This is a genomic window from Burkholderia sp. BCC1993 (assembly GCF_905339865.1).
In the GTDB taxonomy this organism is placed as follows: Bacteria; Pseudomonadota; Gammaproteobacteria; order Burkholderiales; family Burkholderiaceae; genus Burkholderia.
On record NZ_CAJPGZ010000002.1, the window covers coordinates 395,793 to 488,661 of the forward strand.

Genomic DNA, 92,869 nt, shown 5'->3' on the forward strand with positions numbered 1-92,869 from the left:
GAATCCATCCATGACCGACCGACTGACCGACCTGCCGCAACTCGACGCCGATCTCTTTCGCGTACCGGACGCGAGCCGCTTGCGGCCGGCGTCGCCGTCGACGCATCCGCCGCGTTTCCTGCTGCTGTACGGCTCGCTGCGCGAGCGTTCGTTCAGCCGCCTGCTGGTCGAGGAAGCCGAACGCCTGCTCACGGCGATGGGCGCCGAGGTGCGCGTGTTCAATCCGAGCGGCCTGCCGCTGCCTGACGATGCACCCGAAAGTCACCCGAAGGTGGTCGAATTGCGCGAGTTGGTGATGTGGTCGGAGGGGATGGTCTGGTGCTCGCCGGAACGACATGGCGCGATGACCGGCATCATGAAGTCGCAGATCGACTGGATTCCGCTGTCGGTCGGCGCGGTGCGGCCGACGCAGGGCAAGACGCTCGCGGTGATGCAGGTCAGCGGCGGCTCGCAGTCGTTCAATGCGGTGAACCAGATGCGCGTGCTCGGACGCTGGATGCGCATGCTGACGATCCCGAACCAGTCGTCGGTGGCCAAGGCGTTCATGGAATTCGACGAAGCGGGGCGGATGAAGCCGTCGGCCTATTTCGATCGCGTTGTCGACGTGATGGAGGAACTGGTGAAGTTCACGCTGCTGACGCGCGACATCGGCCCGTATCTGGTCGACCGGTACAGCGAACGGAAGGAAAGCGCGGAGGCGTTGTCGAAGCGGGTGAATCAGCGGGGGATCTGAACCGTACGGGTACCGCCCATCCAATCGGGAATCGATGTCATGCAACTTCGTTCTGCAGCGTTATCCGACCTGGCCGCGATCGAGGCATTGCTTCGCGCGTCGAATCTCCCGACTGCGGGCGTCGCGGAGCATCTGGAAAACTTCATCGTGCTCGCCGATCCGCCCGCGTTGACCGGATGCGGCGGTATGGAATACCACGGAGACTTCGCGCTGATCCGGTCGATCGCCGTCGCACCGCGCGCGCAAGGGAGCGGCGTCGGTCGCGCGATCATTGCGCGGCTGATCGCGACGTGCCGCGCACGCTCGGTCCATGCTATCGGGTTGCAGACGACGACCGCGGAGGACTATTTCGCCGGTTTTGGTTTCGTGCGCGTCGCCCGCGAGAATGTACCGCGCCCGTTGCTCGCGTCCAGCCAGTTTCAAGGCGTGTGTCCGGCTGCGGCCACTGCCATGTTGTTGGCGTGTTGAGCGGAAATGCCGGAACGCGGTGAGATGGTTCGCCTTGGGGCGCCGACCGCCTTTGCATAAATCCGGTTACGGCTACCGGCTCATCGTATCGGCTGCCACCAGCGCCGCGACCGGCAACGCGGCAAGACAGCGATCGAGCCGCAGCATGCCGTCCGGCGCGTCGATTTCGCTCCCGTCGTTCAGCCAGTCGATCCACCGCTCGCTCGCGCCGCGCGGCAACACGATCGCGGTATCGCCCCATTCCCGAGGCGCGATGCGCGGCAACCCCGGCACTTCGCCGAGCAAGCGGCACGCGAGCCGCGTCACGACGACCACGATCGTCGCCGTCTCGTCGCAGCGCGCGAACGCGACCGCATGCCGCCCGAGCCTGCCGCGCACGCGCAGCGGCACATACGCACCATCCGAGAACGTCGCCGGCCAGCGGGCGCGCAGCGCGAGCATCCGCTCGACAAGTGCGCGCTTCACGCGTGCGTCGGGCCAGTCCCGCAGGTACGCGGCGACCGGTTCGTCGACCCGCTCTGCCGCGAGCTTCGCGAACGGTACGTCGCGCCGGTTGTCCGGATCGACGAGCGAGTGATCCCATGACTCGGTACCTTGATACAGATCGGGCACACCCGGCGAAGCCATCCGCAGCGCCGCCTGCGCGAGGCTGTTGACGACACCGGCCGGCGCGATCCGTGCGACGAACCCATGCAGCCGGTGCACGAAATCGCCCGCGCCATGCGGCGTCAGGATCGCGCGGACGAACCGTTCGCAATCGCGCTCGTAGTCCGCGTCGGGTGCGAGCCAGTCCGTATGCTGTTTCGCTTCGCGCAGCGCCTTCGTCTGCCAGCGCACCACGCGCCCGGCAAGCGCCGCCAGCCCGGCCGCATCGTCGGGCGCGAGCGCCGGCGGCCAGCAGCCGACGAGCGTCTGGTACAGCAGCGCTTCCGCAGCCGGCCCGGGCGCCCACGCGAGATCGCGATGCGCGCCGCCGCGCCGCGGCTGGTTCAGCGCGGACCAGTCGAGCGACACCGCGCGCCACAGGTCCGGCACTTCGCCGAGCACCGCGAGCCGCGCGCGCGCATCTTCGCCGCGCTTGTGATCGTGGGTCGCGGTCGCGACGAGCGTGTGCGGAACGGTGCGCGCGCGACGGCGGTTGCGCGCATGGAACGCCCCGCGCGACAGGCTGAAATCGCCCGCATCGGCGCCGACCTCGTTGCGCGACAGCAGCCGGCCGTAGCGATAGTTGGCGGTATCCTCGACGCCCTTCGCGGCGAGCGGTGCGGTGAGCTGCGCGAACGCGACGCGCGCCGCGTGCAGCGCCTCGGCATCCGCGCGCGGCGCGCGCGTGCCCGGCAGCCCGAGCCAGCCGGCGACGCGATCGAGCGCGTAGCGCTCGGATGGATCGATCGTCGCGCACGCCGCGTCGTACGCGTGCGCCAGCACGCGACGATCGGCGCCGGTCGGCTCGTTGCCGGGTGTCGGGTACATCCGGTACACGGGAAGGTGCACGGCGAGTTCGCCCAGCACGCGATGAATCGCGATCCGGCTGAGGTCGCGCGTCGCGGGGGCCGCGCGCGCAATGCGGTGCAACGCCCGCGCGACGCGTTCGTGCTCGCCGGCAAGCTGCCGCTTCAGCACGCGCCGCTTGCCGGCCACCGCCTCCTGCGCGAACGACCGCGCCGATCCCGACACGGCCGCCCAGTGCGCGGCGAGCGGCGCCGCGCCAGCCGGATCGTGCAGCAGCGCGGCGACGTCGTTCATGAAGTCGTAGCCGGTCGTGCCGTCGACGCGCCAGTCTTCACGCAGCGTCTCGCCCGGCGCGAGGATCTTCTCGACGACGAGATAAGGCCGCTCGTCGCGCTGCGCGGCGAGCCGCGCGTGCAGGCGGCGGCAGTACGCGCCCGGGTCGGCGAGGCCGTCGACGTGATCGACGCGCAGGCCGTCGAGGCAGCCGGCCGCATGAAGCGCCAGCGGCAGCGCGTGCACCGCGTCGAACACCGCTTCGTCCTCGACGCGCACGGCCGCGAGGGTCGCGATGTCGAAGAAGCGCCGCCAGTTCAGCTCGTCGGCGGCCGTGCGCCACCACGCGAGCCGGTAGTGCTGGCGTTCGAGCAATCGATGCAGGCACGCGCGCGAGCGTGCGCGGCGCGGATCGGCGCCGCGCAGTATCGCGTCGAACGCATGCGGGCCCTGTGCCGCGGCGTAGTCGCGCAGCGCCGTGTGCGCGTCCGCGAGGCGCGCGCTGCCGCGCACCGGCGCGGCGGCGAACCGTTCGGCGAGCGCATTCAGGTCCGCACGGTTGGCGATGCGCAGGATCTCGGCGTAGGTCGCGGCGGCGACCGGCAGCGTCCTGCCCGGGCATGCGATGAAGAAACGCCCGCTCGACGGCTCGGCGGCGAGCGCGACGTCGCCGGCGGCGAGCGCGTCGCCGTAGGGCGCGCCGAGGCAGGGCAGCAGCACCTTGCCGTGGAGCGCCGCGTCAGGCGGATGCCAGTCGATGTCGAAGTAGCGCGCGTACGGGCTCGCCGGCCCCCATTCGAGCACGTCGTTCCACCAGCCGTTCGATGCGCCGCCGACGCCCATGTGGTTCGGCACGATGTCGGCGATCACGCCGAGGCCGCGCGCGTGCAACGCGTCGACGAGGCGGCGGAAGCCGGCTGCGCCGCCGAGTTCCGCGCTGATCGTGTGATAGTCGACGGTGTCGTAGCCGTGCAGCGAACCGGGCTCGGCCGTCGTGATCGGCGACAGGTACAGGTGGCTCACGCCGAGCCGCGCGAAATAGTCGGCGTGCGCGGCCGCGTCGTCGAACGTGAAGCCGGCGTGCAGTTGCAGTCGCAGGGTCGCGCGCGGTGTCATGCGTCCTGCTCCCGGACGCGGCGTGCGCGCTCGATCGCCGCGATGCGTTTGCGTACGTCGGCGTCGAACAGCACGTCGACCGCGCGCGGCAGCCGGCGCAGCCAGTTCGGATGGCCGCGCGGCGGGCCGGGGAGATTCGGTTGTGCATCCAGTGCGAGCAGATCCTCGAGCGGCACGATCGCGAGCGGCGACGGGCTGCGCGCGACATACGCGAGGACTGCTCCGACGGGTGGCGTGCCGGCAGGCGGTACCGGATCACCGGGCGGCGCGCAGCCCGCGTGCTGCAACGCGCGCCATAGTGCCGCGCGCTCGGTCGCGCGTTCGGCCCGGGCGGCGGCGAGGGCGGGGGCGGGCGGCGGCGTGTCGCGTGTGGCGGGCGCGCCGCGACCGATGTCGTCACCGACATTGCGCGCGCTCGCGATGCGTTGCGTTTGGCCGCTCCCGTCGTCGGTGCGTGCATGCTTGGCGGCATCGGCATCGGCATCGGCATCGGCATCGGCATCGGCATCGGCATCGGCATCAGCATCAGCATCGGCATCAGCATCGGCATCAGCATCAGCATCAGCATCACCTGCACCCCGCCGCCACTCGAGATCGACACCACGCCACCAACCCGCCACGGTCGGCAGATCGTGCGTCGACGTCATCGCGATCGTGTCGCGATCCCACGCCGACGGCGGCCGAAACGCACCATCCGCCTCACGCTCGAACCACAGCACGCGCATTCCCGCGATCCCCTGCGCGCCGAGCCGCTCGCGAAACCCGGCCGGCACCGTGCCGAGATCCTCGCCGATCGCGACCGCGCGATGCCGTGCTGCCTCCAGCGCGACCAGCCGCACGAGATCGTCGAGCGGATAGCGCAAGTACGCGCCGTCGCGCGGCGATCCGCCGTCCGGCACGATCCACATCCGCGCGAAGCCGAGCACGTGGTCGATACGGATTCCGCCTGCCTGCGCGAAGGCCGCGCGCAACAGGTCGACGAACGGCGCGAAGCCGTTCGCGCGCAGCGCGGCGGGCGTCCACGTCGTCACGCCCCAGGCCTGGCCATCCGCATTGAACAGGTCGGGCGGCGCGCCGACCGACACGCCGCGCAGCAGCGTCGTGCCGTGCGCCCACGCGTCGCTGCCCGCGCGATCGGAGCCGACCGCGAGATCGGCGATCAACCCGATCGCCATCCCGGCGTCGCGCGCCGCATGCTGTGCGTTGCCGAGCGCGTCCGACGTACACCATTGCAGGAACGTATGAAACGCGATCGTCTCGGCATGCGCGTGTGCGAAGGCGTCGACCTCGGCCGAGGCCGGCATGTGCCACTGCGCGGGCCATTGCCGCCAGTCCGCGCCGATTCCGTGTTCGATGCAGAACGCCTGCAGCGCGTCGAAGCGCGCGTGTGCGTCGAGCGCCGCGCCGCCGGCCGCACGGAATTGCTCGAACGCGTCGCGCAACGGCCCGCCGTTCGCGCGCCACGCATCGAAGCACGCGCGCAAGCGGCGCAGCTTCAGCGGCAGCACGTGCGGCCAGTCGATCAGCGGCGCATCGGGCGCGGGAGCGCCATGTGCCGCCGTGCCATGCAGCCGCCGCGCGATATCGGCCCCCGGCACCGCCTCGCAGTCGAGATACGCGACGTTGTGCCAGCGCCGCGACGACGGCGAATACGGGCTGTCGTGCTCGGGCAGTGCCGGATAGCCGGCATGCGTCGGGCTGATCGCGACCGCGTGCGCGCCGTGCCGCGCCGCGTGTGTGGCGAGGCCGGCGAGCGCGGTGTAGTCGCCCGCGCCGTCGTCGCCCGCGCGGCGCAGGCTGTACAACTGGGCCGCGACGCCCCAGCGGCGCTGCGCACCCGCCACGCCGTCGTCGGCAGTGAACGGCCGCATACGCGGCGGCGCGATGGCGAGCCCGATGCGTTGCTCGCCGATCTCGAGCGCGTGATAGCCGGGCACCGTGAGCGGCGGCAGTGCGCCGGATTCGCCCGCGTCGGCCACGCGCCCGTCGACTTGCTCGCCCGTTTCGAGCGCGATCCGGAAGCGCGCGCCCGGCGGCGCGACGCTGCGCGGGAGCGTCAGCGGCACGCCGGCGTCGCCGGTGACGAGCTGCGGCGTTGCGTCCCGGCCATCGGTCAGCGCGGCCGCGCTGTCGACCCGCTCGATCGGCGTGCCGCATGGCCAGCCGAGTGCATCGACGAGCGCGACGAGCGCGTCGTCGCCCACCCGCCGCGCGACGCCGCCCGCGTCGATCCAGTCGGGCGCCAGCCCGGCCGCACGCGCGAGGTCGGCGATCGGCACGTCGGTCGTCATTGCCGTGTGTGCCCGTTCGTGCGGTGATGGAGCGCATCGCGGTTGACCGCGCCGTCGCGCCACGCGATGCAGGTGCGCGCGGGCAGCCGCCGGTCGGCCAGCCGGTCGCGCGCGCGCGGCGGCGTCTCGAACACGATCTTGCCGACCGGCAGCCTGGGCAGCAGCGCCTCGCGCGAGCCGGGATTGAATGCGAGCGTGAGCGTGCTGCCGTCGCCGAGCCGCCAGCGCGCGACGAGCGCTTCCGCGTTGCCGTCGCCGATGCCGATGGCGGACAGCAACTCGACGCCGAGCGCGCGAGCGCCCGGTAGGTGCGGCGTCACGAGCGCCGCGCGCACGGCCAGCGCACTGCGGTAGAAGTGCCGCCACGCGTCGGCGTCGGGCCATGCGTCCTCACCGGCATGATCGGGCGACGAGCGCAGGAACGTGCCGACGTCGTTCGGATCGGGAATTGCGTCGCGATGCGCGGGATCGGCGAACGCGGAAAACGCGGCGAACTCGCGGCGCCGGCCTTCGCGCACCGCGTCGGCGAGCGCGCCGCGATAGTCGGTGAAGAACTGGAACGGCTGCGTGCTGCCGACTTCCTCGCCCATGAACAGCAGCGGCACCTGCGGCGCGAGCAGCATCAGGGCGGTCGCCGCACGCACCGCGTCGTCGTTCGCGAGCGCGCGCAGCCGCTCGCCGAATGCGCGGTTGCCGATCTGGTCGTGGTTCTGCAGGAACGTGACGAACGCGGTCGGCGGCAGGTGCGTGCTCGGCTCGCCGCGCGGCGCACCGTCGTGCAGCGGCGACGGCTCGCCCTGGTACGCGAACCCTTCGCCGAGCGTGCGCGCGAGATGGCGCAGCGGCGCATCGGCGTACGCGCGGTAGTAGCCTTCGCGCTCGCCGGTGAGCAGCACGTGCGCGCTGTTGTGGAAGTCGTCGTTCCACTGCGCGTCGAAACCGCCGGGGCCGAGCAGGCTCGCCAGATTGCGCTCGTCCTCGAGCACCAGATGCACGTGGCGCGCGTCGCCCGCATCCGCGCGCACGCGGCGGGCGAGCTCGCGCAGCCATGCATCGTCGTCGATCGCATGCGCGGCGTCGATGCGCAGGCCGTCGAAGCGGAATTCGTCGAGCCAGTACAGCGCGTTGTCGATGAAGAACGTGCTCGTCTGCGCACGCGAGAAGTCGATCGCGGGCCCCCAGGCGGTCTGCCGGTCCGCGCGGAAAAATCCCGGTGCATAGCGCGGCAGCAGGTTGCCTTCGGGGCCGAAGTGGTTGTAGACGACGTCGAGCAACATCTGCAGCCCGAGCCCGTGCGCGGCGTCGACGAGTGCCTTCAGTTCCTCGGGCCGTCCGTACGACGCATCGGGCGCGAACGGCAGCACGCCGTCGTAGCCCCAGTTGCGCGCGCCCGGGAACGCGTTGACGGGCATCAGCTCGATCGCGGTCACGCCGAGCGCGGCAAGCTCGGCCAGGCGCCGCTCGACGTTCGCATAGCCGCCGCATGCGCCGACGTGCAGTTCGTACAGCACCGTCTCGTGCCACGGCCGCCCGCGCCACGCGTCGTTGCGCCAGCGGTACGCGGCCGGGTCGACGACCTGGCTCGGGCCATGCACGTCACGCGGCTGGAAGCGTGATGCGGGATCGGGTGCCACGAGACCGTCGTCGAGCAGGAAGCGGTACAGCGTGCCGGGACCGCACGGCGCGGCGACCTCGAACCAGCCGTCCCCGGCCGGCAGCATCGCGACGCGCCGTTCGCCGTGCAGTTCGACCGCGGCCGTGCGGCTCGCGGGCGCCCACAACCGGAAGCGCGTGTGTTCCGCATCGAGGCAGGTCGCGCCGAACGACGACGCGAATGCGTGCGTGCCGGGCGGATGGGCGGTGTGTGACGTCATGGCGGCTCCTCACGAGTGCGGGGCGGGTGGCACGGCCGCGACGGCGATCACGGCCGCGTGCGCGGCGACGTCGCGGCCGGCGTCAGGCCAGCCGCGCGGGCCGGCGTCGGGCGTCGCGGTGTCGAGCAGCACGCGGTAGTCGAGCACGGGGGCGGGCAGCTTGAACGTGATGACGTGGGACGACGCATTCAGCACCACGAGCAACGCCTCGGTGCGCCCGGTGCGGCCGGTGCCGACGCGCCGCATCGTCAGCGCGCGGCGCTCGCCGTCCTCCCACGCGGGCACGGTCAGCGGGTCGCCGCGCTCGTCGAACCAGTCGATCTCGTGCATGCCCGGTGCACCGTCGCGGTCGCCGGACGGATAGTGCGGCGCCGACATCACCGGGTACATGCGGCGCAATGCAGCGAGCCGCGACACGAAGCGCATCATCTGCATGCCTTCGTCGCTGCGCGCGAGATCCCAGTCGAGCCAGGACAGTTCGTTGTCCTGGCAATACGCGTTGTTGTTGCCGTGCTGCGTTCTGCCGAATTCGTCGCCTGCCACGATCATCGGCGTGCCGAGCGCGGTAAACAGCGTGGCGAGCATCGAACGTGCGACCCGTGCGCGCAGGTCGTGGATCGACGCGTCGTCGGTGGCGCCTTCGACGCCCCAGTTCGCGCTGCAGTTGTCGCCGTGGCCGTCGTGGTTTTCCTCGCCGTTCGCTTCGTTGTGCTTGGCCGCATACGACACGAGATCGGCGAGCGTGAAGCCGTCGTGCGCGGTGATGAAGTTGACCGACGCCCAGGTGCGGCGCCGGTGATGATTGAACAGGTCGGCCGAGCCCGCGAGCCGCGCGGCGAGTTCCGGGCGCTGCCCGGCGTCGCCGCGCCAGAAGCGCCGCACGGTGTCGCGAAAGCGGTCGTTCCATTCGGCGAAGCCGGGCGGGTGGCGGCCGAGTTGATAACCGCCGGGGCCGAGATCCCACGGCTCGGTGATCAGCTTGCGCTGCGCGAGCAGCGGGTCCTGCCGCAGCGCGTCGAAGAATCCCGCGCCCGGCTCGAAGCCGTGATCCTCGCGGCCGAGCGTCACGCCGAGATCGAAGCGAAAGCCGTCGACGTTGAACGCGCTCGCCCAGTAGCGCAGCGAATCCATCACCATCTGCACGACGCGCGGATGCGACAGGTTCAGCGTGTTGCCGCAGCCGGTCTCGTCGATGTGGTAGCGCGGGTCGTCCGGCCGCAGCCGGTAGTAGCTCGCGTTGTCGAGGCCGCGCCACGACAGCGTCGGGCCGAGCTCGCTGCCCTCGCACGTGTGGTTGTAGACGACATCGAGCACGACTTCGATGCCGGCCGCGTGCAGCTGCCGGATCGCGATGCGCATCTCGTCGAGCCGCCGCGTCGACAGGTAGGCCGGCTCCGGCGCGAAGAACGCGGCCGTGTCGTAGCCCCAGTAGTTGCGCAGCCCGCGGTTCACGAGCGCGCGCTGCTGCAGGAACGCGTGCACCGGCAGCAGCTCGACCGTCGTCACGCCGATCGACAGCAGGTGATCGATGAACGCCGGATGCGCGAGCGACGCGAACGTGCCGCGCTCCGGCGCGCGCAACCCGGCGCGGCGCATCGACGCACCGCGCACGTGGGCCTCGTAGATCACGGTGCTGCGCCACGGCACGTCGGGGCGCCGGTCCATGCTCCAGTCGAACGCCTCGTCGACTACCACGGCCTTCGGCATCGCGGGCGCCGAGTCGCGGCGATCCATCGACAGGTCCGCGCGGTTCGAATGCACGCGATAGCCGAACAGCGCGTCGGACCAGCGAAAGTGGCCGACCAGCTTGCGCGCGTACGGGTCGAGCAGGAGCTTGGTCGGATTGAAGCGATGGCCGTGCTGCGGCTGGTACGGGCCGTCCGCGCGAAAGCCGTACACGGTGCCCGGATGCGCGTTCGGCAGGTAGCCGTGCCATACCTCGTCGGTGCATTCGGGCAGGTCGAGGCGCGCGAGTTCCTTGCGGCCGGTCGGGTCGAACACGCACAGCTGGATACGCTGCGCATGCGCGGAAAACACCGCGAAGTTGGTGCCGAGGCCGTCCCAGGCCGCGCCGAGCGGATGGCAGCGGCCGGGTTCGAGACGGGCGGGCAGGGCGGTCGGCATGGGGATCGTCTCCGTGTCGAGGGCGCCGGGTGTCAGGCCGGGCTCAGCCACAGCGTCGCGAGCGGCGGCAGGCGCAAGGTGGCCGACCACGACTCGCCGTGCGCGGGGATCGCCTCCGTCCACACCGCGCCGTCGTTGCCGGCATTCGTGCCGCCGTACAAGGCGGCATCGGTGTTCATCAGTTCACGCCACTGCCCGGGCGCGGGCAACCCGACGCGATAGCGGGAACGCGGCACCGGCGTGAAGTTGCAGACCGCGACGACGAGACGCCCCGTGTCGTCGCGGCGCGCGAACGCGAATACGCTGTTGTCGCGATCGTCGCCGATCAGCCACGCGAAGCCGGCCGCGTGGCAATCGAGCGCATGCAGCGCCGGTTCGGCCAGGTACGCGCGATTCAGGTCGCGCACGAGCCGCTGCACGCCGCGATGCGCGGGCGCGTCGAGCAGGTCCCAGTGCGGCGTCGCGTCGTGCGCGAACTCGGCCCATTGCGCGAATTCGCTGCCCATGAACAGCAGCTTCTTGCCCGGATGTGCCCACATGAAGCCGAAGTACGCGCGCAGTGTCGCGAGCCGCTGCCACGCGTCGCCGGGCATCTTCGCGGCGAGCGAGCCCTTGCCGTGCACGACCTCGTCGTGCGACAGCGGCAGCACGAAGCGCTCGGAGAACGCATACACGAGCCCGAACGTCATTCGGTCGTGGTGATAGCGGCGATGGATCGGATCCTCGCGCAGATACGCGAGCGTGTCGTGCATCCAGCCCATGTTCCACTTGAAGTCGAAGCCGAGCCCGCCGTCGCCGGTCGCCGCGGTGACGCCCGGCCACGCGGTCGATTCTTCCGCGAAGGTGACGATGCCCGGTGGCGCGAGCGCACCGTGCAGCGTGTCGTTCAGCGCGCGCAGGAACGCGACCGCTTCGAGGTTCTCGCGCCCGCCGTGGATGTTCGGCACCCATTCGCCTTCCCCGCGCGAGTAGTCGCGGTACAGCATCGACGCGACCGCGTCGACGCGGATCCCGTCGACGTGGTAGCGGCGCGCCCACGCGAGCGCCGACGCGATGAGGAACGCGCCGACCTCGTTGCGCCCGAGGTTGAACACGCAGGTGTTCCAGTCGGGGTGCATGCCCTCGCGCGGATCGGCGTGCTCGTACAGCGCGCTGCCGTCGAACTGCGCGAGGCCGTGCGGATCGTTCGGGAAGTGCGCGGGCACCCAGTCGACGATCACGCCGATGCCGGCCGCGTGCGCGCGATCGACGAAGCGCGCGAAGCCGTCGACCGGCCCGAAGCGCGCGGACGGCGCGAACTGCGCGAGCGGCTGGTAGCCCCACGAGCCACCGAACGGATACTCGGAAATCGGCATGAACTCGACGTGCGTGAAGCCCATGCCCCGCACGTACGGGATCAGCCGCTCGGCGAGTTCGTCCCAGGTCGAACTGCGGTCCATTTCCTCGGGCACGCGCTGCCACGATTCCGGATGCACCTCGTAGATCGACCACGGCACTCGAAAGCGACGCTCCGGATGCGGCCGCGCGTGGATCCAGCCGTCGTCATGCCATGCGAACGCGTCGAGCGCCGCCGTGTCGGCGACCACCGATGCGGTGCGCGGCGGCGCTTCGGTCGCGCGCGCGCACGGATCGGCCTTGTGCGGCAGCACGCGGCCGTCGCTCGCGCACAGCTCGTACTTGTAGTGCTCGCCGGCGCCGAGGTCCGGCACGAACAGTTCCCACACGCCCCACGGGCGCCGCAGCCGCATCGGATGGCGGCGGCCGTCCCAGGTGTTGAAGTCGCCAACCACCGACACGCGCTGCGCGTTCGGCGCCCATACCGCGAAGCGCACGCCGTCGATGCCGTCGACGCGCGTGGGCGTTGCCCCGAGGCACTCGAGCACGGCGGCCGGGTCGCCGGCCGCGAACCGCGCGAGCGCCGCGTCGTCGAGCAGCGTGCCGAACGCATACGCATCGTCGGTCACCTGGCGCGTCTCGGGCCACTCGATCGCGAGCCGGTAGTGGCCGTCGCGCGCGATCGTCCCGGCGAAGCAGCCGGCTTCGTCGACGCACGCGAGCGTGCCGAGTTCGTCGCCGTCGGGCGTCACCGCGCGCACGCGCCGCGCGCCGGGCAGCAGCGCGCGCACGACGATCCGCCCGGCATCCCCGTGCGGGCCGAGGCACGCGAACGGGTCCGGATGGCGCCCGGCGAGCAGCGCATCGATATCGTGGCGGTCGAACAGCGTGTCGGTCATCGGGTGCCTCCGTCGTCGGGTTCGCCGTGCGTGTCGAGCAGGCGTTCGACGAGCGCGGCGAGCCCGCCGACCGGCACACCGAGCCAGTCGGGGCGGTTCGCGGCTTCGTAGCACAGCTCGTACGACGCCTTGTCGATCAGGAACAGCGCGAGCAGGCGATCGGCATAACGCGGGTCGACGAAGCGTTCGGGCGCCTGGTCGGCGGCCGCGCGATAGCATTCGACGAAGCGGTCGGCGGCGGCCTGCCCGAAGCGGTCGAACAGCGCGCGCTTGCGGCCGGCCGCCTGCGGCGGCGCTTTCTCGATCACGAACTGCGCGGCCGCGCTCACGTACGACAGCGAGCGCAGGAAGCCGGCCACGTCGCGCAGCGGATGCGACTTCGCGCGGCGCCGCTCCAGCGGGCGCGCGGGCTCGCCCTCGAAGTCGATCAGCAGCGCATCGCCCTGCACGTCGAGCACCTGGCCGAGATGGAAATCGCCGTGGATCCGCGTGCATCGCGCGTCGAGGGTGCGCGGTACCAGTTCGCCGAGCGCCTGCACGGCCGCGTCGCGCGACGCGAGCAGCGTGTCCGCGGCGGCACGCTCGGCGGGGGCCAGCGTATCGAGCCGCGTGCCCAGCACGTCGAGCGCCTGCTCGAACGACGCGATCGCATCGCTGCGCCAGTGGTCGACGTGTGCCGGGGTCGCGCGCTCCGGCGCGAACGCCGGGTCGTCGGACGGCTGCGCGAGCGCGACGTGCAACTGGCCGAGCCGCGTGCCGACGATCCCCGCGAACGCCGCGTAGCCGAGCAGCGCGTCCGGTTCCTCGCCGGACTCTGCCGCGTCGCCGTCGTCGACGGCCGGCAGCGCGAGCTCGTCGACCGCACGTCTCAGGAAGTCGAACGAACGCGTCCACGCGTCGCCCTGGTTGTCGACGTAGCGCTGCAGGATCGCGACCGTATGCGGCGTGCCGTCCGGATCGACGTGCACGACTTCGCCGGCGAGCGTCGCGGTGTTCGCATAGCCGATCCGCGTCAGGTGGCGGCTCATCTCCGCTTCCGGATGGATCCCGTGCGCGACCTTGCGCACCAGCTTCAGCACGATCGCATCGCCGATCACGAGCGAGCTGTTGCTCTGCTCGGCCGCGAGCCAGCGCACTTCGGCGTCGTCGCCGGGATCGAGCGCGGCGAGCGCATGCTCGGGCAGGAAGTCGAGGTGGCCGCCGTCGGAGGTCGGCACCGTCGCGCCGTCGCGCAGCTTGCGCAGCATCCCGCGCGCGAACGACGGCAGCGCGAACGCGTCGGTCAGGTAACCGACGGTATGGCCGCGCCGCACGCGCGCGAGCGCGAGCTGCGCGAACAGCGGCTGCGATGTCTCGCCGCCCCACGCGGCGGCCAGCGGCACGACGTAGCGTTCGACCCCGCCGTTGCTCGCGGATACCCATGCTTCCGCGTACTGGAACGGCTCGTCCGGCATCGGCGTGACGACGTTCAGCCACGCGTCACCGATCTTGCGGTCCTTCGATGCGAACCAGCGCCGCCGCGCGAGCCACGACGCGAGCGCATCGTGCGCGAGCGCATGCAGTTGGCCGACGTCCGGCCGCGCGTCGCCGCGCCGCATCACGATCGTCACGTACTCGGGCAGCGGCTGCGCGTGCGGCTGCCGCCACGACGGCTCGCGGCCATGCTCGGACAGCACGAACCACAGGAACCCGTACGGCGGAAAGGTGAGGAGATACGGGAGCTGGCCGACCGGCGGAAACGGCGAATCCGACGTCATCTCGGTCGGCACGCGGCCCGCGAATTCGGACAGGTCGAGTTCGACGGCCTGCGACGCGCGCGACAGGTTCGCGACGCACAGCACCGTCTCGTGGCCTTCGAGTTCGCGCAGGTAGGCGAGCACCTTGCGGTTCTCCGGGCGCAGGAAGCGGATCGTGCCGCGCCCGAACGACTGCGTCGCGCGGCGCGTCGACAGGATGCGGCGCGTCCAGTTCAGCAGCGAATGCGGGTCGCGCGTCTGGGCTTCGACGTTGATCGCGTCGTAGCCGTACAGCGAGCCCATCACCGGCGGCAGCACCAGCAGTTCCGGGTCCGCGCGCGAGAAGCCGCCGTTGCGATCCGACGACCATTGCATCGGCGTGCGCACGCCGTCGCGGTCGCCCAGGTGGATGTTGTCGCCCATCCCGAGCTCGTCGCCGTAGTAGATCACCGGCGTGCCGGGCATCGACAGCAGCAGCGAGTTGATCAGCTCGATGCGGCGCCGGTCGCGCTCCATCAGCGGCGCGAGCCGGCGCCGGATGCCGAGATTGATCCGCGCGCGCCGGTCGCTCGCATAGGTCTGCCACAGCAGGTCGCGCTCCGAATCGGTGACCATCTCGAGCGTCAGCTCGTCGTGATTGCGCAGGAACACGGCCCACTGGTTGCTCGGCGCGAGCGCCGGCGTCTGCCGCATGATGTCGACGATCGGGAAGCGGTCCTCGCTCGCGATCGACATGTAGATGCGCGGCATCAGCGGAAAGTGGAACGCCATGTGGCATTCGTCCTCGTTGCCGAAGTATTCCTGCACGTCTTCCGGCCACTGGTTCGCTTCCGCGAGCAGCATCCGGTTCGGGTACTCGGCGTCGATCGTCGCGCGGATCCGCTTCAGGATCGCATGCGTCTCGGGCAGGTTCTCGTTGTTGCTGCCTTCGCGCTCGACCAGGTACGGCACCGCGTCGAGCCGCAACCCGTCGATGCCGAGATCGAGCCAGAAGCGCATCACCTGGATCACCTCGCGCACCACGGCCGGGTTGTCGAAGTTCAGGTCCGGCTGGTGCGAGTAGAAGCGGTGCCAGTAGTACTGGCCGGCGATCGGGTCGTGGGTCCAGTTCGACGTTTCGGTATCGAGGAAGATGATCCGCGTGCCCGCGTATTTCGTGTCGGAGTCGGACCACACGTAGTAGTCGCGATGCATCGAGCCGGGTTTCGCGCGCCGCGCGCGCTGGAACCACGGGTGCTGGTCCGACGTGTGGTTGATCACGAGCTCGGCGATCACGCGGATGCCGCGTGCGTGCGCTTCGCGGATGAAGCGCCGCACGTCGGCGAGCGTGCCGTAGTCGGGATGCACGTCGCGGTAGTCGGCGATGTCGTAGCCGTCGTCGCGGCGCGGCGACGGGTAGAACGGCAGCAGCCAGATGGTGTCGACGCCGAGCTCGGCGATGTAGTCGAGCTTCGCGATCAGGCCGGGGAAATCGCCGATCCCGTCGTTGTTCGAGTCGTAGAACGACTTCACGTGCACCTGGTAGATGATCGCGTCCTTGTACCACAGCGGATCGTCCGCGCAGAGCGCGGGCGCGCGGCGCCGCGCACGGCGCCGGCGCGGCGTGCCGGCCGGGGCGAGCGACGGGAACTGCGCGCGCCGCACGTCGTCGAGGGAGTCTTCGCGTTTCATCATGCGTGTGCTCCGGAAGGGCCCCGGGCACCGCCCGGGTCGGGCGCCGCCGCTCGCGCGGCGCCGGGAGACGGCGCGAGCCGCCAGATCGCATAGGGCCGCACGTGCGGGTCGAGCGACACGTACTGGCGATGCCCGCGCCAGGTTTCGGCGTGCGCGGCGTCCTGTTCGAGCGCGTCGAGCGGTTCGCCGTCGACGAGCCCGAGGCCGCGCCACAGCGCCGCATCGAGCGTGAAGTTCGCGGCCTGCGGATGCCACGGGTCGAGGCTGATCGCGACCGCGACGACGCTGTCGTGCGCGGGCGTCGCCTTCACGAACACGAGCACCTGGTCGTTGTCCGCGTCGGCGAACGTGAGGCCGAGGTGGGTCTGCAGCGCCGGATGCTCGCGCCGCGCGCGGTTCAGCCGCGCGACTTCGCCGCCGATGTGCGCGGCCTTGGCCCAGTCGCGCGCGCGCAGCTCGTATTTCTCCGCGTCCGCGTATTCCTCGCTGTCGGGCAGCGGTGCCGATTCGCCGATCTCGAAGCCCGAGTACAGGCCCCACGAGCCGGCGAGCGTCGCGGCGAGCGCCGCGCGGATCACGAACTGCGAGCGCGGCGCGTTCTGCAGGTGGCGCGGATTGATGTCGGGCGTGTTCACGAAGAAGTTCGGCCGGAAGAACTCGCGCGCGGGGCCGGCGCTCAGCTCGGTCAGGTAGTCGATGAATTCTCGCTTCGTCTCGCGCCACGTGAAGTACGTATACGACTGCGAGAAGCCGATCTTCGCGAGCCGGTACATCATCCCGGGCCGCGTGAACGCCTCCGACAGGAACACGACGTCCGGATGCTTGCCGCGCACGTCCGCGATCATCCAGGCCCAGAACGGCAGCGGCTTCGTGTGCGGGTTGTCGACGCGGAAGATCCGCACGCCTGCTTCGACCCAGAACAGCACCACGTCGCGCAGCGCGAGCCACAGGCCGGGCAGCGCGTCGGGCGCATAGAAGTCGGGATTCACGATGTCCTGGTAGCGCTTCGGCGGATTTTCCGCATAGCGCAGCGAGCCGTCGGGCCGCCACGCGAACCAGCCCGGATGGGCGGCGAGCCACGGATGGTCGGGCGAGCACTGGATCGCGAAATCCAGTGCAATTTCCAGCCCCTGCGCGTGCGCCGCATCGACCAGCGCGCGGAACGACGCGAGCGTGCCGAGCTGCGGATGCACGCCCGTGTGGCCGCCGTCCGGCGAGCCGATCGCGTACGGGCTGCCGACGTCGTCGGGGCCGGCCTTCAGCGTGTTGTTGCGGCCCTTGCGCGCGCTCGTGCCGATCGGGTGGATCGGCGGGAAATACAGCACGTCGAAGCCCATGTCGCGAATGCGCGGCAGTTGTGCGATCACGTCGTCGAACGTGCCGTGCCGGTGCGGGTCGTTGCTCGCCGAGCGCGGGAACAGCTCGTACCAGCTGGAGAAGCGTGCGGCGCGGCGCTCGACCTCGACCGGATAGACGGTATCGTCGTGCGTGACGAACGGCCGGTAGCGCAGCGCCGCGTATGCGTCGGCGAGCGCGGGTTCGCCGATCAGGGCGAGACGGTGTTCGTGCGACGCGTCGTTGAAGTCGGCCGCCAGCCGTTCCATCTGCCGGACCGCGTGCGCAGCGTCCGGCGCGGCGAGCTTCAGCGCGGTCGCGAGCAGCAGCTGCGCCTCGCGCACCTCCAGCGTCACGTCCTGGCCGGCCGCGCGCTTCTTCGCGATGTCGGTGACGAGCGAGGCCCAGTCGTCGCGCCACGCGATCACGCGGAACGCGTGGCGGCCGAGCCGGTCGAGCGCGATGCGCGCGTGCCAGCGGTCGTTCGGTTCCGCGACGAACGGCACTTCGCGCCAGTCGTCTTCGTCGTCCGCGCGCCACTGCAGCGCGGCCGCCAGATGCGCATGGCCGTCCGTGAAGATCGATGCGTGCACAACCAGCGTTTCGCCGATCACGCGCTTGATCGCGAAGCGGCCGCCGTCGACCGCCGGCTCGACGCGTTCGATCGCGATCCGGTCGGCCGTGAGCGCGGCGGACAGCGCGGCGCGCTCGTCCGCGGCGCCGGCGCGCGTGATCGCGGGCTGCGCGCGCCGCGCGTCGAGCAGCGCGTAGCCGCCGGGTTCGAGCGTGAAGGCGGCCAGCGCGTCCGGTGCGTGCGTGTGCGTGCCCGCGAGTGTCGCGATCTGCGTGAAGCCGCCCGGCACACCGGGCAGGATCGTCGCGGGATCGACCGGCGCGTCGGCATCGAGAGCGGGATTCAGCGCGATCAGCAGTGCCGTGTCGTCGTGCTCGAGCGACGGGCCCATGCCGCGCAGCAGCGCGGTCGCGGCCGCGCCGGGCGCGCTCAGTTGCGCGATTTCGCCGCGCCCGGCCGCAAGCGGCGTCGCGCGGCGCCACGCGTTCGCGTCGGCGATCGCGCCGGACAGGTCGAAGCGCGCGCCGTCGAACGCGGCGCGATAGCGCGCGGCGTCCGCATCGCGCACCATCAGCGGCAGCGCGACGCCGCGCTCGAAGCCCATCGGCACGAGCCAGCCGGTGCCGAGCGCAGCCGCGGTCCACAGTGCGCGGTGGTACGCGCGGGCGACCGTCTCGTCCGGCGCGTCGTGCCAGTCGTCGGCGAGACGCGGGCCGTCGAAGGCGTCGGGAAACGCGATCGGCGAGCCGATGCGGCGCAGCAGTCGGTGTTCGTCCGCAAACCACGGCGAGCGCAGATCCCACCAGCGTACCGACGAGAACACCGCGTCGAAGCCGGCCTCCTCGAGTTGCGCGAGCGCGTCGCGTGCATGGCCGGGCACGCCGGCCAGCACCGCGACGTCCGGGCGCGCGCGATGCAGCGCCGCGCGCCAGCCGGGCCACCACGCGGCCGGCAGGTGATGCGGCGCGTCGATCAGGAAGCCGGCCGCGCCGGCGTCCGCGAACGCGGCGAGATGCGCGCACCACCACGCGGCGAGCGCGTCGTGCGTCGCGTCGTCGCCGACCAGCGCATGGGCGACGTCGAGTTCATGCGCGGCGCAGCGCGGATCGATCAGCGCGTCGTCGTGCGCGCGCTCGGCGTACCAGTCCGGATGCTCGGCGCGCAGCGGATTGTCGCGCGCGATGCGGTCGGGCACGACTTCGAGCAGCACGCGCAGCCCGTGGCCGTGCGCGAGCTGGGCGAGCCGCGAGAAGGTTTCGAGCGCGCCGGCGCGCGTCGCGAACGTCGCGGCCGGCCGGTGGAAGTCGGCGACGTGGCGCGGAAAACCCGCGACGCTGGCGGCCCAGAAGCCGCCGATCAGCACGTGATCGAAGCCCATGCCCGCGATGTGCGCGAACGTGTCGGGCCACGCGTCGAGCGGGCCGACGAGGCGCGCGTCGCAGAAGTAGAGGTGGGGAGCGAAGGGCGGGGTGGCGTTCATGGGATGGCGGGTCCGGGCGGCGGCGAACGGTAACGGTCGTTCGCCGCAACGCGCGTGCCTGCGGCGCGGCGCCCGTGCGTGCGGGATGCCGTGGGGGAACCCTGTCGTTTTTACATGAACGCGGGATGATCACTGCATCGCGCGCATGGCCCAGCCGGGGGCCTCCGGCGGCGTCACATGCGCGGAATCGAGCGAATGTCCGAACTGTCGCCGGTGGCCGGTTCGTCGTCCGCTTCGGGAAGCGGCGCACCGGGGTCGTAGCGCACCGGCGCGCCGCGCTCGATCCGGTGCGGAAACGGCGGCGGGGTATCGACGTCGTCGCCGAAGCGCGCGCGCACGAACGCGCGCAGCAGCGCGGTGCGCGCGTCGGGCGCGCGTGCCGCACAGGTCGACGGGCCGTCGATGAAGCACGCGTCGCATTCGACGCCGTCGCCGCGCCGCGCGATCCGCAGGTCGCCGACGCGATCGAGCACCGCCCCCGCGTCGGCCCACGACGCCGACGGCGCGAAATGCGCGTCGAGGCGCCGCAACGCATCGCACGCGGCGGTCACGATCACCTGCGGCTCGACGGCCGTGAAGCACAGCGTGTTTTCGTCGTCCGCGCACAGTGCGCGCGCGCACCAGTAGTCGAGGGCCGTTCCGCCGAGTTCGTCGGTTCTCATGGGCATGCTCCGTCAGGTTTCGTCGGCGCGGTGCGCGTCGCGCGCAAGCGGCGTGCCGGGCGCGGAACTCGCACGCATGCGCGCGACGAGCGGGTAATGATCCGACGCGCGCCGGGCCAGCATGCTGCGATGCACGGTCACGTCGACCAGCAACTCGCCCGGATGGATCCAGATCCGGTCGAGCGAGAACACAGGGTACAGCGTCGGGAACGTGCGCGGCGCCGGCGCGCGGCGGAACCGCGTGACCAGCGCCTGCAGCGCACGGCCGCGCACGAACCATTCGTTGATGTCGCCCATCAGGATCACCGGCATCGCACCGGTGTCGAACGCGGCAAGCAGCCGTTGCACCTGCGCGCTGCGTTCGTTCGCCGATAGCCCGAGATGGGTCGCGACCACGCGCAGCGTGCCGGCGCCGCAGTCGATGTCCGCATCGAGCGCGCCGCGCGGCTCGCGCGGGTGGAACGACAGGTCGAGCGTGCACGCGGCGCGGATCGGGCAGCGTGACAGCACCGCGTTGCCGTAGCGGCGCTCCGGTGTGTCGATGGTCGGGCCGGCCACCCCGTGCATGCCGGTCGCGTCGCGCAGGTGCGCGAGCACGTCGGGCGCGCGCGTGCCGCCGAGCGGCACTTCCTGCAGCGCGATCACGTCCGCGTCGAGCTCGTGGATCACCGCCGCGATTCGATCGGCCGCGCGCGCGGGCCACGCACCGTAGCCGCCGCCGATGTTGTACGTCGCGATTCGCAGGTCGCGCCCGCCCGGCGCGGCGGCGGGCGGGCCGTCCGACGTGACGATGTCCGGCGGCGGGGCCGGCTGCCGGCTCAGCACCATCGTCGCAGTACCCTGACGAGCAGCACCGACACGCCGACCAGCGCGACACCGATCGCCGCGAGCCACGCAAATGCGCCGGGGCCCGGATGGCGGAACGCGGCGGTCAGCTGGTGCGCGAACGTGACCGTCAGCAAGATGCCCGGCAGCATCCCGATCGCGGTGCCGACCAGGAAGTCGCGCAGGCCGATGTGCGATGCGCCGGCGACCAGGTTCACGATCGTAAACGGCGCGATCGGCAGCAGCCGCAGCACGGCCATCGCGACCACGCCGCGCCGGCCGATGTGTTCGCTGAGCCGGTTCGCGCGCGCGCCGGCGAATCGGCGCACCGCGTCGCGCCCGAGCCAGCGGCCGATCCCGTAGGTCGCGGCGGCGGCCGTCAGCGTGCCGGCGGCCGCGTAAGCGAAGCCCGGCCACGCGCCGAACACGAGCCCCGTCGCGGCGATCAGCAGCGTGATCGGCACCGACAGCGTCGCCGCGACCACGTAGCCGGCCAGCAGCAGGGCGGGCGCGCCCGGCAGTGCCGCGGCGCCGGCCGCCGCTTGCGCGAGCGCCGCGACGTTCAGCGCCTTGCCGAGCGGCGAGAAGCGCCACGCGAACGCGAGCGCCGCGATCAGCAGCACGGCCGCGCCGAGCGCGAGGAAGCGCGCGGTCAGCGGGCGATGCTGCTCGCGCGGCAGGAATTCGCGGACGAACCGGTCCGGCTCGATCGGCTGCTCGGGGTCGAGCCGTGCGCTGACCGGCACCAACGCGTCGAACTGCGGCGTCACGACCGGGTCGAGCACGCGCAGCGTGCGGCCCGGTTTCGCGCGCAGCCGGTCGAGTGCGGCGTTCGGCCGGTCGGCTTGCGCGAACGCAGCGGCGACCGTGGCCGGCGGCGTGCCGAGATGTTCGGCCAGCAGGCGGTCGCGCAGGCCGGCGATCGCGGTGCGGATGCGCGGCTCGCCCGCCGCGACGAGCGCGATGCAGCATTCGGTATCGAGCACCATCGACCGGTTGTTCAGGTTCGCGCTGCCGATCACGATGCATTCGTCGTCGACGATCTGGATCTTGCTGTGCACGTTCACGCATGCGTCGCCGAGGCCGTCGACATGCGGATACAGCAGCCGGTAGCGGCCGAAGCGGTCGGCGGACTTGAGCGTGTCGTGCAGCCGCGCGCGCAGCACGCCCATCGTCGCTTCCTGCAGCCAGCCGCTCTGAACGCGGGGTGCCACGACCGTCACGTCCGGCCCGTGGGCGTCGGCCAGTCGCGCGGACAACGTTTCGCGCACCACGGCCGCGGTGAAATACTGGTTCTCGATGTACAGGTGGCGCCGCGCGGCGCGAATCGTGTCCTCGACGAGCGCGCGCACCTGTCGCACCGGCTCGCGGTCGCGATGGCGCGGCGCCGTGTACGCGATGCCGAGCCGCACGTCGCGCAGGTCGACGCGCGCGCCGGGCGGCCACGGATCGACGTCTTCGTCACGCTCGAGATGGCGCTGCGCGCGGATCGCGATCGGACGCCCGCACGCATTGCGCCAGCGCGTGCGCGCCTGCTCGCCGATCGCGGCGGCCGCGTCGCCGTCGAACATCGCCTGCACGTCGTGAAACGGGCCGTACGGCATGCCGCGGGCGTCACGGCGGCGCGGATCGTCGGCCGCGTGCGCGGGCGTGTCCCAGCGCTCGCGCGTCAGGTCGAGCCCGCCGACGAACGCGAGCCGGTCGTCGATCACGACGAGTTTCTGGTGATGCGACGCGCCGCGCGGATGGGTGTCGTCGAGGCGGAACCGGATGCCGCGATGCGCGCGCCACGCGGCGCGATAGACGGGCGGCCAGTCGCGCTCCAGCGCGTAGATCATCGCGAAGTCCCACGCGAGCACGTAGATGCGCAGGTTGTGGCGCGCGGCCGCGAGCGCGTGCAGGAACGCGCCGAGCGTGTCGGGCAGGCCGTCGCCGGCGGCGTCGGCCGGCGCGAGGCGCATCCGGCTGTCGACGTCCCAGCCGACGATGAACACCGTATGGCGCGCCCGCCGCAGCGCGGCGCGCAGCGTCGCGAAATACGCGGCGCCGTCGACCAGCATCGCGAAGCGGTCCGTGCTTCGGATCGTGTCGCAGTTGCGTCCGCATTCGAGCAGACCGTATCGCACCGGTTCGGCCGTGCGCGAGGGGGCGGCCGCCGCGTCGTCGGGGCCCGCCGTCGCGACGGCGGCGCGCGGCTTGCGGTCCGGCGCGATCATTGTGCGTCGACGTCCCGGCCGCCGTCGATGCGTTGCAGCAGCGCGTCGCAACGTGCGCGCAGCGCCTGCAGTTCCGGCGAACCGGCGTCGAGCCGGACGCGTTCGCCGCGGTCGGGATCGCCGTACGTGGCCGTGATTTCGTCGATGCGTTGCGCGATCGTCGCGGACGCGTTCGCGATCCGGATCCGGTCGAGCCAGCCGCATTCGGCGTGATGGCACGCGAGCCAGGCGCGCAGCGCGCCGACCACCTGGCTGGTGGTGAGCCAGGTGCCGCCGCGCATGCGCGCGGCCAGCTGGCTCGACACAAGATAGGAAAGCAGGTTGGTCCGGGTCACGCGAAACTCCTTGACGAGGTGTCGGGACTGCAGGCCCGCACGCCGGCGATGCTTTGCAGGGCTGCGCAGATCGTCGCAAATTCCGCGCCGCTCGTGCGCGAGAACGACACCGAGATGTCGTCGGTCTCCGGATCGTCGTCGGACTGCTGGACGATGAACCGCTTCACGCGCACGCGGCCCGCGCCGAGCGTGTCGTGCAGCACGCCGAGCGTCAGGCCGCCGCGCTCGACGACGAGCCGCAGCGTGCGCTGCTGCCGCTGCGCGATGAAGCGGCGCTCGAGCGGCTTCACGCCCGCGAGGATCGCGAGCACGATCGCCGTCGCGCCGATCGACGCGACGTACATGCCGCCGCCCGCGGCCAGGCCGACGCCGGCCACCGCCCACAGGCTCGCGGCCGTCGTCAGCCCGCGCACGACTTCGCCGCGCAGCAGGATCGAACCGGCGCCCAGAAAGCCGATGCCCGAGACCACCTGGGCCGCGACCCGCGACGGATCGAGCACGACGCCGTATTGCCCGCGCACGTCCTCGAAGCCGAAGGTGGAGACGAGCATCACGAGGGCCGAGCCGACGCACACCAGCATGTGCGTGCGCAAGCCGGCGGCCCAGTTCAGCCGTTCGCGTTCGAGCCCGATCACGCTGCCGAGCAGCGCGGCGAGCAGCAGGCGCCCGACGAGTTCGATATGGCCGATCATCGCGGCCTCCTGGTTGTCTGGCGGACCGGAGCGGTTCGATACCGGACAGGAACGCAAGACACGTGCCGAGGCGGCCGATAGCGGGCACGGCGCGTGCGCGCGGGGCCGACGGCGCGCGCGGCGGTCATGCGGCGCGCATTTTTTGCATCGCCATCGCAGATAAGTACAGGAGGCCAGGATGCAACATCAACAGGACGCACAGGTTCGCGACCCGTATCGCGGCCACGAGATTCGCGTATGGGCGCGGCGCAACGCGCGCGGCGCGTGGGACGACGAGGTACAGGTCTATGTCGACGGCGCCCGCATCGAGCTGATCGTGCCGGAGCCGGCCGGCTCCGAATGGTCGACGGAGGACGAGGCGCTGCGCGCGGGCGTCGAGCGCGGGCGTTATCTGATCGACAAGCGGGTCGATGACGATTGATCCGGGGCGACCCGATCCGATCGGCAAGGCGCCGGGGCGCGGTTCGTGCCATTTGTAACCGCGTGCCGGCGCCGCGCCGGGAGGATGACGAACGATCCGAGCATTTTCCGGATCTGCCTCGGGTCAACCCCGATTGCCGCGGATACGCTGTCCGCCTATCTTTCTACATCATACGTATGATCTAGAGAGTCTTTATGGCAACCCTCCATCGGCAGGTACTGAATCAGATGGGCGAGCGGATCTGCTCCGGCCAGTTCGCACCCGGCGACATCCTGCCGTCCGAAGACGAATTGGCCGAACAGTTGCAGGTCAGCCGCATCACCATCCGCGAGACGGTCAAGTCGCTGTCCGCCAAGGGCATGCTGCAAGTACGCCGGCGCTACGGCACGGTCGTGCTGCCGCGTGCGCAATGGCAATTGTTCGATCCCGACGTCATTACCTGGCGCGCGCGTGCCGGCACGGTCGATGAGGGGTTGATCCAGGATTTGATGGAGCTTCGCCTGATCATCGAGCCCAACGCGGCCAGACTCGCCGCGAAACGCGCGACCGATGAAGACCGCATCGCGATTCGGCGTGCTTACCGGGCGATGGAGCGTGCGGTCGCCGGCAATGGCGAATATGTCCCTGCCGATCTCGCGTTTCACGGCGCGATTCTCACGGCCTGTCACAACCAGTTCGTCCAGCAGATGCAGAACGCGCTGTCGTCCATCCTGCAAACGAGTTTCGAGCTCAGTTCGGAGATCGCCGGTGGTCCGGCACGGTCGTTGCCGATGCACGAAGCGCTTTGCGTCGCAATCGAAAAGGGCGACGAGGCTGCCGCGGAAGAAGCGGTGCTCACGCTCATCAGGCGCGCCGAACAGGACTTCGAGGATCGCGCCGCGCTGAACAAGGCCGCTGCCGACGAACGCGCCTGAAACCCTGACAGCAGATTCGGCGTTGACTTCATCGCGACCGGAAGACGGTCGCGAGGGGCGCACTCGCGCCCGTTTTCCGACAATCAATAGGAGTGCGATCAAATGACTTCACTATTTGACTTGAGCGGACGCACGGCGCTCGTCACCGGTTCGGCGCGTGGCATCGGTTTCGCGCTGGCAAAAGGACTCGCGACGGCTGGTGCGCGTGTGATTCTGAACGGAACACAGGCCGAGACGGTCGACGCCGCGGTCCGACAACTCGCCGACGAAGGCTTCAACGCGCAGGGTCGCGCATTCGATGTGACGGACGAGCACGCTGTCGCCGATGCGTTCTCGCACTGGGACGTGGCAGGCGTGCAGATCGACATCGTCGTCAACAACGCCGGTATCCAGTTTCGCAAGCCGCTCGTCGAACTCGAACTGGGCGATTGGCAACGGGTGATCGACACCAACCTGACGAGTGCGTTCATCGTCGCCAAGCAAGCGGCGCGACGCATGATCGTGCGTGGCACCGGCGGCAAGATCATCAATATCGGCTCGCTGACGAGCGAAGCCGCGCGCGCGACGGTCGGCGCGTACACGGCCGCCAAGGGCGGGATCAAGATGCTGACCCGCGCGATGAGCGCCGAATGGGCGTCGTCGAATATTCAGGCGAACGCGATCGGCCCAGGCTACATCCTGACCGACATGAACAAACCGCTCGTCGAGAACGCGGCGTTCGACGCGTGGGTCAAGGCCAGCAATCCGACGCAGCGCTGGGGCAAGCCGGAGGAACTCGTCGGCACGGCGGTGTACCTGGCATCGGCGGCGTCGAGCTATGTGAACGGCCAGATCATCTATGTCGATGGCGGCTGGCTGGCCGTCCTTTGAAAGCCGATCCACGCGATCAACACCCATACGAAAAGCCGCCCGCGCAATCGTCAAGCGCCGAAGCGCCACACCTGTCAGGAGACATCATGGAAAGCACCAAACCCGTAGCCCCCCAGAGATGGTGGTATCTGATGCCCATCATCTTCATCACCTACAGCCTCGCCTACCTCGATCGCGCCAACTACGGTTTCGCCGCCGCAGCCGGGATCGACAAGGACCTCGGCATCACCCACGGCATGTCGTCGCTGATCGGCTCGCTGTTTTTCCTTGGCTACTGCCTGTTCCAGGTGCCAGGCGCGATCTATGCACAGCGAAACAGCGTGAAGAAGCTGATCTTCGTCAGCCTGATTCTGTGGGGCCTGTGTGCTGCTGCGACCGGGATGGTCAGCAACATTCCAATGCTGATGGTCCTGCGCTTCGTGCTCGGCGTCGTCGAGGCCGCCGTCATGCCGTCGATGCTGATGTACATCAGCCGCTGGTTTACGCGCACCGAACGCTCCCGCGCGAATACGTTCCTGATTCTCGGCAATCCGGTGACGGTGTTGTGGATGTCGGTGGTATCGGGCTATCTGGTGCGCAGCTTCGGGTGGCGCGAGATGTTCGTCATCGAAGGATTGCCCGCGCTTGCCTGGGCCGTCGTCTGGTGGTTCACCGTCAAGGATCGTCCGGCTGATGCGCCATGGATGACGGACGGAGAAAAGGCCGAACTCGATGCACGCCTGAAAGCGGAGCAGGCTCATATCGCACCGGTTCGCGACTACAGGGCCGCATTCCGTTCGTCGGTCGTCTTGAAATGCTGTGCGATTCACGCACTGTGGAGCATCGGGGTCTATGGCTTCATCATGTGGCTGCCGTCGATCCTCAAGGGCGCGTCGAAGAGCGACATCGTATCGGTTGGCTGGCTCGCCGCTGTTCCGTACTTCGCCGCGATCGTCCTCATGCTGCTGGCGTCGTGGCTGTCGGACAAGACACGCAACCGCAAGCTGTTCGTCTGGCCGCTGCTGCTGGTCGGGACGATTGCGCTGGTGGCGTCGTTCCTGGTTGGCGGATCGCACTTCTGGATCTCGTTCACGCTTCTCGTGATTGCCGGTGCCGCGATGTATGCGCCGTATGGACCGTTCTTTGCGCTGGTCCCCGAGCTGATTCCGAGCAACGTGCTGGGTGGGGCGATCGGCATCATCAATTCGAGTGGCGCGTTGGGCGCGTTTCTCGGATCGTGGGTCGTCGGATATCTGAATGGTGCGACTGGCAGCCCGTCGGCTTCGTACATGTTCATGGCGCTGGCGCTGCTGGTATCGGTGATCCTGATGATCACGGTTCCGGCACGTTCCGAGCAGCGCACGACGGACGGTTCGACCATCTCGCTGCGCCGCACATGATCTGCCGCATCGTTCGATTCATTGACTGGATTCTGGAAGACAAGAAATGACCACCCCGATTACAGATGTCAAGGTCATCCTGACCGCCCCGGAAGGCATCAATCTGATCGTCGTGAAGATCGAGACCAACCAGCCGGGCTTGTATGGTCTAGGATGCGCAACGTTTGCATACCGGCATGTTGCCGTCAAATGCGTGATCGAAGCGTATTTGCGGCCACTGCTGATCGGTCGCGATGCGGAGGCCATCGAGGAGCTCTGGCAGTTGATGCACCAGAACGCTTACTGGCGCAATGGCCCGATCGAGAACAATGCGATTTCCGGCATCGACATGGCGCTGTGGGACATCAAGGGCAAGATGGCGAACATGCCGCTCCATCAGCTTTTCGGCGGAAAGTGTCGCGAAGGCGTCCCGGTCTATCGGCACGCGGACGGGCGCGACCTGGGTGAGCTGTGCGAGAACATACAGCGGTATCGCGAGCAAGGCATCACGCACATCCGCTGCCAGAGTGGCGGCTATGGCGGCGGCGGATACGGCAAGGCGCCGGCGAGTGCGCCGCACGGTGCGGCCGACGGTGTCTATCTGGACAGCAAGCAATACATGCGCGATACGCTGAAACTGTTCGATGGTATCCGCAACAAGATCGGCTTCGAAGTCGAACTGTGTCACGACGTTCATGAACGCCTGAAGCCGGTCGAGGCCATTCGCTTCGCGCGTGAACTCGAGCCATTCGACCTGTTTTTCCTCGAGGATGCGATCGCGCTGGAAGAGGGCGAATGGATTCGCCAACTGCGGGAGAAGACGTCTACCCCGCTTGCGCAAGGCGAGCTCTTCAACAATCCTCATGAGTGGCGCTTCCTGATCACGGAGCGGTTGATCGATTTCATCCGGGTTCACCTGAGCCAGATCGGCGGCATTACCGCTGGGCGCAAGTTGCAGATATTCGCCGAGCAGTTCGGCGTGAGAACGGCGTGGCACGGCCCGGGCGACATGTCGCCGCTCGGGCATGCGGCGAACATTCATATCGATCTCGCATCGCGCAATTTCGGTGTGCAGGAATGGTCCGGTACCGAGCCGCCCAATTTCGTGATTCAGGAACTCAAGGGGCCGAGGGCGGCATTGCTCGACGTATTCCCCGGTCTTCCCGAGTTCCGGAACGGGTACGTGTACGCCAGTGAAAAACCCGGGTTGGGCGTGGATATCGATGAAGCAGAGGCAGCAAAATATCCATGCGAAAACACGGTGACGACCTGGACGCAGACGCGGCTGAAGGACGGCACGCTGCAAACACCGTAAGGTCCGCGATCGAACGGGATGCGTCAGGTCTACGGCCGTGCCGCGATCTCGTCGAGATGCCACAGCAGATCCGCCGGATCGTCGTACACGCGCAGCGCCCCCGCGCGTTCCAGCTCGTCGCTGCCGTAGCCGCCCGACAGCAGCCCGACGCCCAGCGCACGGCAGCGGCTCGCGGCGAGCATGTCCCAGATGCTGTCGCCGACCACCACCGTGTGCTCGATCGGCACGTTCAGCTTCACGGCGGCCGTCAGGAACAGGTCGGGATCCGGCTTCGCATACTTGACCTGGTCGCGCGTGACGACCACGTTCTTCGCCGGATCGACGCCGAGCGCTTCGAGATTGATGGCGGCCGTTTCCATCCGCCCGCTGGTCGCGATCGCCCAGCGGATGCCCGCGTTCGACAGCGCGGCCAGCAGCTCGCGCGCGCCCGGCAGCGGCCGGACCTGCGCGCGCAGCCGCTGGTACGCGGCCGCGTGCAGCCGCGCGAGCCGCTCGACGCGCTCGGCGTCGATGTCGCCGGCCGTCTCGCGCAGCAGCTGGTTCAGGAACAGGCCGCCGCTCATCCCGATCTTGCGGTGGATGCGCCATACCGACAGTTCGATACCTTCGGCATCGAGCGCTTCCTTCCACGCGAGCACGTGCTGATAGACGCTGTCGACGAGCGTGCCGTCGAGATCGAACAGAAACGACGTTTCAATGCGCATGTGAATCTCCCAGCCCGATGACGTTCGGGCAAATCGTCCGCGAAATATCCTTCGACGCATTATCGGCGCGCGGCCGTGTCATTGCCATGTCCCGGCGGTGCGGCCCGCCGCGGCATGTCATGTGCCGCTGGTACAATCGCGCCGATGCGCCGGGCCGGCTGCCCGCGCCGCACGCGCCCCCAACCTTCGTCGAATTCCCGTATGGCAACCCCGGACGCCGTCAGTTCCGAACAGTCGTGGTGGGGCGTTCTGGCCCTGGCCCTCGCTGCCTTCATCTTCAATACCACCGAATTCGTGCCCGTCGCGCTGCTGAGCGCGATCGGCGACAGCCTGCGGATGCAGCCGACCGACGTCGGCCTGATGCTGACGATCTACGCATGGGCCGTCGCCGTCGTGTCGCTGCCGCTCACGTTCGTCACGCGCCACGTCGAGCGTCGCAAGCTGCTGAGCTGCGCGCTGCTGGTGTTCATCGGCAGCCATGTGGTGACCGGTGTGGCGTGGAATTTCACGGTGCTGATGATCGGCCGGCTCGGCATCGCATGCGCGCACGCGGTGTTCTGGTCGATCTCCGTTCCGCTGGCCGTGCGGCTCGCGCCGAGCGACCGGAAAAGCCGCGCGCTGAGCCTGCTCGCGATGGGCACGGCGATCGCGATGGTCGCCGGCATTCCGCTCGGACGCGTGATCGGCGAGGCGCTCGGCTGGCGCGTGACGTTCCTCGTGATCGGCGGCGCGGCGGCCGTCGCGCTGCTGATGCTGCGCATGACGCTGCCGGTGCTGCCGAGCCAGGGCGCCGGATCGCTTTCCAGCATCGGCGCGTTTCTCAGGAAGCCGGCGCTGGTGTCGCTGTACGCGATCACCGTGCTGGTCGTGTCCGCGCACTTCACGTCGTACACGTACATCGAGCCGTTCGTGCAGAGCGTCAATCATGCGAGCAGCAGCCGGATTACCTACGTGCTGATCCTGTTCGGCGTGGCCGGCATGCCGGCCGCGCTCTGCTTCAATCGCGTGTTTCCGGAACGGCCGGCCGATTTCCTGCTCGCGTCGATCATCGCGCTGTCGGCCTGTCTGCTGATCCTGTTCCCGAGCGCGCTGAACATCGTCACGCTGTCGGTTCACACGCTGGTGTGGGGCGGGGCGATCGTCTGCTTCGGTCTCGCGATGCAGGCGTGGGTGCTGAAGCTCGCGCCGGAGGCGACCGATCTCGCGGTGTCGATCTTTTCCGGGCTCTACAACGTCGGGATCGGCGCCGGTGCGCTGCTCGGCAACCATATCGCCGGGGATTTCGGCCTGCCGTGGATCGGCACGTTCGGCGGCGTGGTCGGGATCTTCTCGGCGGGAATCGCGTGGGCCGCGTTGCGGCTGCATGAGCGGCGGGCGTTGGCGTAGCCGCCACTGGAGCGGCCGGGCCGGCGATCGTGCCGCCAGCGTGTTGCGCTGATCGCTGCAAGCCGCAAGCCGCACACCGCAAACCGCAAACCGCAAACCGCAAACCGCAAACCGCAAACCGCAAACCGCGTCAATGCGGCCCGCCAGTCCTGAGCCCCGCCGCATCGAGCTGCCTGAGCTTCGCATAAAGCGTCGTACGTGAAATACCGAGCTGCCGCGCGGCCGCCGACACATTGCCGTCGTGCTCGCCGAGCGCCCGGCGGATCGCGTCGAGCGACTGTTCGTGCAGGCTCGCCTGAGGGCTGGCGGCCGGCGCCGCGTTGCACACGTCGGCGGCTTCTTCGAGCACGTCGGCGTGGCGCGCCGTCGTCGCCCGATCGAGCGGCGCACGCACCGTGCGCACCCATATGTGGCTACCATCGTCGCGCGCGATCCGTTGCGGCGTGCGCGCCGGCGTCAGCAGGCGGCGCTGTTGCGCGGGCGTCGCACCGGGAAACAGTTGGCGGAGATCGACCGGCGCGACCGGCCCATCGGGCTCGAGGTCGAGCATCTGGCGCGCGAGCCGGCTCACCGCGCGCACGCGGCCCGCTTCGTCGAGCGCGACGACACCGGCGAGCGGCGTGCCGAGCCAGCGCGGATCGTGTTGCACCTGCAGCAGATGGCAGTCGCGCAGCATCGCATACAGCCGCTGCTCGGCGGACAGCGCCGCATGCCGGAACTGCTCGCGCAGCTGCACGACGTTACGCCGGCCGATGCCGGTGATGTCGAGCGCGCCGATCACTTCGCCGTCGAAGCCGACCAGCGGCACCGCGAGACAGAACACCCGCGAAAACTCGTCGAGATAGTGCTGTGCGCCGGCGACGACGGCCTCCGTGCCGTCGTGAATCACGCAGCTCGGCGCGGTCGTGCCGATGTTCGGCTCGACGATCCGGCGGCCGGCGACGATCGGCGTCAGCAGCGTGTCGTCGCATTGCGGGCTGCGCCGCGCATGGATGATCGTGCCGCGCGGATTGACACAGAAGATCGTCCACTCGCTGCCGCCGAACGCGGCCCACAGCTGCTCGATCTCCTGCGCGACGCAGCGCAGCAGCCGCCGGTCCGCGCGTGGTTCGTCGAACTCGCGCTGCATTTCGTAGCGGGCGGTTTGCCACGGCCGGAGCCCGGCGTCGCGCGAACGCAGCCACGAGCGCGCGACGCTGGCCGGCAATGCCGTTTCCGGCAGCGGCTCGCCCGCCGCGAAGCGGGCGCGGAGCCGGTCGAGGTCGACCGGTCGTGCAAGGGGTTCGGGGGCCGTCTTCACGCTGCGCTCCATTTGGGGGTCGAGTGTCCGGGGCCGGGCGTGGCGGCCCGGCGTGTCGCGCGAATGCGTAATATAGCCCGGCGCCCGCAGCGCGGCATTTTCCCGAAGGGGCGCCGCCGCATGCCGCCGAGGGCGTCGGCGGCCGGCGGCTCCCCCCGCGCTCAATGCGGCAAACGCAGGATCGGCTTGAGCGTGATGCCTTTGCTGCTGTCTTCAGCCGCCTGGTTGATCTGGTCGAGCGGATAGAACTTCACCAGCCGGTCGAACGGAAACCGTCCTTGCAGATACAGCTGCACGAGCTGCGGAATGAACGTCTGCGGCACGCTGTCGCCTTCGACGATGCCGCGGATCGTGTGGCCGCCGAGCAGCAGGCTGTTCACGTCGAATTCGGCCTTGGTGCCGAGCTTCGGCGCGCCGACCACGCCCATCGTGCCGCGCGAGCCGAGCGCGTCGATCCCTTGCGACAGCACGGCCGGCAGTCCGGTCGACTCGAGCGCGTAGTCGACGCCGCCGCCGGTGATCTCGCGGATCGCGTCGACGACGTCGACTTCCTTGCTGTTGATCGCGTGCGTCGCGCCGAGCTCCAGCGCCAGCGCGAGCCGCGACGGCACGATGTCGACGGCGATGATGGTAGTGGCGCCCGCGACGCGCGCGGCCATCACGGCGCTCATGCCGACCGCGCCCGCGCCGAAGCTCGCGAAGCTGCTGCCCGTGCGCACCGCGAGCGAATTGATCACCGCGCCCGCGCCGGTCTGGATCCCGCAGCCGAGCGGCCCGAGCAGTTCGAGCGGCGCCTCCGTCGGCACCTTGATCGCGTTGTTCTCGCGGGCGAGCGCGTAGCTCGCGAACGACGACTGCGCGAAGAAATGATCGTGCAGCGGTTGCCCGGCTGCGTCGCGGATCGCGGTCTGTCCGTCCGCGTCGGCGCCGCCGAAGTTCAGCCCGAAAAACTGCCGGCAATACGCGCCGTGACCGCCGACGCACGACGCGCAGTGGCCGCACGCGCCGTAGGTGAGCACGACGTGGTCGCCCGCGGCGAGCGTCTTCACGTTCGGGCCGACCGCCTCGACCACGCCGGCGCCTTCATGACCGAGCACCGCCGGCAGCGGCACCGGGTAGTACTGGTCGCGCACGATCAGGTCGGTGTGGCACAGGCCCGTCGCGACGACGCGCACCAGCACCTCGTCGCCGCGCGGCGCGCGGATCCGGGCGGATTCGATCGAGAAGAGCGCGCCGGCGGCACGTGCGACGGCCGCGGTGACGGCGCGCGTATCGTTTTCGGTGTACATGGTCGGTCTCCTCGTCAAAGCGGGTAAAGCGGCGCTTCACCCTTGATCGTCAGCCACTGCCACTGCGTGAATTCTTCCCAGTTCGCGCTGCCGCCGATGCTCGAGCCGTTGCCCGATGCGCCGACGCCGCCGAACGGGTTGATCACTTCGTCGTTGACCGTCTGGTCGTTGATGTGCAGCAGCCCGGTGTTCAGGCGCTCGCCGATCCTGAGCGCGCGCCCGACGTCGGCGGACAGGATCGCCATCGACAGCCCGTATTCTGTCCGGTTCGCGAGCGCGATCGCCTCTTCGTCCGTATCGAACGGCACGACGATCGCGACCGGCCCGAAGATCTCTTCGTCGAATGCCGGATTGCCCGGCGCGACGCCGCTCAGCACGGTCGGCTCGAAGAACAGGTCGCGATGGCCGCCGCCTGTCTCGACGCGTGCGCCGGCCCGACGGGCCGCGTCGACCACGCTCGCCGCATGATCGCGCTGCGCAGCGTTGATCAGCGGGCCGAGGCCGACGTCCGCGGTCGCGGGGTCGCCGACGCGCAGGCTTTGGGCCTTCTCGACGAGCTTCGCGACGAAGCGGTCGTGAATCGCGCGCTGCACGAGCACGCGGCCGGTCGCCATGCAGATCTGGCCTTGATGCAGATACGCGCCCCATGCGGTGTTGGCGACGGCGCGATCGAGATCGGCGTCGTCGAGCACCATCAGCGAGTTCTTGCCGCCGAGTTCGAGCGACACCTTCTTCAGGTGGCGGCCCGCCGCTTCGCCGACCTTGCGCCCGGCCGCGGTGGAGCCGGTGAACTGGATCATCGCGACGTGCGGATCGGCGACCAGCGCCGCACCGGCCGTGCCGTCGCCGGGCAGCACGTGCAGCACGCCTTCCGGCAGGCCGGCGAGCTCGAACACGCGCGCGATCGCGACGCCGCCGCATACGGCCGTGCGCGGATCGGGTTTCAGCACGACTGCGTTGCCGAGCGCGAGCGCCGGTGCGACCGCGCGCATCGCGAGGTAAAGCGGGAAGTTGAACGGCGAGATCACGCCGACCACGCCGCGCGGGCGGCGGCGCGCGAGCGACAGCCGGCCGGCCGCCGACGGCAGCACTTCGCCGGCCGCGCGCGACGGCAGCCCGGCTGCTTCGTGCAGCGCCTTGATCGTGACGGAGGTTTCGAACGACGCTTTCGCGCGCGTCGAGCCGCTTTCGCGCACGAGCCAGTCGACGATCGCAGCGAAGTGCGTTTCGGCGACGGCCGCCGCGCGGCGCAGGACCGCTGCGCGTTCGTCGTAGGGCAGGGCGAACCAGGCGGGCTGCGCGCGATGGGCGGCGGCCGATGCGTCGGCGATGGCCGCGGTGTCGGCGAGACCGATGCGGCCGAGTGTGTTGCCGGTCGCCGGTTCGATCACGTCGGCCGTGTGCGGGCTCGCGTGCCAGCGGCCGGTGAAGGTCTTGCCGCGCCAGATGTCGGTGTCGAACAGTGCGGTGTCGATGATGCTATCCATGTAGTCTCCTCACGAAATTCCGATCGGCCGGAGCGGGCGTTGCGCCGCCCGACCGGCATGCGCGCGAGGTTAGGTGGGTGAGGAGAAGCGGGGCTATACGGGTTTATTCCCACCCGGCGCGGCCGCGCGGATCGGTGGGTCTCTGTGATTCGGTGTGCGGAAACTGAACAGTCGGTGCGGGGGTTGTTGCTGCACGTCGTCTGATGATGCTGCGGGGATTGTTGGTGCAGTGGGAACTGCGCCGTGTCTGACAACGCTCATCGCGCGAACCCGTGCCAAGACCTGCGCTCATGATTTTCCGGATCGGCAGTTACCAACCCATCGCTGTCGCTCGATCCTTACCGCTCCGAGGCCAAGTATCCGAGTGAACCGGTCATTCCAATATCATGGCGGGGAAGCCAGTTGCTTCCCGAAGCGGGCCGGTGGATCATGGAGCGCCATACCAGCCTTCCTTCGGATCGCAACTGCGCACTGGACGCCGCGCGGTATTTTGTGCTGCTATCCTGTCCGATATCCCGTCGATGCCGTGTCCATCACTCGCGACTCCAGGCTGAACAAGACGCTTCAATCGCGAGCGGGTCACGGTCCGACCTTCTTCTGACTCGCAAAGAGCATCGGCATGCTGCGACCGTTCACTCAGCTTTGTCAGCCTGCAAACAAGGCGCTGCTCGTGGCTGCCGACGAAGGGCACGCGACGCTCACTGGCAGCGGCACGTACGCCATGCCATGGCACTGGCACGACTGCCTGATGTTCATCCTGCCTGGCCATGGCGCCGTCGAACTTTGCCACGAAGGCCGGCGCGCGGGCACGTGGCTCTCGCAGGATCGCTTTGCGGTGGTCCCTTCAGGGCGGGCACATCAGACGCGCGCCGGATGCGCGACACACACGCATGTAGCTGTCTATGTAACGGACGAGGCGCTGCATAAGCTCGATACCGGCGTCGGCTCGCTTAGCGAATTCCGCCGACGCACCCACACGCCGGTCCTCGTACGCAGGACCGCCGCGATTCGCGCGCTGCAGGAGCTTTCGCAGCGCAACGACATGGCTGGCTACGGCAGCGCGGCAACCCGCCAGGCGTTGTCGTCGGCACTGTTGATGCAGTGCATCGGCGAGGTCATCGCCGGAAAGACGGAAATGGGGACATCACCGCGCGAGCACGGCCTGGCGGTGGTCGCCGACATCGAAGCCTTCGTTGCCGGCCATGCCGACGAGGAGATTCCGCTCGACCTGCTGGAAGCGCGCTTCGGCGTTTCCCGGCGTCACATCACGCGTCTGTTCCGCGAACGCACGGGACTCTCGATCGGCGAATTCCAGCAGCGCAAGCGTTACGACAATGCTTGCCGCCTGCTTGCCGAAACCGATCTACCGATCGGCGAGGTGGCGTTTCGCGTCGGCTTCGAAAGCGGTGCGGCCCTCGCGCGCGCGATGCGTCGCGTCGGCGGCCATTCACCTTCCAGTCTGCGCGCGAAATTGGCCCGTTCGGTCAAAACGTAGGGCCCGTTCGAACGCGCGTCGCGGCGCCATCCTCCGTATTCTGGGCGGACAGCAACACATCCCCCGGTCAGCGGGGCTCACGCCGCCATGTCTTTGCGCCATCAAGTCGAACTCGTCAGCGTGTTTGCAGCCGGTCCCGGCGGCGGCAACCCGGCGCCCATCGTAATCGACGCAGCCGGCATGTCCGACACGGAAATGCAGGCCGTCGCGCGGCGCTACGGTCACGAAAGCGGCTTCGTCCTGCCCGCCGCACCCGGCTCCAACTGCGATTACGAGTTCCGCTTCTGGGTCCCGAACCACGAAATGTCGATGTGCGGCCATGCCACCGTCGGTGCAGTCTGGCTACTTCATCAAAAGGGGCATCTCCGCCGTGACCGGCTGACTCTTCAGACGCGCAGCGGCGAGGTCGCGGTCCGCATCAGCGGATATACGAATCAGGGTGCTGCCGTCGAAATCTCTCAACCTGTGGGGCGCGTCGAACCGCTGCCCCAGCCGCAACTCAGCCAGGATGCAATTCTCGACGCGCTCGGCATCAGCCGCGCGCAGATCGCGCCCTTGCCGATCCAGAACGCCTGTACCAGTCGGGTCAAGACGCTGATTCCGCTCATCAGCTCCGCCGTTCTCGACGCCCTACGGCCGCGCTTCGACAAGATCGAAGCGGTGTGCGAGCGAATCGGCTCAACCGGCCTCTACCCTTACGCGATTGCCGATGCCGGCCGGCAAATCTTCGATGCTCGACAGTTCCCGCGCGCTTCAGGCTATCCGGAAGATCCGGCGACCGGAATCGCGGCTTCCGCGCTGTCGTTCGGCCTGCTCGCCAATGGCATGGTCGAAGCGTCTACGCGGACCATCACGGTCCGACAGGGACGTTCAATGAAGCGCCCGTCGCAAATCTCGGTGCGGTTCAGCGTCGAGTCCGGCCGCGTGAACGGCTGCTGGCTCGGCGGACCGGTTTGCTTCGAAACACGCGTCGGGGCTCTGTCATGACGATTCATTTTACGCACCGGCTCGCGCAACTCGGTATGGCCTTACCCCCCACGCCGTCGCCGCGAGGCGCCTACGTGAGCGTGGTGATCCATCACGACATCGCTTACGTCAGCGGCCAGGTCAGCCGAGTCGGCGAACAGGTTATCGCCGGGCCGGTCGATAACGCCACGCCACCTGACGTAGTCCGGCATGCGGCGCGAACTTGCGTGCTGCGCGCGCTGAGCGCCCTCGCTGCGGCGCTGCCGACCACGATGATGGTTGAACGCATCCTCTTCTTGCGAGGCTTCGTCAACGCCGCGCCCGACTTCGTGAACCACAGCCAGGTGATGGATGAGGCTTCGCTCTTGCTGCACGAAATTTTCGGCGACAAGGGCTTGCACGCGCGATCGGCAATCGGCGTCGCCGGTCTGCCAGGTGGTGGCTTGCTCGAAATCGAACTCACCGTCTCACTCGCGCATGGGCCCGATCCTCATGAAGCGTAGCGCAATGCCACAACAAGACGCCGGGTAGCCCCGAAAGCGGCATCTCCGGCACGATCACTCAACATGGAGGAAACCATGAATCGCCGTCAATTGCTGCAACTGGGCCTCGCCGTCGGGCCCGCCGTCATATTGGCCCGTTCCGTGCGGGCGGCCGATGCTGAACTGGTGGTCGGCTCCAACGTGGGCGCGCCGCCGTTCGCGTTCAAACAGGGCGACTCTTATTCCGGCTTCGATGTCGAGGTCTGGAGCGAAGTCGCGAAGGGATTGAACCGGAAGTGGCGCTTGCAACCCATGGAATTCGGGGCGTTGATTCCGGCGCTTCAGACCCACAATCTCGACGTGATCGTCTCGCAACTGTTCATCAAGCCGGAGCGGCAGCAGGTCATCGATTTTTCGACGCCGTACTACAAAAGCGGGCTGATCGCGTTGACACGCATTGACAACACCAGCATCCGAACGCCGGCCGATCTCGCTGGCAAACGTATCGGCACCGAGACTGGCACGGTCGCGGTCAACTACATCAAGGATCACATCAAGGACGCCACGCTGGCGCAGATGCCCAGCATCAATAACGCCTTGCTCGCGCTGGAAGCGGGCCGTACGGACGTCGTCGTCTACGACAAGCCGCAACTTCTCTACTATGCCAACACCGCAGGGAAGAACAAGGTCAGGGTGATCCTGCCCGCGCTGGAAGGACTCGACGTCGGCATGGGCTTTCAGAAGGGCAGCCCGCTCGTCGCAGCAGCCAACGTTCAACTCGCGACGATGAGAGCCGACGGCCGGCTCGAGGCGCTCAACCGGAAATGGTTCGGCGAGGCGTTGTCATGAGCTTTGACTGGGCGGCTCTCATTGCCGCGCTGCCGGATCTGCTACAGGGCCTTCGGCTGACCCTGCTGATCGCGCTGACCGGGCTGGCCGGTGGCCTCGCGCTCGGAGTCATTGCGGGTGTGACGCTGGCCTACGGCGGCCGGGCCGCGACGTTACCGGCACGGATGTATGTCGCCTTGATTCGCGGCACGCCAATCGTGGTTCAGGTGATGTTCGTCTATTTCGCACTACCGATCATGATGAACATACGAATCAGCGCGACCAGCGCCGCGATCATCACGTTGATCATCAATTCCGGCGCCTATAACGCGGAGATCATCCGCGGCGCGCTCGATGGCGTGCCGGGTGGACTGCGCGAGGCCGGCATGGCGATGGGTCTACCGTTTCACAGCACGCTGACGCATGTTATCGCCCCCATCGCGTTCAGGCGCGCGCTGCCCGCGATGGGGAACCAGTTCGTCAATCTGGTCAAGGACACCTCGATCTTTCTCGTCATTGGTGTGGGCGAACTGACTCGCAGAGGACAGGAAATCATGGCCGAGAATTTTCGGGCGGTGGAAATCTGGACGGCGGTCGCGATCATCTACCTGCTCGTCATCAGTCTGCTCGCGATGGGTCTGCTAGTGCTAGAACGGAGAGTGCGCCTGCCATGAGCATGATCGAATTCAAGCAAGCTTCGAAGCGTTTCGGCGAGCACGTGGTTCTGCATCCGCTAGACCTCGCGATCGAACGAGGGGAGGTCGCCGTCATAGTCGGCCCATCCGGCTCCGGCAAGTCGACGCTGCTACGCTGTATCAACGGGCTCGAAACGATCAGTTCCGGCGATCTGCGCGTCGACAACGTCAGCGTGCTGGGCTCGGCACGCGACGTCAGGCGAATCAGGCTTGAAGCCGGCATGGTGTTTCAGCAGTTCAATCTGTTTCCGAATCTGACCGCGATACAGAATGTCATGTTTGGACCGCTTCGCGCGCGCGGCCAGTCAAAAGCCGAAGCACGCGACATCGCAAGCGCGCTTCTGCACAAAGTCGGACTTTCCGCGCGGATGAATCACTATCCGTCGCAACTGTCCGGAGGGCAGCAGCAACGTGTGGCAATCGCGCGTGCGCTAGCCGTGCAGCCGAAGCTCATGCTCTTCGACGAACCGACTTCGGCACTCGACCCCGAATTGCGCCAGGAAGTTCTCAAGGTCATGCAGACGCTCGCTTGCGAGGGCATGACGATGGTCGTTGTGACTCACGAAATGGGGTTTGCACAACGCGTGGGTTCACGGCTGCTCTTTATGGAAGCCGGCCGTGTCTTGCACGACGGCAAGCCTGTCGAGATGCTGTCCGCACCGCCCGGAGAGCGCTTCCGCGAGTTCCTTCAGCATGTTCATTGAGTCCGTGCAATTCTCGCTGTATGACATAGGAGTCTGCAGTCAAGATGAACCCGTCACGTTTTGAAAACGACTACGGCTTTCGCCGCGACAGTGTGCGGCATGATAATTGGCGCGAAGCACCATGGAATGTTTGGGCGTTTCGCCATGTGCATGAAATCATCCCGACAGCGCGGATTCCTGCCGTACAGGGGCTCGTTGAAGAGCCCGTAGTCGCCGCCGACGCGCTGACCGAGCACCAGTTCATGGTCCATGGCGAACGTCGCACGGTCGGGCAGATCCTGAGACAGTCCTCGACCGACGCCATCACGGTAATGCGAGCCGGACGATTCGTCGCCGATTATCATGCGCCGCACTTCACGCTGCAAAGCAGACACATCCTGTTCTCGGCCAGCAAGTCAGTCGCTGGCCTTCTCGCGGGCATGCTGGTCGGTGACGGCCTTCTGGACCCTGAAGCTCCCGTGGCGCAGTATGTTCCCGAACTCGCTCGCTCCGCCTTCGGCGATGCTCGCGTCAGACATGTACTGGATATGCGGACCAGTCTTGCCTTCAACGAGGACTATCTCGATCCGGACGGCGTCTACGCACGCTATCGGCGAGCTGGTCTCCTGGATCCGCGTCGTGAAGGCGAACCACCGGAGACGGTGATCGATCTGCTTGCATCTCTAACGAAAGGTGCGGGCGAGCACGGTGGCCCGTTTCATTACTGCTCGCCCAACTCGGACGTACTCGGCCTCGTGATCGAGCGCGCGTCCGGCCAGCGCTATGCCGATTTCGCGGCTGCCCGTCTGTGGCGACCACTAGAATTACGGCAAGACGGCAGTGTCACGGTGGATATTGTCGGCACGGCGCGTTCCGGCGGTGGCTTGTGCATGACAGTGCGCGATCTGGCCAGGATCGGCGAACTGGTGCGTCTGGGCGGCATCGTCAACGGATGCAGGCTGATACCGGAGAGCTGGGTGACCGATACGCTCACGGGCGGCAGTGCGCAGGCGTGGCGACAAGGCAAATTCTCAAGCTGGCTACCGAACGGCAAGTATCGCAACAAGTGGTATCAGGTGGGCAATGTCAGTGGCGCGTGCTTCGCAATCGGTATTCACGGCCAGTGGCTCTATGTCGATCCGCTGCGTGAGACTGTAATCGCCAAATTCTCGTCGCAACCCCAACCAACCAACGACGAAGTAAAACTGCTGAATCTCGCATTGTTCGAAGCGATTGCGGCGATGGCGTAAGGCGGCGTGTTGCGTGGCCGCGGCGCATCGGTCCGTCCCGCGCGGACGGATCGCATCGCTACGCACTTCGCAGCCGGCCATCAGTGAAATCGACGAATGGGCGCTTTCGGATTCGAGCGGGTCATTGAAGAAAATAGGGCCGATGACCGAAACTGGTGGTGGATTCAACCGGTCAGGTTTCGCGATAGCGGACCTTCATTTCCCACGTTTGTCACCTTGCGGAGCCCAATGATCTGGGGCGCACCGTCGCCTTACTGCTTCTGGCCGAACGCGTGTCAAAAAGCGCAGGCTCACACTTTCCGTTTACAACGGCCGCACCTACGCTTCCGGGATTTCGATTGTCCCTTCAAGATATTGAACAGCCTGACCGGAGATATATACCCGGTCGCCTTGTACGCGACAATGAAGTAACCCGCTGCGGCGTGACACCTGCATGGCCACGAGTTGTGACCTGCCCAAACGGTCGGACCATAATGGCGCAAGCGCCGCGTGAATAGATCCGGTCACCGGATCTTCATCTCCGCCATTGGCAGGCCAAAAGTAGCGGGACACAAAATCATGCTCATCTCCGCGCGCTGTCACGACAACATCGAGCGGACCAAGTGCCGACAGCAGATTGAGTTCGGGTACGACGGATCGTACCTCGTGTTCCGTTCCGTAGATCGCAACATAGGCTTGCTGGTTTATCAGCACTTCTTGAGGCCGTATCGAAAGCCCCTGGATCAAGTTCGCGGGTATTTCGTCCAATTTTTCAGGCCGGCGCTGCGGGAAGCTCATTTCGATCAGACCGTCATGCGTAAGGCAAACGGCAAGCCGACCGACCGCTTTCGCAACAAATTCGATGACTTCCAAATCATCACATCGCTTGAAGATCACGTATGCGCTTGCCAGCGTGGCATGTCCACAAAAAGCAATTTCGGTAAGTGGAGAAAACCAGCGGATGTCGAACGCTCCGTCGGCATTTTTCACGAAGAATGCTGTTTCGGACAGGTTGTTCTCAGCGGCGATTGCCTGCATCAAGCTATCGGGCAACCAGCGTTCGAGTGGCACTACTGCAGCGTAGTTACCCTTAAACACCTTATCTGAGAATGCGTCAATCTGATAGATCGGCAGTTTCATGAAATGTGCCTGTTCAAAGCGGGAGGTTAGTCAGCGATTTGCGGTGTTATTCGTAGACAACGATATCAGCCCGGGAAGCTGGCGAACATGTACAGATTGCGATGTTCGACACAAAAAGCGACCGTTCGCTTGGCCCGACGATGCCGTGGGCGTCGTCTGAAAGCAGCCGTTTGCCCAACGTTTTGCTGCCCGTCGATCCTGCGATGAAGTGTTTTAGCGAGCATGAGCGGTGGCCCACCGGGACAACCGCGCATGACGATGACGGAAAAGAAGCACGAGCACGCCTCCAATCATACTTGGCCACCCTGGCAGCCATCGCGTCGGCGAACGCAACTCAAAAGTCAGTTTGTCGTGCACTTCACAACCGCCGCTTATGTCGCGAATGGTCCGTTCGTGAATCCAGGTCCGAATGCCGAGCATTCGCGACGTTTCCTTGAATCGGAATCCGGGGCCCACTTCAGCGAGCGTGATGTCGTCGAAATCTACCGGGAGCACGCCCAACACAAGGAGCCAGCTCCGGCCGAGACAGCGCCCAAGCGGGAGTTGATCGATCGACCTACCTCGCAGAGCGGCAGGGACCGTCATGTGTAACCACGGAAACAGTTCGTCGTTGATGCCTTGCGGCGTTGTCACACGCGACCACGCTGCAGCGGCGCTTACCGGGAGTGTGGACCTTCGTTCAAATGTTGTTCTCACAGTCATCCCAATGTTTGAGTATTGTTCTCCCGGCCTGCCGGTCTCCACTCGGTCGAAAGAATTTGCACGGGCCACCATCCTTGACAGTGAGTGGCCGTGATTGTCGACGATTCGATCGGTGGTGTCGACCGACCGAAACTGGCCGGTTGCAGACTCACGTGGAGGCCCGCTTCCGACCCGCTCCCGCCGGTCGCCGTGTGAGCGGTTCAAGGGCAGGTAACGGAGTGCTCCAGTCGTTCACGCCGCCTTTTCGCAGACAACGGTTCAGAATCGCGTGCCTGAAGCAACCCGGTATCTTCCACGATTGGAGATGGAGCCGGGGTTCCGGCGAACAATCTGGCTTGACGAATCTCGCGAGTTTTACGCGCATACTCGAGGCCGACGGACACCGCACGCGCTCTCCGTTACGTCATCGCAGCAGGCACCCTTCCCCGGAGACTGGAGATCCAAATGAATGACGACACCTTCAACCTCAGCGTACGCAAGTTTTTAAAAATGGTCGGCGTTAGTTCGCAGCGTGAAATAGAGCATGCAGTCGCGAAGGCGATTGCCAGCAGCGCGATTGCGGGCAATGAATCCTTTCCAGCGAAAGTTACGCTGGAAGTCCCGGGGCTCAAGCTGAAAGTGGATTTCGAAGACGAAATCAGGCTTGAGTAAGAGGACGAACATCACGCGAAGAGAAAGCGTTTGCCCGGAGCAGGGTCGCGGCCGCCGGCACGTACTCGGCCGTTACTGCCCACGTGAGGGGCCGACGTCGGACAGGCGAAAGGACGGTCTCGAGCCGGCAAGCTCCCGGTATGGCTGCTGGAAGATTGGGCAGACGAATCGCTCTACTGGCACGAGGCCGCTCTCCGGATGACTGACGCAAGCGCGTTGTCGAAGGCAGTCAGCTTCCTGTGTACGGGGCGACCAGGCTGGGAGCGCATTCCGGTCGGAATCGTGGCAAAGCGCATGTACTGCCAGAAGCTGGCTGCGCAGGTTCTTGGCAAATTGCCAGCTTCAACCGTTTGCGAGCAGTTCGTTGCGCACTTGACGTCTCTGGATTCGCTTCTTGCCGACCATCCATGGCTTGTTGGAGACGCGAAATCGATCGTCGACCGCAGCCCGGCTGCTGCGTGCGGCTTGTGCTATTTCCACTTTGAACCGATTGCCTCCAGCCCGGCTTTCTGCAGGTCTTCCGGTCCCATCACGACGCGAAACTCGCAGTCGGCATTGAACGTGAGAAACCACGGCTCTGCGAATGCGGGAATCTGCGACGGATCATCAAGGTTGATCACGAGGATTGCTCCGCGTCCTCCGCTTTGCTCGGTAAAATAGGCCGCTTCCGGTTTCGCTTCTTCGAGTATTTTCGCCATCACGGCCCCGATGGTGCCGTCGCGCACGAAAGCATTGAATGGCTCGTGGGGAATTCGTATGTTCAGAAGCATGCGCATGGACATTCTCCTAGCCTGAGGCACGGAAGGAACTTTCCGAGTATAGGAGATCTCGGCTGTTCCTTTAGTCGCTTAGGCAACACGCCTCACGCATTGGTGCGCAACGGTGCCGAGCAGCGGAAACCCGCAAATTGACGCGGGGATTGACTGCGGCCGACGTCCGATCTCTGGTGCCGAGCCGACGCCCGATTGTCCGCACGATCTTGCGGGCGAGCGGCCGGAAGTGGCCGCCTGGCGACCGACGCGGGCCTCCCTGTACCCGTGGCCTCCGCTTCCCGACGTAGCGTCTACGTTGGTGACTTCCACTCGCCCGCCCAGAGATCGAAATACTTGAAGGCGGAGATGCGGACGAGCACAACTTGCTCGCCGATGTCATCGACGACCTTGAATGGGACGGATATCCCGAAATTTCCTTCCGTCACCGTGCCCGGATCGCGGTGAAGAAGGTCCGGTACGCGACCGAGTTCTTCGCGTCGCTTTGCGCGAGGCGGGCCGTCCGGTCTTATGTCGACGCGCTGACCGGGCTTCAGGACGATCTGGGCTGGCGCAACGATGCCGTCGTCGCGGAGCGGCTTCTGAAGGCGCTGCCTCGAACGGCGCCCGTCGCGGCGCCGGGCGCGGCCTTTGCGCGCGGTTTCCCGGCCGCCCGCGCGGCTGCCAATCATCCGACAATGAAATAACTGTGGAAGCGCTTCAGACGTCTGTCGCCACCGCATTGATTCTGGCGGCGCCGACCGGGCATATCGGCCGTGACGGAGTCTGCCGCTGCTGCGGATTTTCGGCATGCGCGGCGGTGGACGGCGCTGATCGGCGTGCGGATCGTCGCCAATCGCGCGCCGTCAGTTAATGACAAGGCGCCGGCGGCACCATGGCTCGTCCGAAGCCATGCTGCCCCCCGCTTCACCAACAGCCCTGCCGGTACTAGTGCGAAAACCCGGAGGCCGTTTCACTGAGGCTTTTGCCCTTGGTTTCGGGTGCCAACCATTGGGATACGCCAGCACCGACCGCGGCAATGCCGGCCGCGATCAGTATGGTCACCGAGGGCCCGAGATTGCTCACCGACCAGGGCATCAGGAACGTGCCGAGGCCGGCGCCTATCCTGCTGAAGGCGGCGGCGAAGCCGGTCCCGATCCCTCGAATCTCGGTCGGGAAAACCTCCCCGGGATAAATGCAGGTCAGCGTCCCGCATCCCGCGTTGAAGAACGAGAATGCGAGAAACAGACCCAGCACGACCATCGCGGGCGCGTTCGTCCACACGCCGAGAATCGCGAGGATCACGGTGATGATCCACTGCGGAGGTACGGTCAGCACGCGGCGCCCGGCCTTGTCGATCATCAGAACCGTCACCACGCTCCCGGCCAACGCGACCGCGGATAGTCCGACGCCGCCGGCGAGTCCGCCGCCGAGACCGAATTTCTGCAGCACGCTGTCGGCGAACGTGGCGATCGCGAAGTAGGGCGTGACGACACAGAAAAAGAACAGCGATACGAACAGCGTGGCCCGCCAATATTGACGGGAGAACAGCATCCCGAAGCCACCGCCCGCGGCGGGCGTTTCGTGCTCCATATCATCCATGTCGGAGGCGTTCGGCAGATACCGGTGTGCAATCGAGCGGGCCTGGTCGATACGACGCTTGCTCCACAGCCAGCGCGGCGACTCGGGCATGCCGAGCCGGCCGAGGAACAGCGCCACGGCAATGAACGTGCTGCTGCCGAGAATGTTCCGCCAACCGAGTTCAGTGTACCGGTCCAACAGGTAACCGACGATGAAGGCGAACATGAACCCGGCATACCACGCGATGAGCGTGAGGCCCATGAGCCGTCCCCGGATTCTCGATGGGGAAAATTCCGACAGCATCGGCCATCCAACGGAATATTCCGCACCGATCGCGATGCCCATCAAGAGGCGCACGACGAACAGTTGCATCGGCGACGTGGCAAAAAACTGCATGGAGCCGACGAAGAACTGCATGAAGGACGCAAGCACGAACAGGCCCATGTCGAGCATGAACAGCGGCTTGCGACCGAACCTGTCACCGGCCCATCCGCCCAAAGGGGAACCCACGAGAATGCCGAACAACGCCCCTGCCGCGATCAAGCCCTCCCAGACCGGCGATATGCCGAGTTCCGCGGTCATCTTGCCGGACACCGGGCCGACGATCCCGAGGATATAGCCGTCCAGAAACGTACCGCCGGTAAGGACGATGATCATCCTGATCATGAAGCGTCGTTTGAACGCTGAAGATGTTTGATACTCAATCGGTACGGCGGAAACAGCAACTTCCTTTTCTAACGAAGTCATATGTATCTCCATTTGCGTGACGTGTATCGGGGCTTGTTCCGGTCATGACGTTGCTAATGCACCGAAATCGAACTGCTTTGTCGCGTTGTGCGACAGCGTCGCGCATGGCATGACGGTACGGTTCTGCTGCGCGGCGCTGCGTCGAGTCTATGGACGAGAAAATGATCGAGCCCACGCGGTTGCGCCCGGAAACGAGTGGTAAACGACATCCGGCGTGCGCGTTCAATTTCCCGTCGGAAAGCGACAAATGTGTGCAGGAGGTGCGAGCGCGTCGTGACTGACCGGCGATCAACGCACCGTCAAGTCGACGATTTCCGAGAAGTGGGAGGCCCGGGTGCTGCTGTGCCGGAAACCCGGCTACGCCGCGCTATCCGATCCGTTGATCTGTGTTTCGTATCCCACGACCGGAACGGCAATCGGCCATGGATTTTTCGCGAACGGGCTTACGGGCGGGTTCAAGCGCTCGTCGCATATTCCGGTCAGGAAAACCCTGATCTGCCCCCGTTCGGACACCGGTTTACGCTGGCGCCACCGACCCCCGGCCACCCCGCATTTCGCCGCCAGCCGAGCGGGGTCCTTAAATCCATCCCCCAGCCCCATCAAGCCTCCCGCCAGACAAAACAGGTATGGCGCGCCGCAATATTCCGCGCTCGACAGCGGTTCGTGATACCTATCAGGTATCAAAAAGCGAGACCAAAAGTATTGGACGCTCCATTTCCCCGCCGCGTATAAATCCGTCCCATGAACTCCCCACACGCAGCGTGCCCCATGTCCTCAGTCACCATCGAACGCATTGAAACCCGCCTCGTCGACCTGCCGACGATCCGTCCGCACAAGCTGTCGGTCGCCACGATGCACGGCCAGACGCTGATGCTGGTGAAGGTGACCTGCAGCGACGGCGTGACGGGCCTCGGCGAAGGCACGACGATCGCCGGGATGGCCTACGGCCCGGAAAGCCCGGAGGCGATGAAGCTCGCGATCGACGCGTATCTCGCACCGGCAATCATCGGCAAGGATGCGACGCGCATCCAGACGCTGATGGCGTTCCTCGGCAAGCTCGCGAAGGTCAATCATTTCGCGAAGAGCGCGCTCGAAACCGCGCTGCTCGACGCGCACGGCAAGCGTCTCGGCGTGCCGGTCAGCGAGCTGCTCGGCGGCCGCCGGCGCGATCGCCTGCCGGTCGCGTGGACGCTCGCATCGGGCAACACCGCGACCGATATCGCCGAAGCCGAACGGATGCTCGACCTGCGCCGCCACAACGTGTTCAAGCTGAAGATCGGCGCGAAGGCGCTCGACGCGGACATCCGGCACGTGGCCGAGATCAAGCGGGCAGTGGGCGAGCGCGCCTCGGTGCGCGTCGACGTGAACATGGCATGGAGCGAGACGCAGGCCGCGCGCGCGATTCCGGCGCTGGCCGATGCCGGCTGCGAACTGGTCGAGCAGCCGGTCGCGTCGGCCGCGGCGCTCGCACGGCTGATGCGCCGCTTCCCGGTCGCGCTGATGGCCGACGAAATCCTGCAGGGCCCGGACAGCGCGTTCGAGATCGCGAAGCAGCACGGCGCGGACGTGTTCGCGATCAAGATCGAACAGAGCGGCGGCCTGTTCGCGGCGCAACGCGTCGCGGCGATCGCGGATGCGGCCGGCATCGAGCTGTACGGCGGCACGATGCTCGAAGGCGCGTTCAGCACGGTCGCGTCCGCGCATCTGTTCGCGAGCTTCGCGAACCTGCAGTGGGGCACCGAACTGTTCGGACCGCTACTGATTACCGAAGAGATTCTCGCGACCCCGCTCGACTACAGCGATTTCGAACTGACCGTGCCGAGCGGCCCAGGCCTCGGCATCGAACTCGACGAAGCGAAGGTCGCGCGCTTCACCCGCGACGGGCTGACGAAAGTGGCCCGCTGACCCGCTAATACCCGCGACAACCCGCTCACGTACCAGGACATCACGATGCTTTTCCACGTACGCATGGACGTCAACCTCCCGGCCGACATGCCGGCCGGGGGGGCCGACGAGATCAAGACCCGCGAGAAGGCGTACTCGCAGGAGTTGCAACGCAGCGGCAAGTGGCGCCACATCTGGCGCATCGCCGGCGAATACGCGAACTACAGCGTGTTCGACGTGTCCGGCAACGCCGAGCTGCACGAGATCCTGACCGGCCTGCCGCTGTTCCCGTACATGAAGATTTCGGTGACGCCGTTGTGTCGCCACCCGTCGTCGATACACGACGGCGACGTTTGAGCCACGGAGCCGCCGCTGCTGCAACGGCGAGCACCCCGGGTCACCTTTCCCCAAATACACGTGGAGACACCATCATGAGCGTCAAAGTTTTCGAAACCAAGGAAGTGCAGGATCTGCTGAAGGCCGCGTCGAACGCGGGCGCCAATGGAGCTAACGGCGGCAACGCGCGCACGCAGCAGATCGTGCTGCGGCTGCTCGGCGACCTGTTCAAGGCGATCGACGACCTCGACATCACGCCCGACGAAGTGTGGGCCGGCGTGAACTACCTGAACAAGCTCGGCCAGGACGGCGAAGCGGCGCTGCTCGCGGCCGGCCTCGGCCTCGAGAAGTATCTCGACATCCGGATGGACGCCGAGGACGAGGCGATCGGCCTCGACGGCGGCACGCCGCGCACGATCGAAGGCCCGCTGTATGTCGCCGGCGCGCCGGTGCGCGATGGCGTCGCGAAGATCGACCTCGATGCGGACGCAGGCGCGGGCCCGCTCGTGATCCGCGGCACGGTCAAGGGACTCGACGGCAAGCCGGTGGCCGGCGCGCTGGTCGAGTGCTGGCACGCGAACTCGCACGGCTTCTATTCGCACTTCGACCCGACCGGCGCGCAGAGCGAGTTCAACCTGCGCGGCGCGGTGAAGACGGGCGCGGACGGCACCTACGAATTCCGCACACTGATGCCGGTCGGCTACGGCTGCCCGCCGCAGGGCGCGACGCAGCAGCTGCTCGACCGCCTCGGCCGTCACGGCAACCGCCCGGCGCACGTGCACTTCTTCGTGACCAGCGACGGCCACCGCAAGCTGACGACGCAGTTCAACATCGACGGCGATCCGCTGATCTGGGACGACTTCGCGTATGCGACCCGCGAGGAGCTGATCCCGCCCGTCAGCGGCAAGACCGGCGGCGCCGCGCTCGGGCTGAAGGCCGACGCGTACCAGGACATCGAGTTCAACTTCGTCCTGACGCCGCGCGTCGAGGGCAAGGACAACCAGATCGTCGAACGCCTGCGCGCTTCCGCCACGGCATAACCGCCCGACGGCTCGGCGGCGCGCAGGCGCCGCCGCCGGCCGGGCTCCCGCGAGATTCAATCGATACCGATGCGAGCGTGCTTGCAGGACCCGGCACGCGCACTGGAGGAACCAACATGTCCGCCACGATCGACCCCACCACCGAACTGGACCACCTGCTCGCCACCGCCGTGCAGGACGACAAGGAGGCCGGCATCTTCCGCTGCCGCCGCGACATCTTCACGAACGAGGCGCTGTACGAGCTCGAGATGAAGCACATCTTCGAGCGCAACTGGGTGTACCTCGCGCACGAAAGCCAGATCCCGAACAACAACGATTACTACACGACGTGGATCGGCCGCCAGCCGGTCGTCATCACGCGCGACAAGACCGGCGAGCTGCACGCGGTGATCAATGCGTGCGCGCACAAGGGCGCGATGCTGTGCCGCCGCAAGCACGGCAACAAGGGCAGCTTCACGTGCCCGTTCCACGGCTGGACCTTCTCGAACACCGGCAAGCTGCTGAAGGTGAAGGACGAGAAGACGACCGAGTATCCGGTGCAGTTCAACACGCACGGCTCGCACGACCTGAAGCAGGTCGCGCGCTTCCAGAACTATCGCGGCTTCCTGTTCGGCAGCCTCAGCGACGACGTGCTGCCGCTCGAGGACTACCTCGGCGAAGCGCGCGTGATCATCGACCAGATCGTCGACCAGGCGCCGAACGGGCTCGAAGTGGTGCGCGGCAACTCCTCCTACATCTACGAAGGCAACTGGAAGATGCAGATGGAGAACGGCTGCGACGGCTATCACGTGAGCACCGTGCACTGGAACTACGCGGCGACGATGGGCCGCCGCAAGGAAGACGGCACCAAGGCCGTCGACGCGAACAGCTGGAGCAAGTCGGTCGCGGGCGTGTACGGCTTCGACAACGGCCACATCCTGCTGTGGACCAAGACGATGAACCCCGAAGTGCGGCCCGTGTACCAGCACCGCGACGAGATCAAGGCACGCGTGGGCGAAGTACAGGCCGACTTCATCGTGAACCAGACGCGCAACCTGTGCGTGTACCCGAACGTGTTCCTGATGGACCAGTTCAGCACGCAGATCCGCGTGGTGCGCCCGCTCGGCGTCGACAAGACCGAAGTCAGCATCTTCTGCTTCGCGCCGAAGGGCGAGAGCGACGCCGACCGCACGACGCGGATCCGCCAGTACGAGGACTTCTTCAACGTGAGCGGAATGGGTACGGCCGACGACCTCGAGGAATTCCGCGCGTGCCAGGCCGGCTACGCGGGCATCACGGCGATGTGGAACGACCTGTCGCGCGGCGCGCCGCTGTGGATCGACGGGCCGGACGAGAACGCGAAAAGGATGGGGCTGAACCCGCGCATGTCGGGCGAGCGCAGCGAGGACGAAGGGCTGTTCGTGTGCCAGCACGAACACTGGGTGCACGTGATGCGCGATGCACTGAAGCAGGAGCGCGGGGAGGTGGAAGCATGAACATCGATTACCGGACCATCTGCGCGGCGCTGTATCGCGAAGCGCGCCTGCTCGACGACCGCGAGTGGGATACATGGCTGACCTGCTACACGGAAGACGTCACGTACTGGATGCCCGCGTGGGACGACGACGACCGTCCGACCGACGATCCGCACAGCCAGATCTCGCTGATGTACTACGCGGATCGCGGCGGCCTCGAGGATCGCGTGTTCCGGATCAAGACCGAGCGCAGCGGTGCGTCGACGCCCGAGCCGCGCACCAGCCACAACGTGACGAACGTCGAGGTGCTGGCCGAGCGCGACGGCGAGGTGGACGTGCGCTACAACTTCCACACGCTGAATCACCGCTACCGCGTGACCGATCACTTCTTCGGCACGATGTTCGTCACATTGCGCCAGGTGGGCGACGCGCTGCTGATCTCGAACAAGAAGATCGTGCTGAAGAACGACTACATCCGGCAGGTGCTCGACGTGTATCACGTCTGACGCCGATTGTTTCGACCAGTAACACAGGGAGACGAGGTCATGTCCACCTACAAGATTGCACTGAACTTCGAGGACGGGGTCACCCGCTTCATCGACTGCAAGGACGGCGAGAAGGTGCTCGACGCCGCGTTCCGCGCGAAGATCAACCTGCCGATGGACTGCTCCGACGGCGTGTGCGGCACCTGCAAGTGCCGCGCCGAAAGCGGCAGCTACGACCTCGGCGACGATTACATCGACGACGCGCTCACCGAGGACGAGAAGGACGGCGGCCTCGTGCTGACGTGCCAGATGGTGCCGGAGAGCGATTGCGTGATCGCGGTGCCGACGTCGTCGGTCGCGTGCAAGACGGGCCACAGCGCGTTCGCCGCGACCGTGACGAAGGTCGACCAGCACAACGACGCGGCGATCGTGCTCGAGCTCGACGTCGACGCGGCCGCACCGGTGTTCCTGCCGGGCCAGTACGTGAACATCGGCGTGCCGGGCAGCGGCCAGCACCGCTCATACTCGTTCTCGTCGGCGCCGGGCGACACGAAGGTCGGATTCCTGATCAAGAAGATTCCGGGCGGCGTGATGAGCACGTGGCTCGAATCGGCCAAACCCGGCGACACGCTCGAACTGAACGGGCCGCTCGGCAGCTTCTACCTCCGCGACGTCGCGCGGCCGCTGCTGTTCCTCGCGGGCGGCACGGGTCTCGCGCCGTTCCTGTCGATGCTCGAGGTGCTCGCGCGCAGCGGTTCGCAGCAGAAGGTGCACCTGATCTACGGCGTGACGCGCGATCTCGACCTGGTGCTGGTCGACGCGATCGAAGCGTATGCGGCGAAGCTGCCGAACTTCAGCTTTGCGACGGTCGTCGCCGATGCGGCGTCGAGCCACGCGCGCAAGGGCTGGGTCACGCAGCACATTCCGGCCGACGCGCTGAACGACGGCGACGTGGACGTCTATCTGTGCGGCCCGCCGCCGATGGTCGACGCGGTGCGCCAGTACTTCGACGATCAAGGCGTGAAGCCCAACAGCTTCCACTACGAGAAGTTCACGCCGAACGTGACGGCAAAGGCGGCATGACCATGCAACGATTCTCCGGAAAGGTCGTCGTCGTCACCGGCGCGGCGCAGGGCATCGGCCGCGGCGTCGCGCTGCGCGCGGCGGCCGAGGGCGGCCGGGTGCTGTTCGTCGATCGTGCGGACTTCGTGGCCGAGGTGGCCGCCGAAGCGCCGGGCGGCAACACGGCAGGCTTCGTCGCGGATCTCGAGACCTACGACGGCGCGCGCGCGGCGATGGCGTGCGCGGTCGCGAGGTTCGGCCGGATCGACGTGCTGATCAACGGCGTCGGCGGTGCGATCCGGATGCGGCCGTTCGCCGAGTTCGAGCCCGAGCAGATCGACGCGGAAATCCGCCGCTCGCTGATGCCGACGCTCTACAGCTGCCACGCGGTGCTGCCGCACCTGCTGGCCGGGGGCGGCGGCACGATCGTCAACGTATCGTCGAACGCGACGCGCGGGATTCGACGTGTGCCGTATTCGGCCGCGAAAGGCGGCGTCAATGCGCTGACGGCGGCGCTCGCGATGGAATACGCGGAGCACAACGTCCGCGTGGTCGCGACCGCGCCGGGCGGCACCACGGCGCCGCCGCGCCGCGTGCCGCGCAATGCGGCCGGCGACAACGCGCAGGAGCAGGCGTGGATGGCCGAAGCGGTGCGGCAGGTGACCGATTCGACGTTCTTCAAGCGCTACGGCACCCTCGACGAGCAGATCGCGCCGATCCTGTTCCTCGCGTCGGACGAGGCGAGCTACATCACCGGCACGGTGCTGCCGGTCGCGGGCGGCGATACGGGTTGAGCGGCGCGCGCGCCGAGCCGCGTGCTTCTTCCGACATGTGCGCGCCGCAGCCCGGCGTGCGCGCGACGACCATCCAACAACCGTCCAACAACCGGCCTGCGCCGACACGCCGGCCCCGGAGACACTCATGCCCAAACGCGAAGCGATCATCCCCGCCGGAATGGAAGCCGTGTACGAACAAATCGGCTATGCGCCGGCGATCAAGGTCGGCGATACCGTGTACGTGTCCGGCCAGATCGGCCGGGATGCGGCAATGCAGCTGGTGAAGAACCGCGAAGCGCAGATCGTGCAGGCGTTCGAGAACCTGAAGCGGGTGCTCGAGGCGGCCGGCGCATCGCTCGACGACGTGGTCGACCTGACGACCTTCCACACCGACATGCGCGACCTGCCGCTGTTCATGGAGGTGCGCGACCGCTATTTGCATGCGCATCCGCGGCCCGCGTGGACCGCGGTCGGCGCGCACATGCTCGGCGGCTCGCCCGGTTACATCGTCGAGATCAAGGCCGTCGCGGTGCAGGCGGACTGATACGCGCCCCCTTCACGCCGTATTTCAAAAACGATAAACGGATCGCCCCGCAACGACGGGTCGATCCTGGAGACGCTTTCATGACTGCTGCTTCCGTTCGCTCGATTCCCGCGCTGATCGACGACGCGCCGCTCGGCGCGTTGCAGATTCGCGTACTCGCGCTGTGCGTGCTGATCGCGCTGCTCGACGGCTTCGACACGCAGGCGATCGCGTTTACCGGCCCGGCGATCCTCGCGTCGTTCCGGCTGCCGGCCGGCGCGCTCGCCCCGATCCTGACCGCCGGGATCGTCGGCATGACGATCGGCGCGATGACGCTCGGCCTCGTCGGCGACCGGATCGGCCGCCGGCCGGCGATCATGATCGGCCTCGCGCTGTTCGGCAGCGCGACACTCGCCACGGCGTGGGCCGGCGACCCGCGCCACATTCTCGCGCTGCGCTTCGTCGCGGGGCTCGGGATGGGCGGCTGCACGCCGGTGCTGCTCGCACTCGCGGCCGAATACTGTCCGGCCCGGCGGCGCGGCGCGGTGATGACGGGCGTGCTGCTCGGCCTGCCCGCCGGCGCGATGCTTGGCGGGCTGCTCGCCGCGCGCATGCTGCCGGTGATCGGCTGGCCGGGGATCTTCGTCGTGGGCGGCGCAGCGCCGCTCGCGGTGCTCGGCCTCGTCGCGCTGCTGCTGCCGGAGTCGCTGTTTTATCTGGCGTCGCGTGACGACGCACGCGCGCAGCTGCGGGTGCGGGCGACGCTGTCGAAGATCGTCGCGCAGGCGCTGCCGTCCGACGCGCGCCTGTCCGTGCCCGAAGAGGCGACGACGAAAGCGAGCGTCGCCGCGCTGTTCCGCGACGGCCATGCGGGCAAGACGCTCGGCATCTGGGCGATCTACCTGCTGAACTGGATCGCCTGGTTCATGCTGCTGTCGTGGCTGCCGACGGTGCTGAAGGCGGCCGGCCTGACCGCGCAGCAGGCGCCGGTCGGCACCGTGATCGTCAACGCGGTGTTCATCGTCTGCGCGATCCCGCTGTCGATCGTGCTGCCGCGCGTGAATACGCGCAACCTGCTCGGCGCGATGTTCGCGTCCGGCATCGCGATCGCGATCGCCCTCGGCTACGCCGGCACGAACTGGGCGCTGGTGTTCGCGCTCGTCGGCGCGGCCGGGTTCGGCATCGGCGGACAGCAGATCGCGCTGAACTACCTGATCGTCGGCGCGTATCCGACCGCGCTGCGCGCGACCGCCACCGGCTGGGCGATCGGGATGGGCCGCGCGGGCGCGATCGCCGGCTCGGCCGTCGGCGGCACGTTCCTGGCGTGGGGCGGGCCGTCCGGATTCTTCCTCGCGCTGGCCGTGCCGCTCGCGGGCGCCGCGCTTGCCACGCTCTGCCTGCGCCTGGGGCGGTCCGACGTCGAAGCGGCGCCGGCGATGCCGCACTGAGCGCGTGAACCGGCTGGTCCGGTTCGAACGGTTCGATTAGTCATACGTAACAATCACGATAATCCTGTTCAGGTTTGGAGACAGCATGAGATTTCAGCATCTCGTTGGCGGAGCGTTGCTCGGATTCGCGACGACCGGTTTTGCACAAGGCAGCGTGACGTTGTACGGCGTGCTGGACACGGGCGTCGAATACGTGTCGCACGCGAACGCCCAGGGCAAGGGCATCGTGCGGATGCCGTCGATCACCGGCGAGCTGCCGTCGCGCTGGGGGCTGCGCGGAACGGAGGATCTCGGCGGCGGCTACAAGGCCGTGTTCGCGCTCGAAAGCGGCTTCAACGTCGGCAACGGCACGCTGGGGCAGGGCGGCCGCCTGTTCGGCCGGCAAAGCTGGGTGGGGATCGACAGCCCTTACGGGATGCTGTCGTTCGGCCGCCAGTACACGATGACGTACTACGCGGTGCTCGACTCGGACCTGCTCGGCCCGAACATCTACGGGCTGCCGTCGCTCGACGCGTACATTCCGAACGGCCGCGCCGACAACGCCGTCGCATGGCGCGGCAAGTTCGGCGGCGTGACGGCTGGAGCGATGTATTCGTTCGGCCGCGATTCGGCCGGCACCGGCAACTCGCCGGGACAAGGCACCTGCGCGGGGCCGACGCCCGGCGAGACGACCGTGTGCCGCCTGTGGTCCGCGATGCTCAAGTACGACTCGACGTCGTTCGGCGCGGCCGCGTCGTATGAAGAGCAACGCGGCGGCGGCGCGACCGCGGCCGCGAACTTCTTCGACGGCGTGAAGCCGGTGCAGCTCACGTCGAATGGCGACCGCGACGACCGCGCGCAGGTCAACGGCTACGTCAGTGCGTTCGGCGTCAGGTTCGGCGGCGGCTGGATCGGCCGCTGGGTCGACACGAGCGCCTCGGGCGGCCCGAACCTGCACTCGAACATCTACTACCTCACCGCGAATTATTACGTGACCCCGGCCTTCCTCGCCGACGGCGGCGTCTATCACGTGAACGTGTCCGGCCAGGATGCGCGCGCGACGCTGGGCGTGCTGCGCGGCACCTACTTCCTGTCGAAGCAGACGGCCGTGTACCTGCAGGGCGCGTACCTCGCGAACAGCGCGCATGCGGCTTTCACGATCAGCGCCGGCGGTGGCGGCACGACGCCCGCGCCGGGCCAGAACCAGGTCGGCGTGATGGCGGGGATTCGCCACATGTTCTGAGCCGGCGGCGGGTGGCGCATGCCGCGGCTCGCCCGAAGGCGGCGAGCCCGCGGTTCAGCGGTGGATCGCCGCCCGCAACCGCCTCACGTCCTGCTCCGACACCGGTGCGGCGCGATTGCCCCACGCGCCGCGCACATAGCTGACCACCGCGGCGATCTCGCTGCTGGTCAGCGCGCCGCGCATCGCCGGCATCCGCTGCACGGGCCCGTGCGTGCCGGGCGCCGGCCGTGCGCCTTCGACGACGATCCGGATCGCGCTGGTCGGATCGGCCGCGAGCACGGCGGAATTGCCGGCGAGCGGCGGCCCGCGCTCGGGCACGCCCGCGCCGTCGGCGCCGTGGCAACGCGCACAGAATCCTGCATACACGCCGGCTCCCGGCGCCTGCTGGCCGCCTTCCGGCCGCGGCCCGGCGGCCGTCAGCCGCGGGACGCCGACGCCGAGCGGATTCGTCGCGGCAGTCGGTTGCGCGGGCAACGACTTCAGGTACACGGCGATCGCGTGACGGTCCGCATCCGTCAGTCGCGCGGTGCTCTCGCCGACGACCGGTGCCATCGCGCCGAACACCGCACCGCGCACCGCGTGGCCGCTGCGCAGGAACGCGGCGAGGTCGTCGGTGGTCCAGCGCCCGAGGCCGTCCGCATCCGCGCCGGTCAGGTTCGGCGCGAACCAGTGATCGTTGATGCCGCCCGTCAGGAACACGGGACTGCGTTCGTCGTAGCCGCGCTCGTTGTAGGCCGGGCCGCGCGGCGTATGGCATGCGCCGCAGTGGCCGAGCCCCTGCACGAGATACGCGCCGCGATTCCATTGCGCCGATTGCGACGGCTGCGGCGCGAAGCGGTCGCGGTTCGCGAACGCGAGGCGCCACAGTCCGAGCGCCCAGCGCTGGTTGAACGGAAACGGCAGCTGCGTGCGCGTTGCCGCGTGTGGAGAGGGCGCCACGCCGCGCATGAAATACGCATACAGCGCGCGCACGTCATCGTCGGTCATGCGCGCGAACGACGGGTATGGCATCGCCGGATACAGCCGGCTGCCGTCCGCGCGCACGCCGCGCCGCAGCGCGTCGTCGAACTGCCGCAGCGTGTAGTCGCCGATGCCGTGCGTCGTGTCCGGCGTGATGTTCGGCGCATAGATCGGTCCGAACGGGGAATTCACCGGCTGGCCGCCCGCGTACGGCGTGTGGTCGGCCGCGTCGTGGCAGGCCGCGCAGTCGCCGGCGAACGCGAGATAGCGGCCGCGCGCGATGGTGGCGGCGTCGGCGCTGGCCGCGGCCGCGGCGACGGTCGGGCGACGCGATGTCGTCGCCGACGCAGCATGCTGTCGTGCCGCAGCCGATGCGGCAGCCGATGCTGCAGCGGCTTCCGATACCCCCGACGCCCCCGGCGTTTCCGTCGGCGGCGCGGAAAGCCGCGGATCGCTCTTCGCGCGAGCGGACATCGACGCGCCGGCATCGGCGGCCGCTGCGCGGATCCGCACGTAACGCCAGCCCGATGCGGGATCGGGCGCGTCCGCGGCCGACGCGGCGTCGGCCGCATCGCCGGCGGACCTCGCCTGGTCGTCCTGCTGCGAGTCGCATGCGGCGAGCGCGACGCCCACGGCGCACGTGGCGAGCACGACGCCCGCGCGGCGACCCGACGCGATGCGCGCGGCGAACGACACCCACGAAGCGAACGAGATCAGCGCCATGGACTGCACGGCCCCAGGAAAGCGGTGACGATCCCCGTGAACACGAGACCGATCACGAACCCGAGCGCGGCGAGCATCCCGCAGCGCGCGAGGAATCGCGTGCTGTCGTCGCGCGTCGCGGCCTGCACATCGGCGTCATGCCGGCGTTGCCAGGTGCGCACGAGCCACGTGGCGAAGACGGCCGCCAGCGCGAACGCGCACGCGGCGATCAGCGCGAGCCACACGCCGATGTGCGCCCAGCGCGGCACCGCCTGCGCGACGCCGAGCGGATAGCACGCGGTCGACGCGAGCGTTTCGGACGCGAGCATCTGCGCGAACCACAGCGCGGGCGCGCCGACCAGGCCGGCCGCGATCGCGAGCCATGGCGTCCACGAGCGTCGCGCGCCGTTCATCCCGGGCTCCTGAGCCAGTACGGCGACACGTACAGCGCGGTGAAGATGAACAGCCACACGATGTCGACGAAGTGCCAGTAGAGCCCGCCGACCGTCAGCGCGACGCGTCGCTCGCGGCCGAAGAAGCCGGCGGCGGTCCACCCGGCGAGCAGCGCGAGGATCACGAGGCCGGCCACCACGTGTGCGAGGTGGAAGCCGGTGATCGTGAAGTACAGGCTGCCGTACAGATGCGCGGTCGGGCCGTACGCATGGTCGCGCCACTCGTGCAGTTGCACGAGCGCGAACGCGACGCCGAGCAAGAGCGCGACGGCGAGCGCGGCCACCGCGCGGGTCTGCCTGCCGGCCCGCACCGCGCGCTCGGCGAGCCACACGAACCCGCTGCTCGACAGCAGCACGACCGTATTCCCGGCCGCGAGCCCGAGCTTCGGCATCCCTTCGGGCGGCCACGGCGCGGCCGCTTGCGACTGCAGGTAGAAATAGCAGAACAGCAGGTAGCCGAACAGTCCGGCCTCGGTCACGATCAGCGTGATGACGCCCCACCAGCCGCCCGCGCGTTCGCCGGAACTGCCGACCGGCAACGGCTCGACGCACGCGGCCGGCGCGCCGGGCAGCACCGTTGCCGACGCCGGCTGTTCCGGATCCAGCACGGCGGCCGCCGACGGCGCCTGCGTGGTGTCGCGGGCCGGCAGGCGCGCGCGCTGCCCGAGCGTGCGGCGCGGCCACAGCCACACGGCGGTCCCGATCGCGCAGCCGGCGACGGCCGCGCACACGAGCGTCGGCGAGCGCGCCAGCAGCGCGGCGCACACGGCGGTCGCGAGCAGCGCGAGCACGAACGGCACGCTGCTGTCTTCGGGCATCTTCAGGATCGCGCTCGGCGTCGCCGCGAGCGGCGTGACCGCGAGCGCCTCGCGCCCGTCCGCGAGCCGGTAGCCGACCTGCACGCTGGTGCGCTTCGCGTCGTCGCGTGTTTCCCACAGCGGGTGCCGCGACGCCACGAGCGGCAGCACCGCGAAGTTGTACACGGGCGCGGGCGACGCAACCGACCATTCGAGCCCGGCCGCGCCCCAAGGATTCCCGCCGGCGCGCGCGCCGCGCCGCGCGCTGACCAGCGCGTTGACGACGAACATCACGATCCCGATGCCGAACACGAACGAGCCGATCGTCGTCAGCAGGTTCGACGTGTCCCAGCCCATTCCGGACGGATAGGTATAGATGCGGCGCGGCATCCCGAGCAGCCCGGAGACGTGCATCGGGAAGAAGCCGAGGTTGAAGCCGGCCAGCACGATCCAGAACGTCAGGTGACCGAAGCGCTCGTTCATCATCCGCCCGGTGAATTTCGGGAACCAGTACGTGAGCCCGCCGAGCACCGGGAACACGTTGATGCCGAGCAGCACGTAATGCAGGTGCGCGACGACGAAATACGTGTCGGTCAGCTGCCAGTCGAGCGGCACCGCGGCCGTCATCACGCCGGACACGCCGCCGATCACGAACATCAGCACGAAGCCCGCGAAATACAGGAACGGCGTGCGGAACACCGGGCGGCCGGTCCAGATCGTCGCGAGCCACGCGAACACCGCGACCGCGCTCGGGATCGAGATCAGCATGCTCGCCGCGCCGAAGAACGCGAGCGCGAGCGGCGCGATGCCGGTCGCGAACATGTGGTGGACCCACACTTCGAAGCCGATCAGCATCGTCGCCACCGTCGATACCGCGACGGCCTCGTACGCGACGAGCGGCCGGCGGCAGAAGGTCGGCAGCGCGTCCGACACGATTCCCATCGCGGGCAGCACGACCACGTACACCCACGGGTGCGCGAACATCCAGAACAGGTGCTGCCACAACAGCGGCCGCCCGCCGTTGGCGACATCGAAGAAGTGCGTGCCGGTATTGCGGTCGAGCCACAGCAGCAGGAACGCGAGGCTCACGGACGGCACCGCGACGAGGTTCGCGATCGATGCGGTGAGCGTGCCCCACACGATGATCGGCAGCCGGTCGATCGACATCCCGTGCGCGCGCATCCGCAGCAGCGTGACGACGAAGTTCGCGGCGCCGCCGGTCGTCGCGATGCCGAGCAGGATCATGCCGAGCGCATAGATGTCGATGTTCGCGCCGGCGCTGTAGTCGAGCGACGTGAGCGGCACGTAATTGAACCAGCCGCCGTCCGGCACCGCGCCGAGCGGGAAGCTCGCATACAGGAACAGCCCGGCGAACAGGAACGCCCAGTACGAGAACGCGTTGAGCCGCGGGAACGCCATGTCGCGCGAGCCGAGCATCAGCGGCCACAGATAGTTCGCGAAGCCGGACAGCACCGGCAGTGCGTACAGGAAGATCATCGTGACGCCGTGCATCGTGAACAGTGAATCGTATTGCGCGGGCGTGAGCACCGTCGCATCCGGCCGCGCGAGCTGGAGGCGCATCACGAGCGCCTCGACGCCGCCGAGCAGCAGGAACGCGAACGCGGTGACGATGTAGCGCAGCCCGATGCGCTTGTGGTCGACCGTGCCGAGCCAGCCGCGCCAGCCGGGTTCCGATTCCCACAGGCCGGCCAGTTCGCGCTCGTGCGCGGAGCCGGGCGGCGCTTCGCCGAGGTCCGGCACGCGGCTGAGCGGGGTGGGCGTGTCGCGGGCAACGGCCATCGTCATCCTCCGTTCAGTGCAGCGTCGCGAGATACGCGGCGAGATCGTCGGCGTCGCGCGGCGCGAGCGCGAACGACGGCATCAGCGTCTGTGGCTTGATCTGCTGCGCCTGCGCGAGCCAGCGCCGCAGGTTGTCGGGCGTGTTGTCGAGCGTGCCGGCCGCGAGCAGCCGGCGCGACCCGAGATGCGACAGGTCGGGGCCCGCGTCGCCGGCCGCGCCGCTGCCGCGCACCGTGTGGCACCCCGCGCAGCGCGCGTCGAACACCTGTCGGCCGCGCTGCTCGGCACCGGCGGCGGGCGCGGGCGCCGGCTGCCGCTGGGCGGCGAGCCACGCGCGAAACGCATCGGGCGGTTCGGCCACGACCTCGAACGCCATGTGCGCGTGCTGCGCGCCGCAGTATTGCGAGCACTGTCCGCGATAGACGCCCGGCCGGTCGGCCTGCAGCCACTGGTGATTCGTCTGGCCCGGGATCGTCTGCGTCTTGCCGGCCAGTTGCGGGACCCAGAACGCATGGATCACGTCCGCACTCTTCAGTTCGACCGCGACGGGTTCCCCGACCGGGATGTGGATCTCGTTCGCGGTGACGAACGCGGCGCCGCCCGCGTCGCCCGGATAGCGGACAGCCCACCACCAGTCGTGCGCGGTCACGACGATCGTGAGCGTGGGCGGACGCGGCGGCGCTGCGACCACGCCGAGCACGCGCAGCATGTAGACCAGCGCGCCGAACAGCAGCACGATCGAGATCGCGGAGCCGGCCGTCACGATTGCCAGCCCGCTGCCGTGACCGCCGCTCGCCGGTGCGCGGCGGCGAAACATCGCGATCAGCAGCAGCACGGCGATCGTCACGCAGACGAACGTGCACAGCGCGAGCAAGGCCCAGCCGAGCACGAGCACCGGCCCCGCAGCGGGGCCGGCAGCATGCGCGACGTACGCGAGCGGCAGCGGGCCGGCGGGTGACGCCGAAGCGCCGGCCGCACGTGCTGCCCGCGGCGCGACGACGCACGCGGCCGCGGCGATACCGGGGATACCGGGGATACGGCACGCATTCATGAACGGCGGGACGAGCAACGGCGACTCCTTGCCGGATCCGGCGGCGTGACGACAAACCGTTCGCGGCGGAGCAAGTTCCGTGCGCGGCCGGCGTGTAGGCGTGCGTATGCGAGGCGCCCGGCGTTGTGCACGCAACATGCAGCGCGTTACAGCTGGCTTGTAAATCGGGCGACGGTTCGTCGTTGGGCGTCCGGATGCCGCGGCCCGTGCGATGGGCGGCACGCAGTTTGCTACGCCGATCGTGTTGCGGCCGGCAACCCCGGGAATGCCTCGGCGGCGTGCCGGCCACCGCGAAAAACAGGAGGAATCGACCGTGAGGACCGTCGCGATCACAGGTGCGAGTGCCGGGGTCGGCCGGACGACCGCTCATGCGTTCGCGCGACGCGGTGCGAACGTCGCGCGGCCTGCCCGCGATCCGCGCGCGCTGCACGACACCGCGTGCGAAGTGCGCGCGTATGGCGTCGAGGCGCTGCCGATCGCCGTCGACGTCAGCGCCGCCGCCGCGCGCGAGCTGAACCGGTGAGCGCGATGCGGATCGAGGACTACGCGCTGATCGGCGACGGCCGCAGTGCCGCGCTCGTCGCGCTCGACGGCAGCATCGACTGGCTGTGCTGGCCGGACTTCGACTCGCCGCCATGCTTTGCCGCACTCGTCGGCACGCCGGACAACGGCCGCTTCCGCATCGGCCCGCGCGAGCCGGGGGCCCGCGCGACGCGCCGCTACCTGCCCGGCAGCGCGGTGCTCGAAACGACCTTCGAGACGCCGTCCGGCTGCATCGTCGTGATCGACTGGATGAACTGGGCAGCGCCCGACCCGTGCCTGATCCGCAGCGTGCGCGGCGAGCGCGGCACGGTCGAGCTCGACGTCGATCTCGGCGTGCGCTTCGACTACGGCCACGCGCTGCCGTGGTGCCGCCGGCTCGGCCGGCGCTGGCGGATGATGACGGGCGGCGACGCGATGTGGCTCGATACCGACGCGCACCTCGACGTGCGGGACGACCGGCTCGTCGGCACGCAGCGGATCGCCGCGGGCGAGCGCGCGGATTTCTGCATCAGCTATGCGCGTTCATATGACCGGCCGCCGCCCTTGCCGGATGCGTACGCGTCGCTGCGCGACACGCTGGCGTCGTGGCATGCCTGGTCGAAGTGCAATACGGCGCAAGGCCCGTATCGCGACGCGATCGAGCGCGCGCTGATCACGGTGAAGCTGCTGTCGAGCGTGCGCACCGGCGGGATCGTCGCGGCGCCGACGAGCTCGCTGCCCGAATGCTTCGGCGGCATGCGCAACTGGGACTACCGGTACTGCTGGCTGCGCGACGCGAGCTTCACGCTGCGCGCGCTGGTGCGCTGCGGCTACCGCGACGAGGCGGCGCGCTGGCGCGACTGGCTGGTGCGCGCGATCGCCGATCATCCGGCGCAATTGCAGGTGCTGTACGCGGCCGACGGCGGCCGGCGGGCGGACGAATGGGAAGCCGCGCACCTGGCCGGTTACGAAGGCGCGCGGCCGGTGCGCTTCGGCAACGCGGCGGCCGAACAACTGCAGCTCGACGTCTACGGCGAAGTGCTGGCCGCGCTGTACCAGGCGCGCCGGCACGGGCTGCCGCCCGACGACGACGCATGGATGCTCGAGCGGCGGCTGCTCGCGCATCTCGCGACGATCTGGCGCGAGCCGGACGAGGGGATCTGGGAAGTGCGCAGCGGCCGGCACCCGTTCACGTCGTCGAAGGTGATGGTATGGGCGGCCGTCGAAAGCGCGTGCCGTTCCGCGCACGCGTTCGATCATCACGCGCCGCTCGACGCGTGGCGGCGCTGGGCCGACACCGTGCATGCGGACGTCCTCGCACGCGGCTACCACGCGAAACTCGGCCGCTTCGTCGACCGCTACGACGGTGACGGGCTCGACGTGAGCCTGCTGCTGATTCCGCTGACGGGGATGCTCGACGCGTCCGACCCGCGCGTCGCGGCGACGGTCGCCGCGATCGAGCGCGAGCTGGTCGAGGACGGGCTGCCGTTCCGTTATCGCCCGCCGCGCTTCGACGATGGTTGCGAGGGCAACGAGGGGGCGTTCGTCGCGGCCGGCTTCTGGCTGGTGCAGGTGTACCGGATGCAGGGGCGCGACGCCGACGCGCACGCGCTGTTCGAGCGGCTGCTGGGCCTGCGCAACGACGTCGGTCTGCTGGCCGAGGAGTACGACGTGAAGGCGCGGCGCATGTGCGGGAATTTCCCGTTTACGCTCGCGCAGGTCGGCTTGGTCAACGCGGCGCTCGCGCTGCAGGACGGCGGGGGCGACGACGTCGATATCGGCTGAGGTGGCGTGCCGCTCGGGGCGGGGTGACTCGACGCACGCTGCGCGCCGTCGCCGATCATCGCGATCACCGGGCGCGACGCAATGCGCGAACGTCGCGGCGATCGCGCAGCGTGACGAGATCGCGTTGGAACGCTGGTGGAAGGCGCACGGCACGACGCCGTGAGCGCCGGCCATCACGCGGTTCAGCGGTATCGACGGTTACTTTGCGGCGGGGCGCATCCATGCAAGTGGCGCAGGCATGACCGCGATGGGCGCGGCATTCCGGCGTTCAAGACCTCGACGAGCGACCTCTAAATTGCAACTAACGGTCCGGCACATTTCCGCCCACGACACGGATACGCGCGTGCCACGACAACGCGGCGTCGCCCGACGCCTATGCATGAACCGCTTGCAGGGGGGGCCGGATCCCGTTCCGCGCCGTTCGGGGGGGGCACGTCAACGATGCCCGCACCGGCTTTCACGCTCGGTGTCATCCGTTGCCGACGGCGTTCGGCGGTCGTGGAATTTTCAAGCGCTTGTCATTTCGATCGCCCCGTTGCAGAGTAAGCCACGCGGCCCGGATGCCGCACCGGCGTGCGCGCAACGCCTTCGCAGCGGCGGCGTTGCGGCGAGGAACGGCACATGCTGCCCGTGTCGACGAAGCCCGGCGGTCCCGGGTATCGACTACGGTGCTCCCATGACTTCCAGAACACGCTCGAACAACCCGTTGTTGAATCTCGCGGTGGCCGTCGCGTGCGGCGCGGCGGCGATGTATTTCCTCGATCCGGCGTCGGGCCGGCGGCGGCGCGCGTACGTGCGCGACAAGGCCGCCGCGGGCCGCCACGGCGTGGCCGACTACGCGAATACGCAGGCGAAGCGCGCAGCCGACCATGCGCGCGGCGCGATCGCGGGGCTGCGCGCCGACTGGCTCGCCGGCGACGCGGACGACGCACTGGTCGCCGAACGCGTGCATGCCGCGCTGGGCCATCTGGTCGGGCGTCCGCGCGACGTCGACGCGACCGTCGAGCACGGGCACGTGCGCCTGAGCGGGCAGGTGGAAGAAGCGGAACGGCATGCCGTCGTCGACGGCGTGGCCGCGCTGCGCGGCGTGCAGACCGTCGAGGACGCGATGGGCGCACGCAGCGAATACCAGGCGCCGCCCGGCGGCCCGACGCACTGACGGCGGCATCGGTTGCGCGCCGGCGGACGCGGTGAACGAAGCACGACACGAATCCGGCGCACGCGTGGCTGCCGCAACGTCGGCCGCGCCGCGCCTCATCCGGAGAACAGCTGATGACCGATCGCCCCTATCCCGCCACGACGCCCCCGACACCGGAGCCCGACGCGCACCACGCGCTCGAAAGCCTGCTCGGCAGCCTCCATCGGCACGGCTTCCTGCGCTTCGCGAACGAAGTCGTCAGCGCGAATGCGCAGATGGCCGAGACGTTCGTCGGCGCGTTCGACAAGCCCGGCACGCAAAGCGGCATGCAGAACCTCGCGGCACTCGTGACGGCGCTGTCGCGCATTCCGCCCGAGCAGTTCGGCAAGGCCGTGTTCGCGGCCGCCGACGCGATGCATCACATCGGCGCGTGGCAGCCGTCCGAGCACGAACACGTCGCGCCCGGCGTGCGCGGTGCGTACCGGCTGTTGCACGACGAAGCGCTGTGGGATGAGCTGACCCCGCTGCTCGAAGGGTTGAAGGTGTTCGCGCAAGGCCTCGCGCGCGAGCCGGAGAGTCCGGCGTCGTCCGCGCTCAGCGACAAGCCGGCGGACACCTGACGGCGGCGGGCGCACCGACCCGCAGCATGCAAGGGTTGTGCTGGCTCGCGATCGTTGCGCGTTTCTTCGTCGGCAGCGACAGCGGCATCGTGCCTAGTGGCACGCGCGCGAAAACAGCAGCGAATCGGCGTCGTTGAAGCGGATTCGCACCGGATCGGCATACCCGGCCTTTTGCGCGACGCGGATCGACGCGACGTTGGTCGGTGCGATCAGGCACACGCTGCGTTCGAACCGGTTCTGCGCATCGAGCCAGCCGAGCGCATGCGACAGCGCCTCGGTCGCATAGCCCTTGCCGTGTGCCCAGCTCGTGAGCGCCCAGCCGGCTTCCGGCACACCGCGAATCGGCGGCTCGACCGTGCGGTGGAAGTCGGCGAAGCCGAGATCGCCGACATAGCGGCCCGACGCTTTCTCGCGAATCGCCCAGTAGCCGTAGCCGAGCAGCGGCCACAGCCCGCGATACGCGAGCAGCCGCATCCACGAGTCGCGCGGCGCCGATGGCTTGCCGTTGAAGATGTGCTCGACGACGGTCGGCTCGGTCCACATCGTGGCGAGCGCGTCGAAGTCGCCGCGCGGATGGCCTTCGAGGATCAGGCGGGGCGTGTCGAGAACCGGCGGGGACGTGACAGGCGGCAGGGCGCGGGATGTCATCGGGCGTTCCATGAGGAAAGGAAGGCGAAGGCGGCACGGTGCGCCGCGCTCGGTCCCATACGATACCGCGGAAACCGCGGCGCGGCCGCAAATCCCCGCCGGCAGCGGGGCATGCGAATCGCATCGCCGGGATAGCCGTTGCCCGACGGGGCCGGCACGGGCTGGCAGCCGCGTAATGGCAGCGCGCCCGTGCCGGCCGTTTTCTGTTTCCTACTTCCGGCTTTTCAGGAAGCTGCGCCCGTGCGCGGTGATCGACGCCCCGGAACGGCCGTGCGCGGCATGGCTGACGAAGCCCGCGCCGACGAGTTCCTGCTCGACCGACCAGCCGAGCGCAGGCGCATCGCGGCCGTAGCGCACGTCGGCGAGGCGCTCGAGCGCCCAGATCGCGGACGCGGACAGGTTGGGGGTATTGGACGTGACGTTGTCGTTCATCGCTTCCTCGGGGACGGGTGATTCAGGGTGAACGGCACGAGGCCGTGGGATCGGGCGACGCGGCGCGCCGCGGCGTCAGCCCGCCTGCAGCAAGGGCAACAGAGCCTGCAGCGCGGCTTCCTCGTCGGGGCCGGTGGCAAGCATCTGCGCCGACGTGCCGCCATGCATCTGCAACGCCGCGATGGCCGTTGCGTCCTTCGCGCTGCCGCTGAGCCCGTTGGCAAGCAGCAGGATCTCGCTTTCGAAGCGGTGTGCCGCCGCGACGATCGCGTCGCGGGACGTGACCGCACGGCCGCGGTTCCATGCGGGGCCGATTTCAACGTAGACGACGGTTGCCACGATGCGGATCAGCCTCGGGAAAAGTCGCCGGAACGGCGTGCAATGGCCGGCCGGCGGCACGGCGGGAACACGCGGCGCGCGGCTTCCCGACGGGGCGCCACGCGCCGTGCATCGGGTGCCGGTGTGGCATTCATCTCGAACATGTCGACATCCTCAGCGAAACCGCCATCAAGTCCGGCGAATGATCGAAAGCTGACGATTATAATACGGCAACTGGATTATGTGTATTGCATTATAATGTCGTGTGCGCGTCGCGCTGCCCTGTCGATCCGTGGACGCAGCAGCGCGCGCGGTCCGGGCCACGTGCTTGCGTGCCCGGTATTTTTTTTCGATTGACCTGAACCCCCACCGAATGGAAGCTGCAATGAACGCCGCCCCCGCCTGCCCGCAATGCGCGATGGAAAACACCTACCCGGACGGCACGCTTTACGTGTGCGCGGACTGCGGCCATGAATGGTCGGCCGGCGCCGGCGCCGAAGCGGGCGACGAACCGGCGGGCGACGTCGTCAAGGACGCGAACGGCAACGTGCTGTCGGACGGCGATTCCGTCGTGCTGATCAAGGATTTGCGCGTGAAGGGCTCGTCGATCACGCTGAAGATGGGCACCAAGGTCAAGAGCATCCGTCTCGTCGGCGGCGATCACGAAGTCGATTGCAAGACCGACATGGGCGGCTTCATGCTGAAGGCCTGCTACCTGAAGAAGGTATGACCACGCGCGGTGCGACCGACGCTCCGATCAACCGGGCCTGCCGAGCATGAGCGAGGATCGAGCGTCCTATGACGCATTCCTGCAGTTCCTGGCGATGCCGTTGAACGACGGCCGTCCGTTCGTGCTCGAGACGAAGCACGCGGTGTCGCTGCACTTCGACCACTTCGGCACGCAGAGCTTCATGTCGCTGCAGGATCCGGTCAGGCTCGAACTCGGTTATACGCGCGTGATGATGGGTTTCCTGCTGCTGCAGCCGGTGCCGGCGCGCATTTGCATGATCGGGCTCGGCGGCGGATCGCTCGCGAAATACTGCTATCGGCACCTGCCCGACACGGCGATCGACGCGGTCGAGATCAACCCGGACGTGATCGCGCTGCGCGACGTGTTCAGGATTCCGCAAGACGACGCGCGCTTCGCGGTGGTCTGCGCGGACGGCGCCGACTACGTGGCAAGGCCGGAGGTTCGGGCGGACGTGATCCTGCACGACGCGTTCGTTGCCGACGGCATGCCGGGCAGTTGCACGGGGGTGGCCTTTCTCGACGCGTGCCGTGCGCGGCTGAGCGAAACGGGTGTGCTCGCGATCAACTTCATGGACGACGATCCGGCGTTGCCGCGGCATCTCGAGCAACTGCGCGCGGTGTTCGACGATTCGTATGCGCTGGTGCCGTGCGGCGACGACAACAACTTCATCGCGTTCGCGTGGAAGAACGGCAACCCGTTGCCGTCGCTGCGGATCCTGCTCGAACGCGCGCTGGGGTTCGGTTCGGCCGGCGCGCTCAAGCTGTCGTCCACCGCCCGGCGCATGAAGGCCGGGGAGGGCATCGATCCCGCGCGGCTCGTCTGGCGGGCGCGCGAACATGCACGATGGGAGATCTGCGCGTGACGGCGCCGGAGCTCGGCCGGGCTTACTTCACCCGCTTGCCGAGCGCGCTCTTCGTCTTGTACGTGACGCCGTGTTTGTCGAGATACTCGCGGATCAACTGACGCACGACTTGCGACGGCGTGAGATCCTGCTCCGCGCAGAGCAGGTCGAACGCTTCTTTCTTCGCGGGGTCGATCAGGACGGTCAGGCGGGCGGTTTTCGTTTCCATCGTGAGGCGGGCGTGGTCGATATGTTAATCAAATTATAATCCATCCGTTTTCGCTGCTCTGTCCGAATGCGCCATTGCGGTGTGCGGGCGAACTCGACGCCGACGTTCGCGCGTTGAGAACGGATCGTCGATCACGCGGCAAACATGCTAACCGGATTAGCATGCCCTGTTGGCCGTATGGGGCTTTAAGTACAATGTCGGACGTGGCTGCCGGCGCCGGCCTGCGCAAGCGGCGCAGGCGATTGCGCGATTGGTGCCGCGCTTCCGTTTCCATGCGGCCCGCGCGGGCCGTCACCGCGGCGCTGCCTGGCCGTTGCTTCGCCGTTACTACACGCCATTCCAGTATCCGCCTCATGACCCCGATCAAGTTCGTTCTCCGCTATACGGCGATTCCCTTCGCAGCCATCGTGGCCGTCGTGGTGTGGGCCGTCGTGCCGTCGTCGAAAGAGATCGACGCGCGGCAATATGCCGCGCTGTCGCGCGGATACGCGAGCTTTCCGCTACCGTTTCGGCATGAGATATCGGAAGCGATGGAGCAGGGCCGGATCAGCGACCGGCATTACCAGACGCTCGTGCGCGATTCGCTGGGTAATGGCGTGGCGCTGGACTGGCCGGCGTCGGGCGTCGCCGACGTCGCTGCCGAGCGGCAAAGGCTGGCCGAACTGCTGAAGACCGATTCGGGTCTGGAGGAACACAAACAATGAAGATTGCGCTGGTTTCGGCGGCTTTCGTGATGATTATCGGAAGCCTGGTTTTCGCGTTGTATTTCATGAATCACGACCGCGGCGGAAGCAAGCGGATGGCGTGGTCGCTGGCGGCGCGCGTCGGGTTGTCGATCACGCTGTTCCTGTCGCTGCTGATCGCGTACCGGCTCGGGTGGATCGAACCGACGGGGCTGCCGATCGGGCGGTGATGCGCGGCATTCGGTCGCGCGTCGACCGGCGCGCCGGGGGCCGGTGACCTGGATCGTCGATGCGATACGGGAGAACCGGCCGATCGAGCCGGGCGACCCGATCGCACCGGGCCTGCCGATCTTCACGCCGTAGCGATCGGGTATGCGCGCGACCTGGCCGGTGCGTTGCCGTGGCGAGCTCGCGCGTGCGTGGAGGCGAACCGTCAACCCACGACCAGATGAACGACAATCAGCAGCAGCGCAATGAATACGCCAAGCGCAACGAACGCGGCAATGACTACCGCGAACGGGTTGAGTTGCGTGGCATCCGCTTCGAGATTTTTTCGTTTGTTGACGCCGAGAAACGCCAGGAAGACCGCGCGGAACGCACGAACGATCTGGTCTTTACCTTTTTCAGTCATACAGTTTTCCTTCGCTCAATAAAAGTTGCAGGGATACCGATACCGCGTGTCGCGAAGCGCATGAGCATCCCGCTTCCGTTCGCACGCGGATCGTTTGGTCGTTTTGCGCCGGAGTCGTCTTGCGTTCGAACGAGACGACGTCACGGAGCCGGATATCCGGGCCTCATCGCCCGACTGAGGGATTGCCACGGGCATCCGCTTCAAGCTCCGCGTGATCGGCAAGCGGTCAAGATGCCGCGCAGCAAATCGACCGGAGGGGGCGGGCATCCGGGGATGGTCACGTCGACGGGCAGCACCGACGAAACGGGGCCGCACACCGCATAGCTGTCGGCAAAGATACCGCCCGTGCACGCGCACTCGCCGGCCGCGACGACGAGTTTCGGTGCCGGCGTGGCGTCGTACGCGGCAAGCACGGCGGCCTTCATGTTCAGCGTGACGGGGCCGGTCACGAGCAGCAGGTCCGCATGGCGCGGGCTGGCGACGAATTTGATCCCGAGCCCTTCGATGTTGTAGTACGGGTTGTTCAGTGCGTGGATCTCCAGCTCGCAACCGTTGCACGAACCCGCGTCGATCTGCCGGATGCACAATGCGCGGCCGAGGAGGTCGAGAATGTCCTGACGAATCTGCTGCGCCTCGTGTCGCCACGCGGCTTCGGTGGCCGGCACGGGTTCGTCCGGAAAGTCGGTGCGTGCGAATTGACGGATGAGTTGCCACATCAGAGATCGTGCCCCGCGTAGTTCAGGTTGAACGACTTGTTGATCAGCGGGAAATCGGGAACGATGTTGCCGATGATCGCGTGCTCGAGCGCCGGCCAGTTCTGCCAGGACGGATCGTGGCAGTGGCAGCGCGCGATGGCATCGCCCGATGCCGTCTCGAGCGCGACGAACACGTCGCCGCGCCAGCCCTCCACCCAGCCGATGCCCGCGGATGGTGCCGCCGCGGGCATGACGGCGGCGGCGATCGGCCCCTCCGGAAGATTCGCGAGCAGGCCGGTTATCAGGCGCAGCGATTCGTCGATTTCGGCAAACCGCACGGCGACCCGCGCGGCAACGTCGCCGCGCGCATCGCTGGCCGCCTGGACGGCCAGGTTGTGATACGGGGCCGGCCGCAGGTTCGCGCGCACGTCGAAGGTCTGGCCGCTGGCGCGGGCGGCCATGCCGCGCACGCCGAAATGCGCGACGACGTCGGCATTCAAGCGGCCGGTGCCGAGAAACCGGTCCTGCAGCCCGGACTGGTCCTCGTAGATCTTGCGTATCACGTGCACGTCGCGTGCAATGCGTTCGCACTGTTCGGTGAGGATCGCCGCGTCTTCCGGATCGATGTCGACGGCCAGCCCGCCCGGCACGATCCGATCCATCAGGTAGCGATGCCCGAAGACGCCGCCGTTGGTCCGGATCCAGTTCTCCTTGAGCCTCGAGAACTGCGCGAGACCGAACGCGAATCCGGCATCGTTGCCGAGCGCGCCGAGGTCGCCGAGGTGATTGGCGATGCGCTCGCGCTCGAGCAGGACGGCGCGCAGCACCAGCGCACGCGCCGGCACGGCCGTGCCGCATGCCTGCTCGAGCGCCATGCAATAGGCCCACGAGAACGCGACGGTCGAATCGCCGGCGATCCGGCCCGCAACGCGATGGCCGTTCGATGCGGCCGTCCGTTCGAACAGCCGCTCGACGCCGCGATGCACATAGCCGAGCCGTTCCTCGAGCCGCAGCACCTTCTCGCCGACGACGGAAAACCGGAAATGGCCCGGCTCGATGATGCCGGCGTGAATCGGCCCGACCGCGATTTCGTGCACGCCGTCGCCGGCAACCTGCACGAACGGATAATCCGCTTCGTTCGATTCGAATCGCTCGATGCCGGTTGCCTGCTTCTGCAGCGGAAAGTAGTCGTCGGGCCAGTTGCCGTGATTGAGCCACGGGCGCGTGTCGCGCGCATCGCGCGCGCGCAGGCCGGTCAGGTCGAAAATGGCGCGCTGCATCCGCGTTGCGGCGGGAAACACGCCCGCGAGATCGGGATAGTCGCCGTCGGCCCGCGGTTCCGGCCCGGTCGCGAGACGCGCCCACAGGACGCCGTCGTCGCATTCGTATGCCGCATTGACCGAAAATGCGCGCTCACGCGTTTCGCCGCCCCACATCGCGACGAGCCGGCTTCGTTCGCTCCGCGCGGCATGCGCGATGTCGAGCCATCGCGGTTCGTCCACGTCAACCACGGCAGCCGGAACCTGGCCCGCCGCGTGCTGAAGGCGCGTCGAGCCGTCCGCCTGAATCAAGTCGAGTCGCATCGTTCACCCTGCCAGCATCGTCGCCGCCTGGCGGTACCACATGGCCAGATAAGGCGGCACGTACAGGCCCAGCATCAGGCCGAGTCCCAGATGCACGAACACCGGCAGCAGCGCCGGCCGGTGTTCGAGCGGTGTCGCCGTCGTCGTTTCGCCGAACACCATCCGCTGCACGCGCGCGAAGATCGCCGCGAACGCGACGGCGAGCCCGAGCAGCAGCAACGGCGCGGTCCACGGGAGCGTGTTCATGGCCGTCGTCAGGATCAGGAATTCGCTCGCGAACACGCCGAACGGCGGCAGGCCGAGAATCGCAAGCGCGCCGAGCATCATGGCCCAGCCGACCGTCGGGCTGACCTGCAGCAGCCCGCGAATGCCGTCGATCGCCTGCGTGCCGGCCTTCTGTGCGGCGTGGCCGACCGCGAAGAAGATCGCCGACTTGACGAGGGAATGGACCGTCATGTGCAGCAGCCCGGCGAACGTCGCGATCGGGCCGCCGAGCCCGAATGCGAATGTCATCAAGCCCATATGCTCGATCGACGAGTACGAGAACAGGCGCTTCACGTCCTTCTGCCGGAACAGCGAGAACGACGCGATCAGGACCGACACGAGCCCGAACCCGACCAGCAGCCGCCCCGGCAGGCCATTGCCGAGCGCGCCGTCGGCCAGCACCTTGCAGCGCAGCACCGCATACAGCGCGACGTTCAGCAGCAGGCCGGACAGCACCGCCGAAATCGGCGTCGGACCTTCGGCGTGCGCGTCCGGCAGCCAGCTGTGCATCGGCACGAGGCCGACCTTGGTTCCGTAGCCGACCAGCAGAAACACGAAGGCGATCGACACGATCGTCGGGTCGAGCTGCGTGCGGACGGCGGCCAGGCTCGTCCACAGCAGCGCGTCGCCGTCGGTCAGCTGCCGGCTCGCGGCGAGGTACAGCAGGATCGTGCCGAACAGCGCCTGGGCGATGCCCACGCCGCACAGGATGAAGTACTTCCATGCGGCTTCGAGGCTCGCGGCGGTACGGTAGACGCTGACGAGCAACACGGTGGCGAGCGTGGCGGCTTCCATGGCAACCCACAGCACGCCGACGTTGTCGGTCAGCAGCGCGAGCAGCATCGCGAACATGAAGAGCTGATACATGCTGTGATAGAGCCGCATCCGCGCGGCCGTCATCCGGCCGCGGGCTTCCTCGATCTGCATGTAGGGCCGGGAAAACAGCGAGGTCGTCCAGCCGACGAACGCCGTGAGCGCAACCAGATAGACATTGAGCGGATCGACGAAAAACGCGCGTCCGAATGCGAACGACGGGCCGTGCTCGACGGTGCGCGCGGCCAGCACCAGCGTCGCCGCGAACGTCAGGAAGCTGAAGCCGACGTTCAGATGGCGCGCGACCCGGCTCGGCCGCACGCAGGCCAGGCACGCGGCGCCCGCGAGCGGCAGCCCGAGCACGGCGAGCACGACGTGGGCGTCATTCATCTTTGAGTTTCTCGAGGTGATGGATGTCCAGGCTGTCGAACTGCTCGCGAATCTGGAACATGAAGACGCCCAGAATCAGGATGCCGATCAGCACGTCGAGCCCGATGCCGAGCTCGACGATCATCGGCATGCCGTTGGTCGCGGCCGCCGCCGCGAAGAACAGCCCGTTTTCCATCGACAGGAAGCCGATCACCTGCGGAATGGCCTTGGCGCGCGTGATCATCGCCATGAACGACAGCAGCACGCACGCGAGCGCAATGCCGAGCGTGCCGCGCGCGACCGAGGTCGCGAGCTGGCTGATCGGCGCGGCGACATTGAACGCGACGATCACGAGGACGATGCCGATCAGCAGCGTGGTCGGGATGTTGATGAGCGGCTCGACGTCGGTCTTGACGTCGAGCCTGCGCACGAGCCGATACAGGAACCACGGGATCACGCCGACCTTCAGCACGAGCGTCAGCCCGGCGGACACATACAGGTGCACGTCGGCCGTGACGAAGCCGAGGATCAGGTTCGCCGACACGAGCGCGACGCCCTGCAGCGTATAGAGATGGATCAGGGACAGGATCCGGCGCTGGCTCAGCATCGCGAACGACAGCATCAGCAGCACGGCCGCGAGAAAATTGATCAGTTGTGTCGCGTAGGCGTGCATTCATGCCCCCAGCAGCAGGTGGACGAGCATGCCGATCACGGCCAGCAGGAAGGCCGTGGCCAGGAACTCCGGTACCCGGAAGATGCGCATCTTCGCGTTGGCCGTTTCGACCACGGCGAGCGCGACACCGCCTGCCGTCAGCTTGATGAAGAGCACCGGCACCGCCAGCAGCAGCGCGACCGGATCGCCCGCATTCGCGATGCCCCAGGGCACGAACAGTGCGAGACCGATGCACGAATACGCGAACAGCTTGAGGCTTGCCGCCCATTCCATCAACGCAAGGTGCCGCCCCGAATATTCGAGGATCAGCGCCTCGTGGATCATCGTGAGCTCGAGGTGGGTGGTCGGATTGTCGACCGGCAGCCGCGCATTTTCGGCCAGCGCGACCAGCGTGAACGCGATGCCGGCGAACGCCAGGCTCGGATAGATCGTGAGCTCGCCGCGGCCGAGCGTCGCGACGATGCTCGTCAGCAGCGTCGACTGCGTAATCAGCGAGGCCGACAGCAGCACCATCAGCAGTGCCGGTTCCGCGAGGAAGCCGATCAGCATTTCGCGGCGGGCGCCGAGCGTGCCGAACGCCGTGCCGACGTCCATCGCCGCGAGCGACAGCGCGACGCGCGCGAGCGCAAACAGGCCGACGAGCGCGATCGCATCGGCGGCGGGCGACAGCGGCAATTCGGTCGACAGGGTCGGCACGATCGCGCACGCGAGCGTCATGGCGGCCCAGACGACATAGGGCGCGCCGCGGAACACGGGGCTCGCGCCGTGCGCGATGACCGATTCCTTGTTGAACAGCTTGTGGAGCATCCGGTACGGCTGCCAGATGGACGGCGCGCGCCGGTTCTGAAGCCAGGCGCGGCATTGGTTGACCCAGCCCGTGAGCAATGGCGCGGCCGCGATCGCTATCACGATTTCGAGAGTCTGCGAGATGACGCCGGACAGGGTTACCATCGTCTCACCAACATCAGCAGCACGATCAGCACGACGAAACTGTAGGTCAGGTAAACCGCGATCTTGCCCGTCTGCAGGCGGCCCGCCCAGTCGGCGGCGCGTTGCGTGAGTGCCGCGATGCGCGCGTAGAGCGCGGACCAGGTGCGATCGGTCACCGACACCCGGTAGGCCGGCCGGGTGTCGAATGGCGACGGCAATTGCCGCTCGATGTGCAGCAGCGGTGCGAAGATTTCGCGGATCGGCTGCCCGAATCCTTCCGCCGTATCCTGCATGCGCGCGGTCGTGAAAGGGAAGCCGCAGCCCCACGGGGCCGCGCGGCGCAGCCGGCCGTGATAGAAACGCCGCACCAGCACCCACGCGAGCCCGCAGCAGGCGATGAAGAACAGCATGAACGCCGCCGGCATGTAGCTCGCGCGAGCGGCCGACACGGGCGCGAACAGCAGCCAGCCATGATTGTCCGCGCCGACGCCGGCGCCGACCAGCGTGTGCGTGACGCGATCCAGCAGCTTGACGAACTGGGCGGGCATCAGCCCGAGCAGCACGCTGGCGGCCGCGAACCAGCAGAACGCGAGCCGTTCCCACGTGTTCGCGTCGCGGGCGCGGTTCAGCTTCGCTTCTCTCGGTTGCCCGAGGAACACGATGCCGAAGAACTTGACCATCGTGTAGCCGGCCAGCGCGGCCGACATGGCGATCAACGCGGCGGCGATCGGCACCGTCATGGCGAGTACCGAATCCGGCAATCGCGGCGCGAACAGAAAGCCCTGCAGCAGCAGCCACTCGGCCACGAAACCGCTTAGCGGCGGCAGGCCCGCGCTGGCCGCGACGCCCACGAGCACGGCCCACGCGGTCCAGGGCATGAAGCGAATCAGTCCGCCGAGCCTGCCGAGGTTGCGCTCGCCGGTGGCGTGGAGCACGGCGCCCGTGCCCAGGAACAGCAGGCTCTTGAACGCCGCATGCGCAACGATCTGGTAGAGCATCGCGGTCAGCGCGAGCGCGGACAGGCTCGTCATCCCGTACGCGCGAAACAGCACCGCGAGACCCAGCGCAACGATCATCAGGCCGACGTTGTCGATCGACGAATAGGCGAGCAGGCGCTTCATGTCGACCTGGATGGTGCTGAACACCACGCCGAGCAGCGCGGTGCCGACCCCCAGCATGAGCAGCAGCACGCCCCACCACGCAATCTGCACGTGCAACAGGTCGAACAGCACGCGCAGCAGGCCGTACAGGCCGACTTTCAGCACGAATCCGCTGAGGAGCGCCGAGACCGGCGACGGCGCCGCGGGGTGAGCCTCCGGCAGCCATACATGCAGCGGGAAGATCCCCGCCTTTGCGCCGAACCCGACGAGCGCGAACAGGAAGGCGAACGACGCGGGCAACGCATCCAGCGACTGCGCGCGCAGGTTGGCGAAGGTGTAGTCGCCGGTGCGCGCCTGCAGAATGCCGAAGCAGAGCAGCAGCGCCAGCGCGCCGACGTGCGAGATCAGGAAATACAGGTAACCGGCCCGGCGGATCTCGCCGATCCGGTGGTTGGTCATGACGAGAAACGTCGCGGACAGCGTCAGCGTCTCCCAGGCGACCATGAATACATAGGCGTCGTCGGCGATCAACACCAGCGCGATGCTTGCGACGCAGACGTGGTATTCGAAGCAGATCAGCCCGGGCGCGGATCCTTCACCCTTGCGGAAATAGCCGGCTGAAAAGGCGCCGATCCCCGTGCTGACGAGGCCGAGCACGAACAGGAAATAGCCGGACAAGCGATCGAGACGCAGATGAAAGGGCAGGCCGGGAAGCCCGATCGGCAGCACCGCGGCAGACGGTTCGGCAAAGATGCCGGCGAGGCCCGCCGCGCCGACGAGCAGTCCGACCAACGCACCGAGCGGAAAGAGGCCGTGGGCAACCAGTCGCGTGCGGCGCAGCGCCCCGAGCCCCAGCGTGCCGACCGCGAGCCACGCGGCCACGGCCAGCAGGACGAAATGGACGACCGGCACGGGTGCCATCCGGAATGTCTCCAGTACGCTCGGGTTGGACGAGGTGGTTGGAACGGCCGCTTCTTCCGCGACCTGTTCCTGTCCGCATTATGACACCGAAAGACGAATCAGGATAACAAGGTATGATAATGCGGTTATCATGAAAGTCTCATGGCTCCCTGGATGGAACGGGCGACCGTGGCGGTGTGCCGCGGCGCTCCGGGCTCCGCTCGGGGCGTCGTTGTCTCCCGATCCGGGCGAATGAGGGAAGATCCTATGCCAGCGCAGTACTTCCGAAGCCTGACGGGAAAACACCGCAGCGCGGCCGCGAACCGCCAGCTCGGGTTTTCGCTTGCCTTTGTCGCTGGCGCAACCAATGCCGGCGGTTTCCTCGCGGTCAAGCAATACACGTCGCACATGAGCGGGATCGTGTCGGCGATTGCGGATCAGACCGCGCTCGGCGACATCCGGCTCGTGCTGGCCGGGGTGGGTTCGCTCGCGTCGTTTCTGGTGGGTGCCGGCTGCTCGGCCGTGCTCGTCAACTGGGGGCGGCGCCGCGGCCTGCAGAGTCAGTATGTGCTGCCGCTGCTGGTCGAAGCGGCGCTGCTGCTCCTGTTCGGGCTGCTCGGCAGCCATCTCGCGCTGTGGGAAGCGTTCTTCATGCCGGTCACGGTGATCTTGCTGTGCTTCATCATGGGGCTGCAAAACGCGATGATCACCAAGCTGTCGGGGGCGGAAATCCGCACGACGCACATGACCGGCATCGTGACGGACCTCGGCATCGAACTCGGCAAGCTCTTTTACTGGAATCGTTCAAGTGCCGATGTGCACGCGCAGACGGTGATCGCAAACCGCGCGAAGCTCAGGATTCATGCAACGATGCTGGCGTCGTTCTTCGTCGGGGGGCTGGCCGGCGCAATCGGCTTCAAGCATGTCGGCTACGTGTCGACCGTGCCGCTGGCCGCGGCACTCGTCACGCTGGCGATCGTGCCCGTTGTCGACGACGTGCTCGACTATCTCTATCGGCTTGACCGCCGGTCATGAGCCGGCACAAGGTGAAACGAAACCCGACTGCGCGTTGCCGGCGGCGGATCCTGCTCGAGGCGCTGTCGCCGAGCCTGGGCCACACGCGCGTGCCGAATGCTTTCCGGCGCGGTACGCAAGGGCCGATGCATTATAATTAAATTAGCATATTGCCGACTCTGCCCTGCAATGGAAACGAAAACCGCACGCTTGACCATCCTGATCGATCCCGCCAAGAAAGAGGCGTTCGACATGCTCTGCGCGGAGCAGGACCTGACGCCATCGCAAGTCGTGCGGCAGTTGATTCGCGAGTATCTCGAACAACACGGCGTGAGCTACAAGACGAAAAGCGCGCTCGGCAAACGGGTGAAGCGAAGCGCGGACTGAGTTCGCGAGCCGTCTGGACGTCGATTTCCCGGTGCGCATGCCGTGCGCATGCCAGGAGTCGGTATGGGCATCCTTCCGTGTCACGTACTTCGTGCCATCCGCACGGATCACCTTGAACCGGGCATCGTCCGCAGGAATCCTGAATACATCGCGTAGCGTGATCACGTCCGGATTGATTTCGATTGCGTCGATGGTCACGCCGGGCAGATTTCGATTACCCCGCTCCATGCCCGATCGATCCAGATAGGCAGGTCGTTGGTGGGGGCGCGTGCAGCGAACTGCAACGACAAGCGGGTTCGCCGTAGGTAAGCGCGCGACGTCACGCTTCCCAGAGAAAGCACGCCGTGAGCACGAAGCTGCCCGCGTCGGTCTTGCAATCGATCTCGTGATCGCCGCCGACGATCCGGATGCTTTTTACCTTGCTGCCCATTCTCAGCGTGGTCGATGAACCCTTGACGCGCAGATCCTTGATCGGCACGACCATGTCCCCGTCCTCGTCCGGCGGCACGTTGCCGTTCGCGTCCTTGACTACTCGCCCGGCCGATTCGTCAGCGGATTCGATGCCGGCGCCCGCCGACCGTTCATGACTTCAGTCCGCGCACACATGCAGTGTGCCGTCCGGGCAGGTGTTTCCCATTGCGCATTGCGGGCAGGCGGGGGCAGCGTTCGAGGCTTCCCTGGGACGGATTCGAGCCGGCTGGCGGCAAAAGCGGGCGGATGCCTGCCTCGCCGGAACGGGCGCCGTGCCGGCGGCTCGCAAGCGGCCCGACCCGGGGGCGGGCGCACACATCATTATAATGAAATACACATTCTATGAATGCTGTCTTATAATTCAGCCTTGCCGCCGATCGCCGGAATTGAGGGCGGATTCGCGGAGGTAGCCGACATGTTCGATCTGGATGGGATGCTGCTGTTGCCCGATCGGCGGCCCATATCCCTGCCGGAGGTCGCGGGGAGCCGGGGGCTTGTCGTGGTGGGCGTCGGGCGCGGTGGCGAGCGCGGCTTCCAGATGGTCCACCGCTTCCATGATGTGGGCGAACGGCTCGCGGCAGCCGGTATTCATCTGGCCTTCGTCTATCCGCGGGAATCGGCTCGGCATGTGATGGATCCCATCTCGGTGGCCAGTGCGCGGTTCCGGCACCACCCGCGCCTGCTGCTCGATGCGGATGGCTGCTGTTTCGTGCAGGGCGTGCCGCCTCGATTGCTCCGTGCCGTGTATCTGAGCGGCGCAATGCAGCGTCTCGCCGGTTTCGAAATCGACGTGCGCAACGCGGCATGGGAAACCGAGTTCCAGGCGTTCCTGATGGCCTGCCGGATCGCCACGTCCCACTGAATACCAGGATCCATCGGCACACGCGAGGAACATGGCAACCGTCGTTTATTTCGAAGCAGGTCCCGCCTGGAGCCGGAACGGTGCGACCGCCGTGCGCGATGCGCTCGTGGTCACGGCGCGCCGTTTCGACAGCGACATCCTGCTGATCGCCAATGGGCGGCGCGGGAATGCCAAGGACGGCATGGCCATGTCATCGCTACAGGTGCGTCGCGGCACGTCCGCGCAAGTCCTTGCAAGCGGCCCGGACGAAGAGGCGGCGCTTCATGCGCTCTTGCCCTTGCTTCAAGAGGGCTGACCCGCGTGCCGCCTGTCGATTTTCCGTTCCTGGGCCTGCGCGCGGCCTCCGCGGCCGAGATTGCCGACAAGCCGATCGTCGTGGAAACCGAGCACCTCGTCTCGCTGTGCTTCGACGGCCGTGGCATGCAAAGCACGATGCTGCGGGAGGCCCCGGACGCGCTCGCACTCGGCTATACGCGCACGATGATGGGGTTCCTGCTGTTTCAGCCGGAACCCGCGCATGTGGGCTTGATCGGGCTCGGCGGCGGTTCGCTCGTGAAGTATTGCTATCGGAACCTGCCGAACACCCATCTCACGGCAATCGAAATCAATCCGGGAGTGATTGCGCTTCGCGACCGGTTCCACGTTCCACCTGATGACGCGCGACTGACGATCATCTGCGCGGACGCGGCGCGGCACCTGTCGACGACCGCGCACACCTTCGATGCGCTGTTGCAGGATGGTTTCAATGCGGATAGCGCGCCGTCCGAGCTCTGCAGCGCAGCCTTCTATGACACCTGTCGCGCGCGACTGAACGACGACGGTGTGCTCGTCGTCAATCTGCTCGGCGACGATCCGCGACTCGGTGATTGTCTCGCGAGGCTGCGTGAGACGTTCGGCCCTTCCGTCGCAATCGCACCGGCTGAAGACGGTGCAGGTAACGTGATCACCTTCGCCTGGAAGAGCGACGCACCGCTGCCGTCGCTCGAGGCACTCATCGAACGTGCGGATCGGCACTGCGGCCACCACGGCATCGACCTCGTCGATGCCGCCGTACGCATCGAGGTCGGCGCCCGTTACGACTGGACGCGCCTGAGTGCGTGCCTTGCCGATTGAGTCCGATACATGCGGCACCCTTGATCATGATCAAACCCCTGGAGACGCCATGAGCGATAACGAAGCTTCGACCGTTCCGACCATCTCGGCATCCGCGATCTGGGCGCTGGAGCGCCTTGCCGATATTCGTTACGGTCGCGATACGCCCGCACTTGGCTGGTCCATTACCCGCGAGCTCATCGGCGCAGGATTCGTGCGCTATCCGACGAACGGCCGCGGAAGCGGCTCGATTACGGCAGCCGGACAGACGTTCCTGAAGAACCGGAAATAGTTCCAGTCGGCGTCGCTCGCGAATCGCACGGTCGCGTCGATCCGGATATCCATGCCGGGTCGTTCATGGCATGGGCGGTTGCGTTTGACAGGGGGAGCGTCAACGCGCCAGGGTGCGGCTGCGAATTGCAGTGGCTCGCGAAGATGAGCAAGCGTGCCGCTGCGGACATGACGAAAGGCTGAACGTGCTTTCCTACCTGCGGTTACTTTTTGCGCGACGCAAATTTCGCCGGCTTCCCGTGATTCGTTTTCAATCGGCGCCGATCGATCTGGGCATCGACGGCGTGCCGCATTCGGGTTGGGAAGTCGCGATCCTCGCGGTATCCGGCGGTATCGTCGGCGCGGCGACATACAGCCTGGCGCCGCGAACCGATCGGGTATATGTCCATCGACTGGAAATTCTCCCGACGATGAGGCGCCGCGGCTACGGTCTCGCCTTCCTGTCGTATCTGCATCGAACGTACCAGTTGCCCATTACTCCCATCGACGACGGGCCGGAGGCCCGATCGTTCTGGCGCGCTGCGAGATCCTTTCAATACGGCGCATGGCGGGTTACGTCCGGACAATCATCCGACGAGTTCCGCGACGCGCTGCTTCAATGGCGGCATCGGCAGGCGGTCATGCTCGGCTTGCGTCCCCCGTCGGCGAAATCATCGGATTCCTAGGCGAACCTGCATGCCGCCCTTCGCACAAGCGGACTTGCTCGCCGGTCATGCGCGACATAGATTGTCTTCATCGAGGTCCGACTTTTTGGAGGGGCCATGGAACTGCTCGTGGAACGCGTTGACGTCTGGGCGGCCACCATCGAGGACAAGCCGGGCGGTCTTGCACACGTGCTGAACGCGTTGCGGGATGCCGGCGCGGATTTGCAATTCGTTGTCGCCCGGCGCACCCAGGAAGCACCCGGCAAAGGGGTGGTATTCGTCGCGCCGCTGCAGGGAGATCGAGAGACCCGTGCTGCCACCCAGGCGGGATTCAGTCCTAGCTCGAGCCTGCACTCCATCCGTGTGATGGGGCTGGACCAGATGGGGATCATCGCGGAGCTGACCCAGAAACTGTCGGACGGCGGGATCAATCTCCGCGGCGTATCCGCCGCCGTGCTCGGCTCGCAGTTCATTGCTTATCTCGCGCTCGACTCGCTGGCCGACGCCGAGCAGGCGACAGACATCCTGCAAAGGGCCTGAATTGCCGTTTCAGTCGACTGCAGGGTGAGGCGGGGCGCCTTTCACGGTTGAATCTCGCGTGTGTTGCATCGGGCGTTCGGCGCGGTCTGCCCGATCTTCGACCGGCTGAGGCCGCCGCGGAATATCGACGGCCAATCGATTGCGGCATGCGCGCGGGCGACGCGCCGCAGCGGCGCTTCGTTCGCGTGTTTCGCCGCGTACGTCTGCCGCGTTCCCGTGCCTTCGCGTGTCTCGCGTTTCGTCATGCCGTGTGCGGCAAACACAGGCGAGCGGGCAGGGGGATCGAGTTGCCTGGCGTATTTGTTCGTGTTCTAGTTTTGAAGAAAAATAGATGCATTGTGATAAGAATACTTATCCCGATGACGTCGATGCGAATGAACTTCGCTGTTGAAATCGCCGCCTCGCATGTTCACTCGGAAGGGGCGGCGCTGCGGTATCGAGGTGCGTGACGCACGGGCGGCGAAGTTCCGGACGGGATCGGAGCACGATGCAGGGCCGACGCGGCCGCCCGCGCATGCCTCCTCAATCGCGCGTCGGCCGAAGCGCGCGCCCCATCTCCGCGATCGGCATCGCCGCGATCGAATTCAGCAGCCGCGTCTCCCCGGCGTCCGGGCGCGCGATTGCCCGCACGTCATCGAGCGTCTGCGCGACGTGGCGATCGAGCGGTTCGAGAAAGCGCTGCAGCTCGCTTGCCGCCGCTTTCTCCCTGAGCCCGAGCGCCTGGCCGAACGCGATCAGCGCAGCCGCATCGATATCGACAAACCGCGTCGCGTTGCCGAGCGGCATCGTCAATTCGCAGTGCGGCCAGTGATCGCCGCGATGGTCGGGGCGGTGCGTCGGCGTGTGATACACGACCGTGCTGACGATGTCGTAGAACGGCGCGAGCCGGTAGCCGCGCGCGTCGACGAAGAACGACAGGTTCTTCAGGTGCGCGTCGGCATTGCCGACCACCACGTTGAACACGGTCCAGCGGAACACCGACAGGCGCGCCAGCGCGCGCGTGCTGGTGCGCTCGATCGCGCGGGCGAGCTCCTGCGCGTTCGCGCGCTGGTACTTGAAGCCGCGGTCGTAGTTGAGCAACTGCATCGCGTCGATCGTATGTACGCGTGCGGCCGGCGCCGACGCGACGTCGCGGTCGAACCGGTCGATCACGTAGCACGCGGACGGCGCGCGCAGGAAGTGCACGTCGGGGACGTCGAGCCCCATCTTCTTCGCGAGCTTCATGCAGAAGAATTCGTTGATCGCCGAGTGCGGGTAGCCGGCCGCGCGCATGTCCGGCTTGAGCAGGTGCATCGACGGCTCGCTGCCGACCGGCTCGTACAGCGCGTAGTCGGGTGCATCGCCGCGCAGCACCAGCAGCAGTTTCTGCTGCGCGCCGGCCGCCGACATGCGCTTGGGCGCGGTGGCCGTCAGCGCGCGCTCGGGCATCGCCTGGATCCGGCGTTCGAGCTCGTCGAGCGGCAGCGGCTGCAGGCTGCCGGGCGCTTCCTGTTCGCCGTCGGCCAGCAGCGTCAGCGCGCCGGCCGATTCGCGCCCGAAGTACGCGAGCAGGCCCCACGCGTCGGCGGCGTCGACCTTCGCCTCGCGTGCGAGCGAGGTGCGCATGCCTTCCTCGGGCAGCAGGTTGTCGAAGAACCACTGGACCGGGCGATCGGTCGACGTGTCGGTGAAGGTGCCGGCGCGCAGCGCGAACGTCGGGGACAGCGGATAGGCAGCCGGGGACGCGAGCCATTGCGGGGCGTACGCGAACGACCAGATGCCCTTGTCGTCGGTCAGCGTGCCCATGCGCACGCCGTTGGCGGACGCGATCAGCGTTCTAGCCGCCATGGCTGCTCCTGCGGCGTTGCGCGGCCTTCAGCGCGGTGGCTTCCGAAATCTCGACCGACGACTCGGCGTACAGGCGCACGCCCAGTTCGCCGAGCAGCAGCATGACCTTGCCGATTTGCGCGGTCGGCTTTCCGCCTTCCACCTGGCTGATGAATTTCGGCGACAGCCCGGTCGCGTTCGCGAGTTCGTCGCGCGTGAACCCCTGCTGGAGCCGCGCCGCGCGGATGAGGTGGGCGAGCGCGCCGATCGTGTCGACGGACTGGGACTCCGACATGACGTTCTCCGTGCTTCGTATCTGATCGGGAACAGTATTGCACAACTCGTCGGCCCGGGCATTATTTCGTATCCGTACAGGAACGGAGTGGCGAACCGGAGAGCCGGTGCGCTGTTTCGTACCCGATCGGGTACCGGGTGGTGCGGAATCGTGGCGCAGGCGATTTTCGTATCCGAACGGATGCGGAGAAGGACGGGACCGTGACGGCGGCCCGGTCGCATGCGTGTGCGACGACCGGCCGCGCCGGCAAACGCCTGCGTAAGGGTGGCGCCGTGTGCGGAGCAGACGGGGCAAGTGGAGCAAGCGGGGCGACGGGGCGGTCGCGCCGCTTGTCATGGGGGGATGCGGGCAGCGGATTTCGAACCATGCGGTGCACCGGATCGAACGGCTATTGCCCGTCGGGCTCGAATGAGCGGTCAGGGCGCCGACCGTGCGTGCGGCGACACGGTGGTCTGCGGACATATGCGCGGTCAGTCCGTATCAATGCGGAAACGTCCCCTCATCCTCTCATTCTCACGCTCGACCACGCGCACACGCCACGCGCCGCATTGGCGATCGCCGCATGCGCTTGCATGATCGGGCCGATCCGTATCACCGCCGAAACATTTTGACCACCTCAACTTTGCTTTTCATGTCGTCGCGGTGCCGAGTCGCGATGAGCATCCAAAGCCCGATATTGGCATGCCGCTTGCTGTAAGGACCGAGCGCGCAGATGAATGGCATTTCAAACGTCGCTCAGCGTGCCCAAAGGGAGAAGCTACAAGGTGACATAACGGGGTGACTAATAGTCAAACAAGGGCTGTGACGTGATTGTCGGCGGCTGCGCATGACGATTCGCTACGGGGTAGCCACGATGTCTGACGATAATTCACGCTTTGTGCAGTGTGCGTTTGCCACTGGAAACACCATCCCGGCTCTTGAGCGGTACGGGATGGTGTTCTCTTGTTGCGTCGCTGCGGTAGATGTAGCCGACCAAGACAACGGGGCGCCGTCGTCACCGCAACCAAATTGCGATCGGAGCGCCAAACGGCGCCTCGGCTGGATCGCCGTGCTCGGGCAGGAGATGACGATCTTCAGGAACGCACCAGGGAAACCGTGATGAGTATGCCCGCCACTTTCACGTTCGATTTGCAATACGGAGGCAGCGCGACCTTCTACACCCGGAGCGGCGGCGATCCAGCTGGCGCCGCTGTGTATACGGCTGGAGCCTGCCGGCCGCGCAGCGCCTCCGCTTCCTGCTGGACTTCGGCTATGCGACCGGCCTGCGCGCGAGCGAGCTGGTCGGCGCGACGCTCGGCGACATCCGCCGGGACGAGCACGGCGATCACTGGCTGCACGTGCTTGGCAAGGGCGGCAAGCTCGGCAAGGTGGCGCTACCGTCACTCGCTCGAACCGCGCTGGATCAATATCTCGTGCAGCGCGGGCTGCCGATCACGCCCGCACGCTGGGACCCGGCGACGCCGCTCGTTGCGAGCCTTGACGAGGATGGCGCGGGCATCGAACCCAGACGGCTCTGGCGCGTGCTGCGACGGTTCTTCATGCTGGTGGCCGATGCAATCCAGGACGATCGGCCGGCGACCGCCGAAAAGCTGCGCCGCGCGAGCCCGCATTGGATGCGGCACACCCACGCGTCGCACGCGCTGGCGCGTGGTGCTGAGCTGATCATGGTGCGCGACAACCTGCGGCACGCCTCGATCTCGACGACATCGACCTACCTGCACAGCGACGAGGTGCAGCGAGCCCGGCAATTCGATCAGGCGTTTCGCTCACGGGATTTCAAGCAGTAGGCCTGCTTATGGCACCTTAAGCATAAGCACAATAGATTTCATAACTTCAAGGCTTATGATAGAAAATTGCGCTTACCGTGTTCATCCCCCATGAGCGCGCCGGGTCCGGTCAGCCGCGCCGCGCGGGCGAGTGTCATTTCCCGGTGTCCTGGGCGCCGCGATTGAAGGCGACCGCCGGCCGCGCGCTGCCGGCCCCCCACGCCTCGGCCGGCCGCCCGACGTGCAGCGTATCGAGCAACTGTCCCATGCCGGCGAACACCCGGTAGGCGCTCGCGGCTTCCGCATACTGGCCGCCGATGTAATCGATGCGCGCGCTGTAATACTCGTTCTCGGCATTGAGCAGATCGAGCAGCGAGCGCTGCCCGATGCCGAACTGCAGCATGTACGCTTCGCGCGTCGCCGCACTGGAATCGACGTACTGCTTGAGCACGACCATCCGGTCGCGCGCGGTGAGGTACGCGTTGTACGCATGCGAAACGCTTTCCTGGATCTCGAGGCGCGTGCGATTGCGTTCCTCTTCCGCTTCGCGGATCTGCGCGTGCGCTTCGCCGATGCGCGCCTTGTCGGCGCCCCCTTGGAACAGGTTGTAGCGAAGACGCAGCATCACGCGGCGGTCGTTGGTCGGGCCGAGCACGCCGTCGCGGTCGTGGCTCGCGCTGAGCTCCAGGTCGAGGCGCGGCCACAGCGCGGCCTTGGCGCCGTCGTACCGGGCGCGTGCCTGGGCCACGTCCGCCTCGGCGCCGGCGAGCGACGGGTGGTTCGCCAGCGCCGCGTCCAGCGCGAGGCGTTCGGTCGGCGGCAGCGCGCCTTCCGGCGCCACCGGCTTGACGAGCGCATCCGGGGCCGAGCCTACGAGACGGGCGTAAGCCACTTCGGCATCCTTCAGGCTGCTTTGCTCGGTGCGCAAGTTGTCCTGGGCCAGCGCCAGCCGGCTTTCCGCCTGGTAAAGGTCGGCGCGGCGCCCGACGCCGCGGTCGCTGCGCAGCTTGATCTGGTCGTGGATCCGGCGATGGGATTCGAGGTTGTCCTCGGCGGCGGCCGTCGTCTCCCGGCGGCGCAGCACCTCGAGATAGGCGCCCACCACGCGCAGCGCCACGTCCTCGGACGTGGAGGCGACGCGATTGGCGGACGAGTCGATGCGCGCCTGCTGACGCGCCACTTCGCTCCTGACCGCGAAGCCGTCGAACAGCATCTGCGACAACGTCACGTTGGCATTGCGATGCGTGAACGTGGTCCGGTTCAGGCCGAGCAGGCGGGTCTCCACATCGTCGCGCTGCTCCTTGCCGATCGACGCGTCGACGTCCACGCGCGGCCAGTAGCCGGCCCGCGCCTGCTTCAGGCCCTGATCGGCCGCTTCGCGGTTATACGTGGTGGCGCGGACTTCGGGGTTGGTTCTGATCGCTTGCTCGACTGCTTCCTGGAGACTTTGCGCGGCGGCGAGCGACGAGGCGGCGGCGAGCGACGAGGCGGCGGCAAGCGCCGACGCGAGTGCGAGCACGGCTAGCAGCGGGCAGTTTCGGTTCATCGACTCGGTTTCCTGTCGCCTGTCGCCTGACGGCTGCCAGCAAGCAGCACGGCTCAGGCACGATCGGATATTTCGCGATGCTCGGAATCATGCGGCCGGCGCAGCTCGCCGGAATCACGTTGCGCCTTCTGGCAGCTTAGTCCATTCGACGGATTTCCCGTGAAGATATTCGCGTCGGTGCGCTGCGCAGGATGCGTCGGACCTGCCGCCGCGAGCGACGGCGTGCTGCATTCGATCGCGCGTGCACGCGTCGCTCGCGGGGCGTTCCGGCCGGCTAGACCTCCTGGACGTGGGGCAGCGGCGGCGGGGTGTAAGTGACGACGGTGCCGCTGCCTTGATCGTGCGAAAGCTGGAAGCCGCCGGCCGACAGGTTGCCCTGCAGCGCAACCTGCGCCGTGTGGGCGCCGTCGCTGACGGTCAGCGTGCCGCCCGTTCCGGTGTCGTTGGCCGTGAAGCTGAGCGTCGTGTGGTCGTTGAACAGGACATCCGCGAGATCGAGCGTATCGGCCGCGCCGAAGCCGCTGACCGTGCCGGTGAAGCCGGCGGACTGGTCCAGCTTGAGCGTACCGGCGGCGCCGTCGGCGAACGTCGTGTTTTCCGCGGACGCGCCGCCGAACTCCAGGGTCGCGGCGCCGCTGATCGTCGCGCTACCGGCGCCCGTCACGTCGCCGTGGATCGTCAGGTTGCCGTTGTTGGCCCACAGGTTGCCCGTGTTCGCCACGGCGCTGTCGATCACGAGGCCGCCGCTGCCGGTTGCCTCGAGCGTGCCCGTATTGACGACGGCGTGGGCGCCCGTGTCGATCACGAGCGCGTTGGCGCCGCTGGCGACGATCGTCCCTTCGTTGACGAGCGTCAGCTGGCCAGCGCCGAGCTGGCCGGCCCCGGCGATCGTGTTGTCGACGTTGACGAGCGTCGCGTCCGGCGTGCTGCCGAAGATGACGTTGTGGCTGTCGTCCGACAGCGTCACGTGACCACCGCCTTCCAGCGTCGTGCTCCTGACCAGCACCTCGAACCGGGTCAGGTCGCCCGTCGATCCGAGCGCGATCGTGCCCGTGTTGTCGATCGTGCCGCCGACGGGAAGCATCGCGCCGTCGTTGACCGTCATGACGCCGGCGTTGGTCGTGACCGCCTCCTGGTCGAACACGAAATTGTCGCTGGTGAGGTCGGTGGCGTGAACGCCCGCCACCGTGATGGTCGCGCCGTCGCCCAGTGCAATCACCGCGTTGCCGTTGGCGTCGTCCGTCATGTGGGCCTGGACGTCGCTGAAGCTCGTGATGCCGGTGAATCCGACGAGGTCGATCTTGTCGGCGGCGAGGTCGAGATTGTGCAGCGTGTCGTTGCCGATCGGCTGCGCGAACACGAACAGGTCGTGGCCGGCGGATCCCGTGAGCTGATCGTCGCCGGACCACGCGAAGATCGGCGCGTTGGCCGCGAACGCTTCGACGTTGTCGGCGACCGTGACGGCCTGGTGGCTGCCGTCCGCGGCGGTCCAGGTTTCGGTCACGGTGAGCACCGTGGCGCCCGTGAAGGACGCGGGCGGCGTGACGGTGAGTGCGCCGAGATCGTTCGTCGGGACGAGCCATGCGCCGTTGCCGAGGTCGGTGCCGGCGTTCAGCGTCCAGCCGGACGGGATGCCGGCGATCGTCACCGCGAGGTCGGACGCATGGCCGGACGGATCGGCCAGCGCCAGATTGATCTCGGATCCGGCGACGCCGGCGGGCGCCGTGTGCGTCGAGGATCGCGTGTTGCCTGCCGTGTCCCACTCGGTCACGGTGAGGGAGTCCTTGTTGAGGTTGAGGCTCTGTTGCGTGAAGGCCCAGGTACCGGCGCTTTGTTGCGTTGCGCTGTAGTCGGCGTTGGTGGTGTTGTCGTGGACCGTCACTTTCCAGACGTTCGACGTGTCGGTGTTGGCTGTGAGCGTGTTCCCGCTGTATTGCCACGACAGCGTGGACGGGGCGGTGGTGTCGAGCGTGAAATTGAAGCTGGTCGCGTTCGAGATGTTGCCTGCCACGTCGATCTGGCGGACCTGGACGTTGTTCGCGCCTTCGGCTGCACTGAAGCTGGTGTTCCAATGGCCGCCATTGTCGACGCTGTACTGCACGGTGGCGCCGGTTTCGATGCCGGTGAGGTTCAGCGTACCGACGTTGGTGATGTGATCGGATGCGCTGCTGCCGGAATCGGTGGTGAGCGCGACGCCGGGGGCGGCGGCCGAGGTGTCGAGCGTGAAGCTGAAGGAGGTCGCCGACGACGTATTGCCGGCGACGTCGATCTGGCGGACCTGTACGTTGTTCAATCCTGCGACGGCGCTGAAACTGGTGTTCCAATGGCCGCCATTGTCGACGCTGTACTGCACGGTGGCGCCGGTTTCGATGCCGCTGAGGTTCAGCGTGCCGACGTTGGTGACGTGGTCGGACGCACTGCTGCCCGAATCGGTGGTCAGGGCCACGCCCGGGGCGGCCGCCGACGTGTCGAGCGTGAAGCTGAAGGAGGTCGCCGACGACGTATTGCCGGCGACGTCGATCTGCCGGACCTGCACATTGTTCAATCCTTCGACCGCGCTGAAGCTGGTGTTCCAATGCGAACCGTTATCGACGCTGTACTGCACGGTGGCGCCGGTTTCGATGCCGGTGAGGTTCAGCGTGCCGACGTTGGTGATGTGATCGGAGGCACTGCTGCCCGAATCGGTGGTCAGGGCGACGCCGGGCGCGGCGGCCGAGGTGTCGAGCGTGAAGCTGAACGACGTCGCCGACGACGTATTGCCGGCGACGTCGATCTGGCGGACCTGTACGTTGTTCAATCCTTCGACCGCGCTGAAGCTGGTGTTCCAATGCGAACCGTTATCGACGCTGTATTGCACGGTGGCGCCGGTTTCGATGCCGCTGAGGTTCAACGTACCGACGTTGGTGACGTGGTCGGAGGCGCTGCTGCCGGAATCGGTGGTCAGCGCGACACCGGGCGCGGCGGCCGAGGTGTCGAGCGTGAAGCTGAACGACGTCGCCGACGAGGTATTGCCGGCGACGTCGATCTGGCGAACCTGCACGTTGTTCGTGCCTTCGACGGCGCTGAAGCCGGTGTTCCAATGGCCGCCATTGTCGACGCTGTACTGCACGGTGGCGCCGGGTTCGATGCCGGTGAGGTTCAGCGTGCCGACG

79 protein-coding genes and 4 pseudogenes are annotated in these 92,869 nt (G+C 67.6%); 44 read left to right on the forward strand and 39 right to left on the reverse strand.

Annotated elements, in window-relative coordinates; genetic code table 11:
- Positions 1–10 precede the first annotated feature (10 nt).
- Positions 11–733 carry an arsenical resistance protein ArsH gene (arsH, locus tag U4Y91_RS04645; RefSeq protein WP_321803649.1) on the forward strand — a complete coding sequence of 241 codons (723 nt, stop codon included), beginning with the start codon at positions 11–13 and terminating at the stop codon, positions 731–733.
- Between the two features lie 87 nt (positions 734–820).
- Positions 821–1,201, forward strand: a complete 381-nt coding sequence (arsN2, locus tag U4Y91_RS04650; RefSeq protein ID WP_321803651.1) for an arsenic resistance N-acetyltransferase ArsN2 — start codon at positions 821–823, stop codon at positions 1,199–1,201.
- Positions 1,202–1,273: 72 nt separating this feature from the next.
- On the opposite strand, the gene treY is transcribed toward arsN2, so the two are convergent.
- The 12 genes from treY to U4Y91_RS04710 form a co-directional block, all read right to left on the reverse strand.
- Positions 1,274–4,042: a malto-oligosyltrehalose synthase gene (treY, locus tag U4Y91_RS04655; RefSeq protein ID WP_321803653.1), complete on the reverse strand. Its 2,769-nt coding sequence runs from the start codon at positions 4,040–4,042 to the stop codon at positions 1,274–1,276.
- Entirely contained in the window at positions 4,039–6,333 is a 2,295-nt protein-coding gene (gene malQ, locus U4Y91_RS04660; protein ID WP_321803655.1) for a 4-alpha-glucanotransferase, read from the reverse strand. Before malQ ends, treY begins: the two co-directional genes overlap by 4 nt.
- Positions 6,330–8,207, reverse strand: a complete 1,878-nt coding sequence (treZ, locus tag U4Y91_RS04665) for a malto-oligosyltrehalose trehalohydrolase (protein WP_321803657.1) — start codon at positions 8,205–8,207, stop codon at positions 6,330–6,332. The genes malQ and treZ overlap by 4 nt, the downstream gene beginning before the upstream one ends.
- Positions 8,208–8,216: 9 nt before the next feature.
- Positions 8,217–10,331 (reverse strand): glycogen debranching protein GlgX, encoded by a 2,115-nt coding sequence (glgX, locus tag U4Y91_RS04670; RefSeq protein WP_321803658.1) that lies wholly within the window; start codon positions 10,329–10,331, stop codon positions 8,217–8,219.
- Positions 10,332–10,363: 32 nt separating this feature from the next.
- Entirely contained in the window at positions 10,364–12,565 is a 2,202-nt protein-coding gene (glgB, locus tag U4Y91_RS04675) for a 1,4-alpha-glucan branching protein GlgB (RefSeq protein ID WP_321803659.1), read from the reverse strand.
- The gene (gene treS, locus U4Y91_RS04680) at positions 12,562–15,972 is read right to left on the reverse strand and encodes a maltose alpha-D-glucosyltransferase (protein ID WP_321803786.1); all 3,411 of its coding nucleotides are present in this window, start codon (positions 15,970–15,972) and stop codon (positions 12,562–12,564) included. The genes glgB and treS overlap by 4 nt, the downstream gene beginning before the upstream one ends.
- Positions 15,972–19,364: a maltotransferase domain-containing protein gene (locus U4Y91_RS04685; RefSeq protein ID WP_321803661.1), complete on the reverse strand. Its 3,393-nt coding sequence runs from the start codon at positions 19,362–19,364 to the stop codon at positions 15,972–15,974. Before U4Y91_RS04685 ends, treS begins: the two co-directional genes overlap by 1 nt.
- A gap of 173 nt (positions 19,365–19,537) precedes the next feature.
- Positions 19,538–20,026, reverse strand: a complete 489-nt coding sequence (locus U4Y91_RS04690; RefSeq protein WP_321803663.1) for a phage protein NinX family protein — start codon at positions 20,024–20,026, stop codon at positions 19,538–19,540.
- Positions 20,027–20,038: 12 nt separating this feature from the next.
- Positions 20,039–20,854 (reverse strand): endonuclease/exonuclease/phosphatase family protein, encoded by an 816-nt coding sequence (locus U4Y91_RS04695; protein ID WP_321803664.1) that lies wholly within the window; start codon positions 20,852–20,854, stop codon positions 20,039–20,041.
- Entirely contained in the window at positions 20,845–23,067 is a 2,223-nt protein-coding gene (locus tag U4Y91_RS04700; protein ID WP_321803665.1) for a VTT domain-containing protein, read from the reverse strand. The genes U4Y91_RS04695 and U4Y91_RS04700 overlap by 10 nt, the downstream gene beginning before the upstream one ends.
- Entirely contained in the window at positions 23,064–23,402 is a 339-nt protein-coding gene (locus U4Y91_RS04705; protein WP_321803666.1) for a hypothetical protein, read from the reverse strand. Before U4Y91_RS04705 ends, U4Y91_RS04700 begins: the two co-directional genes overlap by 4 nt.
- The gene (locus U4Y91_RS04710) at positions 23,399–24,094 is read right to left on the reverse strand and encodes an MgtC/SapB family protein (protein WP_321803668.1); all 696 of its coding nucleotides are present in this window, start codon (positions 24,092–24,094) and stop codon (positions 23,399–23,401) included. The genes U4Y91_RS04705 and U4Y91_RS04710 overlap by 4 nt, the downstream gene beginning before the upstream one ends.
- Before the next feature lie 178 nt (positions 24,095–24,272).
- Here U4Y91_RS04710 and U4Y91_RS04715 point away from each other — a divergent pair, with 178 nt between their 5' ends.
- From U4Y91_RS04715 to U4Y91_RS04735, 5 genes are all read left to right on the forward strand, one after another.
- Positions 24,273–24,515: a DUF6566 family protein gene (locus U4Y91_RS04715; protein WP_321803670.1), complete on the forward strand. Its 243-nt coding sequence runs from the start codon at positions 24,273–24,275 to the stop codon at positions 24,513–24,515.
- A 194-nt stretch (positions 24,516–24,709) separates the two neighbouring features.
- The gene (locus U4Y91_RS04720; protein WP_321803672.1) at positions 24,710–25,429 is read left to right on the forward strand and encodes a FadR/GntR family transcriptional regulator; all 720 of its coding nucleotides are present in this window, start codon (positions 24,710–24,712) and stop codon (positions 25,427–25,429) included.
- 102 nt (positions 25,430–25,531) lie between these two features.
- Positions 25,532–26,299 carry an SDR family oxidoreductase gene (locus U4Y91_RS04725; protein WP_321803674.1) on the forward strand — a complete coding sequence of 256 codons (768 nt, stop codon included), beginning with the start codon at positions 25,532–25,534 and terminating at the stop codon, positions 26,297–26,299.
- A gap of 86 nt (positions 26,300–26,385) precedes the next feature.
- Complete coding sequence (locus tag U4Y91_RS04730) at positions 26,386–27,678, forward strand: MFS transporter (RefSeq protein WP_321803676.1); 1,293 nt, start codon at positions 26,386–26,388, stop codon at positions 27,676–27,678.
- A gap of 46 nt (positions 27,679–27,724) precedes the next feature.
- Positions 27,725–28,972 (forward strand): enolase C-terminal domain-like protein, encoded by a 1,248-nt coding sequence (locus U4Y91_RS04735; protein ID WP_321803678.1) that lies wholly within the window; start codon positions 27,725–27,727, stop codon positions 28,970–28,972.
- Between the two features lie 29 nt (positions 28,973–29,001).
- Here the strand turns inward: U4Y91_RS04735 and U4Y91_RS04740 are convergent, their stop codons facing one another.
- The gene (locus U4Y91_RS04740; protein ID WP_321803679.1) at positions 29,002–29,676 is read right to left on the reverse strand and encodes an HAD family hydrolase; all 675 of its coding nucleotides are present in this window, start codon (positions 29,674–29,676) and stop codon (positions 29,002–29,004) included.
- Between the two features lie 201 nt (positions 29,677–29,877).
- Between U4Y91_RS04740 and U4Y91_RS04745 the strand changes: the two genes are divergently transcribed.
- The gene (locus U4Y91_RS04745) at positions 29,878–31,062 is read left to right on the forward strand and encodes a sugar transporter (RefSeq protein ID WP_321803681.1); all 1,185 of its coding nucleotides are present in this window, start codon (positions 29,878–29,880) and stop codon (positions 31,060–31,062) included.
- Between the two features lie 130 nt (positions 31,063–31,192).
- Here U4Y91_RS04745 and U4Y91_RS04750 read toward each other — a convergent pair whose 3' ends face one another.
- From U4Y91_RS04750 to U4Y91_RS04760, 3 genes are all read right to left on the reverse strand, one after another.
- The gene (locus U4Y91_RS04750; protein WP_321803683.1) at positions 31,193–32,362 is read right to left on the reverse strand and encodes a helix-turn-helix domain-containing protein; all 1,170 of its coding nucleotides are present in this window, start codon (positions 32,360–32,362) and stop codon (positions 31,193–31,195) included.
- A gap of 161 nt (positions 32,363–32,523) precedes the next feature.
- Positions 32,524–33,651: an NAD(P)-dependent alcohol dehydrogenase gene (locus tag U4Y91_RS04755; RefSeq protein WP_321803685.1), complete on the reverse strand. Its 1,128-nt coding sequence runs from the start codon at positions 33,649–33,651 to the stop codon at positions 32,524–32,526.
- 14 nt (positions 33,652–33,665) lie between these two features.
- Positions 33,666–35,138, reverse strand: coding sequence for a benzaldehyde dehydrogenase (locus U4Y91_RS04760; protein WP_321803687.1), 1,473 nt, complete (start codon positions 35,136–35,138; stop codon positions 33,666–33,668).
- Positions 35,139–35,757: 619 nt separating this feature from the next.
- Here U4Y91_RS04760 and U4Y91_RS04765 point away from each other — a divergent pair.
- The 7 genes from U4Y91_RS04765 (at position 35,758) to U4Y91_RS04795 (ending at position 41,537) form a co-directional block, all read left to right on the forward strand.
- The gene (locus U4Y91_RS04765) at positions 35,758–36,633 is read left to right on the forward strand and encodes an AraC family transcriptional regulator (protein ID WP_321803689.1); all 876 of its coding nucleotides are present in this window, start codon (positions 35,758–35,760) and stop codon (positions 36,631–36,633) included.
- 87 nt (positions 36,634–36,720) lie between these two features.
- On the forward strand, positions 36,721–37,620 hold the full coding sequence (locus U4Y91_RS04770) for a PhzF family phenazine biosynthesis protein (RefSeq protein ID WP_321803691.1): 900 nt from the start codon (positions 36,721–36,723) through the stop codon (positions 37,618–37,620).
- Entirely contained in the window at positions 37,617–38,102 is a 486-nt protein-coding gene (locus U4Y91_RS04775; RefSeq protein WP_321803693.1) for a RidA family protein, read from the forward strand. Before U4Y91_RS04770 ends, U4Y91_RS04775 begins: the two co-directional genes overlap by 4 nt.
- Positions 38,103–38,165: 63 nt before the next feature.
- Positions 38,166–38,930: a transporter substrate-binding domain-containing protein gene (locus tag U4Y91_RS04780; RefSeq protein ID WP_321803695.1), complete on the forward strand. Its 765-nt coding sequence runs from the start codon at positions 38,166–38,168 to the stop codon at positions 38,928–38,930.
- Positions 38,927–39,583 carry an ABC transporter permease subunit gene (locus tag U4Y91_RS04785; RefSeq protein WP_321803697.1) on the forward strand — a complete coding sequence of 219 codons (657 nt, stop codon included), beginning with the start codon at positions 38,927–38,929 and terminating at the stop codon, positions 39,581–39,583. Before U4Y91_RS04780 ends, U4Y91_RS04785 begins: the two co-directional genes overlap by 4 nt.
- Positions 39,580–40,308, forward strand: coding sequence for a glutamine ABC transporter ATP-binding protein GlnQ (gene glnQ, locus U4Y91_RS04790; protein ID WP_321803699.1), 729 nt, complete (start codon positions 39,580–39,582; stop codon positions 40,306–40,308). Before U4Y91_RS04785 ends, glnQ begins: the two co-directional genes overlap by 4 nt.
- Before the next feature lie 44 nt (positions 40,309–40,352).
- Positions 40,353–41,537 (forward strand): serine hydrolase, encoded by a 1,185-nt coding sequence (locus tag U4Y91_RS04795; RefSeq protein ID WP_321803701.1) that lies wholly within the window; start codon positions 40,353–40,355, stop codon positions 41,535–41,537.
- Positions 41,538–41,855: 318 nt separating this feature from the next.
- Here U4Y91_RS04795 and U4Y91_RS04800 read toward each other — a convergent pair whose 3' ends face one another.
- Entirely contained in the window at positions 41,856–42,656 is an 801-nt protein-coding gene (locus U4Y91_RS04800) for a PhzF family phenazine biosynthesis protein (RefSeq protein ID WP_321803703.1), read from the reverse strand.
- 1,146 nt (positions 42,657–43,802) lie between these two features.
- Here U4Y91_RS04800 and U4Y91_RS04805 point away from each other — a divergent pair.
- Complete coding sequence (locus U4Y91_RS04805; protein WP_321803704.1) at positions 43,803–44,009, forward strand: DUF6494 family protein; 207 nt, start codon at positions 43,803–43,805, stop codon at positions 44,007–44,009.
- A 470-nt stretch (positions 44,010–44,479) separates the two neighbouring features.
- Here U4Y91_RS04805 and U4Y91_RS04810 read toward each other — a convergent pair whose 3' ends face one another.
- Positions 44,480–44,785: a panthothenate synthetase gene (locus U4Y91_RS04810; RefSeq protein WP_134758111.1), complete on the reverse strand. Its 306-nt coding sequence runs from the start codon at positions 44,783–44,785 to the stop codon at positions 44,480–44,482.
- Positions 44,786–45,201: 416 nt separating this feature from the next.
- Here U4Y91_RS04810 and U4Y91_RS04815 point away from each other — a divergent pair.
- Positions 45,202–45,465 (forward strand): annotated as a pseudogene (locus U4Y91_RS04815) (CHAD domain-containing protein); the annotation flags it as partial.
- 241 nt (positions 45,466–45,706) lie between these two features.
- On the opposite strand, the gene U4Y91_RS04820 reads toward U4Y91_RS04815, so the two are convergent.
- The gene (locus U4Y91_RS04820; RefSeq protein WP_321803709.1) at positions 45,707–47,086 is read right to left on the reverse strand and encodes an MFS transporter; all 1,380 of its coding nucleotides are present in this window, start codon (positions 47,084–47,086) and stop codon (positions 45,707–45,709) included.
- A 768-nt stretch (positions 47,087–47,854) separates the two neighbouring features.
- On the opposite strand from U4Y91_RS04820, the gene U4Y91_RS04825 reads away from it, so the two are divergent.
- The 10 genes from U4Y91_RS04825 (at position 47,855) to U4Y91_RS04870 (ending at position 57,316) form a co-directional block, all read left to right on the forward strand.
- Positions 47,855–48,991, forward strand: coding sequence for a muconate/chloromuconate family cycloisomerase (locus U4Y91_RS04825; protein WP_321803710.1), 1,137 nt, complete (start codon positions 47,855–47,857; stop codon positions 48,989–48,991).
- A 45-nt stretch (positions 48,992–49,036) separates the two neighbouring features.
- Positions 49,037–49,327, forward strand: a complete 291-nt coding sequence (gene catC / locus U4Y91_RS04830; RefSeq protein ID WP_321803711.1) for a muconolactone Delta-isomerase — start codon at positions 49,037–49,039, stop codon at positions 49,325–49,327.
- Between the two features lie 74 nt (positions 49,328–49,401).
- Positions 49,402–50,346, forward strand: a complete 945-nt coding sequence (gene catA / locus U4Y91_RS04835) for a catechol 1,2-dioxygenase (protein WP_321803712.1) — start codon at positions 49,402–49,404, stop codon at positions 50,344–50,346.
- Between the two features lie 116 nt (positions 50,347–50,462).
- A complete protein-coding gene (locus U4Y91_RS04840) occupies positions 50,463–51,821 on the forward strand; it encodes a Rieske 2Fe-2S domain-containing protein (protein WP_321803713.1) in 1,359 nt (452 codons plus the stop codon).
- Positions 51,818–52,306 carry a benzoate 1,2-dioxygenase small subunit gene (gene benB, locus U4Y91_RS04845; RefSeq protein ID WP_059809639.1) on the forward strand — a complete coding sequence of 163 codons (489 nt, stop codon included), beginning with the start codon at positions 51,818–51,820 and terminating at the stop codon, positions 52,304–52,306. The genes U4Y91_RS04840 and benB overlap by 4 nt, the downstream gene beginning before the upstream one ends.
- Before the next feature lie 39 nt (positions 52,307–52,345).
- Complete coding sequence (gene benC / locus U4Y91_RS04850) at positions 52,346–53,368, forward strand: benzoate 1,2-dioxygenase electron transfer component BenC (protein ID WP_321803716.1); 1,023 nt, start codon at positions 52,346–52,348, stop codon at positions 53,366–53,368.
- Positions 53,365–54,141, forward strand: a complete 777-nt coding sequence (gene benD, locus U4Y91_RS04855) for a benzoate diol dehydrogenase BenD (protein WP_321803717.1) — start codon at positions 53,365–53,367, stop codon at positions 54,139–54,141. Before benC ends, benD begins: the two co-directional genes overlap by 4 nt.
- Before the next feature lie 127 nt (positions 54,142–54,268).
- The gene (locus tag U4Y91_RS04860) at positions 54,269–54,667 is read left to right on the forward strand and encodes a RidA family protein (RefSeq protein WP_321803718.1); all 399 of its coding nucleotides are present in this window, start codon (positions 54,269–54,271) and stop codon (positions 54,665–54,667) included.
- 80 nt (positions 54,668–54,747) lie between these two features.
- Positions 54,748–56,094, forward strand: coding sequence for an MFS transporter (locus U4Y91_RS04865; RefSeq protein WP_321803720.1), 1,347 nt, complete (start codon positions 54,748–54,750; stop codon positions 56,092–56,094).
- 85 nt (positions 56,095–56,179) lie between these two features.
- Positions 56,180–57,316 carry a porin gene (locus U4Y91_RS04870; RefSeq protein WP_321803721.1) on the forward strand — a complete coding sequence of 379 codons (1,137 nt, stop codon included), beginning with the start codon at positions 56,180–56,182 and terminating at the stop codon, positions 57,314–57,316.
- Positions 57,317–57,370: 54 nt separating this feature from the next.
- Here the strand turns inward: U4Y91_RS04870 and U4Y91_RS04875 are convergent, their stop codons facing one another.
- The 4 genes from U4Y91_RS04875 to coxB are packed head-to-tail and all read right to left on the reverse strand — an operon-like array spanning position 57,371 to position 63,078.
- Positions 57,371–58,999, reverse strand: a complete 1,629-nt coding sequence (locus U4Y91_RS04875; protein WP_321803723.1) for a cytochrome c — start codon at positions 58,997–58,999, stop codon at positions 57,371–57,373.
- Positions 58,990–59,391: a cytochrome C oxidase subunit I gene (locus U4Y91_RS04880; protein WP_321803725.1), complete on the reverse strand. Its 402-nt coding sequence runs from the start codon at positions 59,389–59,391 to the stop codon at positions 58,990–58,992. Before U4Y91_RS04880 ends, U4Y91_RS04875 begins: the two co-directional genes overlap by 10 nt.
- Positions 59,388–62,027 carry a cytochrome c oxidase subunit I gene (gene ctaD / locus U4Y91_RS04885; protein ID WP_321803726.1) on the reverse strand — a complete coding sequence of 880 codons (2,640 nt, stop codon included), beginning with the start codon at positions 62,025–62,027 and terminating at the stop codon, positions 59,388–59,390. The genes U4Y91_RS04880 and ctaD overlap by 4 nt, the downstream gene beginning before the upstream one ends.
- 13 nt (positions 62,028–62,040) lie before the next feature.
- A complete protein-coding gene (gene coxB, locus U4Y91_RS04890) occupies positions 62,041–63,078 on the reverse strand; it encodes a cytochrome c oxidase subunit II (protein WP_321803788.1) in 1,038 nt (345 codons plus the stop codon).
- Positions 63,079–63,391: 313 nt separating this feature from the next.
- Here coxB and U4Y91_RS04895 point away from each other — a divergent pair.
- The 4 genes and pseudogenes from U4Y91_RS04895 to U4Y91_RS04910 all read left to right on the forward strand — a co-directional run.
- Positions 63,392–63,583 (forward strand): annotated as a pseudogene (locus U4Y91_RS04895) (SDR family NAD(P)-dependent oxidoreductase); the annotation flags it as partial.
- Positions 63,584–63,606: 23 nt separating this feature from the next.
- Entirely contained in the window at positions 63,607–65,385 is a 1,779-nt protein-coding gene (locus U4Y91_RS04900; RefSeq protein WP_321803727.1) for a glycoside hydrolase family 15 protein, read from the forward strand.
- Positions 65,386–66,061: 676 nt separating this feature from the next.
- Positions 66,062–66,544, forward strand: a complete 483-nt coding sequence (locus U4Y91_RS04905) for a BON domain-containing protein (protein WP_321803729.1) — start codon at positions 66,062–66,064, stop codon at positions 66,542–66,544.
- Between the two features lie 113 nt (positions 66,545–66,657).
- The gene (locus U4Y91_RS04910; RefSeq protein ID WP_321803731.1) at positions 66,658–67,143 is read left to right on the forward strand and encodes a DUF1641 domain-containing protein; all 486 of its coding nucleotides are present in this window, start codon (positions 66,658–66,660) and stop codon (positions 67,141–67,143) included.
- A 93-nt stretch (positions 67,144–67,236) separates the two neighbouring features.
- On the opposite strand, the gene U4Y91_RS04915 is transcribed toward U4Y91_RS04910, so the two are convergent.
- From U4Y91_RS04915 to U4Y91_RS04925, 3 genes are all read right to left on the reverse strand, one after another.
- Positions 67,237–67,791, reverse strand: coding sequence for a GNAT family N-acetyltransferase (locus tag U4Y91_RS04915; RefSeq protein ID WP_321803733.1), 555 nt, complete (start codon positions 67,789–67,791; stop codon positions 67,237–67,239).
- 210 nt (positions 67,792–68,001) lie between these two features.
- Positions 68,002–68,223 carry a hypothetical protein gene (locus tag U4Y91_RS04920; protein ID WP_321803735.1) on the reverse strand — a complete coding sequence of 74 codons (222 nt, stop codon included), beginning with the start codon at positions 68,221–68,223 and terminating at the stop codon, positions 68,002–68,004.
- A 75-nt stretch (positions 68,224–68,298) separates the two neighbouring features.
- Complete coding sequence (locus U4Y91_RS04925; protein ID WP_321803737.1) at positions 68,299–68,562, reverse strand: HPr family phosphocarrier protein; 264 nt, start codon at positions 68,560–68,562, stop codon at positions 68,299–68,301.
- Between the two features lie 364 nt (positions 68,563–68,926).
- On the opposite strand from U4Y91_RS04925, the gene U4Y91_RS04930 reads away from it, so the two are divergent.
- Entirely contained in the window at positions 68,927–69,271 is a 345-nt protein-coding gene (locus U4Y91_RS04930) for a zinc ribbon domain-containing protein YjdM (protein ID WP_044843445.1), read from the forward strand.
- A gap of 46 nt (positions 69,272–69,317) precedes the next feature.
- On the forward strand, positions 69,318–70,154 hold the full coding sequence (locus U4Y91_RS04935; protein WP_124528647.1) for a spermidine synthase: 837 nt from the start codon (positions 69,318–69,320) through the stop codon (positions 70,152–70,154).
- A 22-nt stretch (positions 70,155–70,176) separates the two neighbouring features.
- On the opposite strand, the gene U4Y91_RS04940 is transcribed toward U4Y91_RS04935, so the two are convergent.
- Positions 70,177–70,362 carry a ribbon-helix-helix protein, CopG family gene (locus U4Y91_RS04940; RefSeq protein WP_124612086.1) on the reverse strand — a complete coding sequence of 62 codons (186 nt, stop codon included), beginning with the start codon at positions 70,360–70,362 and terminating at the stop codon, positions 70,177–70,179.
- Between the two features lie 353 nt (positions 70,363–70,715).
- Here U4Y91_RS04940 and U4Y91_RS04945 point away from each other — a divergent pair, with 353 nt between their 5' ends.
- Both U4Y91_RS04945 and U4Y91_RS04950 read left to right on the forward strand, forming a co-directional pair.
- A complete protein-coding gene (locus U4Y91_RS04945; RefSeq protein WP_044843448.1) occupies positions 70,716–71,066 on the forward strand; it encodes a hypothetical protein in 351 nt (116 codons plus the stop codon).
- Complete coding sequence (locus U4Y91_RS04950; protein WP_044843449.1) at positions 71,063–71,275, forward strand: DUF2909 domain-containing protein; 213 nt, start codon at positions 71,063–71,065, stop codon at positions 71,273–71,275. Before U4Y91_RS04945 ends, U4Y91_RS04950 begins: the two co-directional genes overlap by 4 nt.
- 203 nt (positions 71,276–71,478) lie before the next feature.
- Here U4Y91_RS04950 and U4Y91_RS04955 read toward each other — a convergent pair whose 3' ends face one another.
- The 7 genes from U4Y91_RS04955 to hyfB all read right to left on the reverse strand — a co-directional run bounded on the left by U4Y91_RS04955 (position 71,479) and on the right by hyfB (position 79,024).
- Positions 71,479–71,676, reverse strand: coding sequence for a DUF2970 domain-containing protein (locus U4Y91_RS04955; RefSeq protein WP_257772380.1), 198 nt, complete (start codon positions 71,674–71,676; stop codon positions 71,479–71,481).
- A 200-nt stretch (positions 71,677–71,876) separates the two neighbouring features.
- Positions 71,877–72,392 (reverse strand): NADH-quinone oxidoreductase subunit B family protein, encoded by a 516-nt coding sequence (locus U4Y91_RS04960; protein WP_044843451.1) that lies wholly within the window; start codon positions 72,390–72,392, stop codon positions 71,877–71,879.
- Positions 72,392–73,954, reverse strand: coding sequence for an NADH-quinone oxidoreductase subunit C (locus tag U4Y91_RS04965; RefSeq protein WP_321803741.1), 1,563 nt, complete (start codon positions 73,952–73,954; stop codon positions 72,392–72,394). The genes U4Y91_RS04960 and U4Y91_RS04965 overlap by 1 nt, the downstream gene beginning before the upstream one ends.
- Positions 73,955–73,957: 3 nt before the next feature.
- Positions 73,958–75,421, reverse strand: a complete 1,464-nt coding sequence (locus U4Y91_RS04970) for a hydrogenase 4 subunit F (protein WP_321803742.1) — start codon at positions 75,419–75,421, stop codon at positions 73,958–73,960.
- Positions 75,414–76,073 carry a formate hydrogenlyase gene (locus U4Y91_RS04975; protein WP_044843454.1) on the reverse strand — a complete coding sequence of 220 codons (660 nt, stop codon included), beginning with the start codon at positions 76,071–76,073 and terminating at the stop codon, positions 75,414–75,416. The genes U4Y91_RS04970 and U4Y91_RS04975 overlap by 8 nt, the downstream gene beginning before the upstream one ends.
- Positions 76,074–77,024, reverse strand: a complete 951-nt coding sequence (locus U4Y91_RS04980; RefSeq protein ID WP_044843455.1) for a respiratory chain complex I subunit 1 family protein — start codon at positions 77,022–77,024, stop codon at positions 76,074–76,076.
- Positions 77,018–79,024 carry a hydrogenase 4 subunit B gene (gene hyfB / locus U4Y91_RS04985; protein WP_321803744.1) on the reverse strand — a complete coding sequence of 669 codons (2,007 nt, stop codon included), beginning with the start codon at positions 79,022–79,024 and terminating at the stop codon, positions 77,018–77,020. The genes U4Y91_RS04980 and hyfB overlap by 7 nt, the downstream gene beginning before the upstream one ends.
- 246 nt (positions 79,025–79,270) lie before the next feature.
- Between hyfB and U4Y91_RS04990 the strand changes: the two genes are divergently transcribed.
- Together U4Y91_RS04990 and U4Y91_RS04995 are read left to right on the forward strand one after the other, a co-directional pair.
- Complete coding sequence (locus U4Y91_RS04990; RefSeq protein ID WP_044843457.1) at positions 79,271–80,038, forward strand: YoaK family protein; 768 nt, start codon at positions 79,271–79,273, stop codon at positions 80,036–80,038.
- 168 nt (positions 80,039–80,206) lie between these two features.
- Entirely contained in the window at positions 80,207–80,404 is a 198-nt protein-coding gene (locus U4Y91_RS04995; RefSeq protein WP_044843458.1) for a ribbon-helix-helix protein, CopG family, read from the forward strand.
- Positions 80,405–80,723: 319 nt separating this feature from the next.
- Here U4Y91_RS04995 and U4Y91_RS05005 read toward each other — a convergent pair.
- Positions 80,724–81,041: pseudogene (locus U4Y91_RS05005) on the reverse strand (alkylphosphonate utilization protein).
- A 249-nt stretch (positions 81,042–81,290) separates the two neighbouring features.
- Between U4Y91_RS05005 and U4Y91_RS05010 the strand changes: the two are divergent.
- The 6 genes from U4Y91_RS05010 (at position 81,291) to U4Y91_RS05035 (ending at position 84,304) form a co-directional block, all read left to right on the forward strand.
- Complete coding sequence (locus U4Y91_RS05010) at positions 81,291–81,737, forward strand: hypothetical protein (protein WP_321803745.1); 447 nt, start codon at positions 81,291–81,293, stop codon at positions 81,735–81,737.
- Between the two features lie 31 nt (positions 81,738–81,768).
- A complete protein-coding gene (locus U4Y91_RS05015) occupies positions 81,769–82,032 on the forward strand; it encodes an HPr family phosphocarrier protein (protein WP_321803747.1) in 264 nt (87 codons plus the stop codon).
- 5 nt (positions 82,033–82,037) lie between these two features.
- Positions 82,038–82,850 carry a fused MFS/spermidine synthase gene (locus U4Y91_RS05020; RefSeq protein ID WP_415750442.1) on the forward strand — a complete coding sequence of 271 codons (813 nt, stop codon included), beginning with the start codon at positions 82,038–82,040 and terminating at the stop codon, positions 82,848–82,850.
- Positions 82,851–82,899: 49 nt separating this feature from the next.
- On the forward strand, positions 82,900–83,121 hold the full coding sequence (locus U4Y91_RS05025) for a hypothetical protein (protein ID WP_321803749.1): 222 nt from the start codon (positions 82,900–82,902) through the stop codon (positions 83,119–83,121).
- Between the two features lie 184 nt (positions 83,122–83,305).
- Positions 83,306–83,785: a hypothetical protein gene (locus tag U4Y91_RS05030; protein WP_321803751.1), complete on the forward strand. Its 480-nt coding sequence runs from the start codon at positions 83,306–83,308 to the stop codon at positions 83,783–83,785.
- Between the two features lie 96 nt (positions 83,786–83,881).
- A complete protein-coding gene (locus tag U4Y91_RS05035; protein ID WP_321803753.1) occupies positions 83,882–84,304 on the forward strand; it encodes an ACT domain-containing protein in 423 nt (140 codons plus the stop codon).
- 522 nt (positions 84,305–84,826) lie between these two features.
- Here the strand turns inward: U4Y91_RS05035 and U4Y91_RS05040 are convergent.
- On the reverse strand, positions 84,827–86,131 hold the full coding sequence (locus U4Y91_RS05040) for a HipA domain-containing protein (protein WP_321803755.1): 1,305 nt from the start codon (positions 86,129–86,131) through the stop codon (positions 84,827–84,829).
- Positions 86,121–86,405 (reverse strand): helix-turn-helix domain-containing protein, encoded by a 285-nt coding sequence (locus tag U4Y91_RS05045; RefSeq protein WP_044843467.1) that lies wholly within the window; start codon positions 86,403–86,405, stop codon positions 86,121–86,123. The genes U4Y91_RS05040 and U4Y91_RS05045 overlap by 11 nt, the downstream gene beginning before the upstream one ends.
- 1,196 nt (positions 86,406–87,601) lie before the next feature.
- Between U4Y91_RS05045 and U4Y91_RS05050 the strand changes: the two are divergent.
- Positions 87,602–88,192: pseudogene (locus tag U4Y91_RS05050) on the forward strand (tyrosine-type recombinase/integrase); the annotation flags it as partial.
- A 133-nt stretch (positions 88,193–88,325) separates the two neighbouring features.
- Here the strand turns inward: U4Y91_RS05050 and U4Y91_RS05055 are convergent.
- Both U4Y91_RS05055 and U4Y91_RS05060 read right to left on the reverse strand, forming a co-directional pair.
- Positions 88,326–89,717: a TolC family outer membrane protein gene (locus U4Y91_RS05055; protein ID WP_415750443.1), complete on the reverse strand. Its 1,392-nt coding sequence runs from the start codon at positions 89,715–89,717 to the stop codon at positions 88,326–88,328.
- Between the two features lie 274 nt (positions 89,718–89,991).
- Positions 89,992–92,869: beta strand repeat-containing protein (locus tag U4Y91_RS05060; protein ID WP_321803759.1), on the reverse strand; the 2,878-nt coding region annotated here is incomplete at its 5' end.

What these genes read in the sequence shown, in the direction of transcription:
- U4Y91_RS04730 (WP_321803676.1), top strand. Translation starts at nt 26,386, where the DNA reads ATGGAAAGCACCAAACCCGTAGCCCCCCAGAGATGGTGGTATCTGATG.
- U4Y91_RS04725 (WP_321803674.1), top strand. Translation starts at nt 25,532, where the DNA reads ATGACTTCACTATTTGACTTGAGCGGACGCACGGCGCTCGTCACCGGT.
- U4Y91_RS04700 (WP_321803665.1), bottom strand. Translation starts at nt 23,067, where the DNA reads ATGATCGCGCCGGACCGCAAGCCGCGCGCCGCCGTCGCGACGGCGGGC.
- U4Y91_RS05040 (WP_321803755.1), bottom strand. Translation starts at nt 86,131, where the DNA reads ATGGCGGCTAGAACGCTGATCGCGTCCGCCAACGGCGTGCGCATGGGC.
- malQ (WP_321803655.1), bottom strand. Translation starts at nt 6,333, where the DNA reads ATGACGACCGACGTGCCGATCGCCGACCTCGCGCGTGCGGCCGGGCTG.
- U4Y91_RS04695 (WP_321803664.1), bottom strand. Translation starts at nt 20,854, where the DNA reads ATGGTGCTGAGCCGGCAGCCGGCCCCGCCGCCGGACATCGTCACGTCG.
- hyfB (WP_321803744.1), bottom strand. Translation starts at nt 79,024, where the DNA reads ATGGCACCCGTGCCGGTCGTCCATTTCGTCCTGCTGGCCGTGGCCGCG.
- catA (WP_321803712.1), top strand. Translation starts at nt 49,402, where the DNA reads ATGAGCGTCAAAGTTTTCGAAACCAAGGAAGTGCAGGATCTGCTGAAG.
- U4Y91_RS04875 (WP_321803723.1), bottom strand. Translation starts at nt 58,999, where the DNA reads ATGGCGCTGATCTCGTTCGCTTCGTGGGTGTCGTTCGCCGCGCGCATC.
- U4Y91_RS04880 (WP_321803725.1), bottom strand. Translation starts at nt 59,391, where the DNA reads ATGAACGGCGCGCGACGCTCGTGGACGCCATGGCTCGCGATCGCGGCC.
- U4Y91_RS04770 (WP_321803691.1), top strand. Translation starts at nt 36,721, where the DNA reads ATGTCTTTGCGCCATCAAGTCGAACTCGTCAGCGTGTTTGCAGCCGGT.
- U4Y91_RS04820 (WP_321803709.1), bottom strand. Translation starts at nt 47,086, where the DNA reads ATGACTTCGTTAGAAAAGGAAGTTGCTGTTTCCGCCGTACCGATTGAG.
- U4Y91_RS04755 (WP_321803685.1), bottom strand. Translation starts at nt 33,651, where the DNA reads ATGTACACCGAAAACGATACGCGCGCCGTCACCGCGGCCGTCGCACGT.
- U4Y91_RS04935 (WP_124528647.1), top strand. Translation starts at nt 69,318, where the DNA reads ATGAGCGAGGATCGAGCGTCCTATGACGCATTCCTGCAGTTCCTGGCG.
- U4Y91_RS04950 (WP_044843449.1), top strand. Translation starts at nt 71,063, where the DNA reads ATGAAGATTGCGCTGGTTTCGGCGGCTTTCGTGATGATTATCGGAAGC.
- arsH (WP_321803649.1), top strand. Translation starts at nt 11, where the DNA reads ATGACCGACCGACTGACCGACCTGCCGCAACTCGACGCCGATCTCTTT.
- U4Y91_RS04960 (WP_044843451.1), bottom strand. Translation starts at nt 72,392, where the DNA reads ATGTGGCAACTCATCCGTCAATTCGCACGCACCGACTTTCCGGACGAA.
- U4Y91_RS04980 (WP_044843455.1), bottom strand. Translation starts at nt 77,024, where the DNA reads ATGGTAACCCTGTCCGGCGTCATCTCGCAGACTCTCGAAATCGTGATA.
- U4Y91_RS04975 (WP_044843454.1), bottom strand. Translation starts at nt 76,073, where the DNA reads ATGCACGCCTACGCGACACAACTGATCAATTTTCTCGCGGCCGTGCTG.
- U4Y91_RS04735 (WP_321803678.1), top strand. Translation starts at nt 27,725, where the DNA reads ATGACCACCCCGATTACAGATGTCAAGGTCATCCTGACCGCCCCGGAA.
- U4Y91_RS04795 (WP_321803701.1), top strand. Translation starts at nt 40,353, where the DNA reads ATGAACCCGTCACGTTTTGAAAACGACTACGGCTTTCGCCGCGACAGT.
- U4Y91_RS05025 (WP_321803749.1), top strand. Translation starts at nt 82,900, where the DNA reads ATGAGCGATAACGAAGCTTCGACCGTTCCGACCATCTCGGCATCCGCG.
- U4Y91_RS04685 (WP_321803661.1), bottom strand. Translation starts at nt 19,364, where the DNA reads ATGAACGCCACCCCGCCCTTCGCTCCCCACCTCTACTTCTGCGACGCG.
- U4Y91_RS04825 (WP_321803710.1), top strand. Translation starts at nt 47,855, where the DNA reads ATGTCCTCAGTCACCATCGAACGCATTGAAACCCGCCTCGTCGACCTG.
- ctaD (WP_321803726.1), bottom strand. Translation starts at nt 62,027, where the DNA reads ATGGCCGTTGCCCGCGACACGCCCACCCCGCTCAGCCGCGTGCCGGAC.
- treY (WP_321803653.1), bottom strand. Translation starts at nt 4,042, where the DNA reads ATGACACCGCGCGCGACCCTGCGACTGCAACTGCACGCCGGCTTCACG.
- glgX (WP_321803658.1), bottom strand. Translation starts at nt 10,331, where the DNA reads ATGCCGACCGCCCTGCCCGCCCGTCTCGAACCCGGCCGCTGCCATCCG.
- U4Y91_RS04990 (WP_044843457.1), top strand. Translation starts at nt 79,271, where the DNA reads ATGCCAGCGCAGTACTTCCGAAGCCTGACGGGAAAACACCGCAGCGCG.
- catC (WP_321803711.1), top strand. Translation starts at nt 49,037, where the DNA reads ATGCTTTTCCACGTACGCATGGACGTCAACCTCCCGGCCGACATGCCG.
- coxB (WP_321803788.1), bottom strand. Translation starts at nt 63,078, where the DNA reads ATGAATGCGTGCCGTATCCCCGGTATCCCCGGTATCGCCGCGGCCGCG.
- U4Y91_RS04995 (WP_044843458.1), top strand. Translation starts at nt 80,207, where the DNA reads ATGGAAACGAAAACCGCACGCTTGACCATCCTGATCGATCCCGCCAAG.
- U4Y91_RS04965 (WP_321803741.1), bottom strand. Translation starts at nt 73,954, where the DNA reads ATGCGACTCGACTTGATTCAGGCGGACGGCTCGACGCGCCTTCAGCAC.
- benD (WP_321803717.1), top strand. Translation starts at nt 53,365, where the DNA reads ATGACCATGCAACGATTCTCCGGAAAGGTCGTCGTCGTCACCGGCGCG.
- U4Y91_RS04920 (WP_321803735.1), bottom strand. Translation starts at nt 68,223, where the DNA reads ATGAACGACAACGTCACGTCCAATACCCCCAACCTGTCCGCGTCCGCG.
- U4Y91_RS04945 (WP_044843448.1), top strand. Translation starts at nt 70,716, where the DNA reads ATGACCCCGATCAAGTTCGTTCTCCGCTATACGGCGATTCCCTTCGCA.
- U4Y91_RS04805 (WP_321803704.1), top strand. Translation starts at nt 43,803, where the DNA reads ATGAATGACGACACCTTCAACCTCAGCGTACGCAAGTTTTTAAAAATG.
- U4Y91_RS04745 (WP_321803681.1), top strand. Translation starts at nt 29,878, where the DNA reads ATGGCAACCCCGGACGCCGTCAGTTCCGAACAGTCGTGGTGGGGCGTT.
- U4Y91_RS04720 (WP_321803672.1), top strand. Translation starts at nt 24,710, where the DNA reads ATGGCAACCCTCCATCGGCAGGTACTGAATCAGATGGGCGAGCGGATC.
- U4Y91_RS04910 (WP_321803731.1), top strand. Translation starts at nt 66,658, where the DNA reads ATGACCGATCGCCCCTATCCCGCCACGACGCCCCCGACACCGGAGCCC.
- U4Y91_RS04710 (WP_321803668.1), bottom strand. Translation starts at nt 24,094, where the DNA reads ATGATCGGCCATATCGAACTCGTCGGGCGCCTGCTGCTCGCCGCGCTG.
- U4Y91_RS04740 (WP_321803679.1), bottom strand. Translation starts at nt 29,676, where the DNA reads ATGCGCATTGAAACGTCGTTTCTGTTCGATCTCGACGGCACGCTCGTC.
- U4Y91_RS04690 (WP_321803663.1), bottom strand. Translation starts at nt 20,026, where the DNA reads ATGAGAACCGACGAACTCGGCGGAACGGCCCTCGACTACTGGTGCGCG.
- U4Y91_RS04970 (WP_321803742.1), bottom strand. Translation starts at nt 75,421, where the DNA reads ATGAATGACGCCCACGTCGTGCTCGCCGTGCTCGGGCTGCCGCTCGCG.
- U4Y91_RS05015 (WP_321803747.1), top strand. Translation starts at nt 81,769, where the DNA reads ATGGCAACCGTCGTTTATTTCGAAGCAGGTCCCGCCTGGAGCCGGAAC.
- U4Y91_RS04930 (WP_044843445.1), top strand. Translation starts at nt 68,927, where the DNA reads ATGAACGCCGCCCCCGCCTGCCCGCAATGCGCGATGGAAAACACCTAC.
- U4Y91_RS04955 (WP_257772380.1), bottom strand. Translation starts at nt 71,676, where the DNA reads ATGACTGAAAAAGGTAAAGACCAGATCGTTCGTGCGTTCCGCGCGGTC.
- U4Y91_RS04860 (WP_321803718.1), top strand. Translation starts at nt 54,269, where the DNA reads ATGCCCAAACGCGAAGCGATCATCCCCGCCGGAATGGAAGCCGTGTAC.
- benC (WP_321803716.1), top strand. Translation starts at nt 52,346, where the DNA reads ATGTCCACCTACAAGATTGCACTGAACTTCGAGGACGGGGTCACCCGC.
- U4Y91_RS05055 (WP_415750443.1), bottom strand. Translation starts at nt 89,717, where the DNA reads ATGAACCGAAACTGCCCGCTGCTAGCCGTGCTCGCACTCGCGTCGGCG.
- U4Y91_RS04905 (WP_321803729.1), top strand. Translation starts at nt 66,062, where the DNA reads ATGACTTCCAGAACACGCTCGAACAACCCGTTGTTGAATCTCGCGGTG.
- U4Y91_RS04780 (WP_321803695.1), top strand. Translation starts at nt 38,166, where the DNA reads ATGGAGGAAACCATGAATCGCCGTCAATTGCTGCAACTGGGCCTCGCC.
- U4Y91_RS05035 (WP_321803753.1), top strand. Translation starts at nt 83,882, where the DNA reads ATGGAACTGCTCGTGGAACGCGTTGACGTCTGGGCGGCCACCATCGAG.
- U4Y91_RS04900 (WP_321803727.1), top strand. Translation starts at nt 63,607, where the DNA reads ATGCGGATCGAGGACTACGCGCTGATCGGCGACGGCCGCAGTGCCGCG.
- U4Y91_RS04800 (WP_321803703.1), bottom strand. Translation starts at nt 42,656, where the DNA reads ATGAAACTGCCGATCTATCAGATTGACGCATTCTCAGATAAGGTGTTT.
- glgB (WP_321803659.1), bottom strand. Translation starts at nt 12,565, where the DNA reads ATGACCGACACGCTGTTCGACCGCCACGATATCGATGCGCTGCTCGCC.
- treZ (WP_321803657.1), bottom strand. Translation starts at nt 8,207, where the DNA reads ATGACGTCACACACCGCCCATCCGCCCGGCACGCACGCATTCGCGTCG.
- glnQ (WP_321803699.1), top strand. Translation starts at nt 39,580, where the DNA reads ATGAGCATGATCGAATTCAAGCAAGCTTCGAAGCGTTTCGGCGAGCAC.
- U4Y91_RS04765 (WP_321803689.1), top strand. Translation starts at nt 35,758, where the DNA reads ATGCTGCGACCGTTCACTCAGCTTTGTCAGCCTGCAAACAAGGCGCTG.
- U4Y91_RS05010 (WP_321803745.1), top strand. Translation starts at nt 81,291, where the DNA reads ATGTTCGATCTGGATGGGATGCTGCTGTTGCCCGATCGGCGGCCCATA.
- U4Y91_RS05045 (WP_044843467.1), bottom strand. Translation starts at nt 86,405, where the DNA reads ATGTCGGAGTCCCAGTCCGTCGACACGATCGGCGCGCTCGCCCACCTC.
- U4Y91_RS04840 (WP_321803713.1), top strand. Translation starts at nt 50,463, where the DNA reads ATGTCCGCCACGATCGACCCCACCACCGAACTGGACCACCTGCTCGCC.
- U4Y91_RS04715 (WP_321803670.1), top strand. Translation starts at nt 24,273, where the DNA reads ATGCAACATCAACAGGACGCACAGGTTCGCGACCCGTATCGCGGCCAC.
- benB (WP_059809639.1), top strand. Translation starts at nt 51,818, where the DNA reads ATGAACATCGATTACCGGACCATCTGCGCGGCGCTGTATCGCGAAGCG.
- U4Y91_RS04865 (WP_321803720.1), top strand. Translation starts at nt 54,748, where the DNA reads ATGACTGCTGCTTCCGTTCGCTCGATTCCCGCGCTGATCGACGACGCG.
- U4Y91_RS04775 (WP_321803693.1), top strand. Translation starts at nt 37,617, where the DNA reads ATGACGATTCATTTTACGCACCGGCTCGCGCAACTCGGTATGGCCTTA.
- U4Y91_RS04810 (WP_134758111.1), bottom strand. Translation starts at nt 44,785, where the DNA reads ATGCGCATGCTTCTGAACATACGAATTCCCCACGAGCCATTCAATGCT.
- U4Y91_RS04760 (WP_321803687.1), bottom strand. Translation starts at nt 35,138, where the DNA reads ATGGATAGCATCATCGACACCGCACTGTTCGACACCGACATCTGGCGC.
- U4Y91_RS04940 (WP_124612086.1), bottom strand. Translation starts at nt 70,362, where the DNA reads ATGGAAACGAAAACCGCCCGCCTGACCGTCCTGATCGACCCCGCGAAG.
- U4Y91_RS04785 (WP_321803697.1), top strand. Translation starts at nt 38,927, where the DNA reads ATGAGCTTTGACTGGGCGGCTCTCATTGCCGCGCTGCCGGATCTGCTA.
- U4Y91_RS04915 (WP_321803733.1), bottom strand. Translation starts at nt 67,791, where the DNA reads ATGACATCCCGCGCCCTGCCGCCTGTCACGTCCCCGCCGGTTCTCGAC.
- treS (WP_321803786.1), bottom strand. Translation starts at nt 15,972, where the DNA reads ATGAAACGCGAAGACTCCCTCGACGACGTGCGGCGCGCGCAGTTCCCG.
- U4Y91_RS04870 (WP_321803721.1), top strand. Translation starts at nt 56,180, where the DNA reads ATGAGATTTCAGCATCTCGTTGGCGGAGCGTTGCTCGGATTCGCGACG.